This window comes from Vibrio aquimaris, assembly GCF_009363415.1.
GTDB lineage: Bacteria > Pseudomonadota > Gammaproteobacteria > Enterobacterales > Vibrionaceae > Vibrio > Vibrio aquimaris.
The window spans coordinates 1,555,827-1,671,169 of the sequence record NZ_CP045350.1; the positions used below are offsets into that span (position 1 = coordinate 1,555,827).

A 115,343-nucleotide genomic window follows, 5' to 3' on the forward strand; every position below is an offset into this window, starting at 1 on the left:
CTAGCCGGCACCTGGATAAAGCGAGAGTCGCAACATTTTTTGAATTTTTGACCGAGTTTCATGATTGAATCAAACCAATCATGTTTATTCACTTGTGTGTCAGAACTGCTTTTATATCATGATTCCAATAGATATTTTTAAGTGACAAACAGCTCATGAACAACCATATTCTCCCTATATACGCTAGCGATCATAGTACGATATCAAGCGATTCAGCTTCGGCAGAAAATCATCTGAATGCTGAAGTCATTCAACAAACTGAGAAGGATTTCGATCAGATAGACTTGATTCTGGCGTTAATGAATAGACTCGCCATGAATTCAAAGCAGATTATTTTGCTGCTTCTGCTAGTCAAGTTAAAAACCAGTATTATACTGACCATACTTAGCAACATTCCAAATGATCCCATTGTCTTGTCTCTACTAAAGGGGCTTAAAGAATTAGCTAAAAAGTTGGAGGCAATGACGCCTGAAGAAGGCTTTGAATTTGATTCTCAGATAACATTGGCAAGCCTAAACAGTTTTATTGAGAGCTGTCAGTCTAGAGCATTAACTGATAGAGAAGTAGACGAAATAAATTCAATTACTTTGCAACTAGAAGAACTGCAGAAAACGCTCAAGTATTGGTTGCAAGGGGTATCAACATAACAAAAGAGGCCGAGTTGTTAGTTTCGCGGAGCTAAAATTAAGCAATTATTCATGCAATACAGACCTTACTTATTGATAATACATGGATAATAACAAAGCTTAGTGACATCAGATAGTGTTGTTATAACTGTTTCATTGTGCAATATGTCCGTTTGATCGAATTGTGACATTCATTTAAGTTTGTATTTAGAAATACCCTGTTTGTTAACTATTATCATTGATTAACAATAGTTTTTGACATCGATTTAACACGTCTCGAATCTGTTTGTATATTCTGTTATTTGAAGCGTATCAATCTAATTAGTAGGAGAGTCAAATGACAAAGCTGGCAATTGCGATAGTATCATTACTATTGTCTGGTTTGGCTCTGGCACAAGACAGTGCACCTTATTATTTAGTTTCTTACCAAGTCTATCAAAATGACAAATTGCTTGTTGCACCAAAACTAACCTTGCTAAGCGACCGCGAGGGTACCTTTACTATTGGTTCTGACGCGGAGGAAATTGAAGTCACAACGAAGATCTCTGAAGTACAAGGTAACAAAAATACCTACCGTTTAGTCAGCAGCCTCGTGATTAATGAAGAGAAAGTTGTTCGTATACAGCAAAATATAGCCGCTGGAAATTCTTTCTCTTTCGAGGGTCCAAAGTACAAGATAATTGGCAAGTTCAACAGATCGAAGTCATGAACTACAAACGCCCATTATTGAGTTTGCCAAGACTTGGGCTATGTCGGCTGCTTAACTGCGTATTATGTATATTATGTTAAATAAATTATCCAATACTAAAGAGTGCATCTGCACTCCTCGTCTCTCTGCTTACAACATGTCTATTGCATTCAACATAATCTATTTACCATAAAATAGCTAATATCTAACTTATTCATCTGTGATGATTAAATTAGATATTAGCCTTAAAGATGGAATGTAGTTTGGACTTTGTTTTGGTCGCTCATAGCAAATACTGCAAACTGAGCACGTCGCCTAAGTCTACCAGCTCTACCGCAGGTAATGTGTCGTCTGTGAAGTTGAGAAGCTCTGCTTTGTTGTTTCGAAGCTCGCTTAGAATCATAATGCCAAAGCCCAAATTCATTGCCGCAATAATTCCGAACGAAAAAAGCAATTTTTTACCAATCGAAAGGTTTTTTGATATACATAAGTCACTTACCTTGTCCAAGTGCTTTTATCCTTCACGCAAGCACCTGAAGTGTACTCTTATACCCTAATGACGAATGGGAAAATTCCCCCACTCATTAATAACTAAACAACCAATAAGGATAAGCAAGGATAATGGGGATAGCGAATCTTATGCATATTTGCAGAGATAAATACGTGACAGCGTAACTATTGATTGAAACTGAGACACTCAAAAATATACATTTTTATTGACTTAACTCTGTGTAAATACTGAAGAAATTTCAATACTTATCCATCACAACTCATAGTTTCCTACTTTTTCCAATGAGACCTGTAAATTTCTCCTAGTGTCAATTGTATTCCTAGAAAATATAGAAGCGATAACATGCAAAGACGCACATTTCTAAAAGGGTTAGCTGGAGCAGCCTGCATGCCTAGCCAATTGTTTGCTTCCACAGGTTCGGATAACTCATTATTTCCTGAATCCATCATGCGCGCCAACTTCACGCCTTCTAGTGGTGAATTACAGTTACTTTACGGTCAGATGCCAATTGATATTAGTGGCCATGTTTTTTATGCTGAAGGTATTCCACTCGAGAATGATCACCTCAGTCCGAGCGGTCGAGGTGCCCTGAGTAGAATCGATTTTTCTTCGGACAAGTCGACATTTACCCGTAAAATGATCGACACACCCTCAGCTATTATGCAGCAACATATTGATTATTGGCCTGATAAGTTTAATTTACTCGGAGGTATGGCATATCATAGCCCTACAATGGGGTTCGTAAATTATTGTAATACTGCTCCCAATTACCTCGGTGATAATCGATTTGCTTTGAGTTACGAAGGTGGCGTGCCGTACGAATTTGATGCAGTGACATTAGATTTGGTGACTCCCATTGGGCACTATGACGAATGGCAAAGTAGCCTTCCTCCATGGATGGATGCTTTCACCCCAGACAAATGGTTATTCCCCCAAGTGCGGACCACTGGACATCCCTACTTTGATCTTGAGTCAGATGAATGCTTTACCATTAACTACGGTGGTAACATATCAAATACGGGAACAAAAAATGGATTCATCCGTCTTCTTAAATGGGATAAGCAAAGTGAACTTAAAGGATGGAACATACTAGGTCGAGATGGACGACCAGCATATATTGCCGCAACAGCCCACTCTCTGGGTGTAACTCGGAACCATATACTTATCTTCGAGACAGCGGCTCAAGTAGAACCTCTCAGAATGATAGGCATTCGGTCTGTCTATGCCCAACAGCATCGTACACCGGTGTGGGTGATTCGCAAAAAAGATCTCTTGGAAGGGCGTGACATTGTCACTGCTGACTATATTGAGCTCAATTTCGATACCTCAGATGTCATGTGTAACTACGATGACCATGATGATGAAATTACGATTTATGGGCAATACTTAGGTGCCATGGACAAGTCTGAGCCTCAATATAATAGAGATAAACTTGTTTTTGGTGGAAGAGTAAGTAGCAGTCTATCAGGTTATCCTGCTGCTCCAGTCGATGTTGGTGGTCTTGTACGTGCTCGTCTACAGGTCAAAAGTAACTCGGTCAATGAGATTAGCGGTGATTTTAGGTTGATTAGAAATGATCAGCTATTCTGGGATATGAACGATCCTGCTTATCGAGGCCACTTCCAATTCCCCGACCAATTTGAGCATATTTATTGGGCCGCTGTAGGATATCGGAAAGGACATGTCATCGAGCGCGTTGCGGATGCTTACAAAGACTACCCTAACCGGCTATTTAGCAACGATTCCTTACCTCAACAAGATCAACCTTCTGCATTAATACACATGGATTGCCGCCAAATGTCGGTGACAGATGCTTATCAGTTTCCGGCGGATTGCGTGATGAGAACCCCACAGTTTATAAGTAAACCAAACAGCTATGGACAAGATGAAGGTTATGTATTTACGGCAGTTGTCCGTAAACATCCAACTAATACGTCTGGTAACGGTAAAGAGATATGGCTATTTGATGCTCAAAACCTAGCCCAAGGTCCATTAGCTATATTAGGACATCCAGAGTTGAACTTCGCTACCACAAACCATGCACTTTGGGTACCGAGTATAGGTCCGAGACCCATGAATGCTTATAAAGCGCAAGTGGCAGAATTTTTTACACATCGAGCTCCCAAGCATCGTCGTGCTGTTCGTCAAGTGATTGAGCAGCAGATCCTACCCAGATTTGGCTGATGTTTTCATAACGTTAAGTTTGAAGTTGAAATGCCTAATGGAACTAAGCTTTAAAAAAGGAATATTTAATGAAGATTAAAACCTTAGCGTTAAGTACTACGTTAATACTGACCGCATTAGGGACAGCCTATGCTCTTCAAAATGAAGAAGTAGAAAATGAAATTTCTAATTACCAAGGAACTCAGACCTGTTATCCAGAAGCTATTTACGACCCGAATTCAATTGAAGGAGTCCAAGAAGTTGTGAGAGACGCGCTCTTGCGTGGCAAGAAAGTGATGACTGGAAATCGTAAATTTGCGAGCCAAATTGATGCGGCATGTGCAGGCGATGGAGAGATACAACTTACACTAAAAAATATGGATAAAATCGTCCACTTTGATGCAAATAATCAGCTCGTAACTGTTGAAGCTGGAATGAGGTTTAATGATTTAAATGATTTCCTTCGCGAGCAAGGTTACGCAATAAATATGGTTACAGAATTAGCCATATTTACTGTTGGAGGTATGCTGGGAAGTGGTACGCATGGCTCGACCCTAGAAAAGCCCAGTAACATGCTTGCCGATTATGTTACTCAACTTAAAGTTGTCGATGGTGAAGGTAATGTTCGTACTTTAAGTGGTGATTTATTAGATGCAGCAAGGGTAAATTTGGGCGTCTTGGGTGTTGTTGTCGAAGCCACACTTGCTTTTGAAGAAGCATTCAAAGTCAAAGCAGAAGTGACAGGGTATCGTGATGATACTGGGTTGGAAGACAAAGTATTAGATATCGCTCGGAACAATTATTCTGCGAATATTGCTTGGTTTCCAGGGCTTGGCCGCTACACCACCACACTCTACAATCCAGTACCATTGGATACCGAGGGACAGGCATATAACGCTCAAGCTGATGTCTCTGATGCGGAGGAGTTTTTTTTCGGATTACTATTTAATGCCGCTCATGAATTTCCTGGTACCGGATTGCAATGCCTAGCAGCAAAAGCACGTTACAATGCACGAGCACAATCTTACTTCAGAGATAGTATTTCAGGCAAAAGGATCGACAACCCAGTCGGTTACTCTGACCAAATGCAATACTTCAAATGTAAAGATCCTAATAAATGTATCTGGGACCGACTCCCCATCGCGCTTCAAGAAGTGGCGATTGATATAGAGCGGCTACCCGATTGGATAAGTGATGTAAGAGAAATTGTCGCAGCACATCCTAGAACTTGTTTCCCTCTAAATGGTATCTATTTCAGATTCGGAAAAGCTTCAGAGAGTTATCTCGGGATGAGCGCTGGGCGCGAAAGTGCATTCGTTGGCATTGAATATACTCTGCGACAAGAAGGTAAAAAAGAACCTAAGAATTACTTTGTCAATCTTGAGATTGAACAAATGTCATTGCGGAAATATAACGCTCGTCCTCATTGGGGTAAAAACTCTGTGGCTATATTTGAAGACATGCCTTCTCGATTCCCCATGTGGCCAGAGTTTTTACAGGCTAAAGCAGAACTGGACCCACACAATGTATTCACTAATCCTTTCTGGGAAAGAGTTAGTGGCAGTATCCCTATGGAAGATTACTTAACACCAGGGTGTAATGTTCGAGGCGAATGTTATTGCCAAACGGATGAACACTGTCAATCTGGTACGCAGTGTAAGGAAGGGCTTTACTTCTCCCAAGCTCGCATCTGCCGCAAATAACCACGATGTTAGGCCGTATCTCATTACGGCCTAACATCAGCCTATAAAATCTAATTCGACTACACGGAACGTTTGACTATGACCCTCAAAATGATACCGTCGATCTTCACCCTTCTATGTACTTTATTTTGCTCTGTACTTAATGCAACAACATTAGATGATCTTAAACCTCATGTGCCAAGCTCTGATAAAACATGGGCAGAGCAATGGTTCTACAATGTAGCAGTGCCAGATGTAGGCTATTTTAAAATAAGCTTGCAAACTTATATTGCCCCTAATTTTACCACTCCAACACCTAAAGCTTATGTTCATCTGGCTTTCACACCACTTAATGGAAAAACCGTCAAATACGATATTTTCCGAGATGAACTCATCTTGAAAGGGTTTAATGATGTTAAGCAATTTCACTATGAGATACCCGGTATAGTGATGGCAAACCAAGATCAATTAGAAGTCCATTACAATGACTTTAACTTTACCATGAGATGGGATGGTGAACATTCTCACTATTGGCGAGGTTCTAATCCGGGGCAAACACCATTTGGCATTATACCTGAAATTCCTGGCGTTGGTGGTAAATGGTTTCTTTATACCGTAGGTACACCGATACAATATACTTTCTCGGACAATTCGCGCTCTCTGTTTGGCTCCGGTTATGCCCAAGTAGATAAGGGATGGTACGATAAAGAATCAAGTGCAGGAATGATATATAGTATGGGTTTGTCTGATGAGCTCTATTATATGTTTACAGGTGCTAAGATTGGTACATCAAATATTGAGCTATGGGCTGGTAGATACATTTCTGATAAGTATGACCTTATTTTCTACCCTGCTATTGGTAACTTATCAGTAAAACGTGAATACGATTCTTGCGCCGGTTATTTTAAGCTGGAAATGCATAAGATAAAACACAAGATGGTCATGGAAGTCAAATCGCCATTTGAGGATTTTTATCCATTAGAGTTTCCCTCAGTGATTATCTTTGGTGGAGAGCAAAAATATATGAAGTCTATGACCGCAAATGTTCAGTTTTCGTTGTATGAGTTTGGTCAACTCGAAGAGTCTATTTCTATGGACCAAGCATTATTGGAGTTCAGTGGTCCATTTTATTGTGACGCTCTACCTAAATAAACAGATAAAAGCGGAAAGTGTTCTTTCCGCTTCTTCTAAGTTGGGTTGACTAACGTAACAATATACCTGTTGTAGTGACCATAGATTGATAATTCAATGAATGATACATACCTGCGATAGTTTCAACACGACTATATATCCCCTTGTTATTTAGGTCATAACCAGCATGGATAGCTTGCTCAAAAAAATCTTTCTTAGCTTTGTCGCCAGCACGGTGAAAATCTGAACGAACATCCCCACTCGGAGCTGAATATTGAAAGTCCGGTTTCAATTGATAGTTACAATGCTTATTCTGGTAATCTCTCAAATCTTCTAACATATAGATTATATTGGTGATTTCCTTGTATCTCTTTTCTCCTTCTTGATCTCTGAGCATATCCCACTCATCATCATTTCTTGGAGGGGCTACCAGATTAGGAAGCAATCGTTCTACTTGAGTAGGTTTTGATGAGTCAACGTTAAATACAACATTTTTAATCAGTGGACTAGGTTTTGGCTTAGGTTCACTTAGTACTTGCTGTTCAGCTAAATACTGATTCATTTTTAAACTCAGCTGATTAAAAGATTGAGCACTATCAGATAGCCATTCTAAGTGAGTTCCACCAACATCATCTAGTGTCAGCTCCCCCACCTTTAGGATCTTAGACTGTTGATCTGAAAAATAGTCAAAACATTTAAGCTGAGTCTCAATCCACTGCTGTGCAAAAGATTTGTCCTCTGCCATTAGCTTTTTCGATTCTGGTGGAAGAAGACTTATAGATAGTCGCTCTTGATTGCAGTCTGTAATTCCTTCAAATAGTTCCGTTTTATTATCAAATGATACATGTTTTAATGCACCATTGACTCCGAATTTTTTTACATTTTCTTCCAAAAGATAGCCTGAACTATTCGTTAACTGTTTCATGAATATGCTTTTAGCTTCTTCAGATAATTCCCCGTAGTTTATACATGTCTTTTCTAAGACACCCTCTATTTCAAATTCAAAAGCAAATCTTGCATCATCTATACTTATAATTTGGCCATGAAAAAGTGCACTTCGGCCTTCAGCTAACATACTGAGCTTAGCGAAAGCTGCCATTTTTTCAGCGGCATTGCTTGATGTTGATTGTTCTATGTCATGCGTAATATCGTATAGGTGTGAAAGTGCCTCTTTTTTATGGCTTCCACAAAACCAATCCTTAACTTTATCCCATACTCCCATCTGTATTGCATCTTCTTTGCAATGGGAATTTTTCACACGCTCAATACGAGAATCACTAATTGTTCTATCAATATAACCACCAATTTTTAACGACATGATAACCTCTCTTTATTCGTGGCAGTATTCAACCTTATAATCTAAACTAAAAAATATCGATTAAATACACAGTTAATTGTACAAAGTTAAATAAGGGTTATTTGATAACTAATATTGAATAAATTTTAAATTTATACTTACAAAATAAAATTTACTTTTATAACAACTGGTCTTACCAAAGATATAAAATAACGTTATAAATTATCTATTAAAATTAGATAGTCTATTGTCTCTTTTATGATGTCTAAAAACTTTCAAAAAATTAGGTGGAAACTATGCTGGAGCTTTAAAATAATCATTAGCGTGAAAAACTACTCCATCAGGGCTAACAAACAACTCCCCTTTAGCGGCACACTGGTTGTCTGAGATCAGTTTACTCTGTACTTCACAAACTAACTCTGCTTCAAATGTATTTCCATTTTCAAGGTTTAGTAAATCCTGCAAGCTAATGTCAAGACTCGCAACCTTAACGTAGCTAGTCTTATCAGGTAGCGAGTAAGAAGGATACGTATCGTTCACAAACCAAGTCTTATCTTCATGATATTGGACACTTGCTACTGGTTTTCCCCACCATAAAATAGCGCTACCTTTATTTGGGTTATGGCCATCTTTTAGCCATACACCTTGACCATTAAATATGGGTTTTGTATCGGTAAGAAAACCTGCGATCAAAGGGACACTAACGGTTACTTGTGGTGCTAGATAACTCTCCCAACCTATCGTTAGACGTTTTATCCAAGCGGCCGAAAACCCAACAAGAACAAATTGATATCCATTACACTGTACAACAGGATAAATATCATTCGGTAATTGACGATCTTCCCCTTGAGTATTGATATCCCTTACAAATGGGATACCTACTACAGAAAAAAGCGCTGCAACCATAGTTGGTAACAGATCATCAGGTATGGTGGTTAAAGATGAAGTTACTTCTATGCCTGCTGACCATTCGTGTTTACTGCACCATATACCACTGCTATTGTCTGCCCGATATGACCAGAAAGTACCTTCCTCCTGATTCACTCGTTGAAGTGAAAGATAACACTGCTTATTACTCAAGCCAGAACCTATGACTTGTGCGAGATCTATCAAATTATTCATACTTCATTATCTCCAACTGAAATGGTATTTTTGATTGAGATAAACGCTCGCTAATCATAGAAGCAACGCGGTTGATTGCCTCATGCTGTTTCTGATCTCTTGGCTTTAGCTGTAGTGTGACGACCTGAGCCTGCCATGAAGCAACAATGGTTAACCCTGTCATGGGTCCATTCAATAAGCGAAATGTCAAACTACTTTCTCGCCTAACTATTTCTGCATTCTGCCATTTAGCGACATGATTCACCTCTGACAACTGGTGCACGATTGAAGAAACTCTCCCTGTCGAATGCATATTCTGATCAGTATTTTGTTGTAAATTATGTCGACTCGAAAATAGAGAAGAAAACCGCTGCCTTAACTCAGGATCTGCATCTCGCCTCGATGTTACACCCTCTACACGCCAGTGACGTGAGGATATTTGTTCAATTTTATTGCTCATTAAGGACCCCTTTTAACTTTTCTTGTCCCCTAATCAGTAGAGTTTTTTGACGAATCAACTCTGTTTTCTCACGCTCGATCTGATCTATGCGGTTGTCCAAGTAAATTATTGATTCAGCTTTCGCTCGCTCTTGTGCATATTGGCTACGTTTATCACTGACAAGTTGATTTAGTTCGTTGCGGGTAAGTAGATTGTCATTCACCTCTGAATCAACCAGTGCGGCTCTAGACTCAGACCATAACTGATAAACCTGTATTCGTTCCGCTTGTACCTTGTTTTGCTCTTCATCTAACTTGCGCCACTGAGCTGCCAGTTTTTCTTCTTTTCTCTTACGAATAGAGATGAGCTGCCTAATAAAGCTAGTTTCTTTAACGGTGAGAGCCATTAGTCGCTATCTCGCACATAAATCGTTTAAAGTACTTAATGTGTCATTAAACGGCGCTATCTCGCTGGTGTCTTGACATAAAAAACGCTCTATCTCAGCAAATTTATCAACGGCCTCATCAGTGAAAGGATCTTGCCCTCGCTGGTACTCACCAACACGAATTAACAACTGCACTTCTTGATACAAAGCAAGCAGGTTGCGTAAATGCTTAGCGTCAGTTTTATGTTGAGCAGTGACAATCTGATCCATTACTCGGCTTACACTCGCATTAACGTCAATAGCAGGATAATGCCCCGCTCCAGCTAATTTGCGTGATAACACAATATGACCATCTAAAATTGAGCGCACTTCATCTGCAACAGGCTCGTTCATGTTGTCGCCCTCAACCAACACTGTATATATACCGGTAATACTGCCAAGGGGAGCAGGCCCTGCACGCTCTAATAGCGACGCTAAATATACAAACACGCTCGGTGGAAACCCATTAGCAACAGGCGGTTCTCCTGCCGCTAGGCCTATTTCCCTAGCTGCTCGAGCAAAACGAGTCACTGAGTCCACCATAAGTAGAACATTTTTATCTTGGTCTCGAAAAAACTCGGCAATAGTTGTCGCGGTTAATGCGGCTTTCATTCGCTCAAGTGGTGGTTTGTCAGAAGTAGCAACCACGAGCACCGTTTTCTTTCTCACCTCGGGGGGCAAACAATATTCTATAAATTCGCGAACTTCTCTGCCTCGTTCACCGACTAATGCCAGAACGATCACATCAGCCTCACAGTTTCCAGCAAGCATCCCTAGTAAAGTACTTTTTCCGCCACCAGCAGCGGCAAAGATCCCAACACGCTGGCCTATCCCCAGCGTTAATGTAGAGTCTATCGCCCTAACACCAGTATGCATGACTTTACTAATGAGTTTTCGCTTGAGTGGGTTTGGTGCACTACCTTGGTTGTTGCGCCATTGGCCAAACCAGTTTCCTTGATCCATTGGACGACCTAAACCATCAACAACTCGTCCCAAAAGCTCTGGTCCGACTTTGACTCTATGCCCATGGCCCAGCGGCTCAACATGCATATCAACCCCGATACCATTTGTACTTTTAAATGGAGAAAGCCAGGCTTGCTGCCCTTTAATTGCAACAACTTCTGCATGTAGGCTATCACCTATCAAGCAAAGCTCTCCAAGCTTTGCATCTGGAAGCGTTGAACGAATTAATGTCGACGTAACTTCAAGAATTTTTCCGAATCTACGAAAAGGTTTAATGTCTGGCAGATCTGGGAAAAGCTCTTTCTCGAGTTTTTCTGTCAATTGAATACTATCCGGCAATTGCATTAGGAGCCTCCCCAAACGTATCAACCCTCGCTATAACCTTGATACTTGCATCTTCACCAATTTCTTGGAATGAAAGTACCGGAGTCATAGGCATTGTTGATTCAATGATTTTACGTAAATAGCGCCTTACATCTAGGGATGTAGAAACCACGCATGGAATATGTTCAGGTACCTTATCTTTAATCAAAGCGATTATGTGTTGTTCATCTTCCGGCTCAAGTGCACTATAAGCGCCAACCGCAGACTGGCGTATCGACTCTCTAATCTGATTCTCTATTCCATCACCAATTAAAATCATAGGAATCCAGCCTTCAGCTACTGTGAACTTGCGCCTTATATGCCTTCGCAAAGCAACACGTACATATTCTGTGAGCATAATGGTGTCTTTCTCTTTCGATGCCCACTCAACCAAGGTCTCAAATATTGTTCGAAGATCACGAATGGAAATATTTTCTTCCACAAGGCGCTGTAGTATCTCAGTGATTTTACTAACTGGTAAAAGCCTCTGCAGTTCTTTAACTAGCTCTGCATAACGCATTTCCATTGAGTCCATTAGATAGCGTGTTTCCTGTACTCCAAGAAATTCTTTGGCGAAATGTAATGCTGCAGTTTCAACAAGATAGTTAATAATTTCGTTGCCTTGATAATAAGTTTCACCAGTAATACCTATCTCATCGGCATGTTCTGATGAATACCAGTAAAGCTTTTGCTGATTGAATACAAGTTGGCTTTGTTCACCCTCTATCCCATCAATCTTGGTTAATACTAAAATCATCTGCTTAGGAACATGTAACTTTACAATTGGTTCTTGGTAAAGGAAGAGTTCAAATTCTTCGCTTCTGTCATTTCTTAGTGTCTGAAGTTGAATTTCAGGTATTGGCAACCCAAGCTTTTCGAATAACTTCCACCGTAAGCTCTGTAACGACTTAGCTAGGTTTTCTTGTGAAATTTCATTTCCCACCGCTAACATGAGCGGCACAGCACCCGGCGTCATTTCTTGATCTCCGGATTCTTCTTGTCCTGTTTGGGAAACGAAGCCTTGGTTTTGTTCTTCTACAGAGTTCTTTCTCGTAATCCAAAAAGACGCGCCCAAAACCGCAAGCCCGAGCGGTGCAAAGACAAACCATGGAAATCCCGGAATAATCGCAAATACAAACATCACTGCGGCTGCCATTTGCAGAGAAGATGGTTGACGTGAAACCTGTTCGACCAGCTCGTTAGCTAAGTTACTTTTAGTCTCCCCTGGGACACGTGTGACGATCAAACCTGCAGTAATAGAAATAAGGAGCGAAGGGATCTGAGCAATCAAGCCATCACCAACTGATAATATTGCATAGGTATTAACTGCCTCTGATGCAGACATGTTATGTTGCAAAACACCGACCGCAATCCCACCCAAAATGTTAGTTAGAATCACAATAACACTCGCGATGGCATCGCCTTTAACGAATTTCATTGCGCCATCCATTGCACCATAAAGCTGACTCTCTTTCTGCACAATGGAACGTTGGCGTTTGGCTTCTTTTGCATCAATGATGCCCGCACGCATGTCACCATCAATACTCATTTGCTTGCCAGGCATACCATCGAGAGAAAATCTTGCGCTTACTTCAGCTACGCGTTCTGATCCTTTCGTGATGACGATAAACTGAACTATCGTGATAATGGCAAAGATAATAATACCGACAGCAAGATTACCTCCAACAACAAAATCGCCGAATGTATAAACTATCTCACCAGCATCATGCTGAAGTAAGATCAATCGACTGGTACTAATAGTTAACGCTAATCGGTATAGCGTTGTTATTAGTAACATCGATGGAAATGCCGAAAACTCGAGGGGGTCTCGAATATAAATTGCAATCATCAGCAAGATGATAGACATACCAAGATTAAGAGCGATCAATACATCAACTAATGTGGTTGGCAGTGGTAAAATCATCATAAAGACGGCAATAACCAACATCGCACTTAAAATAATATCTTGCCTGCCAGCGACTTTAGCCAGCCAACGAGTTGCGATTGTCATAACTTATTCTCCCCTACTAATTGCATGAGAAACTCACGTTGTTTTTTGCATACCTCAAACCATTGGCGTGCATCAAACTGATGTGGGCAGAATGTACTTATATAAAGCTGACGTTTGATGGTGAATAGGCGTTGAGGTAGACCTTTGAACCGTTCAGGTTGGTTTCTCTTTAAGGCCCGTTCCAAATCAAGGTTATCGATATCAATTAACCATGAAGTTAACATTAAACGATCATCAATGACTTCCAGCCTAAGACCATAAGGGGATTGATGGATCTCGAGGATGTCGGCTACCCCTGTTTGAGGAAGCCGAAGCAAAGAAACCAACTGCTCTACGTTTCTTAACACTTGCAGGTCCATAATCACTCCTATCTAGTCTATACAGACATGATGGCGCGATTTGAGTACCAATAATATCAGGTCTACACCTGAAACTTCCTCCTGACGCTACTAGGGGGAGGCTTTAACTTGCTGCGTACTTTACTATGAACTTTTGAACATCATCATAACATTCATACCATTGGCTTTTTTCAATGGTGTTACCTGTTAGACTTTGGGCCAATGTAATGTCTTTTTCTTGTATTTGCTTATACCTGCTGTCTAACTTTTCAGACAAAATCCTAGCTGCACTAACGAGTTCTCCTTGCAATGCCTGCGATTGCTGCTCAATGGGCATATTGACCAAATTAAGAAGTTTTCCTTTGTCTTTTATAGAGTCTCCAAGTAATTGCACTAAACAACTGTTATTGGTTTTCTCTCCCAAACGATGAAGAAGGTTATCAATTCGCTTTTGAGTTAGCTTCATTCTAGCCCTTGAATAGACATTATTCATACACCAAAAGTTACGAGTTGCAATAAAGTTCGCTGTTGTTTTAGCGAAAAAACCGCCTATCAACATTGCACATAGCCCTGCAATAGCAAGGGTTACACTAGTAATGCTTTCTGTACCAATTATGGTTGTAACAATAAAAGCAACAAAGGCAGAAGTAGTAATAGATAATGTTGGTACAGTGGCAAGTATTAAGGCTCTTTGCTTGTTATTCATTTCACACCAGGTATTTTTCAAATCCCTCCAAGATAGTCTTATCATATTGGTGTGGTTTGATTCGAAACAATCTGCTATATCTACTTCTACATCTTGTAACGCTTTACGCTCATTAGCATACCTTACCATGGTCTGAGCTCGCTCTTTAAAGCTCCCTTGGCTGCCAATTGCTTTCATCAAAGCATCAACCATAACTGAGGTCATTTGATACTGCATACCTATATTTTCTCCTGTATCATCACACCATGCTTGTACTATCTCCTCGAGCAAACTTGCCATTGATTTATCAAAAGAAGCGTTTGGTATTAAGGCAGATACGAGCAATCCTGCACCATTGATCGTCCGGCTACTACCACAAAGTTCTCTCATTGCAGCAGCCATAAAAGGCGCAGCATACGCAAGGTGCATTAGCGCAATCATCTCAGGTGATAAAGATTGGTGATCCAATTTAAGTGTTTCCACTCGGCGATTTTGAACAATATCTTTAACCTGACTTTGCACTTCCCCTGAATACCATATAGTCGAGACCAGTGATGTTACATCCGGGCCAAAGATGTCACTATTAGTGCTCATAATCTCAAAAATATTGTTTAAATTACCGGCAAAAGCTTGCGACTCGATCGGATGATAAAGCGCCCAATGATGCAAATTTAACAAGGCATTTTTTACAACTTCCTGACGGACGACTACTTCACCTGATGATAATGGCGCGAAAAGGGACTGATATGAGATTGCATAATCTCTAATACCAGCATGGGCCATCTGGCGTTCGAGAAATAACATATTAATGTCCGGTCGATAGTCACCTGATAATTCTCCAGCAACATTTTGTTTAACCCAAGTAGACCATGTTTCAAGGGTATCACCGTTATTACATGGATAGCCGTGACTTTTCTTTGCTTGATAGTCAAATTGTTTCAACTCCAGCACTCGTTTCTCATATTCATCATCCAATTGCTGGATATCAGCATTGAGCGATCCAATTTTCGACTTTAAAAAAACAACTTCTTGTTTATCATAAGTGCTTTGCAGCTCATTTCTTTCATTCACCAACTTCCTAACTTTTTCATTATTCGTTCTCAACTCAGGTAAGAACGCAAGAAAGCCATGCAAATTTAGTCGTTTCTTAATCGATACTATCGAGTGATCCAACATAGTATCGATACGAGTTAATTTATTTCTTAGTAGTACCTTGGTATCAAAAACTTTCTGTACTGAATGACAATGCGCCTTGATCTCATTGAAATAATTTAGTTGTTTCTTTGATTCGTTAACTATAGATTCCACTTGATGCATGATATTCATACCGAATAATTTAGCGTTCGGTAGAAACGCTTCCAAAGCTTCAACATAGTCGACCAATGCCGATGATTTTTCTTCTATGTAATCAGAATAACGAGGCAAGTTCTGGGTTAGATTATCGACTAGTCGGCCACATTCAATATCTGTGTAAAGGTCAACGCCACTATGATTATTGAATTCTAATGTAATAGGATTTCTTTGGTCCAACCAAGACACTCGCTGTTTAGATCGAATAACATCTTGTACTTGACGACGAACCTCAGTACTCAAGTGATTATTGGGCTCCTGTCTTTTCAACGAGAACTTTAGATTAGGATCTTCATTGTCAGTGAGATCATTAAGCTGCAGATTTTCAGGGCTTTCAGATAACCTTTCATCCTTGCTGATGGCTGATAAAGTCGATACAAGTTGGTCTTCTTGATTAGTACCCGATACCATTGAACGCTGAAAATAATTCTCAAAAACAGCTAAACTATGGTGCAGTCTACCCATCCTATGCGATAGATTGAGACGTTCATCAATACCATCTCTTTCTTCGTTTAACTGTTTTTGGCTTTTACGCAGTGCTCTTTTTATGAGTTGAATCGCTCCAAGCAGCGATCTCTGATGTTCTTTTGGGAACGGTACAGTAACATCATTAGCCAATGCAGGCATTTTCTCTGCAACAATTTCAGAAAGTATCCGCAAATTGACGGCAGACATATCTGAGGCATAACGAGCAAGTTTACCTGATAGGTATTCGACTAGTTCGTTTTCATCCAGAAAAGGCTGCATTTCAATTAATTCAAAACACAACTGTTTTAGATCAGTTGTCATTTTTGACTGATACACAGATGAGTATGATGAACAACGAAAGTCCCCCTTCCAAAGCAATTTGGATTGATTAAATCGCTCAAATTCACGTGACACGATTGGTTGTTCAACCAGTGGACTTGGTTCTAATTTATAAGTCATATGCGTTTTCTCCCAACCTACTGATCATTCATTCCAACGATCTAGAAGTTCTAACATCGCTTCCTGAATATGTTCTTTCTGTTCCGGATCGCGGTAACATGCTGGCGACATCACGGCCATCAGATCTTTCCATCGGCGCAAGAAAACAACTTTACGTTCATATACTAGCTCTAGTCGTTCTATGATGAGCGATAACGCATCAGGATAAACCCACGATTGCTCCAGTAGTTCAAGTGTGATGGACATAACAGATGAATGCTCTAACTCCATAGCACGTGCTAAAGCGCCGCAATGATCTTCAAAAGTCAAAAAAAGCAGTAATCGTTTGAGGTCCTTTATTGCTGCGGCGACCATCGTCATATCATCACGCTTTTGACCTTCATCAAGTGGTTCAGACATAGAACGAATAAGAATACGGATATATTGACGCCTATCTTTGTGTTTTTTTAGTAAGTCAAACCAATGGGCTAAGCCTTGCTCTCCTCGTTTTGCATTCTGATACAGTAGCCGAAGCGCTCTAAGACCTTCTTTGTCAATATTCATACCTTCAGAAGCCGCAATAACTTCAAGCTCAATACCTTCTTCATCGAGTATTTCGCTCAAACGCTTTTTGAGTTCTTTTTTCATTGCAGATGATAGACCTTTAAAGCTAAGTAAAGAGGTCAAAATCAATGCCACTTGGCCTCTATCCAAGCCTGACTGGTCCAATGCTGTAAGAATTTGGCTTGCTGTTTTAAGCTGAGACAATTGTTCAGTCATACGGTTTATTGATTCAAGTGCCATCTTGTCCATTTGTTGGAGAGCCTGCTCCATGCTATTGATCATCAGATTTTTAGACTTATCCTCCAAACTGAGTTTTTTCATCACGCTGCTCAGGCCAAGGCTCAAACCTTCCATTGTTTCTTCTAGAGCTTCTTGCCTCACTTCTGCAAGAGCAGCACTAGCAAGAGATGCTGTCGATTCAGTCGTAATTGCTGAGTTCGTTTGGGTCTGTGAAAAGGCATGAAGTTCCGCATGCATGTTGGCATCGACTCTCATTGTTAATCTCCACTGGCAATCTGTGTCAAAGCTCTATTTTCTGAAAAAGAATCAAGCAGCAGCTGTAATTGCAAATCTAAATCTAGCCGAATTACTAAATACTCAGACGATAGCTCAGCTTGAGCGTCATGCAGCTCAGACTTGACCTTAACCTGTAATTGCTCTCCAAATGCATCTTCCATAACTGGATATAGTTCTTGTGGAACAAACAGTGTTAGGTCATGTTGGCTACTTTGTTGGGCAACCTGGTCGGTTAGCCTTTTGATCATAAATTGACTAATATCTTGTGTACTCGACCATTTTTCGATTACTGTTCGCATTTGCTGGCGGATCCGTTCTTTAAGGCTGTCAATCAAATTCCGTTCGATATTTTCTTTGTCCAACAACCAAGTTACAGCGTCACTAGCTGCCTGTTGTCGCGCTTCCTTTTTCCACTCTTCTTGTAACTGCCTAGCTTCGTTAGTTGCATCCTGTATTATTTTTTCCGCATGTTTATGCGCGTTGTCTCGTTTGATCCGCGCACAGCGTACAATTGTAGCGATTCGAGTACGAGCTTTAGACTCACTATTCGAAGAACGAACAGCCGACTCAATCGCTTGCCTTGAGACGGTCTCCCCCATTTTTTTTAGCTCACAACATGTAGCTGAAATAAAAAATGGACTCATAAGAATCTCTCCAGTCTGAACATCCAATTAATAACGTTTTCTACTTCAATCTGAGATACTTTATTAGGTGTTTCCATTACAGGTAGACTCAGTGATAAAATCTTCCCAAAAACGTGTCCACTCCAATACTCAAACAAAGCACTAGCCGAATAATATTCAGCTTTAAATAGCATGGTATCTGGCAACCATTGTGGTGGCTGCGTTGCGTGTGGCCACAATGCAATAAGCTGTTCAAGCTGAATCTGGCTAAACCTCTTCTGCATAACCTCTCTATATTGACCGTCCCAAATATAATCTGGACAGTTTTGAGTGATTAATCCGGTGGCTACCAATAAAACTGGAAGTTTATTTATCACTGATAGCCATCTTTGGATAATTTCTAGATCTTCTGTCAGCCAAAAATGCTCAAGTCCAAAGCGGCTTAGAATTGCGTTATCAAGCCGTTGTTCAACTAAATCATTCGTTGTTGCTAGGTCTTTACAATTCTCTAGATCTAACTTCTTCCACCACTCAGAGTGCAGTCTGGGGCTTATGTTACGTACAGTCTTGTTTAATTGAATAACGTCTATTGCCATAGTTAATCTTCCCTTTTACGTCTTATGGCCAAGCATGCAACGCCAGCAATAAATACACTTCCCAAACCGACTGTTACAGGCGTTTTATTGGCCGTAATCCAATTTTGAATGTCCCCCCAGCCAGAAGTAGAGCTCGGTTGTACTACGGGTTGATAACGAAAATCAGCAGGTTGTAGAAACAAACTAATGTTTTCATATTGGAGATCCGGAACTGCATTTTTAATCAAATTACGGATTTGTGTTTCAGAGCTGCTCAAGTTTGCCTCTGGTGAGTACTTTATATATACAGCAGCAGACTTATCTGTTGTGTTAGCACGGCTACTTGATGCACTTTTAACATTTTGAGCAATGGAAACACGTGCACTAATCACACCGTCCATATTTGATAATGTTCGTTCTAGCTGCTGCTCTTTTAGGTAGCTCATTTTCGCTTCTTCTTGAGCAGGAGAAGAGACCAGTTGGCCTGATGGAAAAAGTTGCTCAATATCAACGTAGTTTGCTTTGGGGTAGCCATTTTGTCTTAGTAGTTCTACTGCATTGATAAACTGACCTTTTTCTATTTTTAACGTAACTTTTCCGGTTTTAGTATCAATATCTGAGTTCACATCAATGTGATTGAGCATCAATAGTGCTACCATTTGGTTAGCTTCTGATTGAGGGAGGTTTTGGTAAAGTTCCACCTTACAGCCCGACAATAAAAGCGCTAACATTAGAGTGAGCCATTTATATTTCTTCATTGCATTGTCACCAATTTGTTGATCGATTGAGAGAGACTGCCTGCTGTTTTAGCCGCTAGATCGACTTCTACTAGCGATCGTGTAATTAATTTCTGGCTCTCAATAGCTTGTTCAGGCGAAATACCCACTGAGGGATCTGAGTTTGGTTGAACGTCAACGAGTTCGCTTACTTTTGACGTTTCATTGACTCCCTGTTTCATCAGCTGACTGAATTTATCTACTAACATTTCATCTGGATTAACTGATTCAGTCTTTTTTTCCACTGCATCAACTGCTGCTTTCGCGATTGCACTAATCTCCATCATGACCTCCAGTAATCAATGAACATATTGTTTTGGTATCTGCACTATCTGCAGATGACGCGTAAAGAAACCGTAGCCCTTCAACCCGGGGGGAACTCAATCCGTTAAGTGTTCGTATCGCTTTGGACCTTTTGTCTAACGCGAAGTAAATTAAACTGATACAAATACACCTGCCTTCGTCATCATCGATCAAATAGGGAAATGCCTCTACAATGCAAAGTGCCTGTTTCTCAAGTCGATGATTAGCTGCTGCGAGCGCTGCTTCTACAAGAAGTTGTTTATCTGATTTTTTCATATCTTTGAAATAATCCCTTGCACCATATCTTTGACCGCTTTAATCAAAGCACTCTCATATCCCATAAAGTTTGAATATTGCTGCACCGCAAACTGAGCCTTTAACATTTCATCTGGGTTATTAGGGTCAGCCTGAGTCATCTTGGCCTTTATATCTTGCGCAGATTGAGCAGACTTAAGAGATAACTCATTAATAATTGAATTCAGATCCATAACAAACTCCTACCTTCTTCCTGCCCGTAAATCTGAGGGACTGCAGTGATAGCGCTTTTTAAATGCTCCTATAAAATGAGAGTGGCTGCTAAAGCCCGCATCGAACGCTACATCCGCTATTTTTCGATCTGTCTCTAGGATCGTTTGCTTTGCGTAAGTTAAACGTTGTTCAGTGATCCATGCTTTTGTCGACTGGCCATAATATTTGTAAAACGCGGTGTTTAATTTAGTCACGTCCATCTGTAGCAGTTCAGCATATCGTGTCACTGACCATTGCTCATAAAGGTGTTTATTTACAAATTCAAATATCTTGTCATTGGGGTCGGCATATTGATTTAGTAAGTTTGAAAAGTACGGCTTATCCATTTCTAGGCAATAGGTAAAAACGAAACGAAGCATTACAGTCTTACTGACTTTGTGTAATTGCTTAATCACATTCACAAGTTCGTCGAAAATAGGTACTGCTTTGACTGATTTATTCAAAGTGCGATCATCGACATAATTCTGATTGATCAGATCTGTAAGCAAATGATAGATTTGGCATATTTCACCAGGATAAAAAAAGATGCTCATCCAATCACCGCGGCTTGCTGCGTGTATTTCAGCTTCTTCTGTCACCATAACCAGTTGATTGGCGTCTATTTCCGTACGTTGACCTTGATAATCGATATGACCTTGTTTATTGAACAATACGACTTGTAGTGCTTTCATATCAAAAACCTTTTATTTCTGAGCCTAGAGTTAGTTTGCCAAGGTCAAGCAATATCTGGTATCAGGTCTTCACCTGAGTTATGACTTATTAACGAGGTAAGAGTGCGGATAACATTTTCATTTGACAAATATCATATAATCTTCACTGTAATAAAAAATAAAAAGCCCTCGTCGATACGAGGGCATACATAGGTAGTTATATCCAAAACTAATTCGTATTAACGATTTGTATCAGCCTTGAGGATCAAACCATACACTGCTTGTTGAGCGTCTCCAAAAACCTTGTCCACATCCTCATTAGCTTTTAGCCTTTCGATAATTCTATTGCCAATTTTCTGTAGGTCATCAGCAACACTTTTCGTTTCATTACCTTGCTTGATAAGCTTATGCAACGGATAGTGTTTTTCTCGTATTTCCTCATTTTTGGTACTTAGCGCCGAAAGTGCAGGAGCAAATACATTTCTCCCCACAGTTTCCCCAAGGTGTGCTCCTTCCTTGTTGAATAGGTATTTGATGTCATCATATTTATGTTTACTAAAGTCTTGCTCCCCATAAACCGTACGACCAAAATCTATCAACTGTGTATAGACTTGAGAGTCCAGCTCTCGAACCAAAATATTTTCCATATGAAGATCACGATGAGACACTTTGTTAGTAAACAATACTTTCAGCATATCAATTAACTGATTTGCAAGCTGTTGTTTTTGTTCTGTACCCAATTGGATATCTTGTAAACCAATGTATTTGACAAGTTCACTTGTCTTCACTTTTTCATCGTAAAGATCAAATTGAGCATAATCACCTTGGATACTCTTATCCAAACCTGCGACTGGCTTTTGTAATGAGACTATAGCCTCAAGTTCTTTCTTACCCGCACAGTATTTACTTAACCCGGCCTCTAACGCAAAATCTTTTTTTCCTGTATCAGTTATCGCATGTAGATAACCATGCTTTTTATTAACTTCCTTATTTTTTCCGCCAAAAGCATATTCCAGGTCTTTGAGGCTATCCACTCTAGGGTTTTCGATTTTGTGGTCTTGTAGCTTGCTCTTCATACTAGGCTCTGTTGCTTGAAGAGCCATCAAAGCCTCTATCTCGCTCTTAAGGCGTATATTTTCAGCCATTAGAGAATTAACTTTTTCACTAGCATTCTGTTTCTCGTTTTCTACGAACTTTAGGTTGCTACTAAGCTTTTCGACCTGATCAGTCATCTTTTTAAAATCACTATCGAGTTGTCGTTGTACATCGCTTATCTTTTGTTCCCACTGCTGACGTTCAGCCTCCCTAGCCTCTTGTATTTTAGTCAAATCATTTTTATGTGCAGCGTCTTTATTCGCTATTAAAGAACTATTAAGATTATCTTCAACGTCTTTTTTATGACTTTCAAGCTCAGCTTTAACCCTATCATGGATAATTTTGTTGCTACCCAGATTGAATCCTAGTATTTCATTACCTGTAGCAGAAGTCCCTACTTTTATAAGCTTAGCTGTCGATATTGCACTGGTTGCTGCACCGAGGTTTGAGGGAATCGAAACAGTACCCGCATAGAGGGTTCCTATCGTCAAACCCAGTCTAAGCGTTGCCGATGTTGCTCTTGCCCAAAACTCAGCTCGATCATCCTGCAATCCCATTTTATCCAAAAGCGCATAAACAAGGTTCGATAGTGTATCTCCCCCCATTCTTAAACCTTGCTCTCCATGTGCGGCTTTGTACCAGTTTGCAGCAGCACATCCTGCATCAGAGACTGCGAGGGCAAACGCCACTCCAGCCGCTGCCGTCAGCGGTATACCTAAACCGCCACTAATAACGGTTGCGGCAATTGCTAGCCCAAGTCCAACACCAGCAATAGCAACATTAAATAATTCTTTGAAAAACGTACTCTTAGCTACATCAATCCCCGCTTTTTCAGCCTGCTGATACAAGATCGTAGACCTTTCTATTAGCTGATTCGTGTTTGACTGATGAGGTTCTAAAGGAGATGTGGATTCTTCTGGATAGGAATTATTTACAGGGTCTGAAGGTGCAGGTAGAGATACATGAGAAGCATCAAATTGACCAAGCTTAGGAGTTTCTGATGCATCAACATCAGGAAAATTACTGATTTGAGATAGTCCAGAGCTCGAGACATCTAGAGTCGTAACCATTATTTTGCTCCTATAAGTTACACTGATTTATTTCATCCAAAAGCGACAGAGCAAGCTGCCTTATCTCTGGTTGCTCTGGGGATAGAAAACTTTGTGTTACACTTGTTCGTAAAGCATCTAATGCTTCGTTCGACTTATCGATTGATAAATAACACTGGCCAATTCTAAATGTGACACCAGCATCACATGCATCCATCAAGGTAGCGTAACCATAAAATATCAATGCATCTTCAAATTGCCCCAGGGCATGTAAGGTTGAGGCTAGGCCAAACAAATACTCTCTACGCCAAGGATTATTCATAACGAGGTATGTAAAGTGAGTCATAGCTTCAGCCATATTGCCACTGTGGTATTCTTCTAAAGCACCTTGGTAGGTATGGACTAAAGTTCCTTCATCAATATTGTTCAATTGAGCTAATGTCTGGTGACCATTGATCACACTCTCTATTGATTTTTTAATTTGGTCAGCATCGATTGAAAAAGCATCGGTATTCATCATAGAGTTTCCATTTTGTTTTGAGAGCACCATTTTGCATGGCGCTCTCACATTAGGGGTTGATATTAATTGTGTACAGCTGAGGTAATACGTCCATGGAGCTCGACGAGCTCCTTAACGAGAGAGCGCATTTGATCAGAGATCTGACGCGCTTTATCACTCAGTTCATTCATATTCTTGTTATAGTTCTGAGAATTCTTTTCTTTAAATTCCCCATCCACTTTTTCCATTTCTGCATCTTTTGTCATTGAAGCGGAAACCGTTGAACCGACACCATCAACCCCTTTACCCAGAGCCTGACCTAGGTGGGTAGCACCTTCGCCAAATTTTCCGGTTGCACCAACCCCAGCCATCCCAATGAAACCAGAAAGAATCTGTAGTCCCCCAGCCCATGCGGCAGACTCAAAAGCACTCTCTATTGAATCTCTTTTTGAGTCCATTGAGGCTTTTTGTACATCCCATCCAAGCAATTGTTGCTTTTGATTGTACTCTTGTAAGATGTTTCTGAGTTTTTTAAATATTTCAGCTAACTTCACAATCAATTCATTTAGCTGCGAGATCGCGTCCATTGCTTCGCTTCCCGATACATCATGGCCATAATCTGAATTATTGGTAACGTAATCTGCTGTTTGGGTTGCAGTATTATTTTGAACTTCTCCAGTCATAAATCCCCCTTAGCTACACTGCTGAAGTCGCAATGCGAGCTTGTAACATACCGGACTCATTGATAACTTTTGTTGCGCCATCTAAAGAGTCACCTTGCTTATCGACTAAGTCTTTAATTGTTTTGGATTGCTGCTCTTTGGCTTTGTCGTACCAGTCATAACAAAACTCCATGAGATTTTGTTTTAAAATCAGTTCCTCAATCTGCTTTTGGAGTTTGGCTTTTTCTTCAGTCACAATCCCACTAGTAATTGCTTTACCTGAGCCTGCAGAAGCTCGAATCAAATCAAGTGACGTGTAAGTGCATGCTTTAATGATTGTTTTTATCACCTCATTACGCACTGCAGTTGTTACTTGTTTGGTAATTTCTTGGGCTGTCATTTGTACGCCCTTCTCAATAGCCTTAGTAGCTGCTTGTTCTACAGATTTGGTCACTAGCTGCTGAATAGCTTCTTCACTAAATGCTTTTGCAAGTGATTTGGCGATTTGACCGCCACGTTCTGCCACTTGCTCTACGCCTTTGCTCACTCCACTCATCAGTTGTTTACTGACTTGTTCTGCGACCTGTTCAGATACTTGTTTACCAACTTGTTGAGCAATGTTAGTGACTTCTTGTGTCGATCCTTTTGCAATACTTTCAACCAGTTTAGGGGCCGCTTCTTGCATTGCAGTTTCGGTTCCTTTCGCAATAGATCGTGTCGCTGAAATAGCTCTACCAGCCTGGAAGATATCCAATGCCATTGCGACAACTTCAGCGCCAAGCTGGACTTTTCCTGCAACATCGATAACTTGCTGACATTTTTCCTTATTGGCACCACACAAGATTGCGGTTTCAGCAGCTGCTTTGACCATACCGGCAATACCAGCAGTTAGGTAAGCTGCGCCACTCGCCATGTCCATGGCACCACCAACTACATCCCCAACAGCGACACGAGCGGCGCCTTCTATGAGCTTGAATACACCAATGACGGCTTCTACTGCACCAACAATCCAGTCAAAGATTGCGCCAAATATCCCACCTTTCTGCGCCTTTTCAGATTGCTCTATCCGTTTACTTAATTGCTCTTGGAATTCTTTGACTTGCTGATCACGAAGCACTGCTTGGGTATCTGTCATCAACCTAGCAGCTTTCGCTGCCGCATTCGCCGTATCACCAAATGTTTTTAATCCTAAGTTCGCAGACATCAGAACCATATCGTTCATCGAAGCCTTTTCAAGCTGACTGATGGTCGCACTGTCATCTTTATGAAATGCCGAGAGTACTCGTTGCAGCGCCTGGCTAGCTGCATCAGAACTTACTACGTTTCTCTTAACATCATTTCCATTTTCAATAACATCAACTAAGCCTTCCTTAGAACCAGAGGAAGGGAAACGTGATCTGGCCTGTTTTGTATTTTCAAGGCGCTCAACATCTGAGGTTGACCCCACTGAGGTTTGAGTATTGAAGTTAACACTAGTCATGGGACACCTCCTGAACAAGTTGAGCTAAACCTTGTTTAGCCTTCACGGCTATTTCATCCCATTTGCCATCTTTATGGCATTCACTAACTCTAACGGCTGCCTTATAGGATTTAACCGCATAATCTTTGTTTCCGACCGCGAGATAGTTTTTCGCCGCAAAATATGGACTACGTGGGTCTTGGATATTTATTATCCCAGCACGACCGAAGCAAAAAATGGCTTCTTCATGCTCCTTAAGCTGATGACAACATGTACCTAAGGAAAAAAAGTAATCGAAGTTCCACTGATCAATCTTCATCAACAAGTAAAATATTCTTTTTGCACCTTCATAATCGCCGTAGTTCATTAGTTGTGTACCGTAACGATAAAGAAGGCCCAAATCTTTCTCATCGACATCCGCTAACATTTTTAAAGAACCGCCTTGCTGGAGAAATGTATGCAATGTCTCAAAATCTTTTTGTTCCATAATTCCTCCTAGCGAATGTTTTGTGCGATGGATTTATTCATTTCTGCCAACATGGTTTGCATGCTGTTAAGCAAACTAACGGTGACATTGTAGGTTTGCATAATTTTCTGCAGTTGAAGCTGTGACTGAGATACAAAGTCAGACGCTCGGTTTGATACAGTTTCAAGGGCTGACTTCACCGCTTTCAGCTTACCTTGATCTAAACCTCCTGCGGCTTCTAGCGCATTGGCAATATGCTGCATATGAGCTTTACTCACTCTTTGGTATGACATATAGCCGACCTCAGGTAGGCCCCATATGTAGTCGCAAGCCCTTTTCCCATCGACTTTAATGCCGTGCTGGTCCATGTATGTTACGACGTCTTGCCAACTGTATGACTGCATGCCTTCTGGACCACATTCGTTAATTTTTGCTTTGAGTTTCTCAAGATAACTAGCAGAAGGATCATTGGCTTTTAGGTATTCGCTAATTGACTTTCCATCAACAGTAAAGCCATTATCCTTCATATACTTAATGACCTCTGGAGGAATTTTACCTGTTGCCTTATCGCCTTCTTTTGCCACTTGAGCTATCACTTCATCAACGCGATTCGCCATATCTTGTGCATTACGAGAAACATCTGCTTTAGCTTGCATTTGACTATATTTAGCATCTGCTAGTTCAGACAGTAGATTCATAAACAAATACAAAACAGCCACACCGCCAGATAATACACAGTCACCATCTATTGCATTTTTTAACTCAACTTTGTCATTATTTACTGACAAAGGAGTATTAATGCCTTGATCAATTTGAAGCATAAAAACCCCTTATTATCAATTAATATATTTGCCGAAAATTATCGAATATTTTGCGCTATTGATTTATTCATCTCTGCTAGCATTGTTTGCATGCTATTTAATAAGCTCACTGTTACATTGTAGGTTTGCATTAATTTCTGCAACTGCAATTGCGATTGAGATACAAAGTCAGATGCTCGATTTGACACTGTTTCCAAGGATGCTTTTACGGCTTTTAACTTACCCTGATCAAGATGGTTTCCATTTTCTTTCAAATATTGATCGATAGTTTTTCCATCGACTTTAAAACCATTGTCGCGCATATAATTTACAACATCTTGAGGTAATTCACGGGTGGCCTTATCACCTTCTTTTGCAGCTTCGGCAACTTTTTCATCCACTCGGTTTGCCATATCTTGAGCAGTACGAGAAACGTCTGATTTTTGCTGCATTTGGCTATATTTTGCATTCGCCATTTCAGATAGCAGGTTCATAAACATATAAAGCACAGCGATACCACCTGAAAGTACACAGTCTCCTCTAGACGCTATAGTGTTTTTTATATCTTCACTTTGTTGTGAGTTGATGATGCTGGTACCTTGAGTACCTGATGTATCGTTAAGATTAACAGCCATAATATATTCCTCTAATTTCTAGATTATTACTACAAGCTGGGTTCTAAATTGGAAATTCACCATTTAGCATCTCAGTTTGTATTTTGATAATAAAATGACTGATCGTTTTTTTATTTCCAATATGAAGACAAACCAACAATTAGTGGTATGACCAGATATTTTAAATTTGTTTTTTTATAAAAAACCGATGAATAAACAAATATCATCGGTCGATAATGAAACTGTATAATGGCGATTAATAACTAATCACATATAGTTTTTATATCTCTTTTTCTTAGGCTTAGGAAAAGACTCTCCGCTTGCATTATCTTCCTCACCTATTGCTTTAAAACCTTCTTGTAGTTGTTTAAAGTTTTCTTCGAGCATAGTGACTTTTAACATGATAGCCTGTTGAGAATTCTGAATCCCTTCTGGGAATGCTTGATTTAACTTTTCGAGCTTAGCGCGGGCTTTAGGATCATGGTTTGACTGTTCCACCAACACTTGAATCTCACCTTGAAGTTGTTGAAATTCTCTCATTTGTTCTGCGAGCACACCCTTGCGATGGTTTAAATCCTCCATCACGGCTTTGATATCATCTAATGTGTCCATGATTACCTCCTAGGTAAGTAATAAATTAGTGTGTTTATTTATAACGTGTCGCTAGAATGCCAATGACATCTTTTGCAGCCTCAATGGCTCCATTTAGTGTTTGGATATTTTTATGTGACTCATTAATTAGTTCTGCCTTAGTTTTATCTAACTGAATAATTAACGCATCTTTGATTTTGGGGTCATTTTTTAAACATGTCTCTAGGTTAGTAATACGTGCCATAATTCCTCCTATTTATAGAATGAATGGTATATGGATGACTTCGCCATCACGGCTTAAGTCCAATCCTTTTAAATCGATATGGCTAACAACATAGCCATTTTCCAGCTTGCTATTCATAGTAAGTCGACTGCCATTGTTTAGCTCAACAAAAGGTTGGCTTGTATTACCGCCAAAACTAACTATCTGACCGGATAAATAACGAGTTAAATTGTCTCTGATAGGAATATTCTCAAACCTAACATCAACGACTTGACCTGTACTCGCCATGAGGTTTTTGTTGACTTGATATATTTGACCACGAACATCATCATTGATTTGACCAGTAACGAGTATACTTTCTTGCCGCCTTTCAACCATTACATCATTCAACAATTTATGTTCACGTAGTGCATCAATAAATTTTTGAACATACCCTCCGATGTCATTCGCCACTTGCCAATGCTTTAACCCCTGGATTTGTTCCAATTCTGTTGTGACCTTATCCCATTGTTCACTTGATTGAATCGCTCCTGAAATTCTAACTTCACCCATGCGACGAGTTGGCGACACATGGACATTCTGATAGCCATTCGCACTTAGAACGGATTCAACACTACCTACTAACTTATCCGTGCAGGTTGTTTTGGCATTAAATCGGATAGAGTGTTGCTTAAGCCCTTCTTTTAATTTGGCCATCGAAGTGGAGTTATCACAATATCCTGTGAGCGTCACAATTCCATCGGATCCCCAACTTGCGTCTACTTGATGTAACGCTGGCACATTAAGCTGACTTTGCAGCCATAAACGTGGATTAAACACAGGTTCAACCTTGGCTGGAAGCATTAGTACACACAACATGATTGCCAGAGCGAATAAACTGGTTGTTAACAAAAAGATGTTGCTCAAGCGACTAGAGTTTCTGGTTAAATGTGGAGGTAATTTTTGCCATATAAGCTCTTGCTCACCACGACCTAAAATAAACCCCACTCCAGATAGTTCAATGGGTTGACCTAAAGGCAGATACTCTTCATGAGCCGTTTTTTTTCCACTAACCCATACATCTAGGTTAGACTTCACCATCACACCTTTTTCATCAACACTGATGTTTATGACTTCACGTTGTTCAATTGGAACCATGATATCACCACTGGGTCCCATAGAAAGTTCCCCTGAAGGGAGCTTTAGCTCTCTGCCTTGCATTGGGCCTGTAAGCCATAAAAGTTTGATACTTGCTTCCATAATCAGTCCTCGTTATTGATTAACGGGTTCAGCTTTGATTAGAAACAAACGCATTACGCTCTGTTTACTGTGGTCAGTGCTTCTAAACAGCCCACCCAATAACGGTATGTCGCCTAGAAGCGGAATTTTATTCTCCACGGTATGATCTTTATCTTGAACAAAGCCACCGAGTAACAGGCTTTCTCCAGTTTTTAACGTCGCCTGAGTTGCGATCTCTGAATTTTCAACTTGAGGCAATGGGTCTTTGCTACTCAAAGGTTTAGCCTGTTGTCCATCTTGAATGTTAAGTGACAGCATCACTTTTTTATGATGATTTTCATTGACAAGCCTTGGAGTTACTCTGAGTAAAGACCCCGTTGTGACAGACTCGAGTTTAGCGACTTTCTCGCCTTCAACTTTGGTATAGAAAGTGACATTTTTATCTAATACTGCCTGAACATTGTTAAGAGTTACGACAGAAGGTCTAGACAACACTTTTGCTTTAGAATTCTGTTGTAGGGCATTTAGCCTAACCATAAAATTCCCTGTGTTACCAATCACAGTCGAAAAATTATCACTACTTAAGCTTCCTTGATTGAAGGTCACACTACCCCCACCAATCTTGGCAGCCGCAGACCAATCAATTCCCAATTGATTGAAGTCAGAAGTATCAACATCAATAATTGTGACCGAAACTTCAATCATGGTAGGCGTGATATCCAGCTGCTTAATCAAGGACGCATATATAGTCATGTCTTGCTTGTTTGTTCTTACAATCACAGCATTTTGTCTTGAGTCTGCCGAAAAACTTGCTATTTCTTCTTTAGATTGAGAATTATCTTCCTGATCAATTTGCTTCAATACCGACACGACACCGGGTACAGTGACGTCTTGACTACGATAGCTATATACAGTGTCAGTTGCAGATGCATATTTTAAAGGGAAAATACGCACCTCTTTTTGTGACTTAGCGTGTTGCTGCGAGTCAGTATCAAGCTGTTTTACAAATTTGGTAACCGAGCTAACACAAGCAGGAACACCATTAACTTGTACTGCATGAAGCCCTGATATTGGGGTAACTTCACAAGCGACTTTATCTAAAAGGTTGGCTTTAGCGATATAATGAATTGCCTGGCCATTTGAAAGAGATGAAAGCGAGACTATTTCATTTTTCACTTGTCTCGCCTTATAAACATGCAACAAGTCACCATCGTAGTACCATACTAAGCCGTACTGTTGAGCTAGCATGGTAAGGATCTGTTTAGGCGTTTTTCCATTTATCTGGCCACTAAATGTGTCGTTGACTTGGTTGCTAACATCAATAGGAATACCATAATTTTTACCCACATCTTCTATAACCGATTTTAGTGGAGTGCCACGACTATAAAAAACAAAGGGCTCACCTTGCCATTGCACTGAAGAAATCGGTGCTGCATGAACAAAATTGATAGTCAAAAGCAATAACCAACATAGTAACTTTTTCATAGCTTTTTCCTCCAGATACGAGGTTTATTGGCTGGGGCTGTTTTTAACATATCTCGTTCTAGATAATGGATTAATGCCAACTGCAACTGTATGGATGAAGTGAGTTCTTCATCATCTAGGTCATCAGGGTAACAAGACCACAGAACCCACTCTTCTCCGCGCTTTTCAAGTGCACAGTCCCACCCTTGTTCACAAGCAGCCAACACAAGAGTTGCTTGCCTTAGCCAACTGCGATCATTTGGAGGCGTTATCATTATTCCGAACGTGAAATAGTACTCTGACTTGATACAGCTAGCTAATCGACCAGCACAAGAAACTTGCCAATGACTATTTGAAGGCAAGTCAGTTGTATCGATATAACTCATCGCTAGTAAACGTTCGAACATTGAAAACCTCTTCGTTTCCGATTATGAAAACATTATCAATTGTTCATTGATTACTTACTATCAGGTGAACACCTTAGTCGCAAATCGGTGCCATGATATTACTATCGTTCAACAGCAAATATGGACCTTAGGCGGCAATTCGCGCTATGGTAGAACTAGAAAAAGCGTGTAACTACAGACTTAGGATTGGACATGAAAACTAGCTGGAATTCCTCCCTCGTCACCAAGCTCACTGTCGCATTTGTTTCTGTTTTTATTGGCTTATGGGTCCTAATTCAAATCAGCGCCTTTGATAACACCTATAAAGGCACTCTCAATCAAACACTCAAAAGCTATAACGAAATGGGAGAGATTCGATCTCAGATGAATCAAAGCTTGTTTCAACAAGCCATGGAAGATACACAGCAATTTGAACAGAGACTCGAGCAATTTAAAACGTTAAGGATTGATCCCAATATTGAACTGGTTGCCAGGCAATTTAATATTGGAAAACAAACTTTGGATATTGACCATAAAAAACTCTGGGCTCTGCAAACATTCGGTATTGCTGGGCAGCAACGCTATGTTGACTCCTTTATCATAGAGCCGAATAAACATGTCTCAATTTACTCTGCATCCGAGCGAGAACGGGAACATCAAGAGCAGAGAATTCAAGAGATTATTGACCTTGCTAAGCGTCCGGCCAAAGAGGGTTTTCGCTGGAGTGAGCCTAAGTATGACCGCGAACGCAACAGTGTTTACATTCTGCTGAGTTACACACTGGATCCCAATAATAGTTTGGCTCGTCAGGTTGGCTTTGCGATTAATATTGAAGATGTACTCACAGTTTCCAATGTCTATGCCAAAGATGACATCAATTTATTTATCACCCGAGATGATATTGTCCCTGTATTTGATCAAATAGGAATAAATGACACGATAAAGAAAGAGTTGAAACAGTTTATTGAGTATAACCAGAGTGCTAGTGCTGTCAAAGGTAAACCTAAATTTCCTCAAATCAACAACTTTTATGTGGTCAGTAAATTTATTGATGGCCCAAACTGGCATCAAATTTCGTTAATACCCAAGTCTAAAATTGAAAAGCTGGCCTATGCACCATTTTATAATGAACTTAAGTGGTCTCTCGTATCCTTCGGCCTTATGACCATTATTATGCTTGTTATATTGAGAAAGTCTCTTGCTAACCCCATTCGCAGTTTTGTAGACATCATTAATAGCGATCGACAGCCAACCTTCGATAGGCGCTTATCTGAATCCCGAAAAGATGAACTCGGAGACATTGCAAGGGCCTACAACATGCTACTTGATACAATCAAGTTGAGCTACGATGAATTAGAATCGAAAGTTGAGCTACGAACGGTTGAGTTAGCGCACGCTAAGCAGGTCGCAGAAAAAGCAACGGCTAGAAAAAGTGAGCATCTTACGAATATTAGCCACGAAATAAGAACACCGCTTAATGGTATTATTGGTTCGTTGGAATTATTACGAAATACTATTTTAAATGACCAGCAAGCTGATCTTAGAAACACAGCTTATACATGCGCTAAATCATTATTAAGCATTATTAATAACTTGCTAGATTTTTCGCGTATAGAAGCAGACCAAATTGAATTAAATATTAGCGATAACCCGCTTCTTAAGATCGTAGATGAGGCTATGTTAACCATACAGTCTTATATTATAGATAAACCAATCCAGCTAAAAACTATTGTCAGTTCAAACACTCCAGAAACCAGCTCATTTGATCCTATTCGCGTTAGACAAATCTTAGTTAACTTGTTAGGTAATGCGGCAAAGTTCACTGAGCAAGGTGAGATTGTTTTGTCTATTGATGTCATAGATAACCAACTATGGTTTTGTGTTAAAGATACAGGGCCAGGAATTCGAGAAGATAAGCTCAATGAAGTATTTGAACCTTTCCGACAATCTTCACAGCATCAGGTAGGAACAGGTTTAGGCCTGCCTATTTCACGTAAACTGGCAAATATAATGGGCGGTAGTCTTACAGTAACAAGTGAATATGGTGAAGGCTCAGAATTTATCTTCAAAATGCCTCTAAATAACCCAGGAATGCTTTTACGCCTTAAAGAAGCAGTTATTGAAGCACCTGAAACACTTCACCCACAGATCCAAGCATGGGGCGGCCACTGTATTTGCAGTGACTCTGATGCACTCAAAAATGAAGAGTTTCATTACTTACCTTGGCGTTTATGGAAACGACTATACGAACTGCAGCATGGCATTTCCACACAAAACACGCATACAAATCCAAAAGAAATGATTCCATGGAAGCTGAAAGTATTACTCGTCGATGACGTTGTAACCAATCGTGACATAGTGAGCAAAATGCTGATTGAACTGGGCCAAGAAGTGACATGCGCCAGCAGCGGAAAGATGGCTCTAAAATACAGTGAACAGCATGTATTTGATTTGGTATTGATGGATATTAGGATGCCTGAGCTCGATGGCTATCAGACAACCAAGCTTTGGCGAGAAAGCGAAGCAACACTAGATACCGACTGCCCTATCATAGCCCTAACTGCAAACGCTAATCCGTCAGAGCATGATAATTCGATAAGCCTTATGAACGGCTACCTAACCAAGCCTGTATCTATGAAAGAACTCGCTAAAGTATTAGAGCATGCAGCAGAAATTCAAATAGATCGCGACATGCAACCAGACATTAATGTGGAGTCAGATACTCCCATTATGGATTTCAATGAAGGCGAGTTTACCCAACGCTTAACCAACCACTTCAAAGAAATGGCCAATGCTGCAAGGGAAAGCTTCGCTGATAATAATTGGGCTGAACTAAGAGATATATTGCACAATGTCAAAGGCAGTGCAGGACTTGCTGGTGCGACCAATGTTTACGATACGACAAGCACTCTAGAGCATCAAATTGAAAACGGACAGAAAATAACCGATGAAGAGTTTTCTATGTTAATCAATGCTCTAGAAAAGTACAGTAGCCAATAACACGTATTGTTGGAAAGTAATAAGCGGCACTGATTTCAAATTAACAACAGGCCTAAATACCCATCCTGTGCGCCCACTTCATTAAATCCGCTACATTATGTGCATCAAGTTTACGCATTATATTCATTCGATGCGTTTCTACCGTCTTTAATCCAATCAGTAGCGCTTCTGCAATGTCACGGTTACGTTTGCCTTCGAAGATAAGTTTAAGCACTTGCTTTTCACGTGGTGTTAAAACGGGAATATCGCCTTCTTCAACCAGACTTAATGCCTCGATGTGTTTGGCATCTAACGCGGGATCTAAAAAGTTTTTCCCCCTAGTAACACTTTTAATCGCAGCCAGTAACGTACTTTTTGACCCATTTTTGAGCACATAACCATTCGAGCCAGCATCTAAAGCTTCGCGGGCTTTCCTTTCCTCATCTGAGGCAGTTAACACAATAATCATCATGTCAGGCCAGCGTTTACGCAATTGTCGTATTGCCTCTACACCAGACATACCAGGTAAATTGAGATCCATAAAAACCATATCGGGTTTGTGTTTCAAGCACTCCTCATAGACGCTCAAACCGTCCGTCACAAAACCAACCAACTCCAAGTTAGGGTAAGGAGCAAGACAACTCTTTAAACCATCGAATATGAGATCATGATCATCTACAACCAAAATCTTTAACTGAGTGTATTCACCAAATGTCATTGTCATCCTCCATATCCATAAACGATAGGACTTAGATTTATTATAACTGAACGGTTATGAACTTATTGATGCTATTGATAGTTAATCTAACACTCAGTGGGAAGTTATCAAGAATGTTTTTCATTTAAGTGATGTAATTGGTACCAATGATGAAAGAAAATCGAAAAAACGGTCAAAGTTCAGCCAGTGGTTAGGGCTTCTTTTTGCAGAATTGCAGTATTTGATGTGTTTAAGCTGGCGTTGGTGCAAATAACGTTTAGGACATAAATACTTTAGTCGTCACCATCATAGGATACATTCATTACCACTCGAAGTAGCTCAGCTACAGGTTCGAATAAGGATTCAGGAATCACCTGACCAGACTCAACTTGATTAAACAAGGCTCTTGCGAGCGGTATATTTTCTACCAGAGGTATGGCGTGCTCTTCTGCCATATCTACCACATGAAGCGCCATATAATCTTGTGCTTTATCTAAAACCACAGGTAGAGGCGTTTTATCAGCCTGATAGTACAAACAGACTGCAATATGAGTTGGGTTTCGAACTATGACAGTTGATTTTTTAACATTTTGCACAAGCGAGCCATTTGCAGTTTCTCTCTGAAGCTCTCGGCGCTTTTGTTTAACTTCTGGATTACCCTCAGTTTCCTTGTATTCTTGCTTCGTATCATCTTTAGACATTTTCAACTCTTTCATTGTTTGAAAATGCACGAAAGCATAGTCTGCGACTGCAAACACCAAGTAACAGATTAAAAATGCGCCCCAAAGCCATTTCACCAGAGTGAAAGTCACGGTAACACCACACTCAGCACCGCAAGAAGGTAAGTATTGAAACATGTTAACATGTTGATTAAGTAGGTAATAAAAAACGACCGTCAAAACAAAAATTTTAAGTATATTTTTTAATAAAGCGAATACACTTTTCATTGAAAAAATATTCTTGGCATTATTAATTATATTAATTTTATTAAAACTTGGAGTGAGGCTTTCCGATGCCCACACCGGGCCAGTTTGAGCCATACAACTGATGACCACTGTGATAACAAGAATAACAACCAGACCAGCCATAAAACGGAGCATAATAAAAACAAACGCGGCCAGAACAGACTCGGCAGCAATCTTGATTGGAAGGTTTATCGAGTTGATTGAAATATCGATCATCTTCCAGATCGCGTCCATCATTCCCTGCCCTTCAACGATAAAATAACCAAGAATCACCGCCATTTGAAGCCCTGTTACAATTTCAGTGCTTTTTATAACTTGGCCTTTTTTACGAGCGTCTTTTAGGCGTTTCTGGGTGGGTTTCTCAGTTTTTTCGGCCATAGTTATCCCTTAATCAGCTGGAATAGAGTAGAGGTTTTTCCTTCAAACTGATTGATTTGAGTAAGATAATGAGAAAGAGCAAAATGCATACTCACCAACAGTAGGAAGACGACCAAAATACTTTTGATAGGCATTGATAAGAAGAATACGTTGAGTTGTTCCACTGAGCGGTTAACAAGACCTAGACCAACGTCGACCAAAATCATTACAACCATCGCAGGCAAAGCGAAACCTAAACACATGTCTGACATCATTTGCCATTGCTGACCAATGAAAATAAGTAACTCATTATTAAATGACAACGCTGACTCGGGCGGGAGCGAAGAATACGACTGATATAGAGCAGTAAGCAAGGCGTTAAACCCTCCTGTCACCAGAAATAACACGCCTAGAACTTGAGTAAACAACATACCAAATATCGAAGACTGAAGTCCCATCAGTGGATTCAACACTGTCGACATTGAAGCGCCTCGCATAGTGTCGATAACAAAACCAGCCATATCTATTGCCCAAAAGGGAATTGCCGCACAAAAGCCCACAATTAGGCCTATCAGTAATTCCTCACCATAAACCCAAATAAGTTCAACCAATGGCTTGGAGGAAAAATCAGCAGGATGGGCTTGCATCATAGGTATAACAGGAAGCGCGAACATTAAAATGAGCGAGTTACGAATAAGCCCACTTCCCATCGCCCCGCCTTTAAAAAGTGGCAGCATCAACATCATACCTAATGGACGCATCATGCATAGGGCAAGAATTGGTACATATTCATTAAGGGTAGACATTTAGCCTCCTAAGTAACCAATTTGGTCAAAAGCGAGTCCAGCATAATTGAGTAATGTACTGCCCATCCAATGATAACTGACAGCTAAGGTAATACAGACTGCAACGAGCTTTATTAAGAACTGTAGCGATTGGTCTTGAATCTGAGTAAGAGCCTGAAATAAACTGACTAGGATCCCTACTACTGACGCAACCACCACAACTGGCATCGAGAGTATCAGCACAAGCCATAATAATTCTGAGGTAAAGTGGACTATGACAGCTTCATTCATGAGAAAGACCCCATAAGCTGACCAACAAGCTTATCCCAACCGCCCATAAGTATAAAAATAAGTAGTTTGAATGGCAGAGCTATTGTCATTGGTGATACCATCATCATACCCATCGCGAGTAATATGTTGGACACAATTAAGTCGATGGCAACAAATGGCAGGTATAACAAGAAACCAATTTTAAATGCTTCAATTAACTGACTTAAAGTAAATGCGGGTACCATGACAAGAAGCGAATCTTTGGACAGCTCGTTTTGGTACTGTTCAGGCCAAATATCATGTCCTACCTTAGAAAAAAACTGAATTTGTGTTTCACTCGTGTTGTGGCTTAAAAAATGGTGATATGGAGCGATTATCTGACTGGACACTTGTGTGAAAAGGTTAGGAGAGCTCCAATCTATAGGATGTGCTATTAGGTTGTCACGAATAGCGAAGCCAACAGGAGCCATAGTAAACATGGTTAAGATCAAAGCTAAACCATATATTGCCATATTGGGTGGTATCTGTTGGATTCCCAACGCATTTCGCAGCATCGAGAAAACAATTGACAGTTTTAAAAACGATGTCCCCATGACTGCAAATAACGGCAGTAAAGATAGACAGAATAATACAACGATAAGTTGAATTGGGTTGTCCAGTAAGGCCATACGTATCTCCTCTCACACTCAGAGTATGAGTCTGCTACATACGGCACTTTTATAATATCAGGTGAGGACCTGAGATTAATTCAGTCTAAATTTATCATTTTAATATTTTGAAAACACCCCGGTTTCTTTTAATTATTAACGAAAAAAGAGACTTTGAATGAGTCCGCCGAATTTTTGTTTTTGAAATAAAATTCAATTACTTGATTTGTAGAAATTGGAACTTTCCAAGTCGTTTCGTCTTCTTCTATCCCCAGTGATTGCTCTGGGTTGATCATTGTCAAACCGCCTGTTGGTTTTATTATGATTAACTTAGCGCCTTCTAAATAAGCAATTAGAGAACTATCATTAACATTAACCGTACACTTTGGGGTTAAATTGCACTCGAGTTGATCCTGCTTGTCGTAATCCAAAGTACGCCATGTAAACGCTGCAACCAAAAGGGTTAACATGATGACAATTTGGGCAAAACGACCAGGGGTAAGTTTTTCGGCTGCCATGCGGTAGTCTTCTCCGTGTAACAAACTTCAAAGTTTTAGAATAAAAGGTCAATACCAGACCAAGTGTAAGGGTACTACACTGTCATTGATATACTAAATGCAGTATAGTTGCCGGCTGAAAATGCCACTTTTTTCAAAATCCACAAGGAAGTTTAACCATTTGTTTAGTAGTAACTTTCTAGATGATTTGGGTGGCATTACGACATGAGTCGTGTTGGAAGTAAAGTGTAGTTAATTAAAAAATTGGAAGCATGCAAATGAGCCAAGAAAAGCAGCTTGAACAAAACTACAACTATACGGTCGTCCGCCAATTTACCCTAGTTACAATTTTATGGGGCATTGTCGGTATGGGCGTTGGTGTTTTGATTGCCGCTCAATTAGTTTGGCCACAGCTAAACTTTGATACGCCGTGGTTGACGTACAGTCGCTTACGTCCTCTGCATACTAATGCGGTTATTTTTGCGTTTGGTACTAGTGCACTGTTCGCAACATCTTACTATGTTGTGCAGCGTACCTGCCAAACTCGTCTATTCGGTGGGCCTCTCGTTGCCTTTACCTTTTGGGGGTGGCAAGCCGTTATTCTATCTGCAGCCATAACTTTACCTTTAGGTATAACCACGAGTAAAGAGTACGCAGAACTAGAATGGCCGATTGATATTGCTATAGCATTAGTATGGGTTTCTTACGCAGTCGTGTTTTTCGGAACACTCGTCAAACGTAAAACGTCACATATTTATGTAGCAAACTGGTTCTTTGGAGCCTTTATCATCACAGTTGCTGTACTTCATATCGTGAACAGCATGGCTATCCCCGTCTCTTTGACTAAGTCCTACTCAATATACTCTGGCGCCGTCGATGCCATGGTACAGTGGTGGTACGGGCATAACGCAGTAGGCTTCCTACTAACTGCGGGGTTCCTCGGTATGATGTACTACTTTGTTCCCAAGCAAGCTGAACGCCCTGTTTACTCTTATCGCCTTTCTATCGTTCACTTCTGGGCACTTGTTTCCTTGTACATCTGGGCTGGACCGCACCATTTGCACTACACTGCATTGCCTGACTGGACACAATCAATCGGTATGGTGATGTCTCTTGTTTTGTTCGCTCCTTCATGGGGTGGCATGATAAACGGCATCATGACGCTTTCCGGTGCGTGGCACAAGCTTCGCTATGACCCAATACTGAGATTCCTTATCGTTTCACTCTCTTTCTATGGCATGTCCACTTTTGAAGGCCCAATGATGTCAATCAAGACGGTCAACGCGCTATCTCACTACACCGACTGGACGATAGGACATGTTCACTCAGGGGCGCTTGGTTGGGTTGCTATGGTGTCCATTGGTTCTGTCTACCACCTAGTTCCACGATTATTTGGTCAAGAACGTATGTACTCCGTGAGTATGGTCAATGCACATTTCTGGCTGGCAACAATCGGTACTGTTCTTTATATCGTTGCGATGTGGATTTCGGGAGTAATGCAGGGCTTGATGTGGCGAGCTGTTAACTCAGACGGAACACTAACCTATAGTTTTGTTGAGTCTGTACAAGCGTCGTATCCGTTCTATTTTGTACGTTTCCTTGGTGGTGCCATATTCCTTACAGGGATGCTGCTAATGGCTTATAACACGTACAAAACAGTATCTGCACCAAAGGATAGCTTAAAAGCTGTCCCGCACCCAGCATAAGGAGATGAAAAGAATGAGTTCTAATTCTAGTAATCGCCACGAAATTGTTGAGCGTAATGTCGGGCTTTTAGCGATTCTCATCGTTTTTGCGATAAGTTTGGGTGCGCTTGTGGAAATAACACCGCTTATATTCCAAAAACAAACAACAGAACCCGTTGAGAACTTGCGTCCATACACTGCCCTACAACTTGAAGGTAGGGACATATACATCCGCGAAGGATGTAACGTATGTCATAGCCAGATGGTTCGCCCATTTCGAGCTGAGACTGAACGATACGGTCATTACTCTATTGCGGGTGAAAGTGTATGGGAGCATCCATTCCTTTGGGGTTCAAAACGTACAGGGCCTGACCTAGCTCGTGTGGGTGGACGCTACTCTGACGAATGGCATCGAGTTCACCTTATCAACCCACGAGAGCTGGTTCCAGAATCAAATATGCCAGGATTCCCGTGGTTAGCTGATAATGTACTGGATGGTAAGTACACTCAGAAGAAGATGCAAATTTTCCGTGATCAGTTTGGTGTTCCCTACACAGATGAACAAATCACAAATGCGTCAAAAGATGTAGAAGGTAAGACAGAGATGGATGCCATCATTGCTTACCTTCAGTCTCTTGGTCACGCAATGAAGTAAGCAAGAGGTGAGATTATGGATATAGGTACTATTCACGGTATTTGGACCATAGTGCTGTTCGTATGTTTTATAGGCGTAGTATGGTGGGCGTTCGGTAAAAGCCGTAAAGCCCGTTTTGAAGAAGCTGCGAACCTTGTTTTTGCTGATGAAGAGCAAACACCCTCTAAAGAACAAGGAGTGACTAAACAATGACGACATTTTGGAGTCTTTGGATAATCATCATTACAGTCGGTACATTAGTAGGCTGTGCTGCGATATTGATTTGGTGCCTTAAAGACAAAACAGGCATTGAAGAAGGCGCAGATATGGGGCATGAATATGATGGTATTCGTGAATTAAATAACCCATTACCTAAATGGTGGACGTACTTGTTTGTCGGTACGTTTCTATTTGCGGCGATATACTTTGCGCTTTACCCCGGAATGGGAAGCTTTAAGGGTTTACTCGGCTGGCAGAGTTCTGACCAAACTGTGACAACGCTTGAGGAATCTAAAGCATCTATTGCTGAAGCGCAGAAAGATAAACGTCTTGTTCAATATGCCAAAGAGTTAGACGATGCTGATGCTTACTTTGGAAAAGCATTTAAACGTCTCGCCTATGTAGATGGCGGAGAGAAATTACGCTCCGTACCTGAAATTGCAGCAGACCCAGAGGCGTTAAAAGTAGGACAGCGTTTATTCTTGCAAAACTGCTCTCAGTGTCATGGCTCGGATGCACGCGGTCAAAAAGGTTTTCCTAACCTAACTGATGACGACTGGCTTTATGGTGGTGAACCAGAAGCGATTGTTACGACCCTTTTGCATGGCCGTGTAGGACAAATGCCAGCTTGGAAAGATGCTTTGGGTGAACAAGGCATTAAAGAAGTCGTTAGCTATACTCTTAGCCTATCAGGGCGCTCGGTCAATGCACGAGAAGCCGAAGCAGGCAAAGCTCGCTTTGTCGTTTGTGCTGCCTGTCATGGAACAGACGGTAAAGGCAACCCAGCAGTCGGCGCTCCAAATTTAACCGATCAAGTCTGGTTGTATGGAGGTTCTCGCGCTGATGTAACCGAGACGTTAATGAATGGCCGGTCGGGCGTAATGCCAGCTTGGAAAGACATTCTTGGCGAGGATAAAATCCAACTTGTTTCTTCTTATGTTTGGAGTCTGAGCAACTCAGATTCTGAAAAAGAGTAAGCGTTCAAAAACAGCCCCTGTTTTAGGGGCTGCCTTTCTTGTAGATTAACTCTAGTATCTTTAAATATGTGCGAGCTTTTTTTATGGTAAAACCTTGGTATAAGCAGTTTTGGCCCTGGTTCTTAATTATACTACCAATGACAGTTGTAGTTTGGACCATCATTACTGTGATTGTTTTTTCAAACAACTCAGTGTCTCTCGTAACTGAAGATTACTATAAGAAGGGCAAAGCTATAAATATCGACATTTCAAAGATTAATGTCGCAAGAGATCTTGAGCTATCCGCGACTGTGTCCTCAGAAAATAACGATATAGTGATCAGCTTTAACAAAGGTCAACTCAAGCATTATCCAGCGATAACAGCCCTATTCGCTCATAGAACCCTACCTGATAGAGATTTTACTAAACTACTTACATCAGACGCAGGTGGGCAATACAGGCTTACACTTGATAAGTCACTCCAAGGGCCCTGGTTTATTGAATTAGCACCCCATGATGACCAATGGCTTATCCAAGGGCGAGTGACCTTCCCTACTGAGGCCAACGTTGAACTCACAAAATAACCTTAACTTACCTTCTCCTTGCTACCACTGCGGAGAAGAAGTACCAGATAATACAAATTTCAGCGTTGAAATTTTAGGCCAAAAGAGAGTCATGTGCTGCCCCGGATGCGAAAGCGTCGCGCAAACGATTCTCGATAGTGGCCTTGTGTCTTATTACCAATATCGTACTACTCCTGCACAAAAAGCCGAATTAATCCCTGAGCAACTCCAAACTCTAATCCACTACGACAATGAAGAGGTACAATCGGAGTTTGTACGCCATAAAGAGCAATACTCAGAAGTGACATTGTCACTAGAGGGTGTGTCATGTGCTGCATGCGCATGGCTGATTGAAAAACAACTTGCATCACAAAACGGCGTTGTGTCTATGCGGGTCAATACTACAACTCATAGAGCAGTTTTGGTTTGGGATAAAACTCAAGCACAACTTAGTGAATTACTATCTGCCATACACAGACTCGGGTACAAAGCTGCACCTTTTGAGGCAGACAAGCAAGAAGCAACCTATCACAAACAGATGAAACAGTACTTGTATAGGCTGGGTATTGCGGGACTAGCAACAATGCAAGTCATGATGCTGGCTGTTGCTCTTTATCTAGAAGTGTTTGGGGATTTAGAGCCGGAATTCAAAAATTACTTCCGCTGGGTGAGTTTAATCTTTGCTACGCCTGTGATGCTGTATTCCGCACTGCCTTTTTATATCAATGCATGGAGAAGTATTCAGGGAAAAACTCTGGGCATGGATGTTCCTGTATCTTTGGCTATGATTTTTGCCTATGTATCAAGTCTTATTGCTACTGTAACAGAGTCAGGAGAAGTTTTTTTCGAATCCATCTCTATGTTTGCTTTTTTCCTGCTTCTTGGCCGGTTCCTAGAGATGCGTGCAAGGAGAAAAGCCGCAGCGGCAAGTGGTAACTTGCTTAAGCTCATCCCAGCTATGGCCACACGGTTAGATGGTGAGCAAGTTCCGGTAAAAACGCTCAAAGTGGGTGATCGTATTCGTGTTTTACCCGGTGAAAATATTCCATCAGATGGCAAGATAGTGCTAGGTCGAGTACATATTGATGAGTCCATGTTGACTGGCGAGTCCATTCCTGTGGTCAAAAGTGTAGATGACTATGTTTATGCGGGCACCATGAATGGCGAAGAATCATTTGAGCTTGAAGTCACGTCAACAAAAGCAGATTCAATGATCTCCAGTATTATACGTCTTCAGGATGAGGCTCAACTATCCAAGCCTAGAATAGCTCAAATTGCAGATATTGTAGCGCGCTATTTTGTCGCCGTTATTCTGATCACAGCCGCGAGTACATGGGTATACTGGCACCAAACTAAGCCAAACGATGCATTTTGGATCATGTTATCTGTGCTCGTTGCTACATGCCCATGCGCGCTCTCACTGGCAACACCTACAGCCCTAACATGTGCAACATCAAGATTAGGAAATCTGGGGATCCTTCTTCGTAAAGGTCATGTTTTTGAGACCCTATGTAAGGTCAACCATCTCGTTATAGACAAAACTGGAACCTTAACCCACGGAGAGATAGTGATCAGTGATATACAAACTTTCTCATCTATTTCAGAAATTGAAGTTTCACAGATAGCCTCTTCAATCGAGTCTCATGCAAATCATCCAATAGCACGAGCATTCGACACCTATAGAAATCCCAATATTCATGTGTCGGATGTTGAGAATATTATAGGGTCTGGACTAGTAGGCAACTACCATGGAAGCATAGTCAAAATAGGTAGTGCTTCCTTTGTTCTAAACACTCATAACACCACTAAGCCTAACCAAATTTACATGTCTCTAGACGGTGAACACATAGCAACATTTACTTATCAAGACCCAATTCGCGCGGAATCTAAAGCCTTTATTGACCGCTTTCAGCAAGCAGGAATCTCTGTCACTCTTCTTACAGGAGACTCACATCAAAATGCCGAGCTAACAGCCAATGAAATTGGTATCAAAAAAGTAGTATCTGAGGCAAAACCAGAAGATAAACTCAACTATCTTAACAGCTTAGATAAAACAGAAATTACTATGATGCTTGGCGACGGCATTAACGACGCTCCAACTTTAGCAGGCGCTCATTTGTCAGTCGCTATGGGCGGAGGCACTGATGCAGCGAAGGCATCGGCAGATATGGTCCTACTTGGCGATCAACTGGACAGAGTATTGGCAGCTAGAGACTTGGCATTACAGACACGTAATATAATACGCGAGAATTTAGCTTGGTCACTCGGTTACAACGCACTCATCCTTCCGCTAGCCATCGCTGGTTTAATTGCCCCATATTTTGCTGTTATTGGTATGTCTGCAAGCTCGATTATAGTAGTATCTAACTCTCTTCGTTTGCTGAAAGAAAAGCAAGGTTAGTAATCATGGAAAGCCTTTATATCTTAATCCCGATAGCAATTGTTTTAGTCTGTGTTGCAATCGCCATTTTTATCTGGGCAGTAAAGAGCGAGCAGTTTGAGGACTTGGAACGTCAGGGCCATAATATTTTGTTCGAAGACGACAAAGAAGATGAGAGCACTCCTAAATGACACCTGACTGGTTCGGTGCGTTTTTAATCGGCATAATTGGGGCTGGACATTGTATGGGGATGTGCGGTGGTATTGCATCTTTGCTAAGTACCAATTCTCCTTCACAATCAGTATTAGTCCCTATCTTTTATAATGTAGGGAGACTGATAAGTTACTGTGTTATAGGAGCTATTGTTGGCGGCGCTATTTCTACTGTCGCAGAATTTAGCCAAGTTAACCAATCACTGACTTGGTTACGGTTAATCGCAGCCCTGTTCATGATACTACTCGCTTGTTACATAGGTAAATGGTGGCACGGCTTGGTTTACATTGAGCGTTTGGGTCAAAAGCTATGGAAACGGATAGCCCCTGCTGGGCAATCACTCTTACCATTAAAGTCCCCTCTTTACGCTCTTCCTTTCGGTTTAGTCTGGGGATGGCTTCCGTGTGGACTCGTCTATTCTACATTGACTTGGGCAGCGGTTTCAGGCAGTGCATTAAATGGTGCCTTCATTATGGTCGCATTTGGTCTGGGGACAATGCCCGCGATGTTATTTATCGGTATCAGTGTCAGTCACACAAACAAACTCCAAAAATCCAATTTTCTTCGCCAATCTGGCGCTGCACTCATTTTGCTTTATGGGCTCTATACCGTCCAACAAACAATAACCTTACTATCAGCAAGCTGATATGCTATTGTTTTTTGTAGGTTTATTCTACTACCTTTTCCAAACAATGAGTGCTAAAATATTGATGTATATCAATTTGTGAAGTTTGTTATGATTCCTGAAAAGCCTGCGACAAAACGTATCCAATCCGGTGGTTGTGCAATTCACTGTCAAGACTGTAGTATCAGTCAGTTGTGCATACCTTTCACTCTCAATGAAAACGAACTAGACCAACTCGATCAAATTATTGAACGAAAAAGGCCTATACAAAAAGGACAGGAGCTGTTTAAAGCTGGAGATAGTTTAAAATCTCTCTACGCTATTCGTTCAGGGACTATCAAAAGTTACACAATAACCGAGCAAGGGGATGAGCAGATTACTGCCTTCCACTTAGCAGGCGATCTTGTCGGATTTGATGCTATAACAGAAGATTCTCACCCAAGCTTTGCTCAAGCGCTAGAAACATCTATGGTATGTGAAATCCCGTACGAAACCCTTGATGACCTATCGGGCAAAATGCCTAAGCTTAGACAGCAGATCATGCGTTTGATGAGTAGCGAAATTAAGGGTGACCAAGATATGATTCTTCTACTCTCTAAAAAGAATGCAGAAGAACGTCTAGCGGCTTTCTTATATAACCTATCAACAAGATTTTCCCAAAGAGGATTTAGTCCGAGAGAGTTTCGTCTTACGATGACAAGAGGAGATATCGGCAATTACCTTGGGTTAACTGTTGAAACCATATCTCGATTACTAGGGCGCTTTCAAAAGTCGGAAATTTTGAGTGTAAAAGGTAAGTATATCACTATCCTAGATCATGATACTCTTATGGAACTCGCAGGTGTCTCTTCAGAATCCTAATAAGTTCAATGACGTAGCTCAAAACTGAGCTGCGTCATACTTTTGCTGTCTATACCACTCTTTTGCTAAAAATCTTTCAATAGCTGCGCTACATTAATCATATAACTCTCCCTACACTTAAGGAGTTACTATGAGTATCTATAATAAAATACTTGTCGTTGCCGACATCAACAAAGATGAACAGCCTGCCTTGGCTCGCGCCATGCAACTTGCGGCTCAAAGTCGTTCTCGTAGTAAAGTGTGTTTCTTTTTGTCGATCTATGATTTCTCCTACGACATGACATCAATGTTGTCTGTTGATGAGCGTGATGCTATGCGCCGTGGTGTGATAGGACAACGCGAACAATGGATGCATAAGGTTGCGAAGCCATACACAGAGCAAAATCAAAATGTAGACTTCGATGTAAAAGTAGTTTGGCATAACCGTCCCTATGAGGCTATCATCGCCGAAACCTTTGCCGGCAATCACGACATTGTAATCAAAGGAACTCGAAAACATGACGTTTTAGAGTCAGTCATATTCACCCCTACGGACTGGCATTTATTGCGTAAGTGCCCTTCTCCTGTATTGCTAGTGAAGAACTCAGACTGGCCAGAGAATGCCAGTATACTCGCCTCTGTCCACGTTGGTTCGGAAAACGACACCCATCTTGGCCTTAATGACAGTATGGTGGAACAATTAAATAGCTTAAGTGAACGTCTAGGAGCCAAACCTTATTTAGTCAATGCCTATCCTGTCACACCTGCGAATATAACCATAGAGCTCCCTGAGTTTGACCCCAATACTTATACTGATGCGGTTCGTGGCCACCACCTAACTGCAATGAAAGCATTACGACAAAAGCATGGTTATGATGAGCAACAAACCGTCGTTGAACAAGGGCTGCCAGAAGATGTTATACCGGAATCTGCAACAAAGCTAAACGCTGCGATGGTTATTGTAGGAACAACCGGCCGCACTGGCTTATCCGCTGTATTTATTGGTAATACGGCAGAACATGTCATAGACAAAATTAACTGTGATGTTTTAGCACTTAAACCCAAAGGTTATGTAAGTCCACTTGACCCTAAGACAGGTGCTTGAATAATGTTAAGGCCACTCAATGAGTGGTCTTACTACACTATATATTGGTTACGTCAATAAACATAGATTCGTCGATGTTTGTAGAAGACACAGTTGCTTCCGTAAACTCATATTCTTCTCTTTCTACATCTCGAGACAAAGGAAGGTTAACGAAATCAAATATCTCTCTGTCAGCGAGCTGACTAGGGCTAACATTTTGAATTGACTTGAATACTTTTTCTACTCTTCCAGGTGTTTTACTATCCCACTCTATGAGCATGGCCTTAACCGCTTTACGTTCTAGTTTTTCTTGCGATCCACAAAGATTACAAGGGATAATAGGAAACTCTTTATGCTCAGCATATTTAATTAGATCTTTCTCACGACAGTATGCTAAAGGACGAATAACCACATTACGACCATCATCGGAACGCAATTTTGGAGGCATTGCTTTTAATCTCGCACCATGAAACATATTAAGAAAAAGCGTCTCAACGATGTCATCCAAGTGATGACCAAGTGCAATTTTAGTTGCACCTATTTTTTCAGCAAATGAATATAGCGTGCCACGACGTAGACGAGAGCAAAGACCACAAGTGGTTTTACCTTCCGGTATTTTCTCTTTAACGACTGAGTATGTATCTTTGTCAACGATATAATAGGGAATATCCAAAGTTTCAAAATACTCAGGCAAAATGTGTTCTGGAAAACCAGGTTGCTTTTGATCGAGATTAACAGCAATTACTTCAAACTTGATAGGTGCCGATTTTTGTAACTGCAATAGAATATCGAGCATAGCGAAAGAATCTTTTCCACCACTAATGCATGCCATGACAACATCTCCGTCTTCCACCATGTTGTAATCCGTGATGGCATTACCCACATTACGTCTAAGACGCTTTTGAAGCTTGTTATACTCTAGCGTTTCTTTTCTTGTATCTACCTGATTCATTACCTACTCACAAATAACTATCGTAACTATAAAATGTCTGCGCTGTTACTAGGGGGCAAGATTATACGTACTTTTCCATCAGTATGAAATGCTTATCTGTCCCAACCATAGGAGTAGTTAGCATGCTCCAAGATAACAATGTGAATAAAACTAATTTGCCTTGGGCAGATAAGGTAAGACGCGGCTGGTTTCTTGCGGAAGCATCATGGTGCCTCCTTTACCTATATCTGATAATGCAACTTGCACTTTACCATTTACAATCGGCTTTGTACCACCATTGGAAAACTCAACTTGTCCGTTAAGTTGATTATCAAATTCCATAGTCACACCTTCAACATCGGGTGTGAACCAACTAGCAAACATGCCGCCTAAATCTTCAAGCATAGTTTGCATTTGAGGCATTAACTTCTCCACATCTGCATAAGAAACTTTGCCGTTTAATGGCTGCTTAGTCATGACAACCATAGAAAAGTCGCATCGTTCATTCTGAGAAGTTTGAACAAAAACTAAAGGATTGGCTGACTTGAGGTTATTGTCTACAGGAACTATCAACTCGTGATAGCGAGTGGATTTTAATTCTTCATAGTGTTGCTCTTTTTCCATCCAAGCTTTTTGAATAGTGCAATTTTGTTTTGTTTCTGCATTGAGAAAGAAAAAGCCTACTTTGACATCTTCATGGCCTTGCTTCGTATTTTGCTTTAGATGGGTAAAAAGTTTTGAGTATGTGAACATGTATTCTTGAGCTTGTATCGGTAATGCATGCAACGAGAGTAATCCCCCAAGGGACAGGGTAAAAAATAGTTTGTTCATTTCACTGGCTAGCTTATTATTCGTTGTCTTTCCAAAAAGGCTGATTGTGCCTTATCATTGCCTGCAGATCTTTGACATACTCCTCACCTCTTTCGGAATATTTCAGCAATCCTTGTGTAAGAGCGAGGGCCGCCGTTGTATCTGTCAGGCTTTCGCCACGCAAATGTCGCTGATAACGTATTTCTCGCAGCTCCTCGTAGGCTTTATTACGATTTACATTCATAAAATAGCCTTCTATCGATTCCTGTACTGAGGTAAATTTAGCGACTTCATGAATCATGCCCTCACCTCTTTTAAGTGGAATAACGCCACAACCAGCGGTATAACACCACTGCCCAAAGTAATTATTAGCCTGAGTTGCAAAGCGAGAGGTACCCCAGGCAGACTCGTTAGCGCCTTGTACCAAGACCAAAGCTTCAGGGATGACGTCAACACGATGAAGCATCTGATCAAGCCATTGCTTATCAATACCCGATGAATCGAGTTTCACCCTATACCGTTTAGATAAAGTCTTCGCATACTCAATATCTCGATCAGAAACCATCCCAGAAACAAAGTCATCTCTGATAGCATCAAGTCTGTTACGTTCATTCAAAACACGTTGATTTTCATAAGCAATTCCTGGTCGCAAGTAGTCAAAAAACGCTCTTTTTTTTGCTGTTACATTCTCAATAGATGTAAAATCCGGCGCTTCACCAATAGCGTAAACGTCAAAACTCGGCGAGGCTATCGGTTGAATTGCTGACGTGGTTTGTTGAATTTTGGGAGGTTGACGCTTTTCATAGTCATAGAAGCTGCAACCAGCTATTACGCCAGCTGCAGCAAGTGCAACGAGCTCACTTTTACGCATTGAACACTTGTGAATTTCCGTCATTATCGTCCTCATCGCTTGGCCCATCTGTTGTCACAATTTTTAGTCTGATACCAAACATATCTCTGTAGATAATACCTTTGATATGAAAATAAAAAGGGATAACCAAGATTAAGCCCAAACCGTAGAACACAGCCCCTAGGATGAACATAAATACGACCAATAGATATATTCCGGCAAGGACAAAAATCTTTTTATTAACCGCTCGTAAGGATAGCAACAAAGATTGCATTGGGGGGATTTGTTTCTCACAAATTAGCAAAACCGCATTGCTAAATGCGAGTGATAAGTACATGGATAAAAACGGAAGGATCATCCCGACAACAAGCTGAGCAAGCAAACTGAAAATTGTAGCGATAATCACAGGAATCGTGAATTGTAGTCCCTTTGCAATATGCCGTGGTTTGGTCGACAGACCTGCCGCATGGCTCATTGCCATTAAACTTACACCTGCTACAACAGGTGCACTAACTACTTCATAGCTAAAATTAGCAATAAAAATTGCTTGAACAATTCCAGGGTTAACTTCTTCTGGCTTGGTCAATATATCAGTAATGACCGATAAATTCCCAAGTTGTAGTTTCAGTGCTACGTAAAAAATCACTACTTGAGCGACTATCAACAAAAGTATACTAGGTGAAAATGAAAGAAAGTTTTTAGTTGTATGTTCCCATGCTTCTTTGAGAACAGCACCTATCTTAAGCTCATACTTACCTGAAAGTGCTCTTTCTACACTTCCACCCAAATTAAAATCTTTTTCTATACCATTGTTCATTAATGTTTCCGGTGCCGATTCCACGCCTGCTGATGTAAGTTTACTGACAAGTGCAGTTGGATTAAAAGTTTATAGCATTATACCGAAACCTCACTTTATCCACAGCCTAATTTTCTTTATCTGCTTGATTTAAAGACCAAATGATTGATAATTAGCCAAAAACGATAACTACCAACAATGCCTTAAACATGTGTCATCAACGAAGCAGCAGATCTTCATTATCAAAGTATGGCTTACTTGCCCTAGTTACACCTACATAATTTTAGGGGTTAAATATGAGAAAACACTTTGATTTCATACTCTGGCTTATTATTATGCGCCCCTCTAACTTTTGTAACTACTGGCTAATTTCTGTTGACCACTGGGAGAAAAACAGACGTTGAACAATAAACAACTTGAGACAAAGCCCGTTATCCAATTATGCGGGGTCAATAAAAGTTTCGATGGTAAACAAATTATCAAAAACCTTGACCTTGATGTAAACCATGGTGAATTTCTTACTATATTAGGGCCGTCGGGCTGCGGGAAAACAACCGTCCTCAGAATGATTGCAGGCTTTGAAGATGCAGATGAGGGAAAGGTTATCATCGACCAGCAAGATGTCACTCAAATTCCTGCCGAGAAAAGACACGTCAATACTGTTTTCCAAAGTTATGCCCTATTTCCTCACATGACGGTATACGAAAATGTAGCATTTGGGCTAAAGATGCAAAAAGTGCCTAGCTCGGACATACACTCTAGAGTGATAGAAGCGTTAAAAATGGTACGTTTGGATAACCTTGCACAACGCAAACCCCATCAACTCTCGGGAGGGCAACAGCAGCGTATCGCAATCGCCCGCGCAGTAGTTAATAAACCTAAAGTTCTGCTCCTAGATGAATCATTGTCTGCTCTAGATTACAAACTGCGTAAGCAGATGCAGGTGGAATTAAAGCAACTTCAACGCCAGCTAGGTATCACATTTATTTTTGTCACTCATGATCAAGAAGAAGCGTTGTCGATGTCAGATCGCATCATAGTGCTACGTGATGGTGTCATCGAGCAAGACGGTTCACCAAAAGAGATTTATGAAGAACCAAAAAATCTCTTCGTTGCTCGGTTTATTGGTGAAATAAATGTTTTCGAAGCAACCATGATCGAGCGATTAGACGAAAGACGTGTATTGACAAAAATAGAAGGTGTCGAGTCGATTGTTTATTACGATAAAGATGCCGCTCGTCAAGGAGATGTATTCAAGGTTCTTTTGCGTCCAGAAGATCTACGTCTTGAAGAAATAAGTGAATCAGAACAAAAAGGCATTGTCGGTCATATTTTGGAACGCACATATAAAGGTATGACTTTAGACTCAATCGTTCAGCTAACATCTGGAATGCGTGTAATGGTCAGTGAGTTCTTTAATGAGGACGATCCAGATGTCGATCATTCTATCGGGCAAAAAGTGTCGGTCACATGGGTTGAGAGCTGGGAGGTCGTCCTAGATGATAAGCAAGAAACTTAACTTACAAAGTGCAATTATCTTTCTTGTGGTTGGGTGGCTTACTCTCTTTGTAATGGTCCCCAACATCATGATCATAGGCACGAGTTTACTCACTCGCGATGAATCAAATCTCATTGATCTGACGATAACATTTAGCAATTACACGCGCCTACTCGACCCTCTTTATGCCAAAGTAATCTGGCATTCATTTTATATGGCGTCTGTTGCGACCTTATTATGTCTAGTTATTGGCTATCCATTTGCGTACATAATGGCATCAATGCCAGTCAAAATACGTCCCATAATGGTATTTTTAGTCATTGTTCCTTTTTGGACCAATTCCTTAATTCGTACTTATGGGTTGAAGATCGTCATTGGTACACAAGGAATTGTGAACAAGTCTTTACTGGCTCTCGACATTATCGATAAACCGCTACGTATTATGTATACGGAAGCAGCCGTCATGATTGGACTTATCTATATCCTGCTTCCCTTTATGATTCTGCCTCTCTATTCCACCATTGAAAAATTAGACAGGACATTCATAGAAGCAGCAAGAGATCTTGGTGCCAATAAATTTCATACTTTTACCAAAGTCATTCTACCTCTTACCATGCCGGGTATTATTGGTGGATGTCTACTAGTTCTTCTTCCAGCATTAGGAATGTTTTATATTTCTGACTTACTCGGAGGCGCAAAAAACCTCTTAATAGGTAATGTCATAAAAAGCCAAGTACTTAACGCAAGAGACTGGCCGTTTGGTGCAGCAACAAGTATTTCACTTACTTTAGTGATGGCGATAATGCTTTATGCCTACTATCGGGCCGGTAAACTATTGAATAAAAGAGTGGAGTTAGACTAATGGAAAAAAGTATTAAATTTGGCTTCCTCAGCTTAGTCTACGCCTTTCTCTACCTACCGATCATTGTTTTGATAATAAACTCATTTAATGCGAGTAAATTCGGTATCAAATGGGGAGGTTTTACAACTAAGTGGTATCATGCACTGGTAAACAACGACAGCCTAGTACAAGCCGCTTGGCATTCACTTAATGTTGCGGTTTTTTCAGCAACCGCAGCCACCATTATTGGTAGCCTAACTGCAGTGGCACTATTTCGTTATTCGTTCAAAGGAAAACCTTTGGTTAATGGATTGCTATTCGTGGTTATGATGTCACCCGACATTGTGATGGCTATATCCTTATTAGCGCTATTTTTACTTTTAGGCGCTCAATTAGGCTTCCTAACTTTATTAATTTCACATATCACTTTCTGTTTACCCTTTGTCGTGATCACTGTTTACAGTCGATTAAATGGGTTTGATGTTAAAATGCTCGAGGCTGCAAAAGACCTCGGGGCAAATGAATGGATTATTCTCAAGCAAATCTTGCTGCCCCTCGCCAAACCAGCTGTCGCTGGGGGATGGCTGCTCAGTTTCACCCTTTCGTTAGACGATGTTATCGTCAGCTCATTCGTAACAGGTCCAACATATGAAATTTTACCATTGAAGATATACTCCATGGTAAAAGTCGGGATCTCGCCAGAAGTCAATGCTTTAGCAACAATTATGTTGATAATATCTCTAACCTTAGTTGCTATTTCTCAATGCTTGGCAAGACAAAAATAGTCAAGCTACCAAGTAGTTATAGCTGCTTGGTGTTTATAAGAATATATAACATCAAATCCAATAAATGGCATAGATTGTAATATATGGATAAAAACTAAACGCAAGCTTTCATATTTATACTGATACATAGAAAATCACTGTCATTTCTCATAATTTAGATTCATATTGTGCCTATTCAGTGATTTGATTGATATAATCCCTAGCCGAGATGATTGTACAATCATCTCATAATTAAGGCTTAATTTTTATAAACGCCTCATTGGCAAATTACTCAAAGGCAAAACTTATAACAATGAAAAATAAATTTTTCTCTAGCGCTTTATGCGCCGCGTCTTTAATCGCATCTCCAGCAATGGCTGCAGATCAAGAGCTATACTTTTACAATTGGTCTGAGTACATTCCTAGCGAAGTATTAACGGACTTTACCAAAGAAACAGGCATCAAAGTCATCTACTCAACTTATGAGTCAAATGAAAGCATGTATGCCAAACTCAAGACCCAAGGCTCTGGCTATGATCTGGTCGTTCCTTCTACTTATTTTGTTTCCAAAATGCGTAAAGAAGGCATGTTGCAGAAAATCGATCATAAGAAGCTTTCCAACTATGTTGGTCTTGATAGCAACTTTTTAAATAAGCCTTTCGACCCAGACAACAGTTACTCTATCCCTTATATTTGGGGCGCGACAGGTATTGCCATCAATTCAGACATGCTCGACAAATCTTCTATCACGAAATGGGATGATTTGTGGGACAGCAAATGGGAAGGCCAACTGATGCTCATGGATGACTCTAGAGAAGTATTCCATATGGCATTAGCTAAACTAGGCTACTCACCAAACTCAACCAACCCTGATGAAATTAAAGCAGCTTATCAGGAGTTGAAAAAGCTCATGCCAAACGTACTGGTATTTAACTCTGACTTTCCTGCAAACCCATACCTAGCAGGAGAAGTGTCTCTTGGTATGCTTTGGAATGGTTCTGCATATATGGCACGCCAAGAAGGCGCACCTATTGATATTATTTGGCCAGAAAATGGGCCTGTTTTATGGATGGATAGCCTATCTATCCCATCAGGCGCTAAAAATATTGAAGCTGCGCATAAGATGATAAACTTCCTTATTCGCCCAGAAAATGCAGCAAAAATTGCGCTAGAGATTGGTTACCCAACACCAGTGGCTGCTGCGAATAAATTATTGCCGAAGAAATTTGCTAATGATCCGAATATTTATCCACCAAAAGCCGCTATGGAAAGTGGTACTTGGACAGATGATGTCGGCGAAGCAAGTGTAATTTATGACGAGTACTTCCAAAAACTAAAAGTAAGCAACTAATAGTCCGGTTTGATGACTCAATTAAAAAAGCGGCTACTGCCGCTTTTTTACTCACTGCTCCTAACAGCCCCTAAAACTCATCAGCTTCCAATAATTCATTAACTAACTTTGGCACCTCTATACTCGCCTTACCATAACGTTTTTCTTCAAACTCACTTTCAACAGCGCTTGGCTCTAGATTTAATTCCATCGTATAGGCCCCGTTTGCCCTTGCTTCATGAACAAAGCCAGCCGCTGGATAAACCACCCCTGAAGTACCTATTGATATGAATAAATCTGCATTTTCTAGAGACTCATATATCTCGGCCATTCTCAATGGCATTTCTCCAAACCAAACGATATGTGGGCGGAGCTGAACTGGAAACTGACAACAATGACATAAATCACCAGTATGAATGTCCCCTTTTTCCTCAACTGTCTGATTCGACCCACTGCATCTTGCTTTTAAGAGTTCACCATGCATATGGATGATGTTTTTATTTCCTGCTCTTTCGTGAAGATTGTCAATATTTTGCGTAATGATTGTTACTCTGCCCTTTAACTCTTTTTCTAAACGCCCAAGAGCTAGATGAGCGGGGTTAGGTTTAACCCAATCTTCTTGTAGCTTTGCACGCCTTTGGTTATAAAACTTCTGCACCAATTCTGGATCGCGCTCAAACCCTTCAGGCGTTGCAACGTCCTCAATGCGATGATCTTCCCACAAGCCATCCTGAGCTCTGAAAGTTTGAATCCCAGATTCTGCTGAGATTCCAGCCCCGGTTAGTATCACGATATTTGTATAGGGAAAATTCATCCGGAGATCCTCTGTGTTTAACTATTCTTTAGCTTATCACTTGAGCTTTAACTTCATAATACAGAGGGCTTAGACCATAGTCTAAATCTCCCATTTAGGTTGTATTTCTGTGAACCTACACCAGAGACTGGTACCATTTATGCGTTTCTCAATTCACGTTTACTTAGCTCGAATCGTCTTTCGAGCATAGCTTGCAATGTTCTCATTTGATGCTATTCCTTTAGTGTTCACGTCAAATATAAAAATAGCTGCATATATTTACATGTCAGAGGCTACGGAGAGCTCGAATGGAAAGGTCTAGGTCGAATAAGAAGCCATTTTCTTTTGCAATATCAATTCGCGGTAAGTTACTTCTGATTAATCTCACCTTGTTAACCTGTGTTGGCTTATATGCATTTTATGAACACGCGAGTTTTTCAAGCTTTGAGTCTCTAGAACATGCAGCAACAGAAAACTTACAAGCTTCTGTAGATTTGTTAACGTTACGACGTCATGAAAAAGACTTCCTAGTGAGAAAAGAGAACAAGTACCCTAAACGATTCGATGACGTATTTAATACACTCTCCCAAAGGCTAGTTGACCTAAATAGCTTATTGAAATTACATAACCTTCATCTAGAGAAGCAAACCACAAATATCATTGAAACCTTAGATAGGTATCAACAACAGTTTCACTTACTCGTGGATAAAGTAAACAGTATTGAGGGCATAGAAACTTCGGACAACCATAGGTCTCGCTTAGAAAATTCGAGGAAAAAATTAAAAAGCGCGGCATCTAGTTATGACAGCTTTTATTTAGAAGTTGAGCTTCTGGAGCTGATAGAGAAAGATTATCGATACCTCGCTGACTCTACTGCAGAGAGTAGTAATAACCTACTGAAAGCAGTATCTAACTTTGCCATTAGCGAACATGTTCCATCGTCATTGAAACCAGAGTTCGATCAATATAAACAAGATGTAGAGGCATTAGTCTCAGCCTCTACAGAACTAGGTCACTCCGCAGATGAAGGTTTGAAAGCACAACTGCGAAAAAATGTACATAATGCTGAAAATAGTATTAAGTCACTTCAAACTGAAATAAGTCACGCAATTAAATTAAAATCTGAGCAAATACGGACTCAGCTTTTAGTGTTTGGCAGCGCTATAGTAGCGATACTATCTATACTACTTTTTTTTATCGGACGTAGCATTCTCAGTCGCATTAATGCCATTAATATCTTAATGAAAGAAATCGCCAGTGGAAATGGCGATCTCACCGTACGGATGAATGCCAAAGGGAATGATGAACTCGCTCAATTGGCCAGTTCTTTTGATATATTTATTTCTAAGTTGCACGGAAATATTCAAGATGTGGCTAAAGTTATGAGCATCTTGGGAGAAAGTTCTGAGAATTCAAAAACGAGCGCTGTTAAGAGCATGAACAACGCTGAACAACAAAAAATTCAATCTGAGTCTGTTGCTACTGCCGTTAATGAATTAGTCATGACAAGCAATGAAATCACTGCCAACATAGAGTGTGCCGCAAATAGCGCAGAAACTATCAAGCAAGATGCACAAGGAGCATTAGAAATTACGCTTGCTACCAGCAAAAGTATGCAATCATTATCGTCAAATATTTCAGAATCTCAGGCTTTAATAGTAAACCTAGCAGAGCAAAGTAAAGAAATTAACCAAGTCATTACCGCCATTCAAAACATTGCCGAACAAACAAATCTTCTTGCACTAAATGCGGCAATAGAGGCCGCGCGTGCAGGCGAATATGGTCGAGGGTTTTCTGTGGTGGCCGATGAGGTTAGGCAGCTTTCTCTAATGACAAACAATTCAACTCATCAAATAGAATCAACCATCCAAGAATTAGCGTCAGGTATACAAGATACAGCGACAAAAATGTCATCAAGTATAGATTTAGCATGCCATACAAAAGAAACGGCTAGTGATGTTGTGAAGGCCATAGAAGACATGGTTATTCGTATCAATACTATGTCAGATATGAACACCCAAATTGCGACAGCTTCAGAACAGCAATCTATGGTATCAGCTGAAATTGACCGCAATATTACCGAGATAGCGCATCTTGCTAGTGATACCCACCATATTGTGTCGGGGTCAGTACACTGTAGTGAACAAGTGTCTAGTGTTAGCCATAAACTCGAAAAGATTGTTGCACAGTTTAAATACTAGCGCTAATCGATAAAGATATATTACTTTCATTAGATAATTAGGCGCCGCACCTATTGCGGTATAGTTGCAGGTCATACGAACTAAGTAGATAACAGTAGAAGCAGTTCTGTGGTGTAAATCTGCTGTCAACATAGAAGGTGGTCGTAAGGACTTGCCCAATACAGTTGACTGGAGAGAACAATGAAAACGATACTACTCACATTCGCCCTATTTTGGAGTGTAAATAGCGTTGCGCATTCGCTTATGCCCCCTATTGATATAGGAAAAATTGATAAAGCAAAGGTAGGGTCACTCAATAGCCAAACCTTTATCTCTGAAAATAACTTCGTTTTTAGACCGATTGAGCACCCTTTCAATATGCAAATGTACTTTTCAGAATACAATGAGTGGCATCTTCTTGAGGAAGACCTGCTACATTGGAGCGGTGCTATGGGTATAGACCCAAGAGTTGTCTTAACCACCCTAGCAATAACTTCAGGTTGGAACCCCAAGTCTAATCCAAGTGATCCTGAGTTATCACGATATAAGCTTGATATTAAACAGATAACAAATTACCTTTCACAGGTTTTTTATCAGTCCATCAATCAAAGTTTATCTGATGATCAAGCAATAAGCTTTGCGCTTTCATCTTCGCTCAAATCTAGCGCTTTATGGCCACAATGGGTCAGTTTTTATAAAGAGTGGTTTGGTGAGCCTAGCTCTGACCAGAGTAGGACAAAATCAGCTCAACCTGAGATGCAATGGCCATGGAGAGCAGGTTATAATTGGGTCCCTAACGGACCTCATTCACATACTGGTTCAGGATTTCCATTGTCATCTATCGATGTTTCTTATGATTGGCCACGTTGGGGAGGACAGACTTACAGTGTTACAGCTGCCCATGAAGGTTATGTGTCAATATTTTCACGGTGCCAGCTAAGAGTGACACACCCTGATGGATGGGCGACCAATTACTATCATATGGATGGGATCGATATCCAACACGGAGCTTGGGTTAGCAAGAATGACAGAATAGGTACCTACGCAAGCCAAAAGAATATTGCCCTTTGTCAGGGGGGCTCATCGACAGGGCCACACCTGCATTTCTCGGTCCTATTCAATGGCCGCTTTCAGTCACTACAAAATTTATCTCTTGGCCCTTACCAGGTTGACGTAGGAAGATATAGCTATGACAACAATTGTCGTTATACATGGATGACTGACAAACGAAGTAATAATAAACGTTGTTTCTGGTCGCGAATTGATAACCCTCTATAAGTATATGTGTAGAATCTCCCAGTCAGAATTGGGAGATTCTGATACGGCTTATAACACTAAAACTTAGAGGCGACACTCATAGCGATATCTTTCACCCCATTTATTCGTCGCTTTATTGGTTGAATTACCCAGTACCTCAACAAAATCAGCACTATCTGAACAAATATATATTCTCTTCTACAATACAGAACGCACAAATAGTCAAATTTATCTGTCTTTCCTTCAAACAATACGTTGGGAAAAACAAACTTCTGCCGCTTGGCTATCTTCGAGTTTCGAGCTCCGGCCATGTAGTAACGCTTTCTGGTTGTGAATGCTTTCCAGCTAGCAATTAGAAATACGTAACCTCGATCAAAATCAGATAACTCATTTTTTACCCAGATACTCCCCCCTTCCACCACTTCATTGGCAGAATGACACAGAGTATGTTGCTCCATTTCTTGCGGAAGGTCTGAAATATAGACTAATGGGTGTTCACAATTGACAGTATATCCGGCCCACATCTTACCATCTTGGTCATAAAGCGCCTCAACATATGTTCGCCGACGAAGCTCTTCAATAGTGATTGTATTTCCAGATATTGCTTTGTAATTCAATGCAAACTCGCCATATTCTGAATCCGTTTTAATGGATTTGAGTTTTTTATTCATCTTATATGGCCTCGCCCATTTGGTAACGTCCTGGTGCAACAATATTATTAGGGTCTAAAGCGACTTTAATTTTATTGCGAATAATTAAAGCATCAAGTTCCAGCTCCTGATCACTAGTAAAAGGCATCTCATCGACCGCTCGACGGTAACAAGGCCATTGATAACGTCGATAGAGATCGTTCAATTTTTGTCTTAGCTCAGTCGCCTTTTCTATTTCGTTTGGATTAGTCGCGTCGTAATAAATGCTGATTATTGCCTGACACATATGAGCGCTTACAGCAGTGATGGTGACTCCAAGTTCAAAACCCGCTTTATCAAAGGCTTGCTTTGACAGGCGCATACATTTTTCAACTTCTTCACCAACCATAGGGATAGATGGCGCAATCCAAAAAAAACCAGCGCCATCACGGACTGGATCCATAGATTTTGGGATCTTTCCGGTATATCGCCAATAACAACCTTTCAGGGCGAGATCTTTAGGATTTCCCTCAAACATATCCATCATTTGTGTAAAGTCATTAAGGCTATTCGATAAACGTTGGTAGAAAGCAACATTCCCCAATAGTCTTCCCGTTATATTCGCTAAAGAATTAACTTGTCGAAGTGTATCGAAACTAATAACGTTGACCCGTGCAATAGGTTTTAATAATTTTTTTACTCGCTTGGCTTTTTCTTTCGCGACTCTTTTGGTGCCAGCAATGAGAAAGGCTCCGGACCAAGGGGGGATACCATGCTTTTTACAAAGTGGGGCAATGTCGTCTTCACTAATGCCTTTAGATGGATTCCATTTATCAAAATTAAAACGTTCCATCATTGTCAACATACGATAGTGATTCCCTAAATGAGGTAAGCCATCTATACTCCCTTCCGCTTTAAGCTGACGCATTATCTCGATGTATTTAGGTAAGTCTTTCGAAGACGTCAAACGAACTAAGCAGCGTAAGCTTGCTTCAGGTTTTAGCATTAATTCAAACTTCATCTTACTGACTACAGCTAGATTGTTTTGCGTAAACAGCTCATGTAGGTTAGCTGATAGACCAGCTCTACCGTTGTAACGTACACTGCGGCTGAGTTCTAAGACCTCACCGCTCGGCAAGATAAGTTCGCTGATAGTAAAATGTCGACTGCGATTACCCACAGGTCCATGACCAAAACCTCGCTCTAATACATTACCAACAATACTGGTATCAGGTCCTGCCCCTGTGCAGTCTAAAATCCAATTAGTATGCTTAAGATACTCAGATAATTGGCCCTGCGTGACACCAGGTTCAATTTCTACGACCCCAAGATCTTCATCAAAACTTAGGATACGATTCATCTTACTAAGGTCGAGTAAAACACACCCATTTTTTGCCGGTGCGTTGTACCCATAACCCCAATTATTTCCTTTACTTATGGGATAAAATGGCTGTTTATTAATAAATGCTTGCTTAATAAACTGTTTAAGTTGCAGGTCATTTTCAGGCTTTACCACATCACAAATCATGCGTGAATGCTTACCGAGACCACTATGGACTTCAATATTTCGTGCACAGAAATCCTTCTCTTCAACACAAAACAAAACATACTCCTTGATTGGTTTGAATACCGTTGATTCATCCTAAAACTGTGCAATTTGTAACGCAGAATAGAATTGGGATTGGATTATGTCACAAAGCCAATAACAAACAATGCACATATCTAAAACCTGAACATATTCAACAAAATAAAGCTTATGTATTTAGCGCACTATTAATATGGTTATTTTAAAGCCTCGATATAAGATAATTATGGAAATGTAGAATAAAACTTATTTATGATGTCGGTAGAGTTCATCTAAAGCAACGGACAAGCCATCTTCTTTTACTATTCTTATATGCTCACGCTTTAAGCCCCCTGCATTGCTTAATCCACATGAGTGTGCAATCAACCCGATTCCATAATGGATGTATTTGTTATAGTTAGCAACGCGAGTCATCTTATCCTCAACATTAAGTCCTTGTTGAAGACGTTTGTCATGTGTAGTAATACCTGTTGGACAGGTGTCTTTGTTACATTGCAAAGCTTGGATGCAACCAAGCGCAAGCATGTGCCCTCGTGCTGACACAACAAAATCAGCACCCATTGCCAACGCCCAAGCAACCTTGGAAGGTGTGATAAGTTTGCCAGACGCAATCACTTTTACGCGAGAGCTCAGTCCATACTCATGAAGAATGCTGACCACAATAGGTAAACTTTCTTTTAGAGGTAATCCAACATAGTCCATAAGTGGTTGTGGGGCAGCACCTGTGCCGCCATCAGCACTATCGATAGTGATAAAATCAGGAGCGCTATCATGACCTCGCTTATCGATCTCATTGAACAAATCATAAATCCATGCTTGTGAACCCAATACAGATTTAAAACCAACTGGCTTTCCCGTCACATTTCGAACCCGACTGATCATATCGAGTAAATCACTAACACTACGAACATCAGGGTGCCCATTTGGGCTTATTGAATCTTGCCCCTCAGGTATCCCTCTGATTTTTGCAATTTCAGCCGTCACTTTTCGACCGGGCAAAATCCCTCCCTTACCTGGTTTTGCTCCCTGACTCATCTTAATTTCAAACATTTTAACGCTGTCATGTGACGCTATTTCAATCAGCTTTTCATCGGATAGATTACCCAAACTATCTCGAACACCATATTTCGCTGTCCCTATTTGGAAAACAAGGTCACATCCTCCTTCCAAATGGTAAGAACTTAGCCCCCCTTCACCTGTATTTAGCCAACATCCAGCCATCTTAGCGCCTTTTGATAAAGCCCTAACGGCAGGTTTTGAGAGTGCTCCGAAACTCATCGCTGAGATGTTAAAGATTGAGGAAGTGACATAAGGGCTTCGACAGTTGGGACCAATGGTTATGGGAGCGGGAGACACCGCATCTTCTTCAAGAGTAGGAAAGGCACAGTTCATGAACATAATCGTGCCTGTCGCATCCAAATTACGTGTCGAGCCAAAAGCGATTGTTCGATCTACATTTTTAGCGGCTTTATAAACCCAGCTTCGCTCGGCTCGATTAAAAGGCATCTCTTCTCGGTCCATCGCAAAAAAGTACTGCCTAAAAAACTCGCCCTGTTTTTCAAACAAATACCTAAAACGACCAATCACCGGATAGTTATGTCTTATTGCGTGGGTATGTTGGCGCTTATCTACAATATACATGTAAATAATAGCAATCGCTCCGCCACCAACGACGAGAGTAAATAGCCCTGAAAACAGATCAATTCCTATAATAAATAACTCACCCATTGCACCGCTCCACTTTGGTAAAACACTTATTTGCTTCGTCTCTTGAACACTATAGCTGACTATTTACCACTTAACTGATATCAAAAAAAGAGCAACTCAACCAGTCTTTGCAACTGCCATTTGGCCTCAAGAACACTGAACTTCCATATATATTGAACCGAAAGATAACAGGTGCAGAAAACTATAAACCTTCATCCAATAAGGTTCGACGATGTCTCATGTTTTCCTCTTTGTCAGCCAAGTTAATGGTTACTGAGACATGCATTAGAAATGATGTAAAATTCTTGTTAACTGCTTCTATGATTAACAAAGCTCTAATAAACTTAACTCAAAATTGACTGCAATTTATTGAAATTAGGATACTTTAATCGTTGATGTAAGTATTTATTCACAGAGGTTAAATAAAACTTTTGTACAATCGATAAACTCTGGTTCAACAAGTTTAGGAACACCCGTTTTTAACTCAGTTAATCATTGGACTATCAAAAGGATATGATAGAATTGTCAATAGTGATGAAGTATTTAACAACGCTATTTCCGTTGTCGTCCTGTGCCTGTATCGGCCCATACTCACCAATATTGACAAATTACAATTAAAAACCATGTGCTCAAGTCGTGGTTTTCAAACGGAGAAATGCAGATGAAAAGAACGTGTGTGATCACAGGTGGCAGCTCAGGAATTGGCCGAGCTATTGCGACTCTTTTTGTTGATAACGGCTACAAAGTTTATAATTTGGATATCAACCATAGTGATGAAGGTACTCACCTCCCTTGTGATATCACCAATCATGAAACTGTACAAAATCACATCAATGATATTGCTCAAAACGGTTCCATTGATGTCTTGATAACAAGTGCCGGTGTGCACTTTTCCGCTAATATAGAAAACACATCAGAGCAGGATTTTCAACGAGTATTTGATATTAACGTCAAAGGGGTTTATTCAGCTATACAAGCCGCTTTACCGACTATGAAAAAGCAACAATCAGGCTCAATTATCATCATCGCATCAGAGCAAGCGCTCGTGGCTAAACCTAATTCTTTCGCTTACAACATGAGCAAAGCCGCACTGGCTTCCCTCGCCAAAACCACTGCTTTGGATTACGCCAAATACAATATCCGAGCAAACGCTTTGTGCCCTGGAACCATTGAAACACCTTTATACCACAAAGCTATCGAGCGTTACTGTAATGCTTCTGGTTGTGACATTGACGAAGTCCATAAGAGTGAAGCAATGCTTCAACCATTAGGACGTTTAGGACAACCTGAAGAGGTTGCGCACTATGCACTTTTTCTTGCCAGCGATAATGCATCATTTATCACAGGCACCACTCCAGTAATCGATGGCGGTTACACAACAGGGTAAACTTAGCAATGTTTAAACTCATCGATCCTCACCTACACTTTTTTGATCTGACTAAAGGCGATTATCACTGGCTCAAGCCGACAAATCCGCCATTTTGGTCTGATAAACCTCTTATCGCTAAAAACTTTAATCAAGAGGACCTGCAAGTTAGTCAAGGGCTTGAACTCTGTGGTTATGTACATATTGAAGCTGGGTATGATAACCAGCATTTTTGGCGAGAAGTTGAATGGTTAGAATCAAATAAGGGCTTGTCTTTTAGAACCGTTGCTTCAGCTGATCTGACTCGCTCCCCCGAGCTATTTACAGAAGATATTAATAAGCTAAAACAATACTCTTCAGTTGTTGGAGTAAGGCATATCTTTGATGAAGAAGCACTTAACTTGCTCAATAACCCCTCGGTCATTAAAAATCTTGAGCAATTAGCACAGCACGATTTATCCTTTGATTTGCAAATGCCATTCTGTGATGCAGAATCTGTCGATGCTTTGTTAACTCATATGAGCTCTTTACCTCACCTTAATGTCATCATCAACCACGCTGGTTTTCCACCATTACCTCATGAGTCAAGCTGGAAAGTCTGGCAAAACAACATTAAGTCTGTCGCGAAGTATCCAAATGTAGCAGTGAAATGTTCAGGCTGGGAAATGAAAAGCAGAGACTATAGTATGGACTGGGTCACTCAAGTTATTGCTGAGTGCTTAGAAGCGTTTGGCCATGATAGAGTAATGTTGGCAAGCAATTTTCCTTTGTGCCTATTTTCAATGAGTTATGACGCTTATTGGGGAAGCGTTTTAGGTATACCCAAGGAAAATACGCAGGCATTAATGTATGATAATGCCTGCCAATGGTATAAATTCTAAGCCGTTATTTTACCGAAACATGAGGTGATCGCTTGATTACCTCATCATTTAGTTCAATTCCAATTCCGGGAGTGTCTGGTGCTTGGAAAAAGCCATCTTTAGGCTGAGGATCTTGAATGCAAAGCTCTCGATTCCACTCCTTAATCGCGTAAGTATGATGCTCATGTATTAAAAAGTTAGGGATTGCGGTTTCCAAGTGAAGCGACGCAGCTGTCGCAACTGGCCCACCACAGACATGAGCTTGTATTCTGATATCATAGACATCCGCATAATCGCAAACTTTCTTAGCTTCAGTAAAGCCACCGCATAACCCAACATCAGGTTGCAATACATCGATACTTTGATCTTCAAAATATGGCCTCACATCCCAACGATGATACAAGCGCTCACCCCCAGCGATTGGAACATTAACTCTTTCAGATACTTTCTTATGAATGGCAGAGTTTAGATAATTGACAGGCTCTTCGTACATCATACAACCGACTTCTTCGACAACCTCTCCCATTTGAATGGCAGATGCCGCACCCATCAATGAATGAGATTCAAAAATGATGTCGACGTCTGGGCCTACTGCATCTCTAATCGCTCTCAAACGGTCACCAAAGAGGCGCATCTGTGGTTGAGTGAATAGTTTAGTCCGGTCAAAAGATGATTCGCCATTTTGGTCATAAACAATAGGATCGACTTTAACCGCATCATAACCTTCCGCTACAGCTTTAAGCGCTGCTTCAGCGTACTCTGTGGGTTGAATGAGCTTATTACATTCTTTATCCCAATCAAATTGTAATTGGCTTGCATAAGTGCGCAGCTTGTCATTGGTTTTACCGCCGAGAAGCTGATATACAGGTAAACCAAGTGCCTTGCCTTTGATGTCCCACAATGCCGTATCAATCGCGCTCATAGCTGCATACAAAACAGGCCCACCACCTAACCCCCAAAAGCTCTCTCTGAGCATCCTTGACCATAATTTCTCTGTATTAAAAGGGTCAAAGCCAATCAACACGGCTTCTGCGATTTCTTTGATCATGGCAGCAGCGGCACTGTGTCCCCAATCGTAAGCAAGGCCAGCTTCCCCTACACCTGAAGTCCCTTCATCAGTATGAATACGAACAAATACGGGATTCCAAGGTGGTCTTTTAGGGCAGTGAATATCAAAAATTTCTATTTCGGTGATTTTCATTGAAACAAACTCAACTATAAATAATTAAACAACTAAATATCAAAATCAGGGTAACGCTGTTTTACTCTTCTCATCATTGCTGGCCATGCCTTTTGACCACCAGTTAAACCAGAATGCACTACGTTGGCTTGGGCCTTAATTCCATCAACAATAGATTGGTCGACAAGATGATACTTCTGGCCCGTTGACTGAATCTGCAACTGGATTTGACAGGCTCTTGTCAGATCGTACATATGCATAAATGCATCGCCAATGGTCTTACCCATAGTTAACGCGCCATGATTGCGCAATAGCATAAAATTGGCATCTCCAAGATCATCCTGTAAACGCAGCTTTTCTTCATGGTTGACCGCTAGTCCTTCGTAATCATGATAACTCATGGAAGCCAATGCGAACATTGAGTATTGGCTTAATGGAAGGAGCCCTTCTTTTAAACTGGCAATCGCAACCGTCGCGTCTGTATGGACATGAAGAGCACATTGGTCGTCAGGCCTCGCTTCATGAACTGCGCTATGAATTGTAAAGCCCGCAGGATTAATGTTAAAAGGCGTATGAGGATCAACAATATTACCTTCAATATCAATTTTGACTAGATTGGATGCAGTGATCTCATCAAACGAAAGACCGAATGCATTAATCAGTAAATCTTCTGTTCCCGGTATACGAGCCGATATATGTGTATGAATGAGATCGTCCCAACCATGCATAACGAAAAGACGATACGCTGCTGCTAGTTCAACTCTTGTCTGCCACTCAACATCTGACACCTTATCCTTAATGCTCAAAATAGGTATGTCGTACATACTCATACTCCAACTTATACAAACTTATGACATAGTAAACTATATAATGGACCATGGTACCAACAATAGACTTGGAGTTGGATGCCTAAATGAGATGTTTTGTTGTTCTCATTACATTGGCGACGAGTAGACTGACTAGGTAATTAAAAAGCCATAATGTCAGAATATAAAGGTATATTGATATCGCTTAAAAATACATACGCAAACTACTCATGCATAAAAATAAACCCGTTTATCAGTCATCATGAGATAAATTGGTGCATTTATAATACAGAGAAATTATTGACAACTTAAATATCAAAATTAGCATAAACCGATTAAGTAACATATTGGTAGATAGAAGAATACTTCTAGTTGACCATACTGTAAAGAAAAACATAGACATTTCACAAGTCCATTTTCTATATAAAACATTGAAAAATATGAATTTTATAAAGATTAAATCATACATATAGCTATTGATACACGATATGTTGTCGCATTTATTGGACATAAAGTTATTTTGTGAAATTTTCTATTTTAAAAATGCCCTTAGTTTGTCAAAGTATTCACCCGTTGGTTAAGCAAAACAAAAATTAAAATTATTCACAAAAACGTCAGGTAGGATTATTGATGTAACTAGTTTTCATTTAGCCGTGAAAAGTAGAAAAACAAAAATACCAAATTAATTTCACCATAAACAGATTAGTTTACAGTGCTGAAATATCCTACAACTTTCACCTTAAGGGAGTTTACAATGAACGACTTAAATGAACTAAAACGCTGGGTAGAAATCGTGCAAAGATCAGCCGTGCCATCGAACGGTGAGCAGCTAACAACCAATGAGAAACAAGCGCTTGCACAGTGCTGCAGGGTATTAGCTCAAACGGCAGAGCTTATCGCCGATAAGGTCGCCGCCTAACCTGTCGCGATTAGCACTTGTGACTCTATAGCATGAGTCACAAGTGGTGCTAGCTCCCTCTTCACCATCTCAAAACCCCTAAGAATTATTTTGTAGAAAGTGCCGCGTTAAACGGTTCTACTTCTTTCGCGTCAAAGCGTTAATCAGCCACTTAATATCAAACAGCCAAAGAATCGGGTCGAATGTGCGTATTGTTAAGCATCACTCTGCGCGGTGACATACTGCTTCAATATTATGGCCATCTGGATCAATAACAAATGCTCCATAATAATTGGGATGATATTGTTCTCTTATACCTGGTGAGCCATTATCTTTTCCACCAGAGGCCATGGCAGCTTCATAAAACTGGTCTACCTGTTTTCGATTGTCAGCAGCAAAAGCAACATGTAAGGGAGGTTGTGGTAGATTACCTTTTCCAAGCCAAAATTCTGCTTTTCCATTCTTTCCGAAACCACTTGCATCTTCAAGCTCCACTATTTTATCAATGCCCAAGGGGGCCAAAGCTTTAGAATAAAATTCATTACTTTTTTCAAAGTCAGATACTGAAAATCCAATGTGATCAATTATCATCGTAATATTCCTTTATGGTTTTTTAAACCTAACGTTTTATTCGTGTTCATTACCACGTTTTGCTTGTTATACCAGTGAAAGAGAGCAAAGTTCTTCATCATACCCTTTTATATCAGGGAACGCCAAATGATACTGTAAAAAGAACAGAAAAGAGTTTTAATTGGGTATTTTTATTATGTGTTCAGTACTTAACTCGTATTGATACACCTAACCAAGATGCTCCTTCACGCTTATTAGCGGTAGAGTGCCAATTCTCGATGAAACCCCACGCAGCATTGCCCTCGGCAATATGTGAGTCAAACCAGTAACCTTGCGCATCATTGAGTATGTAATGTAACGAATCATTTACCGATATAACTGATATTAACATTGTTTTGGCTGGTGTAGACTTGCCCAACGCCAACGTTTTTGTAGAAATACCTAATTTTTTAATTAGTTCAAAGTACTATCTCACCGTTGTATCAATGCTAAGCCCGACTTTCTTTCTTCCCATCACAACAGATGTTTTAAAACGACGCACGTTATTGTTGTTAAAGAACAGTCGATAAGTTAGTAATTCAAACTCTTTCATGTCTTTCGACGTACAAATCAGACAAAAATCTGCCTCGCCTGTAATGTAATAGCATTGCTGTACTTGAGGATCTGACAGAGCAATTCTAGCAAAAGCATCAATTTGGTCTGGTCTTTCTCTTTCCATTTCAACCATCACAACAAAGCTCATCGATTGCCCAAGTTGATCGGGATTTAAGATTGATATGTCTTTAACAATGACACCTTCATCTCGTAGACGCTTTAATCTTCTCTGTGTAGATGCAACAGAAAGAGAAGCTATTTCAGATAAAGCTTCAAGTCCAATACGCGCATTTTCTTGCATAGCACCTAAGATATGCATATCTGCTCTGTCTAAAACCATAAAAAATACCAACGATTAGCTAATAAATGATTATTTTTATCAAAATATATTGAATTATGACCAATTCATATCACTTTCATCAAATAATATTTAACTATTGATTATTTGATTCAAATTCACGTTAAATGCTAAATTTTCTAAGACCTAAAAAGCTATTGGAATCATCCTTAACCTATAAGGCTACCCCATTGAGAGAGTTCTCCTATAAGGGGCAGCGCTTACTTATAAAGGATGAGACGCAACGCTTAGGTGAAAGTTCTTTTAAAGTATTAGGTGGGGCATATGCTGTTACACAACTCGTTTCCAAGCAAGTTGGAAAAGTACTTACCTATGACGATTTTTCTAAGCCGGAAGTTCGGAGTGTAACGAAGCACATGACATTTGTCTGTGCAAGCGCTGGTAACCATGGCCTTGCTGTCACACATGGCGCACAAACTGTCGGTGCCCGATCTCGTGTTCATCTTTCTAAAAACGTTCCTGATGAATTTGCTAATCGTCTGATTAATAAAGGAGCCGAAGTTATTCGCTCAGGAGCAACATATGAAGAAAGCATCGAAGCAGCAATCCATGATGCAAAAAAATCAGATGCCATTCACTTAGCAGATACGTTTTGGTGTGGATACACAGAAATCCCTCAACTAGTGATGGAGGGGTATACAGTAATAGCGGAAGAGCTACGAGAAGAGTTTGAGAGAACGAATGCATGGCCTACACACGTTTATTTGCAGGCAGGTGTCGGAGGCTTAGCGGCTTCAATTTGTTTAATGATACGTAGTAACTGGCGAGTACAACCTAAAATTATCGTTGTTGAACCTGACCTTGCTCCTTGCTTATCTGAAAGTGCACAACAAGGAAAAGTCTGTAGCGTTGAAGGGGCTGTTTCCATCATGGGAAGACTAGACTGTAAAACGCCATCTCTTATTGCTTTCGATATTTTATTTCATCAAGCAGATAGCTTTGTAACAATAACTGAGCAAGAAGCCTTAAATGCCACAATGGTTGCTCAACAATTCTCGATCAATACAACACCGTCGGGCGCTGCGGGATTGGCGGCACTAATAAACGATTTAGATGACGACCAACTACCCTTGGTCATTATTACTGAAAGCGATATTTGAGAGTGACCCCGAATATTGGCACCATTGACATAAAAAGGATTCTTAGAAATGCATGAAACAGAAATAACATTAGCATCAATACTTAGATTTGGAGATCCTCGGCTAGAGAGTACTGCCCATGCTGTTGATTTCCCTGATTCAGAGCTGAATCAGAATATTAATCATCTACGTGAAGCTCTTGTTCTTTTCCAACAACATTACAAGTGGGGACGTTCTATCGCTGCGCCTCAAATAGGAATAATGAAGTGTATAGTAGCAATCAATACACCGCATTTACCAAGTGTTTTAATAAATCCTGAGATAATTTGGCATAGTACCGAAACTCAACTGGTTTGGGATGATTGTATGAGTCTACCGGAAATTGCAGTTGAGGTTGAACGATGGAAACATATTACGGTTAAATATCAAACAATAGATGGAGATATTAAATTTCTTGAAAGTCTATCTCCGCAAGATTCCGAATTGCTGCAACATGAAATTGACCATTTAAGCGGAATTATCATGACACATAGAATGACCAGTGCACATCGAGTAATATCTAGAGAGCTTCGTACTGCTTAAGTTATTATTGCCCTACTCAATTACAGTAGCGAGCTAATCATAATGTCTACCGAAAAATGTATCATCCACATTACTAAATTAGAATATAACGGATTAGTTGAAGTATTGAAAAGTAACGCCGCGTTAATGGGCAGATAACGCTACTACATACTTAGCTCATTGTGGTACAAACACTCACGCGAACTGTGAACCAAAACTGCCAAGTGTTGGTTGTCTAATTGACAGCTTTGTTATGCGTAGCTTCTTTAAATCAACACTGGTCTAAAAAAGCTGCGCTCATAGCTGATAATACAGTCCACTCTATCGGCAAACTCGAAAGCTTTAATACATTCAGGATCATTTTGAGACTTAGTACGATAGTCTTCATAAGCTGACAAACTTTCAAACGTAAAAAGAGCCAAAGCTACATTGTTTGCGCCTTCAGATGGCAGAAAGTAGCCATTGTGTTGACCACCAAACTTCTCAACAAGTGGAATCCACATTCTGGCGTATTCTTCGAACTCATCGACCTTCTTTGGGTCAATTACATACCTGACGTGACAAGTAATCATAAACATTAACTCCTTCTAGTTGCTTGATTTTATGGGCTACGCATAACGTCTGAATAATTTGTGAGCATAATTTAGCAATTTTATTGCGTCGTTTGCAATTAAGAATTACAAACTATGGTTAATCTCGATTCATTCACTTATTAGGCATATGAGCACACAATAAAGAGTATGTAACTTCATGCTCATTTTTCATGCCCTCTCTAGTCCAACCTTGAGATTTATAAAAGATATCTGCTCTTGTGTTTGCTTCTGTATCAAGAGTAACTTTTTTCGCTCCAAGATCAAAAAGCCAACAAGTAGCCAGTTGAATCAAACCCTTACCTACACCAATACCTTCATATTCACGTAAAACAAAAAGCGCCCAAATAGAATTGACCTCTCTATCAGCATATGAAAACCCGATAACCTTATTATCCAATTCACACACCCAACCTCTACCTCGTCTATCAAGATAGTCCTCATACATTTTCCGTGTGATTTTACTTGGGTCTGATAGAACATTTTCAACCACTGAAAGCCTTATTTCAGCCATCATATCTATATCTTTGAAGGCAGCCTGTCTAAACTTCACTTCTACTCCTGATGAATTAATATGCCTAACATTCTTAATAGCAAGTCGCCTCGTTTTCCCACCGGCCTAACAAGGCTACTCTTCCTATTTAAGTCTTATCTGCAAAGTAAGCCATGATTTCTTCTGTAGTCATTTCCTTAGTTTCATTGGCAAAGCAGTAGTAGCTTGGGCGCATGTCGCTAAAGTATTGCATGTCCATTTTCAAACTGTCTAATTGTGGAAATAAGCCTACAGGCATGTTGTATTCTCCCGTTTCTTTGAACTTGTAAAACAAATGAGTGCCACACTCTGTACAGAAACCACGGGAGGCCCAAGAAGATGACTTGTACATTTTAACTTTGTTTTCACCCTCGATTTTCACTTGTGTTCCGCATTTAACTGCGAAAAATGGTGCCCCACCCCAAGTTCGGCACGACTGACAATGACAAACTGTAAAATTAGGGTTGATGCTTTCTGCTGTGATTTTTACACAGCCACATAAGCAGTTAGTTTCTGCGTAAGACATGAAATTACTCCTAAATTGCTGAAAATATATAGCGCCTTGTTAAGAGGTGAGCAGCGCTGCGACCTAAAGCATTGTGCCATAGACACTAAACTGGCTTGAAGTGAGAGCGTTAAGCGTTTTTCGTCCTTTATATTAACCTTATGAGGTTTTTAATTGATATTTGCGGCGCACTTCATTTACCAAACGGTGACGAGAGCTTTTAAGCCTCTCGTGTGGAGCAAATAATGAGCTAGCTGAATCTAAAAGGTCAACAGCTAGATTTAGCCTATTAAGTTGCTCAGGAGTCAACTCATTGTGTTCTGATAACTCATTGATTACGAGAATTGAAAATTCTTTAGCAGCTATATCTTCAGGTAACCCCGATTTAGTACATAAACCATAAGTTCCATTTAAAAAATGGCTCCACTGTTCGTTAATATGTTCATTCAGCTCTGAGGTGACTTTAAAGTTGGTAGAAGAATATCCTTGTTTTTTAAGACTTTCGATAGCAATTTTATAACGGTTAGCAAATACTGAATAAATAGCTTCAGTTGAATTCAGTGATTGAATTATAGCTAACCATGAAGAGTAGCCTTTTGCGTAATACTCTATTTCTTGCTCATCGTGATGTAAGCCAAAAAATGAATCACTTTTTATGTTTAGGCTTAATTTATAGGAGCATTTTGGCATTACGCCATCATTTTGGTATTTTAATAGGTCTTGTTCTGTGATTTTTGTAATATCAAGCAGCTCTTGTTTTGTAAAAAAGTAATTATTTAGATATTTGATTAATTCCACTTAACTTTAATCTCCATGGAAAAGCTAACATTCTTCATAACAGGCAGTCTCGTTTTCTGTCTGCCTGACATTCCGCTCAATTTATCATAACCCACTAAAAATTTAAGAATATATCAAATTTCTTATTTCTCCGTCACATAAAAACGAGCTGGCCTGTTATCACTTTTTGGCGCGGCACGTTATTTTAGGGAGCGTTGGTATCAACTGACTTGTTAACAACGACTTACTAATTTCTCTGCCGAAAAAACGAGCAGCTGATCCTGATAAACCAAACCATTTTTCATACTCAAGATCCAATACCGTTAGAGTTGTGTACTTCAAGGGTTAATAAAATTACGTTACGACTTACCTAAATATGGCTTAAGAAAACTGGCAACTTGCTCTTCACAAAGCCCAACTTCGACCTTAATACAGCTTTATTTGAGAATGGAGATACCTTTGCCGCCATTACTTTCGTCTGGGTCGATTAATGCTACAACAACATGCTTTATTCCAGAGTGGACCAGCGTATGAGCTAGGGCTATATAAATAGTGTATAGTTTTCTTTCTTAGCAGGTCTATGTATATGTGAACCAAGAGTTTTAGGCTCGTTACCATTGTTAAGCTAGCTCCTTGACCCCGCTAGGAGCTTTTTCTTTACCTTTAATACTGGAACAAACAGTGAAACTCTGAGTGCGGGAGAACCAACGCCAAATTATTCGAAAATTTTCATAAATAAACACATGACCCCTTTACTATTTATTGAGTCAATAGAGTTCGCTATCACGTGCATTTAAGAAAATAACCCTGCTAACAATAGATACTAGAGGACGATACATTGAGAGTTTCGAATACACCGACTAACCAATCCGAAATGACCAAGAAACAAGACCATGAACTTGGTAGACCGCTCACAGTGACAAAAATCACAAGAAAGTTGTCCGACTCTGGCCAAAGCCAACATGGTCTAGCAGGGCTCTGGACAGTTATAAAAAAACGTTGCAGAAAAGTATTTAAGCTAAACAATCCTGACACGTCTAACCGAACCATTTCAGGACACAATAAAGATTTAGATAGGACAACGTATTATTCTAGAAAACAAGCCTGCAATGAAAACCCTAAAATGGTAATTCAAATATTTAAGGATCATATACTTGACCTTGATAGGAGTGGAGGCCCAAATTCGAACTTTAAAGCTTTACAGGCAGGCTCTAAGAGCGAGCTTAGTTTTGACGATGCAAAAAAACTTCAAACCCTAGCTAAACAAAACCAATACAAAACGGCAATGGCTCCTGTATATATCAAATTTGTAGATTATTTAAGAGACCGAGGACATACTCAAGAGATAGGCGCAGAGCAGTTAGTCAGTACTGTAAGTTCATTAATTAATCGACCTAATGAAATAGTGGTTAATCACTCTGATAAACCAAATTTCTATGAAATGAAAATAATACAAGCGTTAACGAGTCCCAAGTCTTTGTCAGTTCCCGATATTATGTCCCTCAGCCAACTACTAACTCTAAAGCAGAGCGAGAGTGTGACTTATAAACAGCTCATCGATTTAGTAACAGATATGAAAAATATGTCAAACGATGAGAGAGATGAAGCAATCGCCTCTATGAGTGATGGAATTATGGTTAGTCACCCGAATAAACCTAATTTCCATGAAATGAAAATAATTCAAGGGCTAACACGTCCTAATTCTTTGTCAGCTCCGAACATAATGATCCTTAGTCAAGAATTAGCGTCAAAGAATCAAAATGAGGTTACAGTTAAGCAGCTTACAGATGAGGTTAAACGGGTAGCAAGTCTAACTGAAGAACAAAAGAATGAAACATTATCTGAGCTAGGTAGAAAGCATGCTAATCACCTTGCATGGTTACATTTTGATAAAAAGTCAGAGGATAAGGTAATTGGAACACTTCTGACACCTATCGAAAACATGAAAGGTGAGATAGGTCGGATAACAAAGCACAATGAAGCACATATAACAGTCGCTTTTTTCGGGCATCAACCAAATGAAAATTTTATCCGCAATGTTGGTTTGGATGTTAACAAGACAGTTACTTTAAGATTTAGTAAAGCCGAAATCTTTAACAATCACTTAGTGATAACAAATGAGAAAGGTGCTGAATCTGAGGGACTTAAAGATATTCACAACGCTCTGATTAAAAAAGCTAGTGAAGCAGGTATTGAGCTCAGCGATACGTATAATGGCAAAAATTATAGGCCACACATAACCTTGGTTAGAGATATTCCGATCGAAAGACAAGCTGAGCTACTCGAACAGTTTAATTATCTAAATCATGAGCCCATCACTCTAACGGGAAATATAGCAGTTGGTTATACCTCTTTATATACAGTTGATGACGAACAAAGCCATTATCATGATATCAACGAACTAGACGATTAATAGTCTAATTGCATTGTAATTTTGAAGTAAAACTCATATGTGCTCTGTCACAAAGTCATTTTGGGGCAAAAATATTTTAGCAAAAGCAATGTATCGATATTAGTTGAGCGCTTCTTTTGAGTGTAAGGCTTTCTCTACGCCCTACACCTCTAAATAGCTCACCCAGATACAAAAAAGCCTCGCATAAGCGAGGCTTTAATTAATACAGGGAGGATTAACCATCAATTCCTTTCGATTTTAGGAATTCCGAGTAAGTACCACGGAAGTCGTTAATTTTACCCTCTTTAATTTCCAGAACACGAGTTGCCAGCGAGTCCACAAACACTCGGTCATGAGATACGAAGAAAAGCGTGCCTTTGTATTGCTCAAGCGCCGTATTTAGAGATTCAATAGACTCCATATCCATATGGTTGGTAGGCTCATCCATCAGCAACATGTTCGGTTTGTGCATCATAAGCTTGCCGAGAAGCATTCGCCCTTGCTCACCACCCGAAAGTACTTTAACAGACTTTTTAATGTCGTCTTGGCCAAACAACATGCGTCCTAAGAAACCGCGAATGACTTGTTCGTCATCCCCAGCCTGACGCCACTGGCCCATCCAGTCCATTAAGTTCATGTCTTCAGCAAACTCTTCAGCATGATCTTGAGCATAATAGCCTATGTTAGAGTTTTCAGACCATTTGAATTCACCAGTACGCGGTAACAATACGCCTGCAAGCGTGTTCAGTAATGTTGTTTTACCGACACCGTTTTCACCAATAATGGCAACCCGCTCTCCCACTTCAAAAATAGCATTGAAGTCTGAGAACAAATCCTCTTCGTAACCTTGAGATAAGTTTTCAACAATTAAAGCATTACGGAATAGTTCTTTAGACTGCTCAAAACGAATAAACGGATTCTGGCGACTCGACGGCTTCACTTCTTCTAGCTGGATTTTGTCGATCTGCTTGGCACGAGAAGTGGCCTGCTTAGCCTTAGATGCATTGGCAGAAAAGCGCGCGACGAATGTGTTTAACTCGGCAATTTGAGCTTTCTTCTTCGCATTATCAGCCAGTAAACGTTCACGAGCCTGAGTAGCTGCGACCATGTACTCATCATAATTACCAGCAAATAGACGCAATTCACCGTAATCTAAGTCTGCCATGTGGGTACAAACTGAATTGAGGAAATGGCGATCGTGAGAAATAATGATCATGGTACAGTTTCTCTGGTTAAGCGTGTCTTCTAACCAGCGAATGGTATCCATATCAAGGTTGTTGGTCGGCTCATCGAGCAGCATAATATGTGGGTCAGCAAATAGAACTTGTGCTAACAGAACACGCAGCTTCCACCCCGGTGCGACTTCGCTCATCAATCCATAATGCTGTTCTTCAGGAATGCCAACCGCTAGCAGTAATTCACCGGCTTTGGCATCAGCCATATAGCCATCCATTTCGGCAAATTCGACTTCAAGTTCGGCCACTTTGATGCCGTCTTCTTCTGTCATTTCAGGCAAGGAATAGATACGGTCACGTTCTTTCTTGACTTCCCATAGCTCTTTAAAGCCCATGATAACGGTATCGATCACAGTAAATTCTTCGTAAGCAAACTGATCCTGATTCAGCTTAGCGACGCGCTCATTTGGGTCATAACTGACATTACCACCTGTTGGGTCGAGTTCACCGCTTAAAATCTTCATGAAGGTAGACTTACCACATCCATTGGCGCCTATTAAACCGTAGCGGTTTCCATCACCAAATTTGACGGATATGTTTTCAAATAACGGTTTCGCACCAAATTGCTGCGTAATATTGTTGGTACTTATGATAAGACTATCCCCCTTTCTCCAACTCAGTTTAGTAGAGAAAATATGTTCGTATATGATTTGCGGGGGATTGTACCAAATTGAAACTATGAACTACATCAATTGTTCCAACTTGTTCTTCTACAGGCTAGTTACTACTCAAACCTGACACCAAAAGCCTGGGTGAGGTTTTAAGTAAGTTGTCAGTATCAAATTGCTCGCCAATCGCTTAGCTCAACACATCGACCACGATATAGAACCTCACTATTGGGATCTCTATTTGCGGTTACGAGTAATTCTGAGCTGCTCTTTAACATTTTCCACTCGTTCGGTGACATATAACGAATATCATTAATGTTTTGCAAGCTATCAATTAGCTTCAATTCTCCCGTTGAATTATCGCGCATCCAAACCATGGCTCTGCTTTGAGAGATCTTGTCCATGGAGAGGTTTCTTTGCATACGCAAGCTGGACTGTCCGGGTTTATCTCCCTGATAAGCAACCAATGCAAAATGATTGGTTTGTGTATCTGATGACATCATTGCCAAATAACTTGCCGGACGCACCTCGGCGATATTTATCTCTGAGGAAGGCTGTATAAGGGTTGGTTGTAAAAATATACCCACGAATAAAGAGAAAGCCATACCTGTTGGCAGCCACCACCAGCGGATACTTTTGTCTCGTTTGCCTAATCTAAAGGTGCTGTTGGCAATATTGACCCATACCCTTTTAGAAGGTTTTTTGAAGGTGTTTGTAGAAGCATTGAGGTCAGAACTAGGATTGAGGCCTGACAGATGTAGCTGCCATTGTTCTATATGAATCCACCAAGTTGGATCAGCCTTGATTAAGGCTTCCATTCTGCGGCGCACTCTAGGCGTTTGTGTACCAAGTACGTATTCACCGGCCAGTTTTTCTCTTAATTGGGGATTTTGGTATCGTTTGCTGTTTATTTGGTCAAACATAGTTTCAATTCCTGTAACCCGCGACGAATCCAAGATTTAACTGTACCTAGAGGTGTCTTCACATACTCGACGATCTCTTGGTGGCTCATACCGTGTTGATACGCCAATACAATTGCATTTCGTTTCTCTTCAGCAAGAGACTGAAGACAATAATTTAGCCCTGAGTCGCTCTTAAATTCGCTAAGTTGAACCGCATCTTCTAATAGATTTTCAGTCAATTCTTCCTTGCGCCGCTCTCGTTTTCTGACCTCATCTATGGCCATGTTTCTCATGATCTGGCAGAGCCAAGCCCAAGGATAATCCAACACATACTCATTGTTGCTATACCAAAGCTTTACATAACCTTCTTGTAAAATGTCAGCGGCGATATGTTCATCTTTGACCACATTGTATATAAGACTAAATAATCTTGTACTGGTTAACTGATAAAGCGCTTCGAAAGCCTCTCGGTCTCGAAGCGCTATTTTGGAGAGCAGTAAACCTATTTGATGTTTATCGTCGCTCACTTTTTCCTCATTGAGTGATCAGATGCCAAACATTTTTGACACCATCGCCAGTTGTTTCACCAGCTTGGGAATCTTTAAACCAACGATATAGCGGTTTGCCCTCAAAAGTCCACTGATATGTGTCATCCTTGCGCTTGGTAACACCAAATCCTCCAGTTAGCTTAATGTTGTCGATACCCTTTTGAGTTAAATCTGAGTCAACATAAGCTGGTGGCCACTTTACTTCACAGTCACCGTAGCACACTGACTGGTTGTCCTTGTCTTTATCGAAGGTATATAGCGTCAAGTTATTATTATCGACTAAGTATCGACGGCTACCATCGTTATAAAGTTTTACCGCAACATCATCAGCGCGTGCAATTGGCCATACACCTTTCACTCCAGCGCCATCAATATCGCCCTCTTTTTGATCTTTGAACCATCGATAAAGTGGCTTACCATTTAATGCCCATTGCTTGCTGCCGTCTTTCCGAGTCACTTGACTAAACTCTGAGCTTTTCGAAAACTGACTACTTGCTTTATCGTTAACAAGTAGAGGTGGCCATAAGGTCTCACATTTATCCGTACATACTGATTGCCCAACCGGATCTTTAGAGAAGGTATAAAGCGTTTTACCTGCACCATCCACATACACTTCGCCCACTGAAGTCTCGGTTGTATTTGAAGATGCCGTTGCGTAAGCCATAGGTACAACAAGAAGTGAAGATATAATTAACTTTTTCATTATTTGGTTTCCTTAATTATTGAGTCCAACCTTCGCGAGTAAAGAAAGCTTTACCTTGGTCGCTATTTACAAAATCGATGAAGTCCTGAGTTTGTGGCTCTGCGCCACGTGTTTTAGCTAATGTCAAATCTCGATATATACGTCTTTCTGGTTCAATCTCGACATAATCAACCTTATCAGCATGATTTAAAGGCCAATGGATCCATGTGATCCAAGCGTCGGCTTTCTGCTCTTGGAATGCCTTAAAACTTGCCCCGCTGCCTTTGGCATAAGCAATAATCTTGCTGCGGAAGTTTTGCACATCAGCCAAAGAGCCTTTACGTCCTGCAATGTCTTCCCAGACACCTGTCCCTGATGTGTTGTATACTCCCAAGCCTTCTGTCACGACAATACGTGAAGGTTTATCTAGTAAGTCTTGAATCCCTTTGATATTTTTAGGATTACCTTTCGGTACTGCAATAACAGCGCGACGAAGATAAACAGGTTTTACATCCATATCGGTGATAAATGGATAGGTTTCAACAAATGCGCTCATGGATTGCTCTGAAGAACCAAAGATTAGATCTGCATTTTTCTGTGCGTCACGAGTCCATTTAGATTCTGGACCTGCGATGACTTTTACCGGAACACCTGTTTTTTCACTGTAAGCATTCGCTGCACTTCGAAGTGCTGTGTCAGGACCACCAGGGCCATACACATTAATGACGCCATCTTTAGGCTGATGTTTAATCGATGGGTCAAGTTTAGGCGACGCGACAGAAAAGGTGCTGACCACTGCCAATGTCAAAGCGGCTAAGCTCATATTAAGCTTCATGTATTCTCCTTAGCTTTAAAAGGTTTCATACAAGAGACGCACTAAGATGAGTTTTGGATGCACTAAAAACACACTTTTTTTAAAAAAATTTTCAAAACGAGTCAGAATAAACATAATTAATTGATATTTAACAGTATTTATTTTGACAACAATCAACCTATGTTCGAGCCACGAGTGATAAACTCATTTCTCTATCACTTTACTTTGCAGATAAAAATCTCGATAAGTTCAGGTCACTATGAGGATGACTATGCTTCTTCCAGAAAACACCAGTTGGGTTATTTTAGCTGGCGGACAAGGCAAACGTATGGGCGAAAAAGATAAAGGGCTTATCCTGCTTAACGATCGTCCACTGATAGCACATGTGTTCGAACGTCTGTCCGCTCAAACCTCAGACATAAGGATTAGTGCTAATCAGAATGTCGCGTTTTACTCTCAATTTGCTCCTGTCATCCAAGATCATTTGCAAGGTTTCCTAGGGCCAATGGGAGGAATTCATGCGGCCTTATGTGAATTAAACAAAGATTGGGTTGGTTTTGTCCCTTGCGATTGCCCTGCGTTAACAGAAAATCTGGTCGAGCGTTTTTGCTGTGCAGTAACAGAAGAATCTGAAATACTAGTTGCTCATGATGGGCTGTCGGCACAACCAGTCTTCTCTCTTTATCATAAAAAAGTACTGGGCAGGTTAGTCACGTTTTTGAGCGACGGAGAGAGAAAAATGAAGCGTTTCTATCAAGAATGCAACACTCAATTTGTAGACTTCAGTGATGAACCGTACTGCTTTATCAATTTAAACACACCAAAAGAGCTAAAGGACTTTTCAGACAATACGTCACAACAAAGGCTCTCAGCTGATGTTCAGAGAAAGTGACAATTAGCTTACTTCAGTGCAAAATATAAATTAATAAGAGCGTTGTTATGCTCTACAATCATCCGAGATACTTATGTCACGCATAATCGAATACACATACAAAGGTAAAAACAAAACACTGACGTTTTCTTACCAGCAACACCACAACATACATGAAGCCGTTGCTCAAGCTGAAGGGATAGACATTTCTGAATTCCTGAAGATGGAACAGCAAATCGAGGCCGTATCAGACACAAAAGCAGTGCGTAACTTTCGGGACAATCATTTTAGAAAATTAGGCTTTGAGAAGATCACTCTTGCGCAAAAAGAGAATCGAGGCATTGGTTCTAAGGATAAATAAAGTGTGTTAAGGGCTATCGCAATAATAGCCCTTAAAGCAAAAGAAGGTCATTAAGTTTTGCTTTAAAGCATATTTAGAATGTTCTGTAGCCTTTTAAAACATCAGAGATATACATAATTATTATGCTTACAACCAATAAATTTTAGATCTGCATCACCCTTCACAATAAATTTTTCTAACAGGCACTTCATCCTAGAAAAGCCTCATGAAAAGAATTAAAGCCATATATTTCAGTACCTTAAATTCACATGTGAATAGTTGAAATTCCATGAATTGATATTTTAATCAATTATTCACATTTTACTGATAAATTCATGATTATTTCATTTGTGTTTTTTTATATCGCATATAGCATCGCCACCACTTTATACATTGGTGAGATTTATGACTATTATGCGTTCGTTTAACAAATTCTGCACTTTAACAAGCGGATTACTATTAGTACCTGCTATAGGTTTTGCTAAAGTCACAGATTACAGCTCTAATGACTTTAATATAAGCTATTTCGTCGGTGCTGAAACTGGCTATCAGGTTTCATCTGACACTGACTACCCATATAGCGACCCACATAGTCCTCTTGCAGGCATATATGGCGGTATTAACTTAACAGATCGTTTAAGCTGGGATTTAGGTTATCAATACCTAGGTGAGATGACTGGAGCATATAACTCTATTCGTATAGAAACATCTCTAGCTCGTACTGGTCTACGCTACGCCTATCCTGTATACAAGCAACTATCTGTCTACGGCTACGCAGGTGCTGCTTATTGGTCTTTAGACAAGTCTTCACCTAATGCTCAATACAGTGATAATGGTTTTTCTCCAATATATAAATTGGGAGTGACTGCTCCGATAGCAAAAGACCTATACCTAGATCTTGGCTATCAGTATATCGATGGTATTGGAAGCCAACAAACCGGTGAATTTGATAGCCACAGTGCTTTATTAGGACTGACGTATCATTTTGGTCGCAGCGAAAAACAGCAAGTTATTATTCCTGTAATCAAATCCAATGAAGAAGAGTGCGAATCTGAAATGATCGAACCTCACACTATCTACCATTATTCAACTCAACTATCGAAAGAAATGAAAACCTTTGGGGTAGATAAATCAGAGTTATCTCTTCAGCAAAAAGAGATCGTACACATCACTCAACTTATGTCCGATAACCCAACGGCCAAAGTAAAGGTAATTGGTCATACGGACACATCAGGCTCAGAGGCTTATAACCAAAAGCTCTCTGAAAAACGAGCTCAATATATTGCAGCAAAACTCGAGAACAATGGTGTTGAAAGAGATCGCATCCTAGTGGAAGGAAAAGGAGAAATGGCTCCTATTGCGAGTAACGAAACCGTTGAAGGTCGAGCTTTAAACCGACGTGTTGATATCACTGTCTTTATTTCAGAGTAATTTGGAGCCATAAAAATGAATAATCTTAAACGCACTACACAACTGACTACTATAGCAGCGACCATAATATTATTGGTAGGCTGCGGTTCTGGCGGAGCCTTCGAAGGTGACACTAATGGTTCGAATAACTCAGGCTCTAATAGTTCAGGTTCTAACCAAGGTACGGTTAACCCAGAAGCGCGTGTATACGAAATAATTATAGATACTGGTAACAAGGAAATTTACTCCCCGCTTCAATATAAAGTAACTGGAAAATATGATGACGGTAATGAACAAGACATTACCAAACTGGTCAAATTTGAAGTTACCAATAATATCGTTTCTTTTGACGATGAAGGTGTTGCAATGCCTAATACCATTGGTAGGACTGAAGTTACTGCAACCCTCAATGGTGTAACAAGCGACCCTGTTACTCTTGATGTAGTAGAAACGTTAGTTTGTGGACACACAACAGGCAACCCCCTAGACAAAAACTTGGGCGGTGGTATTGATGATGACAGCAAAAGCTCAGCATCAGGTGAGTGTCTGAAGATAAGAGAAGTACTTGATTCTGACGACCCAACAGGACCAACATATAAGTGGTTTACAAGTTCACCTTCGACAGCACTAGTCGCAAAACTTGGCTATTCTATCCAAGATAACTCGACCAATACGGGTGATAGTTATGCTACATCGAATTATGAAGATGGAAATAATGGTCCAGCTGGATACCACTTTGCAAGTTTTCGTCAAGATGGTGACGGCGCAGTGCCACCGAGTTCTACTGGTTCATCAAATCGAGACGCAGGTAAAGATGGTCAAGCCTACCGTTGGTGTCAAAAACTTAATACAATTGAATTTGCAGGTAAAACAGGATGGCATATTCCTTCAATTAGTGAGTTAAATAGTTTGAATAAATATCAAAAAACAGCAGGTAGTATGTACGACCGTTTTGGCTGGCCGGCTACATTGGATTATCACACGTGGGTCTCAGGCTTCAGCAAATTCGATAGTATTCAATTACATGATTCATCAAACCCACTATTTGTTACGGCAGACGAAGCCAGATATGTTTCTTGTGTGGTCGATTTATAATCACGACACGAAGAAAAGGTACAGTAAAACACATCAAAAGAGCTTGCCTTGGCAAGCTCTTCTTTACTTTATATTTAGGAAGGCGGCACCGCGAACACCACCTGAATCACCGTACTTAGCTTTCATAATTTTGGGGCATTTAGCAACCGACATCAGGTAATTAGGAATGCGTTTGGGCATTTCTTGGTATATTGCCTCAAAGTTCGATAGCCCACCGCCTAAAACAACAACATGGGGATCATTAGCAGTAAAAATATTAGCTAAACAAATCGCCAACAATTCCATAAAGCGTTCTACATGCTCTGCTGCTTTACTTTCTCCACTCTGATATGCACTGATAATATCAATCGCTTTTTTTTCTTCACCGTAATAGTGCGTATAGAGTAACTCAAAGCCGCGTCCAGATAGGTAGTTGTCTAAACAACCGCTTTTACCACATCCACAGTCAAATAAAGGTGCATTTTCTCCGAGAAAAAGCCAAGCATCGAGAGGCAGTCGCGTATGCCCTACTTCTCCGGCCACATGGTTTCGGCCAGACAACACCTTACCGTCATGTACTATACCACCACCAAACCCAGTACCGAGAATAAGCCCAAGAACGGATTCTTCTTCCTCAAGGCTTTTGTCCCAAGCTTCGGATAGAGCAAAACAGTTGGCGTCATTTTCTATTTTAATTTGACGACCGATTCTCGCTTCCAAATCCTTACGCAGTGGTTTACCGTTTGCGGATGGAATATTAACAGTTAACACCGTTTGGTCATCGGCATACTCCATTCCTGGGATCCCAAGTCCGATACTGCCTTTGTACCCAAATTTCCTATCGTATTTCTCAACCAGCTCTGCAATGGTACTGATAAGCAACTGATAGTCATCTGTCGGTGTAGCAACGCGTTCAGTTGCAACACGCTCCAGTTGATCGTTAAAAGCACCAAACTCAATTTTTGTACCTCCAACATCAAAACCGTAGAACATTACCTCTCTCCTAAAACTCAGTATAAATTCGATAATTTTCTTATTATCTACATCAATAGGCCTACAATCCGTGATACCGTACCTATTTATGCACTAATTCAACCTTTTCAAGGCGTTTAGATCTCTTATCATACGTTCTCATCACTAAGGTAATATTGTAGTTTCGGCCTTTGTATATCTGACTTTGTTTGACTTTTACTCATCAAATAGCTTTCTTTAAAGGCATCAAACCATACTGCTAATGTTCTGGCTGCCGAATGTTCTCCCAATTGCTCTAATACAACACTCGCGACTTCCGCCGTGGCAAGATGCTGATCATTATCACTACGCCTCATTACATACTGCGAAAGTGACTGCGGCGAAATTGAAAGCACTGGTAGGTTATCTAAGTAAGGAGATTTTCTAAACATTCGTCTCGCCTCTCTCCAGCTTCCATCTAAAAAAATAAGTAATGGCTTTCTCTTGTTATCACTTAACTGCCCTATATTTTCATCCCTGATGATGCGATATTTTGATTCTACATAGTCTTGTGGAAACACCACTAACGGCTGGTATAAAGGATTAATCAGAAGATCCAACATCTCCTGATTTGGCTCTGTACGGCTCCATTGATACGCATACCCTTCTTTTACCGTATCAAGGATTAAGCGCCCTGTATTGCTTGGCTTGAACACTTCATTACTTGAAAAGAGCAAAAGCACGGCAACATCTGTGTCGACATTAGGCTGATAGGGACATAGACAGAGGGTGTGCTCTACTTGACAAAATGAGCATCGTTTAACCTTGCTACCCCTAGCTTGATACGCCCGAGTGGAAGATAACAAACGCTGTTCATACAAATGATGATACGCGTGGATTCTCATGAGAATTGATGGATAATAAATAAAAGGGCCAAGTTTACATGGCAAGTGGGATATTGGAAATACACAACCGGAGAAAAATCAATTCATGGACACCCCAGATACTATTCGGCTGAGTATATTCGTTGTCGTTTTAATACTCTGTGCTCTATGGGAGTCGAAGAAACCTAGGAGAGCGCTAAGCCAAAGTAAAAAGTTTAGATGGTTAAACAACCTTGGCCTAGTGTCATTTAATTCTCTATGCCTAACCATATTTATGCCTGTCCTTGCCTTTGATGTCGCCGTTACCGCACAAGCACATCAGTGGGGAGTATTGCAGTATCTACAATTACCAACATTTGCTGAGTTTATCCTATGCCTAGTGATACTTGATTTCGTAATCTATTCCCAACATATTGTTTTTCATAAAGTGCCTTGGTTATGGAGGCTACACAGAATGCATCATAGCGATCAAGATATTGATGTGACAACCGGTACTCGGTTTCATCCAATAGAAATAATCATTTCGATGTGGATTAAGATTTTCACAGTGATCGCCTTTGGCATCTCCCCCATTGCTGTCGTGTGTTTTGAAATCATACTCAATGCCAGCGCTATGTTTAATCATAGTAATGCTCACCTACCAAAAAAGGTGGACTTCTTAATGCGTAAAATCATTGTCACGCCCGATATGCACCGAGTACATCACTCGCAAAATTTAAGCGAAACCCACTCTAATTTTGGCTTTTTTTTGTCTATTTGGGACAAATGGTTTAATACCCATATTCCTCAACCAGAGTTAGGTCATGAGAAAATGGGGATTGGCGTATCAATATTTCAAACAACAAATGAGCAAAGAATTGATAAAATGCTCACCCAACCATTCAGAAACGGATAAGAATGACTAACATGGATAGTTTGATAAAGCGCTTAGCACCAATAACATTCATGATCATCATGTTAGGGTGCACATCGCCTACAAAAAACGAGCATCTAATCGATACCAACTCTGGTTCATTGAGTTCTTCAATCACAAGTGAACTGGAACATAATCTGCTTAGTTTTTATAGAGATTGGGCTGGCGTTCCCTATCAATTTGGAGGAAACAGTCGATATGGTATAGATTGTTCTGCTTTTGTCCAAAAAACCTATTCAAACGTGTTGAACGTACGTTTACCAAGAACAACAGACATGCAGGTTAAAGTGGGACAGCGAATAGAATACAGAAATGCACTAGTTGGAGATTTGGTGTTTTTCAAAACTTCACCCTCTGTACGCCATGTCGGGGTTTATATTGGTCAAAAGCGTTTTGTACATGCATCAACATCAAAAGGCGTCATTGTCTCCAGATTAGACAACCCTTATTGGGCTTCAAAGTTCTGGCATTTCAGACGAGTCTATTCAACACCAGACACCGCTTTGAACTAATGGTCTAGCCAGACTATTCTCAATCGTATTTTGCTACCGCGGAATCAAATAAATTTTTTAGAAGGGCGATAAGTTCGTCAAGAAACGTAATTTGTTCATTTGTGGCGGGTTTTGACCAAACACCAGCGAGCACTTCGCTCAAATCCTCGACAACAGAGTCGACCTCTTTTAACAGCTGGAAGCGCACCGTAGAATGGAGCTCTGGATTCTGCTCAAAAATGGTCATAATGTTGCTAGCTACCATGTCAGTCACCACATCTTCGATACTCTCTGCGCCAATGTCCCCATCTTCTGACGAGAAAATGTCGAGGTTAAAAGCCAAGTGTTCAATTAGTGCAAGGTAACCATCGGTTTCAACAACCACTGTCGTTCTCCATTCATTATTGTGTTTCTAATTCACTCTCTAATACTAAGACATATCAATGGTTTTTCACAACCCAACTCCGTAAACATATTTAGAAAAACTTCAAGACACTAGTTACCTAAAGGAAGGCCGCGCCTCGATTCTGGCGTATTTATTTGCTTGCAAATTTCTGGTTTACTGTATTGGGTATTTTCGAATTTCTAGCCAATATCATGATAAAGATCACACAATAGTCAATTTATCGAATAAGCGTGGTTTAACAGTTGAATTTTTTGTTATTGGCTTAAGAATAGCGTGTTCGCTTATCCTACAATATCAGCATAATGTTAACCATAATGGTTCGAGATATGTGGCAAGCTATTGCAGATCAATTGTCCGAGACACTTATGTTTTCTTTTAATATTGTCGAAAAGAGCCCCATTCATGGAGGAGACATAAACAATTGCTACATGATAAGTGATGGCGAGCAGAGATATTTTGTAAAAATTAACCAAAGAGACTTCTACTCAAATTTCGAAATTGAAGCAGACAATATCCACACTCTGAGGCAAAGTAAGAGTGTTTTAATCCCTGAACATATATTAACCGGAAAATCTAAGGATCACGCTTTTCTCATCCTCAATTATTTTCCAACGAAACCTTTGGATGATGCTGATAATAGTTACAGATTTGGTCAACAGCTTGCGACCCTTCATCAATGGGGAGAACAAAAGGAGTATGGCTTTGATCAAGATAACTACATAGGCGCTACTTTGCAGCCCAATAAGTGGGATAAGAAATGGAGCCGATTCTTCGCTGAGCAACGCATTGGCTGGCAGCTTCAGCTTATGAAGGAAAAAGGTATAACACTTGTAGACATTGGGGAGTTTACCCATCTAATCCAAGATAGACTGGCAGGTCATCAGCCTCGACCCTCTCTTCTACATGGTGATCTTTGGAGCGGTAATGTTGCGACATCACCATTTGGTCCAATTTGCTATGACCCAGCATGTTATTGGGGGGATAGAGAATGTGATTTGGCGATGACTGAACTCTTTTCTAAATTTCACCCAGACTTTTATCTGGGTTATGAAACTATTTTCTCTGTCGGTTCGGGTTATGAAGAACGAAAAGATATTTACAACCTCTATCACCTATTAAACCATTACAATCAGTTTGGCGGATCTTATTTGGCTCAATGTGAGTCGTCAATAAGTCGCATACTCTCTTACTAACCCCATGATTCTCCCCCATGGTGAAATCTAGAAAAACGAATAGTCTAATAGACTCAACCCCTTATTGGGTCGGTGTTAGTTTATGGCCTATTTCAACTCGCTTTCTTCATTCACCCTATTATGCTTTATGTTATGAACGTGTAGATGCATTTTGTTTTTCATCGGCCACTAGCGATGTAAACACACCAGAGGTTTACATTTAGAATGACCCGAATGCATCATTCTCATCATTGTTGTAAAGGAGAGAATTATGCGTCAACCTACCGAAAAAAGAGTATCTTGTCCTCATTGTGGACATTCCATCAGTATCAGCTTAGATACGAGTAATGGAAGTCAGGACTTTTACGAAGACTGTCTTGCATGCTGCCATACCATTCATCTAGGCATGGTGATAAACGAAGAGTTTGATAGGGTTGAGCTATCTATCGATGCCGACGATGAACAGATCTTTTAGTCTTTATCCAACTCAACAGGCCTTGTAGCATTGATAAGAATCCACCAGCAATCTTGATGTTTTGGTGGTGGTTAGCGTAACAATAATTTATTATTCCACTCGAATTTTTATGACTGCCCAGCCTAAAATTGTTAACCAATATAGCGCCTCAAGCTGACTTTCAAATCTAACGGAACCAGAGTTTCATCGCATGTTTTAGGAGTTTTAAGTGCATCTCTACAAGAAAGAAATCATTAAGCTTATTAAGTTATCAACCCCTGTATTGATTGCCTCTGTCGCACAAACAGGTATGGGATTTGTTGATACTGTGATGGCTGGTGGAGTAAGTGCGATTGATATGGCTGCCGTATCAATCGCTTCAAGCATTTGGCTACCTTCGATTTTATTCGGTGTAGGACTGCTAATGGCTCTAGTTCCTGTAGTTGCGCAACTTAATGGCTCTGGACGACAAGTGAAAATCCCCTTTGAGATTCAGCAAGGAGGTATCTTAGCTATCGTGATTTCTATACCTATCATTGCGGTTTTATTTCAAACACCAAGGATCATGGAGTGGATGGATGTCGAAGCGCTAATGGCAAATAAGACCGAAGGTTACATGCATGCTGTTATATTTGCCGTCCCTGCATTCCTATTATTTCAAGCTCTGCGTAGTTTCACTGATGGCATGTCATTAACCCAGCCTGCAATGGTGATAGGATTTATTGGTCTCATCTTTAATATCCCTCTAAATTGGGTATTTGTTTATGGAAAATTCGGCGCTCCAGCATTAGGCGGAGTAGGATGTGGGGTAGCAACTACGATTGTTTATTGGATAATGTTTTTTCTATTACTTGCTTACGTCATTACATCCAAAAGAGTCGCGCACATTCGCTTATTTGATCGCTTCTATAGACCTCACTTGCCGTCACTAAAACGACTATTCAAACTCGGATTTCCGGTTGCTGCCGCACTCTTTTTCGAGGTCACGTTATTCGCGGTTGTGGCAATACTCGTTGCTCCGCTGGGCTCTCTCGTTGTCGCAGCGCATCAAGTTGCAATGAACTTTTCCTCACTTATCTTCATGCTGCCTATGAGCATAGGTGCGGCAACCAGTATCCGTGTAGGTCATAACTTGGGAGAAGGTAATGTCCAAGGCGCTACTATAGCCTCACATGTCGCTATTGGGTTATCAGTCGTACTGGCTCTCGTCACCGCTTTTTTGACGGTATCATGTCGTGAATTCATTGCTCTACTCTATACCGACAACCGAGCTGTAATCACAATTGCAATGCAATTGTTGTTGTTTGCAGCACTTTATCAAGTTACTGACGCGGTTCAAGTCGTCGCTGCGGGTGCATTACGCGGATACAAGGATATGGCGGCTATCTTCAATCGCACTTTTATTGCTTATTGGATATTGGGCCTACCTATGGGTTATCTTCTCGGCATGACAAACTGGATTGTGGAACCTATGGGAGCAAAAGGCTTCTGGATTGGCTTTATCATTGGCTTATCTTCAGCCGCATTTATGCTGGGAATTAGGCTACACTGGATGCACAAACAGCCCGACAACGTTCAGTTAAGTTTTGCAGAGAAGTGATCGATTTGCTGTACTATAAAGTAACGACTAATAAAGGGTTAACTAAAAAATAGAGACTGAATAGAGCTTTGCTAGCCAAAAGATTGTTTATCCTTGTCTTTACTTCCTCCATGATCACATCTTGTGGTTTTGGCGGTAATATAATGGACCAAACCATAGAAACCTATATAGCTCGTATTGCTAGCATACAAGATCGCCCAGCCTATAACTTACCCCAAAGCCAAAATGTAACATTGCCCATAAAAAGAAAAGTACTGATTGATATTCCCACAACCAGTATTGGCTTACTTGATAGTTATGAGCTAAGAAAATGTGGCTTGTTTTCCCTAATAGCAGAGCGCAACTCAATTCTCGGAAAGGTACAAGATCAATTTCGCAATTATGATTACCAGATAGCACTAGTGCGTGGTCTCAGTACTTGTATAAAAAGTCCTAACTTGTCAAAAGAGTTACAATCTCAATTAACCGAAATTCACAAGCAAAAATCAGCAGAGCTCCCACTGCACCTATCTAACCTTCTCTATAGTAGTGAAGCAATGAGGAATCAGTTACAATCTTCTTCACCTCTAGCTATCGATGGGCCAAGAGAAAGTACCGTAATATTAAAGGCCGTCCAAAGTATAAATAAAGCCCTTTCAGAAACGAACCAGATTGATAATTCGGCAGAGGTAACATTTCTTACCCCGTATCAAGAAACTTTGGATAAGTATGACGTTATTGGTCAGCTCAGCTACTCAATGCGGAACATCAGCCAGATGCTCCCAATCGTGACAAGGCAGCTCAAACAGTATGACAATTTGATCAAATGCGAAAAAAACCGAGATAGAACTCAATTTAAGTATTTAAAAAACATTTTTAACAAGTTTTTCATTGGCGAAGTTCAACCTTATATAGCTAAGGTGAACAGCGTATACTACGATCTTGAACCCTACCTCAGCTTTGCAGAAATAGGTCATCCAGAATACCAATACCCGATCAAAAAATACCATCAAGCTTTTAGAGAGGCCACTTTATCTCATGTTGAATATTGGCAAACGCTTTTCAAACGCTGTGGTTCTGGCCCTAATAAGTTGTAGGCTCTACCCTTTCTCTCAAAAATCGAGCGAACTTTGGAATCCCCTTATGAGTATAACCATTATGTCTGAAGGTAATCGTGGTTCCCAGCTTTGGAGGCACCACCCTTAGCTGCTCAGTAAGTCCACTGCCAACATAAAACTGTATACCGGAATCCAACTGAACTAACAATGCACCGACCATACCTTCTAGTTTACCTTTACCCATTTTATAGCCAACTACGGTTGCTTCAGCGTCATTATACTGTTTCATTTTGAGCAATTGTTCTCCTCTGCCGCTTTGATACTTTTCTTCATACTTTCTCAACATCACACCCTCACCGCCAACCGCATTAATCTGATCGAAGTATGCGCTTAGGTCTTGTTCGGAAGAAATTGGTGTACTCTCTATGAATCTAATATGTTCAACTTGAAGCGAATGAACCAAATGCATAATTCCTGCATACCTGTCCCTATAGCTTGCTGGTGAATCTGGTAAATCAAATAACATAAAGTGTATTTTTCGCCATGCTGTTTCAACGGGTGTTTTGTCTAACACCGTACTTTGAACGACATTGAAATGTCCCCTCCCTGCCCATAACTCTCCCTCTAAAGGATAATCGGGTAACGGCTCTGTAAACCAATCAGGCGGACTTAATTTAAGACCACTGCGAGTTCTTAGATTTTCGCCATCCCAAATGGCTCGGATGCCATCAAGTTTTTCACTCTTCCAATATTGGCTCACATCAACGCCAGAGTCATAGTAACCTGCTAGCATAAGCGGCAAGTGTTTTCGGTCTGTGTCAAAAGAATCTGCTCTACATGGGAATGTCGATAATAAAGCGATGGTGAGATAAGTTAACTTGATATACATATGCCTGACCTTGTTTGAATCCTTAAAGTTTGATTGTTTAACACCAGACATAAATTTCAACGATAACCGTCTATGATTTGAGTAGCTTCAAAGAGAATAACATTCAATAAAACTATCAATTAACCATCATCACTTAGCTCTGGATGTTAATAAGCAAGTTAATTGGTCGAGGTGCCTCTCATAATGAGAAAATTCACTTATCAATACTTCAGGTGTCGAAGCCTTGGTATATCTCTACAAACGCCTAGTCGAGCGTAAGCGCCAAATGCGCATAGAGAACATAACACTGGACAACCGCTTGAAATCGTCAATTTGTTAAGAATTGATAAGGCAATACCTGTGAACTACCGCACTCATTAAACCTATAAGCGAGTACACAGGCAGTAACAAAGGACGTTGGCATGGTTAATTATTTGAAACACATAGCCCTAGATGTATCCAGTGTACTATCGCTGCCTTGGGCCATGTCTTCCCCAAAATATTTAGTCATAAATACTGCCAGCTACTGACATACATAGTCGCTGGTCATACTACCAACTTAATTGGTGGCCTACGTTATTTGTTCGGCTTAGAGTCCACTCGCTGGGCACGAGTTCAATAAAAGGAGCATCCCATGAGTAATGCATCTTCTTTATATGTAACGTGATTGGCAAAGCGTATCTTTGATTTTATCTCTGCCTTGCTTGGACTTATCGTATTATCGCCTGTGATGCCAATTATCGCACTGGCTATAAAACTCGACTCAAAAGGGCCTGTTTTTTACAAACAGCTACGTGTTGGTAAGTCAACGCCCAAGCAAATGATGTTCTTCGAAATCGTTAAGTTCCGCACTATGTATGTGGACGCTGAAACAAGATCAGGCGCGGTATGGGCGACAGAAAACGACCCACGTATAACTAAAGTAGGACGTTTCCTTCGCAAAACCCGCTTAGACGAAATTCCTCAACTGTTTAATGTGGTTCGCGGTGAGATGTCTATCATTGGCCCAAGGCCTGAGCGTCCAAGCTTTTACAATAAGCTAGAGTCTAAAATTCCCTACTTTGCCGACAGAACCTACGGTGTCATGTCAGGTATCACAGGCCTAGCACAAGTCAATCAAGGCTACGACCACAGCTACGCTCTATCACTTCGTTCACTTAAATCTTGGATTATGATGGACATTAGTATCATTACTAAAACCCTGATTGTTATGGTTGATGGCCGCGGCCGATAGAAACTAACAAAGGTTGAGGTTTCACTGTGAAACCTCGGCCTTTTCAGTCCAAAAAAACATCAAACTGCCTAGTTGTGAAGCAAACAACTTGAAAACCAACAATTTGCACTTGCACACCAATCAAAGTCTCGGTAATATCCGTCTCGTTCTTAAGGAATGGGTCCGTAGCTCAGTTGGTTAGAGTACTACCTTGACATGGTAGGGGTCGGCGATTCGAGTTCGCCCGGACCCACCACTCCTTAAAGCATAAATATGCAAAGAACATAAATTTGGGTCCGTAGCTCAGTTGGTTAGAGTATCGCCTTGACATGGCGGGGGTCGGCGATTCGAGTTCGCCCGGACCCACCAAATTTAGAAAAAAGCCCAGTGGAAACTGGGCTTTTTTGTACCTGCTATTTCTTCAATCTTTCTTTGTAAAAAGTAGAGTGTTGTAATGTGAGCTAACCGATTATTAAACCTTCGACCTCAACCAAGTGTAAATCAGAAACTCTAGGGCCTAAGAGAGAGCTAAACAATAGAACTTATTTTTTGGATTTTTGTGGCGTATATAGCTCCGACAAAGACTCGATGGTTTTAACAGTATGATTAGACTGACTACTTAAGTTGTTAGGGTTGAACCAAATAGCCTGTATACCTGCTTTGATTGCTGGCACAATATCCTTGTCATAAGTATCACCAACCATAAATATTGATTGAGATTCAACATCTAAAATATTCAGGATTCTATGAAAGAACTCTGGTGTACCTTTTCCTATGCCTAAGTTAGCTTTACAAAAGTAGCCAGAAATGTATTCCGATAATCCAACCCGCTCAAACGCAGACTTAACATCCATTTCTGATGAATCTGCTGCGTTTGTCGCAACGTAGATTTTATGACTTTTTGATAAGTGCTCTAGTGCTTTTTCTGCACCAGTTACGGCTTGAACATCCACCCAATCACACATTTTGCCATTCTCTTCGGGTAAATCGACCATAAGGGTATCACCCCAATCAAATAAATGATGTTCATTTCTCCTTTATGTAATAGATTGATCTAACTTAAAGCATTGTACCGTAACCACTATATTTGAAGTAGAAGAAAAAATACCAAGCGTTGGGAATCCCTATTAAATTGCTTGTTGCACGCCTAGCTCGCGCCTATAATTAATGCGCACTTAAACGCGCATCGGATTGCACTATGAGAAATGCATTTAACCCACAAACCCCAAAGAAAGCTGCCAACTTAACTTTGAATAGCGAGTTGCTTGCAGAGGCGAAACGTCTGAAAATTAACTTGTCAGCAACAATGGAAAAAGCACTTGAGAAAGAAGTAAGGAAACGCCTTAAAGCTGAATGGCAAGAGCAAAATGCTGAGGCTATCAATGCTTGTAACGAGCTCACTGAAAAGCATGGTCTATTTTCTGATTCTTACCGAGTATTCTAATGTCACAATTTGCCCTATACCAAAACAACAATAAAAGCACTGCAACTGCTTAGCCCTACTTTGTAGATGTTCAGAGCGAATTGCTCGACATACTGAATACTCGGTTAGTAATCCCGTTAACGCCAATTGAACTGTTAGAAAAGAAAGCGCCTAGTCACCTATGTCCAGTAATTCACATTGATGAAGGTGACTTCGTTATTTTGACTCACCAAATGGCGAGCGTACCAACGAAAATCCTACGAGAACCTGTCAATGAACTGACTACTTTTAGAAATGAGATCATTGCCGCTATCGACTTTCTGATTACTGGTATTTAACACGCGTTAAGTGGTGAACAACGCGGCCATCCAACCTAAACCATTGTACCGTAAACACTTAAGCTGATATAAACTAAAAATGCCAAGCGTTGTGAATCCGCATTAAACACTGTGTTAGGCTACGTTGCTTTTAGGTAAAGGTTCATTTGACTCACTTTGCATTTTTAAGTGCTTAACAAAACAGCATATTGCGGGGTAATTCCCTCTACCAGCCATAGCCATTCTTAGATTGTCTAGGACATAGTGACCATTATTGACGGAAACTAGATATTTGAACTGAGATTCTATTATTTCTTTATCAGCTACGCCATTCATCCATGTGAGTAGTGCTACTTCTAGGCTATTTAAATGCTCTATTACCAGCGCTAGAAGATGGGAAATTTGGGTTGGGGTTAGTTGAATTTTATCTTTCTCTATTACCAGATCCGAGTCGTCGCCTTTAATACCAGAAAGCGCATATTTCAAAAATTTCCCACAGTCTACGTGAACGCTGAACGACTCCCTTTTGATAAGGAGCTTACATTGATCGACTGACAATTCTTGTACGAACCCACGAGCAGCTGGTGTAGCAACGTTAAGTGAACAGTTCCAGTCCTTAACAACTTGTATAGCAACCAACCTTCTATCTTTTTCATGTTCAGTCTTGATCTGTTTTGATGCAAAGTAAACTTGCATCACAACAAAAAACACACCTAAAGCCACTATGGCGTCAGAAATTACACTTACTAAGTCCTTATTTGTAACTAGCCAATCCATCACGTTCTCCATTAATAATTATTAGCTATTACAATATAGACGCTGTACCGGTGATGAATGTAGCCTAACGCCGTATTAAGGTGTGAGCGACGCTTGGCTATACTTGAGCGAAGCGAGAATACCAAGCGTTGCGAATCACTCTTAAATGCTTTGTTATAAAAATTATTTACTCTACTCTCGATCCTATATACACATCTCCACTGATTAAAACCTCTATGAACGAGCCTCGCTTCTCATGGGCGCTTAGATGTTGATCTTCTTCGATCTTTTTACCAAGCCAGTAGTGTCTGTAGTAATATTCGAAAGCGCTAAACTCCCTTGTGAACTGATGATCAAGCCAAGTCATATCAAGCTTCATGATTGGCCCATCGGTATGAACTTCATAAATCGTAGGTTTAGTTTTATGACCATGCCGATTAGCATATTCATATGCATTCTCAACGGACTCTACAGCAAAAAAACAGTTCAGTCTGGAGACTAAATCTAATTCTTTTAAGTGAGGATGCTCTATTCTAAAGAGTTCTAGAAAGTATTCTCGATAGCTAGAATCATCTAGGAGTGCAACCTTATCGGGGAGTGGTTTACTACAGAACTCATTAATTCCAAGTCGCCTAAACCTTGCCTGATATATTTGTCCAAATTTCGATAAAGAACCATTACCTAGTTTAATGTGCATATCTTCTTTTAAAGATCCCGTCACATCTGCATGGTAGAACTTTTTCACTTCAAATCCTTATTAAGCTAATTTATTTTTATAACATTCTTAATAACAAGCCGGCTCGTTTTCTCGCCAGCCTAAGTTAGAGCCAACCTACCATAACCCACTAAAAAATAGGGAATATATATCAAATTTCTTATTTCTCCGTCACATAAAAACGAGCTGGCACGTTATCTTGGGGAGCGTTGTCATCAACTTAACTATTAACAACCACTTACTAATTGATCTGCCGAAAAAACGAGCCACTGCTGCTGAGGTAATTCAACACAACAAAGTAAAAGCTTAATACCAGCTGCTGGAATAAAAATTTATTTCCGGCACTTTTACATAAGTCTATTAAAAAGCAATGAGTTTTACTATCCAATTGATTTATAGCTAAAATTAATACTATTTTATTTTTCTTTCTTAACTTGATGCCTTGAGAACCCTGTCTTATACCTTATATGGCTCTCTTCTCAGAAGCTTTCATTTTCATACTCTTAATTGGAGAATAACATGTGTCATGGTCCTAGTTTAGAAAGTACAATTCAAAAAAGTGAAGATGCGAAAAAGGCAGTAAATGAGGCTGTTGCCAAAGCGCAGGCAGCATTAAAGAACACAGAAGAACTCGCAAAGCAGTATATTCAAAGCCACACCAAAGGCATTATAGAAGTTGAGTCTGTCAATAATCAGTCTTACTCTAAGTTTTCAGATGAATTTAACCTAGATGCACTGGATAATGTTGTTGATGGTATTGTAAAAGTTGCTCAAGACTATCTGACCTCTGAAGAAGATCCTAAAAAAGCTGCGGAAATGGCTGGAGACATTGGTTCAGTGATCAAATCGACTCTTGCACTAGCGGCAACAAGCTCAAGCACCACAGAAAAGCTTCAAGTGGTATTCAACCATATTGTGGCAGACGATAAAAACTATGCCGTTTACTATGCCTGCAATTCTATGACTGTGGATGCAGAGAATGCATGGGGCAACAAAGAGATCACTGTTGTATCTAACATGTACATGTTTGCTGAAGTCGAGCCTAACCCAGAAGTAACTTACGCTAAAATCTTACAAGAAGATTTAGATGCATTGGATAAGGTTAATCAGCAGTATGACGATGCTATTGTTGCTGCTAATTCTCAACAAGAGCTTGATGCACTTACGTTTAGACAGAAAAAAATCAGTATCCTTAAAGAGAAAATAGAAAAAGATCTTCAAGATCTTGGTACTCCAGCGTAGTACAAATTTTCCATTTGCACTAAGCGCAACAATACTATTTGTTGCGCTTAATTCTGTCAGTCTTTCACCTTATCATTTGGTGTTTATTGCTGGTATTCAAACTCCAAGCCTAATGCGCCCAGACAAGACTCATCGCTTTTATCTCCATAGTTAACATAGGCTCCACCAAGTTTTCCATACACATTAACAGCGTCACTGATACCAAAAGTCAGTTTAGGCGCCAAGGTAAAAGCATCAACACTATCGTCTGCTAAACCTGCACCAGTAAACTTCCCAAGGTAATCATAACCCGCCTCAATAGCTAGAAGACTATTAAACGAGTTAAACACCAAGCGACGCTGACTTGTCATCATCACATAGGTAACCAACCTCGCACTCATCATCAAGCCAAGTATGCCCTACCTTTGCGCCAATATAGGGAGAAGCGTGGACAACACCACTCAATACCACCAGTAATGATGGCAATGAAATTACAAGCGTTGTCATCTTAATTCCTTTTATCTAATTGTTACAAACCCAGAGGACTCATAAAAATGAGTCAAGTTACATAAGATAATCAGATTAAAGCCAATTAGATACTGCTCTAAAACAAATAAGACTCTGTAAAGATTAAACTGAGATCCAACTTACAAGAAAAAAATAATAAGCGCTAGATCTCATATGCTGTATTTTCATCTACGCTTGTTAATGAACAACGTCAGACTAATAGGACTCAATAATGAAAAGGCTTTATATCGCACTACCACTACTATTTCCTCTCACTACTTTGGCAAATGAGTTTGAAGCAGCACTAAAACAATTTGCAATGAATGATGTGAAAAGCATGGCGGCTGATGCAGACGTCGTATCTCAAATTAAAGCGCAAAACCAACAAACCAGTCAGCTTGACCAAAGCCAGATCACATCACTTGATAATGATTGGAGGAGCCAAGTAGGCCAAGATAACGCACCACTCATCAACAGCAAATTGAACAGTGAATTGTCGAAAAAGCTTGCGGCGATGCAGCAAAAGAGTCAGGGCGTGATCACTGAAATTTTTGTCATGGATAATAAAGGCTTAAATGTTGCGCAAAGTGCTGTAACTTCGGATTACTGGCAAGGTGATGAAGACAAGTGGCAGCAAACATACCTAGTCGGACCCAACGCCTATCACATCAGTGAAATAGAAGAAGATGAATCGACCCAAATGTTCCAATCTCAAGTAAGTTACGCCATCTCAGACCCGGCCTCTGGGCAAGTGATCGGTGCAATTACAGTTGGTGTCAACGTGGAAGAACTATAGCGACTGGAGCTAACTATGCGAGTTACGATTAGTAAGCTCGTTGTCGCCAGTGCGTCGATTTTGACCATTATTGCCATGGCGACGATATCGTTTTTCAACTGGAGTAGCAGTGTTGATGCTATCTACCAGTTAAACAAATCGTCGTACATGCAATCAAGTCACGCTCTAGGTGAACAACTAGCAACCCCTGTTAGGTTTAAAAAGGTGGCTAATATAAAGGAGAAGATCGAGGTCGCACTTCAAAGTCAAAATGGCAGCTTGAATGCAATACAAATTTATCTTCCAGACCTTTCATTACTTTACAGCAGTAATGAAATTACTGAGTCTGCCTTAAGTGGTATCTTACAAGATAAGACTGTGCTTGTAGACCAAGCTAATCGCCACCAAATAGGCGTACCCATGTATGCCGGTAAAAAGAAAACCTTGGTAGGATACTTGGTCACTGACTGGAATTTTAATCAGGCACGTGATCTTGGAAGCCAACTGAGTATTCAATCATGCATTATTGCGTTTATCTCTGTGGCGGCTTGTATAGCGATTCTCTACGCGCTTCTTAACTCACTGCTTGTGCTGCCACTTCAAAAACTCATTGGCCTTTGTGACGAACTCAGCTCTGGAGAATGTGATCTAAGCAAACGCCTTGAATTTAAACGCCAGAATGAGTTAGGCAGGTTAGCCCATAGTATGAATCGCTTCATCGCAAAAATGGAGCAAACTTTAATCCCGATTCATCAAGGCGCCGACTCTGTTACATCCATTTCCAAAGACCTAGATCATTATTTGGCATCGATTGGCAACAAGATTACTCGCCAAAGAGATGATATCAAAACCACAGTTCAAGTTAGTGAACAAGCACAGCGCTCCTTCTCAGTAGTGAAAGACAATACCTTTGATACTTTGAATTCACTCAATCGTGCAGTAGAAAGTGCCAAAGGAGGCCAGCAATGTTTATTGAGTGCGCTACGAGACAACCGCTCAATGGCGGAGAAAAGTACCCACCTTTATGAAGCAGCCAATGAGGTAAATCGGCAAGTTATCAAAGTCACGGAGATTTTAGGAATAATTCGTAATATCGCCGAACAAACTAATTTGCTCGCACTTAATGCCGCCATCGAAGCAGCGCGCGCAGGCGAAGAAGGCCGAGGATTTGCCGTGGTCGCTGACGAGGTTCGTGGTCTAGCGGAAAAAACCTCTAATTCGACGAACCAAGTAGAGGAAATACTGGCCAAACTTGGCAATGTCTCTAACTCTCTGATTCAGATAACAGAGGAAGGAAGCTGTACCAGCGAGGCAAGTCTCAACTCGATCGAAAACGCGGTAAAAGACATAGAAAAAGCGCTTGAAGATGTGTCTCAAGCGGACCAGATGTGTTCAAACATTGCCAATTCATCCGAGTCACAGATAAATGCTATGTCTGAGCTTGTTGAAAGGTTGCTCAGCGTTGATCAACAAATCAATAGTCTAGTTGAGGACTCACAGCATATCGAAACCAACAGTGCCAAGCTCTTCTCACAGGCCAGCAGCACAAGCGAGCATCTATCTAGCTATAATCTAGCGGTGTGAGCTCAAACTAAAAGGGTGTCATTAGACAAGGACACCCTTTATCAATTCAGAGCATAGTCAACGCCAACTTAGCGAGGTTGTAAGCGTCGACATAACCCGAATGTTGTCTGCCTTCCCATTCGATATTTTGCGCTTCCTGCGCTGCCCTATGGCCTATGCGTTTGTCTTTTAGACGATTCTGAACCCGATATAACGTTGCCAAGTTAATGCATTCGCGAAAAGGCATTTCAATTCCCTTCGCTTGGCACTCTTCGGCTAATATCAGATCGTCTCGCCCCCAAGAGGCATAAATTTTATTGGCTCCACCGAAGTTTTTTATCATTGACTTCAAAACGTCAGCCAGTGGACGACCTTGCTTTTCAATTTTTCGAGGCGTAATGCCCGTTAACTCTGCGCAAAATAACGAGATTTCATCCTGTTCGGGCTTTACGTAGTACTGAGCACGCTTGACTATCTCACCTTGGGTAAGATTGACCTCCGCTAATCCTATTTCTATGATTTCACCTGTTGTTCCGACACCATTTTCATTCCAGCAGCACATTTCCAAATCGAAACAAACAATACGGTTGTGGTTCATTACTCGCCCAAACTCTCTTTTTCAACAAAGCGCCAAATTCTATATTAGTTAAGCGTAAAACTCGACCAGCTACGACTCAATTGATCAAAACGGCGTCAATTCTGTCTTTGCCTCCTTCAGGTGAGCCATAAAATAAGCTAACTGAGACCATAAAATGACTAAAAATAAACCAATCAAATCCGCACGCTCTCTTTTCTACGGGCCTAGCTGGTTGAATGTGGTAATATTTGCCCCAATTTAACCGAATAATAACGACAATGGTGGTCAGCTGTGGCCACTATTTATCCCATAAATTAAGAGAAATCTCATGACGTTCGATTTACAAATGATCCCTCAAACGTTTGATATGCTGCATGCAGGCCTCACCGTTTCAAGCATTCTTTTGCTTCTTATTGCAGTATCGCGCAAATCTAAAGTCGTCGAAAAAGTAGTAGAAAAGCCGATTGAAAAAATTGTCGAAGTCGAAAAGCCGGTTGAGAGGATCGTCGAAGTCGAAAAAGTAGTTGAAGTAGAAAAAGTCGTGGAGAAAGTGGTCGAAGTAGAATCCAAGTTAGCCACTGCGTCTACCGACTCTGCAATGCAGCTACTGTCTATTATGCAGCAAGAAGCTCGCCTAATTGATTTCCTAAAAGAAGATCTCACTTCATTCTCTGATGAAGACGTTGGCGCCGCAGCTAGAGTCATTCATACTGGTGGACAAAAAGTACTGAGTGATTACGTTACACTCGAGCCTATACGCAGCGAAGACGAAGAAACGCGCATTACTATCGAAGAAGGCTTTAACTCACAGCAAGTTCGCCTCACGGGTAATGTCACTGGCAATGCACCATTTAATGGCACCTTAATCCATAAAGGCTGGAAAGCCAGCTCTGTGAACCTACCCAAATTGGCCGAAAACTATGACGCCTCAATTATTGCCCCTGCTGAGGTAGAGCTGTAATGGACAATCACAACACGAACTCTACACAGACACTCAAATACAGTGTTGGCATTGACTTGGGTACAACGCACTGCGTTCTGTCTTACCTTGATACCTCTGATGAAAATGCTGGCGTTGAGGTCATGCCAATCGCTCAGTTAACCGCACCGGGAACGGTCGAAAATAAAAGTCAGCTCGGCTCATTTCTCTACCAACCTCATGAGCATGAAATGAACCCAGCTTCGCGCGTATTGCCTTGGTCGTCAGAGCCCAAAGCTCTCGTGGGTGCGATAGCGCGTAATTTGGGAGCTAAAACGCCTATTCGTCTGGTGGCTAGCGCTAAGTCGTGGCTTTGCCATGGCGGCGTTAATCGCCGTGATGCCTTTCTACCTGCAGGTAGCCCAAAGGAAGTTGAAAAAGTCTCGCCTCTTCGCGCCACTGAGCTCTATTTAGAACACCTAAAAGAAGCATGGAATCATTCGCATCCAAACCATCCACTAGCAGAACAAGATGTGACCATCACGGTTCCTGCCTCTTTTGATCCAGCAGCGCGCGATTTAACCGCAGAAGCGGCTAGAAATATAGGTCTGGCGCATTTAACTTTGCTAGAAGAGCCGCAAGCGGCTTTGTACAACTGGATAGATAACAGTAACGACCAGTGGCGCAATCAAGTATCCGTTGGCGACATTGTTTTGGTGGTAGATATCGGCGGCGGCACCACTGACCTTTCATTGGTTGAAGTCACGGAAGAAGAAGGCAACCTGACACTAAATCGAATCGCAGTTGGCGAGCATATTTTACTTGGCGGCGACAACATGGATTTAGCGCTCGCCTATCGACTAAAAATGAAACTAGCTCAAGACGGGAAAGAGCTTCAGCCATGGCAAGTTCAAGCGATGACTCACGCATGTCGCGATGCAAAAGAAGCCTTGCTCAATGATGCTTCTCTTGAATCTGTGCCAATCGTGGTACCAAGTCGCGGCTCAAAACTGCTCGGTGCTACCCTAAAAACTGAGCTGACCCAAGATGAAGTCCAACAAACCCTAGTGGATGGTTTCTTTCCAAAAGTCACAATCACAGAGCATCCAGTGCAACGCAGTCGCGGCGCTTTAACCCAAATGGGTTTGCCTTACGCTCAAGATGCAGGTATTACACGCCATATCGCTGCTTTCTTATCCAAACAAGCTAACTCGCTGGGGAATAAAAGCCAGCAGGCCGATTACAACCCGTTCACTTCAATGCCGGGGATGGGCGGATCTGATATGGCTACTACTGATTTTATTAAGCCTACCGCGATTCTATTTAATGGCGGCGTGTTAAAGTCACAGCTGCTCGCTACTCGATTAGAAGAAACGATTAATGGGTGGTTGATTGATGTAAACTCGGAAACCGCTCAGCGCCTGACTGGCGTTGACTTGGATCTCGCCGTTGCTAGTGGCGCATCCTATTATGGCGCAGTACGTCGTGGTCAAGGTGTTCGTATTCGCGGCGGTATTGCATCTAGCTACTATGTGGGCATTGAGAGCGCAATGCCTGCTATTCCTGGGATGGCTCCGCCACTAGAAGCTTTGTGTGTTGCACCATTTGGTATGGAAGAAGGCTCGTCAGCCGACATACCAAACCAAGAATTTGGGTTGATTATCGGTCAACCAGTGAATTTTCAGTTCTTTGGCTCAAATGTTCGCCGTGACGATCTAGCAGGTGCACACCTTGAGCATTGGGGACCTGATGAGTTGGAAGAGCTGCCAGAAATTCAGGTTACCTTACCTATTACCGATGACCGTCGTGAAGGTGAAGTTGTCCCCGTAACTTTAGCTTCTCGGGTGACAGAGCTTGGTACCTTGTATCTCGAAGCAATTGCCGCAGACAATGGTCAAAAATGGCACGTTGAGTTTGACGTTCGCGACGACGCAAATAAAGACTCATCTCATAACGAACTCTCATAATATTTAACGGCACCTTAAACGGTGCCGTTACTTTTCTCATCTTCAAGGTTTTTTATGACATCTCCTCGCTTTCTCGTCGGAATAGACTTGGGCACAACAAATACCGTTGTCGCTTTTTGTGAAATCACAGGCAATCTAGAGCAATCAAGCGTCTCTCTTTTTGAGATTGACCAACTGATAGGTCCAGGCGAAGTTGTTCGCAGGCCTTTATTGCCCTCTTTTCGATATCATGCAGCCAAAGAGCAAATGTCACCCCTAGATCTTACCCTGCCATGGGACTCAGAGCCGATTTCTGGTGATATAGATAATGTCATCATTGGAGAGTGGGCAAGAGAGCTAGGCGCCAAAGTTGAGGGACGTCAAGTATCGAGTGCGAAAAGCTGGTTATCTCACCAAAGTGTTGACCGTAACTCCGACATTCTTCCTTGGGCTAGTGCCAATGATGTCACTAAAGTGTCCCCTGTTATTGCTAGCGCTAGCTACCTCAATCACATCAGGCAAGCGTGGAACTATCGTCATCCTAGCAACAAGCTCGAAGATCAAGATGTTGTAGTAACTGTGCCTGCATCATTTGATGAAACAGCTCGTAAACTTACCCTAGACGCGGCTTCTCTAGCTGGCTTAAAAAAGATCGTACTGCTAGAGGAGCCACAAGCGGTTTGCTATGACTGGTATGCTCGTCACCAACAAACTGCCGAAGATAAACTCAAACAGCTGCCACTCATTTTGGTCTGCGATGTCGGTGGAGGCACCACAGACTTGAGCTTAATCGCAGCAAAGCATGAGCAAGACAAACTCTCTCTGGATAGAATCGGTGTGGGTGAACACTTAATGCTTGGCGGTGACAACCTCGATTTAGCCTTAGCTCATCTAGCGGAAAGCCGTTTGAATCAAGGCAAAAAGCTCAATGCCGCAAGCCTTACTAAGCTGATTCAACAAACTCGACAAGCCAAAGAGGCATTATTGTCGCTTGAAGCACCTGAAGATGTAAAAATCACCATGCTTGGTAGTGGCTCAAAGCTGCTCGGAGGCACCAAAAGTATTAGTCTTAGCAGACAAGAAGTACATCAAATTGCACTAGACGGATTTTTCCCTTTATCTGATTTTTCAGATATGCCAAATAAACGCCGCAGCGCTATGGTCGAATTCGGCTTACCTTATGTAGCCGATCCAGCGGTCAGTAAACACCTAGCTGAATTTCTCCATCAGCATCAGCAAGTCTCATCCACTGCTCTTAATCAGCAAGAAAGTCCAGAGCCCGCAATCCCCGTCGGCCTGCTCCTTAACGGCGGTGTTTTTAACAGTGAACTGGTTACAAAACGCATAACAAGTTTGCTTGATCGCTGGCGCGGCTCTCCTATAACACTACTTGATAACCCCCACCCTAACTGGTCTGTCGCGCTCGGAGCTGTGGCCTTTGGCAAAGCCAGACGGGGCGCTCAGCTAAAAATTGGTGGTGGTTCGGCGCGCTCATATTTTTTGCATATGCAAGAAAAGAACAACATGGGTAAAGCACTGTGCCTGCTCGCTAAAGGAACGGAAGAAGGCCATGAGATACGCTTAACTGGCCGGCGTTTTGCTCTCACATTAGGCGAGCCAGTGCGGTTTAATCTTCTTACTTCAACCTATGACACCCTGACTCAAAACCTTGCTATACAAAATGGCGTAATGGTGGATGTGGACCCTGATATCTTCACTCCTCTTCTTCCTTACATCTTGACGTTAGAAGGTGAAGGCGCAGAGCTTAAAGCCAACCAAAAAGAGCGAGTTGAAGTGCAATTAGCCTGTCAATTGAGCGAAGTTGGCACATTAAAAATAGAGTGTGTAAATATCGATGATGACAACAAGCGTTGGGAATTAGAATTTGAAGTCCGCAATCAAGAATCTGACGACTCTGATCAAGTAACACTTCCACCACGCCTTGTTGAGTCTAAAGAGCTTATCAGCCGTCTATACAGCGGCAACAAAAAAAGCGCTGATTCAAAAGAAATCAAGACACTAGCAAAAGATCTTGAGAAAAAACTCGGTAAACGTGACGATTGGGACTTTGCTACGTTGCGTCAATTGTTTGATGCTTTTGCCCAAGGACGAAAACGTCGCCGCCGCTCTGAAGCCCATGAAAAGAATTGGCTGCGCTTAGCTGGTTTTTCACTGCGGCCAGGATTTGGTGACGCCACAGATGCTTGGCGATTAGAGCAGGTTTGGGGCTTGTATCAACAGAGTATTCAATTTAAAAATCATCAGGGCTGGACAGATTGGTGGGTGTTTTGGCGCCGAATAGCTGGCGGCCTTAATCAAGAACAGCAAGAAACTTTACTTGCCGATATTGCCAAGTATCTACATCCGGGGACCATGAAAAACCCACAGTCTGCGAAAGCTGCCCACGATATGGGCTACGAATCCATGGTTCGACTCGCTGCTTCCCTAGAGCACTTGGATGTAGAGGATAAGGTGCTGCTATCCAGTTGGTTTTTAAGTAAAGCCATCAACCATAATCAGTTTGAACAGGCTCATTGGTGGGCGCTGGGTCGATTAGCCGCTCGAACGCCTCTGTATGGGAGCCAGCATAACGTGATCCCCCGCGAACAAGCAGAGCAATGGCTACCCAAGTTACTGGAACAAAACTGGCAAAAAGAGCCGATGATCGGCTTTGCTGCCGTGATGATATGCCGTAAAACAGGCGATCGATTATTTGATATCTCTGATGATTTTCGTCAAAAAGTTCTGACCAAACTTAAACAAAGTAAAGTACCCAATGCTTGGGTTGAGTTAGTCGCTGAAGTTAAAACACTTTCGCATACTGAATCAAAACGAGCCTTTGGTGATGCACTCCCTGCGGGTCTATCACTGATCTCTCGCTAAGGTTTTTGGGTAAAAAAAGGCTGCTTTGGGAATTCAACTGAGCAGCCTTAGCATTCATTTTCCAATAGGATCAGCTAATTAAAGTTAAATAGTGTACGCAACTTTCAAAGAAGTTTTCATAGCAAATTATGGGTTTTCTACCCTAGTAATGGATCTAACGCCTTGCCATGTAGCCTTATCAATCCGACATGCAAACGAGTGAATCGTTTCATAATTTTGTCCAAACTTTTGCATAGCCTCCAAAACATCTGACATATGAGCCTTACCATTTTTACTGATACATATAATGTCATAATCATCTGTCGGCTCACATGTTTCAAACTTTCGGTTGAATGACAAGCTATAATTCTTCATTTCCTCCCCTCCTTTCACCATGTCGATAGGTTGTAATACTTTCCCTTCCTCCAACATTTCAATTCCTCTCATTCCAACAGAAGGAGAACCTTCTTTAGAGTTAAACAGAATGGTCATTGACTTGGGAACCGTTATTATCCCTGAACCTTCACGAAATAAACCTCGCTTTGGGGTGAACCCTCCATGAGCAAATATAACGGCTTTTTTACTACCGTTTCCCTTGCTTTTGATTAGGACATTCTTGAATTTATGCGTGTTGATCTGTGTATCCGACCTTGAGCCTAAGTTAACTTTTTGCTCTTTAACTCCATCTCTAGTTACAAACGAATTTGGTGTGTGAGATATTGTGCGAATGTTCTTTACTCTAGATGCGGAATCACTTTGGTGTTCAGTAATACTCGATGCGGAAGATAGTCTTGATGCTGACATAGGACTTTGCGTGATTAATGGCATAATAATAACTCCAATAAATAACAATTGAGTCATTATCATCTAATCCAATAGTATGCGTCCTGTAGTTAATTTTGAAATATCCTGAAAACTTACTCCATCGAAAAATATGCGTTTTGAGTTTTATTTATAAAAAAGCATTAAAAAAAAGCATAGAAATACAGAACTAATCACTAAAAACTATTTACTTCTAATTCAAGCACCTGCTTTTTTAAACTGTGCTCTCGAATTCCTCCAATTTATCCAGCATACAAACTCTGCAGTAACGGATTCTTGTAATCAATCGATAGCCTTAACTATCTCAAGCTAGAGATACCATTCAAGAATTGTTTCAACAGTATATTAGTTCTACAGAGCTTGATCATTTAGCTTACAATAGAACCTACAAAGTTCCCCTGATCTTCTGCTGTGCTTCAATTGCGCTAAACAAGGATTTAAAGTTACCAGCGCCAAAGCCATCATGATTATTGCGCTGCATAAACTCAAAAAAAAGGGTTGGTCTACTTTCTACTGGCCGAGTAAATATCTGCAAGATAAAGCCTTTGTCATCATAGTCCACGACAATGTCTAGTTCTCTCATGGTTTCGAGACTGATGCCTAAATCTAAATCGTTCTCGAATATAGCGGATTGGAGTTCATCATAATAAGCACTGGGAACAGGTAAAACGTAACACCCTCGCGCTTTTAGAGAACGAACGGTTTGCTCTAAGTTCTCCACACAAATCGCGATATGCTGAATACCACCACAACCATGAAAGTCAACAAACTCTTGTGTTTGTGATCGACCATCAAATCGCGTCGACGGCTGATTGACTGGTATTTTGATTCGCTCATCAAAGTCACTGACAACGATTGAATTAAGTCCTGATGTGCCAGTTTGCAACAACTTGTCATCAACCGACCAAAAGCGTCTAAAGCATAACGAGTTTATATAAAAATCAACCACCTCATTCATTTTTCCTTGAGGTTGATTCGCCACTACATGATCGATTCGGCCCATAGGCACAGGAGGCAAGCTTTCAGCAAAGCCATTGACTAAATTTGGCTCTATCGGATGAAAGCCGGGAAGAAACAAGCCGCGATATTGTTCACGCTGTATAAAAGAGTGAACTGTGTCTCCATAAGCGAGCACACTAGCGATGAGTACCTGACCATGCTCATCTTCACTGTATGTAGGCGACAAGATAACTTCAGCGCCATTCGCTTTTGCATGCTCAAACGTTTTTTGTACGTCTTCAACATTAAAAGCAACATCACGAACCGCATCGCCATGTTCTTTAACAAAAGGCGCTATAATTTCATCATTTGGATGCAGTGGTGATTTAACCACAATACAGGCTTGGTCCCCTCTCAAAACGTAAGCAGTAAAGTTTTTTTCACCCGTTTCTAATCCGGCATAGGCAATCGTTTTAAATCCTAAATGCGTTTCATAAAACATCTTGGCCTGAAAAGCATTACTGACCCAAAATTCAATATGATGGAAATCAAAATACTCACCACATTCGGGTCGCTGTTCACTTTTGCTATATTTCACTCCCGCATCCGATCCAACCAAACTTGAAATATGGGATAACTCATTTTGCATAAAATACCTTTTTGTTAATTAAATCATAGACTTAAAACCAAGAAGGCATGATATTTCAATTTAAATTGTTATTACAACTTATAAATGAACTCTTTCGAAAAATGGGTTATATATGCCCTAACACTCGCTCTATAAAAACTGATTTTTTTCTACGATAGTCATCTGCGAGCCAAGCGTAGTAAGTCGTGTCACTGCTTTTTCTAGTTCACTAGCATTAATACCGACAAGTATATCTAAATCACCCTTAGATATTGCATTGGGGATGGAAGAAGAACCAATATGTTCAATAACCGCATCTGGCAGCATCCCTTAGCCCCAACATAATGTATGACTAAAGGAGAAATTATGAGGCGAGATAATGTATTAGCGGTAATACTGACTACACTTTCCATTTCAGGATATGGCGGAGGGAATTCATCAGGAGACTCATCAAAGATGCCCTATCGGACCCAAGATTTTAATTAACAGCTAAGCACTTGTGGTCACCTCAGAACTATTATGATGACCGCACCTTAATAGTTCGTTAATTCGCAATCAATAACGGCTGTGCATGCCAAATCGGTGTGATATGTCATCATTCATTCGACCACCTTTCCAGCCACCGCCAACCAGTAAGTTAAGCACATCTTTCGCATTGTACTCGTTGGCCTCGAAAAAATCATTGGATATGTCATTACGAAGCAGCTTGAGCGAAGGGCTATTGTCCAAATCGAGATCATCAGGATTGGCAAATAACGCCAAGGCAATTTGCTGCTGACGCTTGCATAACACACTAACACTCGTGTTAACTTGCCCAAGACTAAAATAATCACGGCTGCCATAACCTTTTACTAACATAGGTGAGAGTAGCTTAATCACTTTTTTAATTCTACGGCGCTGGATATACCTTAACATTGTAATCCTACAAACTGGTTATAATATTGATAGAAGTACAAAGCCCGCTTTTAAAGACGGGCTTTATTTATCCTTTTATATTTCTATTTCATCAGACTTGAGCTGATGAGGAGTATTCTTCTTCAGTTGCCTTATCAAACTCAACAATCGAATAATCATCACTGTTTTGAGCTACGGCATCTCGATACCCATCATAAGAACACTCTCCAATATCATTTCTCGGACATATAGAGACCTGATTTTTATCAATCATCTCTATTCCACAGTTCGGACAATATTTACCCATGAGACTTCTCCTGACGTTGTCTGCCTTGTACGGTACATACAGGCGTAAATCCTGCTAATAAAACTCTAACTGTTTTTGACTGTGAAGCTAGTCACCGTGCATTCAGGTTTACAGCTTTATACTCTTGATTACACTATTCACTGCATTTTATATTGGTTTTACAACATAAATATGACATTGAGCACAAATTAATTTTGTGCAGCAAAATTAGATTCGGGCCTACTATAAAGTGTCCTTGCTATATAAGCAATGATCCCCAAGTTTATTATGAGCAGTGTGATGCTAACCTTACTTGGATGATTAATTGCGGCATAGATTTCAAAGGGTATGTAGATAGCACAACTGATCAAAGCTAACCACTCAGTCCAACGAAATTCATTCCATAAGCCATAAGCCTCAATCCATCGAACCACAGTGTATAGAACAGCAATCATCATCAACAAGCTCATATTTAATTGGGGAACTCGCCTCGAGAGATCAATAAGCATTTCAGAGATTGGGTGAACAGGATTAAGGTGAAAATGCTGGACAAGAAGCTCGGCTAATTGACGCAAATCTTTGCTCGGAAAAGCATATATTCCTAAGACAACGGCAAATGAAATGAAGCCTTTTAGCGCCTCTACAATTGCAATGACCTTAAGGCCAGACCTAGTTTCAACCTGCATAAAGCTCATACCTCGAACAACATTTTGAGCATAACTTCAATGACAGTAACATGCTGATTCAATATTAAGTGAAAACTGTGTAAAGTTTTCGAAAAATATAAAAATAAAGAATATTTATAAAGCTAACATTCATAATGAGTATGTATATTCTGTATTCCGGATAACTGGCAGCACACGTCTTCTTTGACCTTATCTAACCAAGCGTATCGTTTGGTGTAAAGCCGGCGCTTATTCTTATTCAATATGCTGGGATCCTTACGAATAGGGTTTAGCGGGATATCATAAATATATTTTGATACTTGCTTTCCTCCGTACTCGCTCCATAGCTCACCGTATTGATAGCTGATGCTAGATCGCTTTGAGCCTGTATATCTGAGCGCCTGATAGACATGACCTTTGTTGGTAATACCATAGAGAGTGTCAATATTCCATTCTTTGGCAAGGATAAGCAAAACTTCTAACATCAAGGCTTTTGGTCTCAAGCCATGCATTCCTCGAGTCAACGACTTTATCACTTCTCCGCGATCGGTAACCTGTTCACTAGGTCCTTGTAAAGCACCAATATAAATCTCTCGCTTTGGGGTGGTTGATATGTTGAACGCTAAAGTAAATAGGTCACGGCCAATTGGATCAACTAATTTTAAGGCCAGAGAACCTTCTCTTTCAGGTCCTGAGCATAAGAGCAAGGAACAATCGAGGATATCGATTAGCCTCCAGCCATCGCCAGTATAAAAGTAAGTGATATTGGAACCATACATCTGATACAAAGCTTGAAAGTGCTCATGGATCTTCACCGCCCTTTGCCGTGGACGCCAGTTTAAACAGACATATGGCTTTAGGGGTTTCTCAAAAATTCTAGGATGATGCTCTTTTATGGGTTGAAACTTGGGTTGGTCAAACAATACCTGCATCGTGCGCAAAACCGAAGGCTTCAGCATTGACCAGATACAAAAACGAGCATTGTAACGTAACTTTTTAACGCCTTTAATTTCTGGATAAACGCTCTGTGCCACTTTAGGCAAAGACTGGATAAAATATAGGTAATTCAGAAACATAAAATTCCACTAAACTCACGCCATGCAAGAAGCCCGACCGGATGGTCAGGCTTAAAGCTAAGAAATGAAAATTAGAAACTATAAGAGACCGTCGCTCCAACAAGCCACTGATTAGCGCTATCAACAATAGGCGAATCTGCAATTTCATCACCTAGGCATGTGTAGGTAGTAGTTTGAGTCAACTGCCAGTTGTCGCTGATTGGCAAAATAACTTTATAACCTACGTCATACGAGACATCACCTTTACCTGTGTATGCTTTACGCTTTTGGGTTGCTTCTTTGTCTTGCACGCCAAAATAGTAATCAACATATTCTTTGCTCTGATATGAAACACCTGCGAATGGAACAAAGTCGGCTTTACCAATAGTCAAAGGCAAAAAATACTTTACTCCAGTTAGGTAACCATCGTACGTGTCTACAACATCATGCTGATAGTAAGTTGAAATAGTGCCTTGAGATAAGTGGAAGTCAGCATTGATACCAAGGTCTAAGCTTAGATGGCGTTTATCCATACCTTTTAGAAAGTCTGAAGTATCTTTATCGTACATAAGACCTGATGTACCCAAGTACCCACTCAGGTTAACAACATCTCCCGTCTTCCCAAAAAAACGGTAGTTAATACTTTGAAGTGTAACGTTAAGATCTTCGCCTTGATAACCGAAGTTAGCAAGTGGCGCTACATTATGCTTTTGACCTTTATATAGGTCGGTCATACCCCCTGCACCAAGCTCAGCAACCCAGCTGTTTTCTTTATTGTAAATGTTACCATTACGAATATACGCATCGCTCGCATAGGCAGCATTTG

Annotated in this window: 120 protein-coding genes, 2 tRNA genes and 3 pseudogenes (1 of these 125 only partly in view); 50 read left to right on the top strand and 75 right to left on the bottom strand. The window is 40.7% G+C overall.

Features of this window, described 5'->3' with window-relative positions; genetic code table 11:
- Positions 1-155 precede the first annotated feature (155 nt).
- Together FIV01_RS07210 and FIV01_RS07215 are read left to right on the top strand one after the other, a co-directional pair.
- Positions 156-647: a hypothetical protein gene (locus tag FIV01_RS07210; RefSeq protein WP_152430395.1), complete on the top strand. Its 492-nt coding sequence runs from the start codon at positions 156-158 to the stop codon at positions 645-647.
- 316 nt (positions 648-963) lie between these two features.
- A complete protein-coding gene (locus FIV01_RS07215; protein WP_152430396.1) occupies positions 964-1,335 on the top strand; it encodes a hypothetical protein in 372 nt (123 codons plus the stop codon).
- A gap of 262 nt (positions 1,336-1,597) precedes the next feature.
- On the opposite strand, the gene FIV01_RS07220 is transcribed toward FIV01_RS07215, so the two are convergent.
- Positions 1,598-1,822, bottom strand: a complete 225-nt coding sequence (locus FIV01_RS07220) for a hypothetical protein (RefSeq protein ID WP_246210435.1) — start codon at positions 1,820-1,822, stop codon at positions 1,598-1,600.
- Between the two features lie 345 nt (positions 1,823-2,167).
- Here FIV01_RS07220 and FIV01_RS07225 point away from each other — a divergent pair, with 345 nt between their 5' ends.
- From FIV01_RS07225 to FIV01_RS07235, 3 genes are all read left to right on the top strand, one after another.
- Entirely contained in the window at positions 2,168-4,009 is a 1,842-nt protein-coding gene (locus FIV01_RS07225) for a carotenoid oxygenase family protein (protein WP_152430397.1), read from the top strand.
- A 68-nt stretch (positions 4,010-4,077) separates the two neighbouring features.
- On the top strand, positions 4,078-5,691 hold the full coding sequence (locus tag FIV01_RS07230; protein WP_152430398.1) for a D-arabinono-1,4-lactone oxidase: 1,614 nt from the start codon (positions 4,078-4,080) through the stop codon (positions 5,689-5,691).
- A gap of 90 nt (positions 5,692-5,781) precedes the next feature.
- Positions 5,782-6,822: a hypothetical protein gene (locus FIV01_RS07235; protein ID WP_152431682.1), complete on the top strand. Its 1,041-nt coding sequence runs from the start codon at positions 5,782-5,784 to the stop codon at positions 6,820-6,822.
- A 49-nt stretch (positions 6,823-6,871) separates the two neighbouring features.
- Here FIV01_RS07235 and FIV01_RS07240 read toward each other — a convergent pair whose 3' ends face one another.
- The 28 genes from FIV01_RS07240 to FIV01_RS07375 form a co-directional block, all read right to left on the bottom strand.
- The gene (locus tag FIV01_RS07240) at positions 6,872-8,119 is read right to left on the bottom strand and encodes a hypothetical protein (RefSeq protein ID WP_152430399.1); all 1,248 of its coding nucleotides are present in this window, start codon (positions 8,117-8,119) and stop codon (positions 6,872-6,874) included.
- 273 nt (positions 8,120-8,392) lie between these two features.
- Entirely contained in the window at positions 8,393-9,220 is an 828-nt protein-coding gene (locus FIV01_RS07245) for a hypothetical protein (RefSeq protein WP_152430400.1), read from the bottom strand.
- Positions 9,213-9,659, bottom strand: a complete 447-nt coding sequence (locus tag FIV01_RS07250; protein ID WP_152430401.1) for a hypothetical protein — start codon at positions 9,657-9,659, stop codon at positions 9,213-9,215. Before FIV01_RS07250 ends, FIV01_RS07245 begins: the two co-directional genes overlap by 8 nt.
- Positions 9,649-10,044 carry a hypothetical protein gene (locus FIV01_RS07255; protein ID WP_152430402.1) on the bottom strand — a complete coding sequence of 132 codons (396 nt, stop codon included), beginning with the start codon at positions 10,042-10,044 and terminating at the stop codon, positions 9,649-9,651. Before FIV01_RS07255 ends, FIV01_RS07250 begins: the two co-directional genes overlap by 11 nt.
- Positions 10,045-10,050: 6 nt before the next feature.
- A complete protein-coding gene (locus tag FIV01_RS07260; RefSeq protein WP_152430403.1) occupies positions 10,051-11,370 on the bottom strand; it encodes an EscN/YscN/HrcN family type III secretion system ATPase in 1,320 nt (439 codons plus the stop codon).
- Complete coding sequence (locus FIV01_RS07265) at positions 11,354-13,399, bottom strand: EscV/YscV/HrcV family type III secretion system export apparatus protein (protein WP_152430404.1); 2,046 nt, start codon at positions 13,397-13,399, stop codon at positions 11,354-11,356. The genes FIV01_RS07260 and FIV01_RS07265 overlap by 17 nt, the downstream gene beginning before the upstream one ends.
- Complete coding sequence (locus FIV01_RS07270; protein ID WP_114785709.1) at positions 13,396-13,758, bottom strand: hypothetical protein; 363 nt, start codon at positions 13,756-13,758, stop codon at positions 13,396-13,398. Before FIV01_RS07270 ends, FIV01_RS07265 begins: the two co-directional genes overlap by 4 nt.
- A 103-nt stretch (positions 13,759-13,861) precedes the next feature.
- Positions 13,862-16,699 carry a hypothetical protein gene (locus tag FIV01_RS07275; RefSeq protein WP_152430405.1) on the bottom strand — a complete coding sequence of 946 codons (2,838 nt, stop codon included), beginning with the start codon at positions 16,697-16,699 and terminating at the stop codon, positions 13,862-13,864.
- A gap of 24 nt (positions 16,700-16,723) precedes the next feature.
- The gene (locus FIV01_RS07280; protein WP_152430406.1) at positions 16,724-17,737 is read right to left on the bottom strand and encodes an HrpJ domain-containing protein; all 1,014 of its coding nucleotides are present in this window, start codon (positions 17,735-17,737) and stop codon (positions 16,724-16,726) included.
- Positions 17,738-17,739: 2 nt separating this feature from the next.
- Positions 17,740-18,402 carry a type III secretion protein gene (locus FIV01_RS07285; RefSeq protein ID WP_152430407.1) on the bottom strand — a complete coding sequence of 221 codons (663 nt, stop codon included), beginning with the start codon at positions 18,400-18,402 and terminating at the stop codon, positions 17,740-17,742.
- A complete protein-coding gene (locus FIV01_RS07290; protein ID WP_152430408.1) occupies positions 18,399-18,977 on the bottom strand; it encodes a type III secretion system domain-containing protein in 579 nt (192 codons plus the stop codon). The genes FIV01_RS07285 and FIV01_RS07290 overlap by 4 nt, the downstream gene beginning before the upstream one ends.
- A 2-nt stretch (positions 18,978-18,979) precedes the next feature.
- Positions 18,980-19,714 (bottom strand): type III secretion system inner membrane ring lipoprotein SctJ, encoded by a 735-nt coding sequence (gene sctJ / locus FIV01_RS07295; protein ID WP_152430409.1) that lies wholly within the window; start codon positions 19,712-19,714, stop codon positions 18,980-18,982.
- Positions 19,711-20,019 (bottom strand): type III secretion system inner rod subunit SctI, encoded by a 309-nt coding sequence (gene sctI / locus FIV01_RS07300; RefSeq protein WP_246210367.1) that lies wholly within the window; start codon positions 20,017-20,019, stop codon positions 19,711-19,713. Before sctI ends, sctJ begins: the two co-directional genes overlap by 4 nt.
- A complete protein-coding gene (locus FIV01_RS07305; protein ID WP_152430410.1) occupies positions 20,006-20,311 on the bottom strand; it encodes a DUF1039 domain-containing protein in 306 nt (101 codons plus the stop codon). Before FIV01_RS07305 ends, sctI begins: the two co-directional genes overlap by 14 nt.
- A complete protein-coding gene (gene sctF / locus FIV01_RS07310) occupies positions 20,308-20,523 on the bottom strand; it encodes a type III secretion system needle filament subunit SctF (RefSeq protein WP_114785701.1) in 216 nt (71 codons plus the stop codon). The genes FIV01_RS07305 and sctF overlap by 4 nt, the downstream gene beginning before the upstream one ends.
- Before the next feature lie 9 nt (positions 20,524-20,532).
- Positions 20,533-21,234 (bottom strand): helix-turn-helix transcriptional regulator, encoded by a 702-nt coding sequence (locus tag FIV01_RS07315; protein WP_114785700.1) that lies wholly within the window; start codon positions 21,232-21,234, stop codon positions 20,533-20,535.
- Positions 21,235-21,452: 218 nt separating this feature from the next.
- Positions 21,453-23,378, bottom strand: a complete 1,926-nt coding sequence (locus FIV01_RS07320; protein WP_152430411.1) for a lipopolysaccharide kinase InaA family protein — start codon at positions 23,376-23,378, stop codon at positions 21,453-21,455.
- Positions 23,379-23,388: 10 nt separating this feature from the next.
- The gene (locus FIV01_RS07325) at positions 23,389-23,877 is read right to left on the bottom strand and encodes a tetratricopeptide repeat protein (RefSeq protein ID WP_152430412.1); all 489 of its coding nucleotides are present in this window, start codon (positions 23,875-23,877) and stop codon (positions 23,389-23,391) included.
- Positions 23,878-23,939: 62 nt separating this feature from the next.
- Positions 23,940-24,539 carry a type III secretion system translocon protein SseD gene (gene sseD, locus FIV01_RS07330; protein ID WP_152430413.1) on the bottom strand — a complete coding sequence of 200 codons (600 nt, stop codon included), beginning with the start codon at positions 24,537-24,539 and terminating at the stop codon, positions 23,940-23,942.
- A gap of 13 nt (positions 24,540-24,552) precedes the next feature.
- Entirely contained in the window at positions 24,553-25,998 is a 1,446-nt protein-coding gene (locus tag FIV01_RS07335; RefSeq protein WP_152430414.1) for a type III secretion system translocon protein, read from the bottom strand.
- Positions 25,991-26,464, bottom strand: coding sequence for a SycD/LcrH family type III secretion system chaperone (locus tag FIV01_RS07340; protein WP_152430415.1), 474 nt, complete (start codon positions 26,462-26,464; stop codon positions 25,991-25,993). The genes FIV01_RS07335 and FIV01_RS07340 overlap by 8 nt, the downstream gene beginning before the upstream one ends.
- Before the next feature lie 8 nt (positions 26,465-26,472).
- A complete protein-coding gene (locus FIV01_RS07345) occupies positions 26,473-27,264 on the bottom strand; it encodes a secretion protein EspA (protein WP_152430416.1) in 792 nt (263 codons plus the stop codon).
- A gap of 38 nt (positions 27,265-27,302) precedes the next feature.
- Positions 27,303-27,878: a type III secretion system translocon protein SseB gene (gene sseB / locus FIV01_RS07350; RefSeq protein ID WP_152430417.1), complete on the bottom strand. Its 576-nt coding sequence runs from the start codon at positions 27,876-27,878 to the stop codon at positions 27,303-27,305.
- Positions 27,879-28,124: 246 nt separating this feature from the next.
- Entirely contained in the window at positions 28,125-28,469 is a 345-nt protein-coding gene (locus tag FIV01_RS07355; RefSeq protein ID WP_152430418.1) for a hypothetical protein, read from the bottom strand.
- A gap of 34 nt (positions 28,470-28,503) precedes the next feature.
- A complete protein-coding gene (locus FIV01_RS07360) occupies positions 28,504-28,692 on the bottom strand; it encodes an EscE/YscE/SsaE family type III secretion system needle protein co-chaperone (protein WP_152430419.1) in 189 nt (62 codons plus the stop codon).
- A gap of 12 nt (positions 28,693-28,704) precedes the next feature.
- Positions 28,705-29,910 (bottom strand): type III secretion system inner membrane ring subunit SctD, encoded by a 1,206-nt coding sequence (gene sctD / locus FIV01_RS07365; protein ID WP_152430420.1) that lies wholly within the window; start codon positions 29,908-29,910, stop codon positions 28,705-28,707.
- 12 nt (positions 29,911-29,922) lie between these two features.
- Entirely contained in the window at positions 29,923-31,374 is a 1,452-nt protein-coding gene (locus tag FIV01_RS07370; protein WP_152430421.1) for an EscC/YscC/HrcC family type III secretion system outer membrane ring protein, read from the bottom strand.
- Positions 31,371-31,760, bottom strand: coding sequence for a hypothetical protein (locus FIV01_RS07375; RefSeq protein ID WP_152430422.1), 390 nt, complete (start codon positions 31,758-31,760; stop codon positions 31,371-31,373). Before FIV01_RS07375 ends, FIV01_RS07370 begins: the two co-directional genes overlap by 4 nt.
- Before the next feature lie 192 nt (positions 31,761-31,952).
- On the opposite strand from FIV01_RS07375, the gene FIV01_RS07380 reads away from it, so the two are divergent.
- Positions 31,953-34,739, top strand: coding sequence for a two component system sensor kinase (locus FIV01_RS07380; RefSeq protein ID WP_152430423.1), 2,787 nt, complete (start codon positions 31,953-31,955; stop codon positions 34,737-34,739).
- A gap of 52 nt (positions 34,740-34,791) precedes the next feature.
- On the opposite strand, the gene FIV01_RS07385 is transcribed toward FIV01_RS07380, so the two are convergent.
- The 6 genes from FIV01_RS07385 to FIV01_RS07410 form a co-directional block, all read right to left on the bottom strand.
- The gene (locus FIV01_RS07385; RefSeq protein ID WP_246210369.1) at positions 34,792-35,442 is read right to left on the bottom strand and encodes a two component system response regulator; all 651 of its coding nucleotides are present in this window, start codon (positions 35,440-35,442) and stop codon (positions 34,792-34,794) included.
- A gap of 266 nt (positions 35,443-35,708) precedes the next feature.
- Positions 35,709-36,758 carry an EscU/YscU/HrcU family type III secretion system export apparatus switch protein gene (locus tag FIV01_RS07390; RefSeq protein ID WP_152430424.1) on the bottom strand — a complete coding sequence of 350 codons (1,050 nt, stop codon included), beginning with the start codon at positions 36,756-36,758 and terminating at the stop codon, positions 35,709-35,711.
- Between the two features lie 2 nt (positions 36,759-36,760).
- Positions 36,761-37,543 (bottom strand): type III secretion system export apparatus subunit SctT, encoded by a 783-nt coding sequence (gene sctT / locus FIV01_RS07395; RefSeq protein ID WP_152430425.1) that lies wholly within the window; start codon positions 37,541-37,543, stop codon positions 36,761-36,763.
- A complete protein-coding gene (locus tag FIV01_RS07400; protein ID WP_152430426.1) occupies positions 37,544-37,813 on the bottom strand; it encodes an EscS/YscS/HrcS family type III secretion system export apparatus protein in 270 nt (89 codons plus the stop codon). It lies immediately after the preceding gene.
- Positions 37,810-38,460 (bottom strand): type III secretion system export apparatus subunit SctR, encoded by a 651-nt coding sequence (sctR, locus tag FIV01_RS07405; protein WP_152430427.1) that lies wholly within the window; start codon positions 38,458-38,460, stop codon positions 37,810-37,812. The genes FIV01_RS07400 and sctR overlap by 4 nt, the downstream gene beginning before the upstream one ends.
- Positions 38,461-38,588: 128 nt before the next feature.
- Positions 38,589-38,957 carry a hypothetical protein gene (locus tag FIV01_RS07410; RefSeq protein ID WP_152430428.1) on the bottom strand — a complete coding sequence of 123 codons (369 nt, stop codon included), beginning with the start codon at positions 38,955-38,957 and terminating at the stop codon, positions 38,589-38,591.
- Between the two features lie 251 nt (positions 38,958-39,208).
- On the opposite strand from FIV01_RS07410, the gene ccoN reads away from it, so the two are divergent.
- The 10 genes from ccoN to uspE all read left to right on the top strand — a co-directional run bounded on the left by ccoN (position 39,209) and on the right by uspE (position 48,156).
- Entirely contained in the window at positions 39,209-40,642 is a 1,434-nt protein-coding gene (gene ccoN / locus FIV01_RS07415; RefSeq protein WP_152430429.1) for a cytochrome-c oxidase, cbb3-type subunit I, read from the top strand.
- Positions 40,643-40,655: 13 nt separating this feature from the next.
- The gene (gene ccoO, locus FIV01_RS07420; protein ID WP_152430430.1) at positions 40,656-41,276 is read left to right on the top strand and encodes a cytochrome-c oxidase, cbb3-type subunit II; all 621 of its coding nucleotides are present in this window, start codon (positions 40,656-40,658) and stop codon (positions 41,274-41,276) included.
- 15 nt (positions 41,277-41,291) lie between these two features.
- Positions 41,292-41,468: a cbb3-type cytochrome oxidase subunit 3 gene (locus FIV01_RS07425; protein ID WP_114785677.1), complete on the top strand. Its 177-nt coding sequence runs from the start codon at positions 41,292-41,294 to the stop codon at positions 41,466-41,468.
- On the top strand, positions 41,465-42,451 hold the full coding sequence (ccoP, locus tag FIV01_RS07430) for a cytochrome-c oxidase, cbb3-type subunit III (protein WP_152430431.1): 987 nt from the start codon (positions 41,465-41,467) through the stop codon (positions 42,449-42,451). Before FIV01_RS07425 ends, ccoP begins: the two co-directional genes overlap by 4 nt.
- Positions 42,452-42,534: 83 nt before the next feature.
- Positions 42,535-43,014, top strand: coding sequence for a FixH family protein (locus tag FIV01_RS07435; protein WP_152430432.1), 480 nt, complete (start codon positions 42,535-42,537; stop codon positions 43,012-43,014).
- Positions 42,998-45,394, top strand: a complete 2,397-nt coding sequence (locus FIV01_RS07440; protein ID WP_246210370.1) for a heavy metal translocating P-type ATPase — start codon at positions 42,998-43,000, stop codon at positions 45,392-45,394. Before FIV01_RS07435 ends, FIV01_RS07440 begins: the two co-directional genes overlap by 17 nt.
- A 5-nt stretch (positions 45,395-45,399) precedes the next feature.
- Positions 45,400-45,564, top strand: coding sequence for a cbb3-type cytochrome oxidase assembly protein CcoS (gene ccoS, locus FIV01_RS07445; RefSeq protein ID WP_152430433.1), 165 nt, complete (start codon positions 45,400-45,402; stop codon positions 45,562-45,564).
- Positions 45,561-46,232, top strand: coding sequence for a sulfite exporter TauE/SafE family protein (locus FIV01_RS07450; protein ID WP_152430434.1), 672 nt, complete (start codon positions 45,561-45,563; stop codon positions 46,230-46,232). Before ccoS ends, FIV01_RS07450 begins: the two co-directional genes overlap by 4 nt.
- A 90-nt stretch (positions 46,233-46,322) precedes the next feature.
- A complete protein-coding gene (gene fnr, locus FIV01_RS07455) occupies positions 46,323-47,072 on the top strand; it encodes a fumarate/nitrate reduction transcriptional regulator Fnr (protein ID WP_152430435.1) in 750 nt (249 codons plus the stop codon).
- A 130-nt stretch (positions 47,073-47,202) separates the two neighbouring features.
- The gene (uspE, locus tag FIV01_RS07460; protein ID WP_152430436.1) at positions 47,203-48,156 is read left to right on the top strand and encodes a universal stress protein UspE; all 954 of its coding nucleotides are present in this window, start codon (positions 47,203-47,205) and stop codon (positions 48,154-48,156) included.
- A gap of 37 nt (positions 48,157-48,193) precedes the next feature.
- On the opposite strand, the gene ttcA is transcribed toward uspE, so the two are convergent.
- The 4 genes from ttcA to FIV01_RS07480 form a co-directional block, all read right to left on the bottom strand.
- On the bottom strand, positions 48,194-49,087 hold the full coding sequence (gene ttcA / locus FIV01_RS07465) for a tRNA 2-thiocytidine(32) synthetase TtcA (protein ID WP_152430437.1): 894 nt from the start codon (positions 49,085-49,087) through the stop codon (positions 48,194-48,196).
- A 150-nt stretch (positions 49,088-49,237) separates the two neighbouring features.
- Positions 49,238-49,897 carry a DUF2987 domain-containing protein gene (locus tag FIV01_RS07470; RefSeq protein ID WP_152430438.1) on the bottom strand — a complete coding sequence of 220 codons (660 nt, stop codon included), beginning with the start codon at positions 49,895-49,897 and terminating at the stop codon, positions 49,238-49,240.
- A 16-nt stretch (positions 49,898-49,913) separates the two neighbouring features.
- A complete protein-coding gene (locus FIV01_RS07475) occupies positions 49,914-50,747 on the bottom strand; it encodes a glucosaminidase domain-containing protein (RefSeq protein ID WP_152431685.1) in 834 nt (277 codons plus the stop codon).
- Complete coding sequence (locus FIV01_RS07480) at positions 50,740-51,543, bottom strand: DUF2189 domain-containing protein (RefSeq protein ID WP_152430439.1); 804 nt, start codon at positions 51,541-51,543, stop codon at positions 50,740-50,742. The genes FIV01_RS07475 and FIV01_RS07480 overlap by 8 nt, the downstream gene beginning before the upstream one ends.
- A 361-nt stretch (positions 51,544-51,904) precedes the next feature.
- Here FIV01_RS07480 and potA point away from each other — a divergent pair, with 361 nt between their 5' ends.
- From potA to FIV01_RS07500, 4 genes are all read left to right on the top strand, one after another.
- A complete protein-coding gene (gene potA / locus FIV01_RS07485) occupies positions 51,905-53,041 on the top strand; it encodes a spermidine/putrescine ABC transporter ATP-binding protein PotA (protein ID WP_152430440.1) in 1,137 nt (378 codons plus the stop codon).
- Complete coding sequence (gene potB, locus FIV01_RS07490; RefSeq protein ID WP_152430441.1) at positions 53,022-53,882, top strand: spermidine/putrescine ABC transporter permease PotB; 861 nt, start codon at positions 53,022-53,024, stop codon at positions 53,880-53,882. Before potA ends, potB begins: the two co-directional genes overlap by 20 nt.
- A complete protein-coding gene (potC, locus tag FIV01_RS07495; RefSeq protein WP_152430442.1) occupies positions 53,882-54,646 on the top strand; it encodes a spermidine/putrescine ABC transporter permease PotC in 765 nt (254 codons plus the stop codon). The genes potB and potC overlap by 1 nt, the downstream gene beginning before the upstream one ends.
- A 292-nt stretch (positions 54,647-54,938) precedes the next feature.
- A complete protein-coding gene (locus FIV01_RS07500; RefSeq protein WP_114785663.1) occupies positions 54,939-55,976 on the top strand; it encodes an extracellular solute-binding protein in 1,038 nt (345 codons plus the stop codon).
- A 70-nt stretch (positions 55,977-56,046) separates the two neighbouring features.
- Here FIV01_RS07500 and cobB read toward each other — a convergent pair whose 3' ends face one another.
- Positions 56,047-56,769, bottom strand: a complete 723-nt coding sequence (gene cobB / locus FIV01_RS07505; RefSeq protein WP_152430443.1) for a Sir2 family NAD+-dependent deacetylase — start codon at positions 56,767-56,769, stop codon at positions 56,047-56,049.
- A 287-nt stretch (positions 56,770-57,056) separates the two neighbouring features.
- Here cobB and FIV01_RS07510 point away from each other — a divergent pair, with 287 nt between their 5' ends.
- Both FIV01_RS07510 and FIV01_RS07515 read left to right on the top strand, forming a co-directional pair.
- Complete coding sequence (locus FIV01_RS07510; RefSeq protein WP_152430444.1) at positions 57,057-58,949, top strand: methyl-accepting chemotaxis protein; 1,893 nt, start codon at positions 57,057-57,059, stop codon at positions 58,947-58,949.
- A 180-nt stretch (positions 58,950-59,129) separates the two neighbouring features.
- Positions 59,130-60,206 (top strand): M23 family metallopeptidase, encoded by a 1,077-nt coding sequence (locus FIV01_RS07515; protein ID WP_152430445.1) that lies wholly within the window; start codon positions 59,130-59,132, stop codon positions 60,204-60,206.
- Positions 60,207-60,262: 56 nt separating this feature from the next.
- Here FIV01_RS07515 and FIV01_RS07520 read toward each other — a convergent pair whose 3' ends face one another.
- From FIV01_RS07520 to FIV01_RS07530, 3 genes are all read right to left on the bottom strand, one after another.
- Positions 60,263-60,856 (bottom strand): hypothetical protein, encoded by a 594-nt coding sequence (locus FIV01_RS07520; protein WP_152430446.1) that lies wholly within the window; start codon positions 60,854-60,856, stop codon positions 60,263-60,265.
- Position 60,857: 1 nt separating this feature from the next.
- The gene (locus FIV01_RS07525; protein ID WP_246210371.1) at positions 60,858-62,417 is read right to left on the bottom strand and encodes an FAD-binding oxidoreductase; all 1,560 of its coding nucleotides are present in this window, start codon (positions 62,415-62,417) and stop codon (positions 60,858-60,860) included.
- A gap of 228 nt (positions 62,418-62,645) precedes the next feature.
- Positions 62,646-64,127 (bottom strand): FMN-binding glutamate synthase family protein, encoded by a 1,482-nt coding sequence (locus tag FIV01_RS07530; protein WP_152430447.1) that lies wholly within the window; start codon positions 64,125-64,127, stop codon positions 62,646-62,648.
- A 640-nt stretch (positions 64,128-64,767) separates the two neighbouring features.
- Here FIV01_RS07530 and FIV01_RS07535 point away from each other — a divergent pair.
- Positions 64,768-65,493, top strand: coding sequence for an SDR family NAD(P)-dependent oxidoreductase (locus FIV01_RS07535; protein WP_152430448.1), 726 nt, complete (start codon positions 64,768-64,770; stop codon positions 65,491-65,493).
- Positions 65,494-65,501: 8 nt separating this feature from the next.
- The gene (locus FIV01_RS07540; RefSeq protein WP_152430449.1) at positions 65,502-66,353 is read left to right on the top strand and encodes an amidohydrolase family protein; all 852 of its coding nucleotides are present in this window, start codon (positions 65,502-65,504) and stop codon (positions 66,351-66,353) included.
- Between the two features lie 4 nt (positions 66,354-66,357).
- Here FIV01_RS07540 and FIV01_RS07545 read toward each other — a convergent pair whose 3' ends face one another.
- Positions 66,358-67,533 carry a mandelate racemase/muconate lactonizing enzyme family protein gene (locus tag FIV01_RS07545; RefSeq protein ID WP_152430450.1) on the bottom strand — a complete coding sequence of 392 codons (1,176 nt, stop codon included), beginning with the start codon at positions 67,531-67,533 and terminating at the stop codon, positions 66,358-66,360.
- A gap of 32 nt (positions 67,534-67,565) precedes the next feature.
- Complete coding sequence (locus FIV01_RS07550; protein WP_152430451.1) at positions 67,566-68,336, bottom strand: class II aldolase/adducin family protein; 771 nt, start codon at positions 68,334-68,336, stop codon at positions 67,566-67,568.
- A gap of 736 nt (positions 68,337-69,072) precedes the next feature.
- Between FIV01_RS07550 and FIV01_RS20595 the strand changes: the two genes are divergently transcribed.
- Positions 69,073-69,237 (top strand): hypothetical protein, encoded by a 165-nt coding sequence (locus FIV01_RS20595; RefSeq protein ID WP_172971822.1) that lies wholly within the window; start codon positions 69,073-69,075, stop codon positions 69,235-69,237.
- Between the two features lie 201 nt (positions 69,238-69,438).
- Here FIV01_RS20595 and FIV01_RS07555 read toward each other — a convergent pair whose 3' ends face one another.
- From FIV01_RS07555 to FIV01_RS07565, 3 genes are all read right to left on the bottom strand, one after another.
- Positions 69,439-69,807, bottom strand: coding sequence for a VOC family protein (locus tag FIV01_RS07555; protein WP_152430452.1), 369 nt, complete (start codon positions 69,805-69,807; stop codon positions 69,439-69,441).
- 181 nt (positions 69,808-69,988) lie between these two features.
- Positions 69,989-70,177 (bottom strand): hypothetical protein, encoded by a 189-nt coding sequence (locus FIV01_RS07560; RefSeq protein WP_246210372.1) that lies wholly within the window; start codon positions 70,175-70,177, stop codon positions 69,989-69,991.
- A 75-nt stretch (positions 70,178-70,252) separates the two neighbouring features.
- A complete protein-coding gene (locus FIV01_RS07565; protein WP_152430453.1) occupies positions 70,253-70,720 on the bottom strand; it encodes an Lrp/AsnC family transcriptional regulator in 468 nt (155 codons plus the stop codon).
- A gap of 125 nt (positions 70,721-70,845) precedes the next feature.
- On the opposite strand from FIV01_RS07565, the gene FIV01_RS07570 reads away from it, so the two are divergent.
- Positions 70,846-71,838 (top strand): pyridoxal-phosphate dependent enzyme, encoded by a 993-nt coding sequence (locus FIV01_RS07570; protein WP_152430454.1) that lies wholly within the window; start codon positions 70,846-70,848, stop codon positions 71,836-71,838.
- Between the two features lie 48 nt (positions 71,839-71,886).
- Positions 71,887-72,399, top strand: a complete 513-nt coding sequence (locus FIV01_RS07575) for a peptide deformylase (RefSeq protein ID WP_152430455.1) — start codon at positions 71,887-71,889, stop codon at positions 72,397-72,399.
- 245 nt (positions 72,400-72,644) lie between these two features.
- Here the strand turns inward: FIV01_RS07575 and FIV01_RS07580 are convergent, their stop codons facing one another.
- The 4 genes from FIV01_RS07580 to FIV01_RS07595 form a co-directional block, all read right to left on the bottom strand.
- Positions 72,645-72,950, bottom strand: coding sequence for an NIPSNAP family protein (locus FIV01_RS07580; RefSeq protein ID WP_152430456.1), 306 nt, complete (start codon positions 72,948-72,950; stop codon positions 72,645-72,647).
- 133 nt (positions 72,951-73,083) lie between these two features.
- Entirely contained in the window at positions 73,084-73,521 is a 438-nt protein-coding gene (locus FIV01_RS07585; protein WP_216649446.1) for a GNAT family N-acetyltransferase, read from the bottom strand.
- A gap of 88 nt (positions 73,522-73,609) precedes the next feature.
- Entirely contained in the window at positions 73,610-74,026 is a 417-nt protein-coding gene (locus tag FIV01_RS07590; protein ID WP_152430457.1) for a GFA family protein, read from the bottom strand.
- 138 nt (positions 74,027-74,164) lie between these two features.
- Complete coding sequence (locus tag FIV01_RS07595; protein ID WP_152430458.1) at positions 74,165-74,803, bottom strand: DUF6058 family natural product biosynthesis protein; 639 nt, start codon at positions 74,801-74,803, stop codon at positions 74,165-74,167.
- 853 nt (positions 74,804-75,656) lie between these two features.
- Here FIV01_RS07595 and FIV01_RS07600 point away from each other — a divergent pair.
- A complete protein-coding gene (locus tag FIV01_RS07600) occupies positions 75,657-77,195 on the top strand; it encodes a 2'-5' RNA ligase family protein (protein ID WP_152430459.1) in 1,539 nt (512 codons plus the stop codon).
- 214 nt (positions 77,196-77,409) lie between these two features.
- Here FIV01_RS07600 and FIV01_RS07605 read toward each other — a convergent pair whose 3' ends face one another.
- From FIV01_RS07605 to FIV01_RS07625, 5 genes are all read right to left on the bottom strand, one after another.
- Positions 77,410-79,002 (bottom strand): ABC-F family ATPase, encoded by a 1,593-nt coding sequence (locus FIV01_RS07605; RefSeq protein WP_152430460.1) that lies wholly within the window; start codon positions 79,000-79,002, stop codon positions 77,410-77,412.
- A gap of 185 nt (positions 79,003-79,187) precedes the next feature.
- Positions 79,188-79,940, bottom strand: a complete 753-nt coding sequence (locus FIV01_RS07610) for a hypothetical protein (RefSeq protein WP_152430461.1) — start codon at positions 79,938-79,940, stop codon at positions 79,188-79,190.
- The gene (locus FIV01_RS07615) at positions 79,925-80,446 is read right to left on the bottom strand and encodes an RNA polymerase sigma factor (protein ID WP_152430462.1); all 522 of its coding nucleotides are present in this window, start codon (positions 80,444-80,446) and stop codon (positions 79,925-79,927) included. Before FIV01_RS07615 ends, FIV01_RS07610 begins: the two co-directional genes overlap by 16 nt.
- A 7-nt stretch (positions 80,447-80,453) precedes the next feature.
- On the bottom strand, positions 80,454-81,170 hold the full coding sequence (locus FIV01_RS07620; protein WP_152430463.1) for a hypothetical protein: 717 nt from the start codon (positions 81,168-81,170) through the stop codon (positions 80,454-80,456).
- A 16-nt stretch (positions 81,171-81,186) separates the two neighbouring features.
- On the bottom strand, positions 81,187-81,984 hold the full coding sequence (locus tag FIV01_RS07625) for a substrate-binding domain-containing protein (protein ID WP_152430464.1): 798 nt from the start codon (positions 81,982-81,984) through the stop codon (positions 81,187-81,189).
- A gap of 250 nt (positions 81,985-82,234) precedes the next feature.
- On the opposite strand from FIV01_RS07625, the gene mobA reads away from it, so the two are divergent.
- The 4 genes from mobA (at position 82,235) to FIV01_RS07645 (ending at position 85,679) form a co-directional block, all read left to right on the top strand.
- On the top strand, positions 82,235-82,855 hold the full coding sequence (mobA, locus tag FIV01_RS07630) for a molybdenum cofactor guanylyltransferase MobA (RefSeq protein WP_152430465.1): 621 nt from the start codon (positions 82,235-82,237) through the stop codon (positions 82,853-82,855).
- 73 nt (positions 82,856-82,928) lie between these two features.
- Complete coding sequence (locus FIV01_RS07635; protein WP_152430466.1) at positions 82,929-83,195, top strand: DUF2960 domain-containing protein; 267 nt, start codon at positions 82,929-82,931, stop codon at positions 83,193-83,195.
- A gap of 384 nt (positions 83,196-83,579) precedes the next feature.
- On the top strand, positions 83,580-84,605 hold the full coding sequence (locus FIV01_RS07640; protein ID WP_152430467.1) for an OmpA family protein: 1,026 nt from the start codon (positions 83,580-83,582) through the stop codon (positions 84,603-84,605).
- A 15-nt stretch (positions 84,606-84,620) separates the two neighbouring features.
- Positions 84,621-85,679, top strand: a complete 1,059-nt coding sequence (locus FIV01_RS07645) for an Lcl C-terminal domain-containing protein (RefSeq protein WP_152430468.1) — start codon at positions 84,621-84,623, stop codon at positions 85,677-85,679.
- A gap of 63 nt (positions 85,680-85,742) precedes the next feature.
- Here the strand turns inward: FIV01_RS07645 and nagK are convergent, their stop codons facing one another.
- Positions 85,743-86,651, bottom strand: coding sequence for an N-acetylglucosamine kinase (gene nagK, locus FIV01_RS07650; protein WP_152430469.1), 909 nt, complete (start codon positions 86,649-86,651; stop codon positions 85,743-85,745).
- Between the two features lie 128 nt (positions 86,652-86,779).
- Positions 86,780-87,514 (bottom strand): tRNA-uridine aminocarboxypropyltransferase, encoded by a 735-nt coding sequence (locus FIV01_RS07655; RefSeq protein ID WP_152430470.1) that lies wholly within the window; start codon positions 87,512-87,514, stop codon positions 86,780-86,782.
- Between the two features lie 85 nt (positions 87,515-87,599).
- Here FIV01_RS07655 and FIV01_RS07660 point away from each other — a divergent pair, with 85 nt between their 5' ends.
- Positions 87,600-88,388, top strand: a complete 789-nt coding sequence (locus FIV01_RS07660; RefSeq protein ID WP_152430471.1) for a sterol desaturase family protein — start codon at positions 87,600-87,602, stop codon at positions 88,386-88,388.
- A 2-nt stretch (positions 88,389-88,390) separates the two neighbouring features.
- Positions 88,391-88,918, top strand: coding sequence for a C40 family peptidase (locus FIV01_RS07665; RefSeq protein WP_246210373.1), 528 nt, complete (start codon positions 88,391-88,393; stop codon positions 88,916-88,918).
- A 19-nt stretch (positions 88,919-88,937) separates the two neighbouring features.
- On the opposite strand, the gene FIV01_RS07670 is transcribed toward FIV01_RS07665, so the two are convergent.
- Positions 88,938-89,282 carry a DUF3802 family protein gene (locus FIV01_RS07670; RefSeq protein ID WP_152430472.1) on the bottom strand — a complete coding sequence of 115 codons (345 nt, stop codon included), beginning with the start codon at positions 89,280-89,282 and terminating at the stop codon, positions 88,938-88,940.
- Between the two features lie 347 nt (positions 89,283-89,629).
- Between FIV01_RS07670 and FIV01_RS07675 the strand changes: the two genes are divergently transcribed.
- From FIV01_RS07675 to FIV01_RS07690, 4 genes are all read left to right on the top strand, one after another.
- On the top strand, positions 89,630-90,496 hold the full coding sequence (locus FIV01_RS07675) for a fructosamine kinase family protein (RefSeq protein WP_152430473.1): 867 nt from the start codon (positions 89,630-89,632) through the stop codon (positions 90,494-90,496).
- Positions 90,497-90,746: 250 nt separating this feature from the next.
- On the top strand, positions 90,747-90,950 hold the full coding sequence (locus FIV01_RS07680) for a CPXCG motif-containing cysteine-rich protein (RefSeq protein WP_152430474.1): 204 nt from the start codon (positions 90,747-90,749) through the stop codon (positions 90,948-90,950).
- Between the two features lie 208 nt (positions 90,951-91,158).
- Positions 91,159-92,529 carry an MATE family efflux transporter gene (locus tag FIV01_RS07685; protein WP_152430475.1) on the top strand — a complete coding sequence of 457 codons (1,371 nt, stop codon included), beginning with the start codon at positions 91,159-91,161 and terminating at the stop codon, positions 92,527-92,529.
- Positions 92,530-92,672: 143 nt separating this feature from the next.
- Entirely contained in the window at positions 92,673-93,605 is a 933-nt protein-coding gene (locus FIV01_RS07690; protein WP_152430476.1) for a DUF3080 family protein, read from the top strand.
- Here FIV01_RS07690 and FIV01_RS07695 read toward each other — a convergent pair.
- Positions 93,592-94,455, bottom strand: coding sequence for a DNA ligase (locus tag FIV01_RS07695; RefSeq protein ID WP_152430477.1), 864 nt, complete (start codon positions 94,453-94,455; stop codon positions 93,592-93,594). The genes FIV01_RS07690 and FIV01_RS07695 overlap by 14 nt on opposite strands.
- A gap of 199 nt (positions 94,456-94,654) precedes the next feature.
- Between FIV01_RS07695 and FIV01_RS20715 the strand changes: the two are divergent.
- The 4 genes and pseudogenes from FIV01_RS20715 to FIV01_RS07720 all read left to right on the top strand — a co-directional run.
- A pseudogene (locus FIV01_RS20715) lies at positions 94,655-94,815 on the top strand (STAS domain-containing protein); the annotation flags it as partial.
- A gap of 286 nt (positions 94,816-95,101) precedes the next feature.
- Complete coding sequence (locus FIV01_RS07710; protein WP_152430478.1) at positions 95,102-95,668, top strand: sugar transferase; 567 nt, start codon at positions 95,102-95,104, stop codon at positions 95,666-95,668.
- Positions 95,669-95,826: 158 nt separating this feature from the next.
- A tRNA-Val gene (locus FIV01_RS07715) sits at positions 95,827-95,903 on the top strand.
- Positions 95,904-95,939: 36 nt separating this feature from the next.
- Positions 95,940-96,016 (top strand) — tRNA-Val (locus FIV01_RS07720).
- 173 nt (positions 96,017-96,189) lie between these two features.
- On the opposite strand, the gene FIV01_RS07725 is transcribed toward FIV01_RS07720, so the two are convergent.
- Positions 96,190-96,642 carry an HAD family hydrolase gene (locus FIV01_RS07725; protein ID WP_152430479.1) on the bottom strand — a complete coding sequence of 151 codons (453 nt, stop codon included), beginning with the start codon at positions 96,640-96,642 and terminating at the stop codon, positions 96,190-96,192.
- A gap of 203 nt (positions 96,643-96,845) precedes the next feature.
- Here FIV01_RS07725 and FIV01_RS07730 point away from each other — a divergent pair, with 203 nt between their 5' ends.
- Both FIV01_RS07730 and FIV01_RS07735 read left to right on the top strand, forming a co-directional pair.
- Positions 96,846-97,091 carry a type II toxin-antitoxin system CcdA family antitoxin gene (locus FIV01_RS07730; protein ID WP_152430480.1) on the top strand — a complete coding sequence of 82 codons (246 nt, stop codon included), beginning with the start codon at positions 96,846-96,848 and terminating at the stop codon, positions 97,089-97,091.
- Positions 97,091-97,408, top strand: a pseudogene (locus FIV01_RS07735) (CcdB family protein). The gene FIV01_RS07730 and the pseudogene FIV01_RS07735 overlap by 1 nt, the downstream one beginning before the upstream one ends.
- Before the next feature lie 114 nt (positions 97,409-97,522).
- Here FIV01_RS07735 and FIV01_RS07740 read toward each other — a convergent pair.
- Positions 97,523-98,164, bottom strand: a complete 642-nt coding sequence (locus tag FIV01_RS07740) for a hypothetical protein (protein ID WP_152430481.1) — start codon at positions 98,162-98,164, stop codon at positions 97,523-97,525.
- Between the two features lie 166 nt (positions 98,165-98,330).
- On the bottom strand, positions 98,331-98,888 hold the full coding sequence (locus FIV01_RS07745; RefSeq protein WP_152430482.1) for a hypothetical protein: 558 nt from the start codon (positions 98,886-98,888) through the stop codon (positions 98,331-98,333).
- A gap of 489 nt (positions 98,889-99,377) precedes the next feature.
- Between FIV01_RS07745 and FIV01_RS07750 the strand changes: the two genes are divergently transcribed.
- Positions 99,378-100,100: a hypothetical protein gene (locus FIV01_RS07750; RefSeq protein ID WP_152430483.1), complete on the top strand. Its 723-nt coding sequence runs from the start codon at positions 99,378-99,380 to the stop codon at positions 100,098-100,100.
- 83 nt (positions 100,101-100,183) lie between these two features.
- Here FIV01_RS07750 and FIV01_RS07755 read toward each other — a convergent pair whose 3' ends face one another.
- Positions 100,184-100,453 (bottom strand): porin family protein, encoded by a 270-nt coding sequence (locus FIV01_RS07755; protein WP_246210374.1) that lies wholly within the window; start codon positions 100,451-100,453, stop codon positions 100,184-100,186.
- Complete coding sequence (locus FIV01_RS20725; protein ID WP_246210375.1) at positions 100,422-100,586, bottom strand: hypothetical protein; 165 nt, start codon at positions 100,584-100,586, stop codon at positions 100,422-100,424. Before FIV01_RS20725 ends, FIV01_RS07755 begins: the two co-directional genes overlap by 32 nt.
- A gap of 232 nt (positions 100,587-100,818) precedes the next feature.
- Here FIV01_RS20725 and FIV01_RS07760 point away from each other — a divergent pair, with 232 nt between their 5' ends.
- Positions 100,819-101,382: a hypothetical protein gene (locus FIV01_RS07760; protein WP_152430484.1), complete on the top strand. Its 564-nt coding sequence runs from the start codon at positions 100,819-100,821 to the stop codon at positions 101,380-101,382.
- Between the two features lie 15 nt (positions 101,383-101,397).
- Positions 101,398-102,945 (top strand): methyl-accepting chemotaxis protein, encoded by a 1,548-nt coding sequence (locus tag FIV01_RS07765; RefSeq protein ID WP_152430485.1) that lies wholly within the window; start codon positions 101,398-101,400, stop codon positions 102,943-102,945.
- Positions 102,946-102,991: 46 nt separating this feature from the next.
- Here the strand turns inward: FIV01_RS07765 and FIV01_RS07770 are convergent, their stop codons facing one another.
- Entirely contained in the window at positions 102,992-103,522 is a 531-nt protein-coding gene (locus FIV01_RS07770) for a 3'-5' exonuclease (protein WP_152430486.1), read from the bottom strand.
- 307 nt (positions 103,523-103,829) lie between these two features.
- On the opposite strand from FIV01_RS07770, the gene FIV01_RS07775 reads away from it, so the two are divergent.
- From FIV01_RS07775 to FIV01_RS07785, 3 genes are read left to right on the top strand one after another with little or no spacing between them, the layout of a single operon-like run.
- Positions 103,830-104,462: a DUF2760 domain-containing protein gene (locus tag FIV01_RS07775; protein ID WP_152430487.1), complete on the top strand. Its 633-nt coding sequence runs from the start codon at positions 103,830-103,832 to the stop codon at positions 104,460-104,462.
- Entirely contained in the window at positions 104,462-106,387 is a 1,926-nt protein-coding gene (locus tag FIV01_RS07780) for an Hsp70 family protein (protein ID WP_152430488.1), read from the top strand. The genes FIV01_RS07775 and FIV01_RS07780 overlap by 1 nt, the downstream gene beginning before the upstream one ends.
- A 54-nt stretch (positions 106,388-106,441) precedes the next feature.
- A complete protein-coding gene (locus tag FIV01_RS07785) occupies positions 106,442-109,249 on the top strand; it encodes an Hsp70 family protein (protein ID WP_152430489.1) in 2,808 nt (935 codons plus the stop codon).
- 126 nt (positions 109,250-109,375) lie between these two features.
- On the opposite strand, the gene FIV01_RS07790 is transcribed toward FIV01_RS07785, so the two are convergent.
- The 8 genes and pseudogenes from FIV01_RS07790 to ompV form a co-directional block, all read right to left on the bottom strand.
- Positions 109,376-110,056 (bottom strand): putative adhesin, encoded by a 681-nt coding sequence (locus tag FIV01_RS07790; protein ID WP_152430490.1) that lies wholly within the window; start codon positions 110,054-110,056, stop codon positions 109,376-109,378.
- A 379-nt stretch (positions 110,057-110,435) separates the two neighbouring features.
- On the bottom strand, positions 110,436-111,638 hold the full coding sequence (gene hppD / locus FIV01_RS07795) for a 4-hydroxyphenylpyruvate dioxygenase (RefSeq protein WP_152430491.1): 1,203 nt from the start codon (positions 111,636-111,638) through the stop codon (positions 110,436-110,438).
- Positions 111,639-111,806: 168 nt separating this feature from the next.
- Positions 111,807-111,944, bottom strand: a pseudogene (locus FIV01_RS07800) (GrpB family protein); the annotation flags it as partial.
- Between the two features lie 228 nt (positions 111,945-112,172).
- Positions 112,173-112,532 (bottom strand): DUF6559 family protein, encoded by a 360-nt coding sequence (locus FIV01_RS07805; RefSeq protein WP_152430493.1) that lies wholly within the window; start codon positions 112,530-112,532, stop codon positions 112,173-112,175.
- Between the two features lie 91 nt (positions 112,533-112,623).
- Entirely contained in the window at positions 112,624-112,818 is a 195-nt protein-coding gene (locus FIV01_RS07810; RefSeq protein ID WP_152430494.1) for a hypothetical protein, read from the bottom strand.
- A 188-nt stretch (positions 112,819-113,006) separates the two neighbouring features.
- Positions 113,007-113,483 (bottom strand): DUF2127 domain-containing protein, encoded by a 477-nt coding sequence (locus FIV01_RS07815; protein WP_152430495.1) that lies wholly within the window; start codon positions 113,481-113,483, stop codon positions 113,007-113,009.
- Positions 113,484-113,605: 122 nt separating this feature from the next.
- Entirely contained in the window at positions 113,606-114,538 is a 933-nt protein-coding gene (locus FIV01_RS07820) for a VirK/YbjX family protein (protein WP_152430496.1), read from the bottom strand.
- A gap of 71 nt (positions 114,539-114,609) precedes the next feature.
- Positions 114,610-115,343 carry the 3' portion of an outer membrane protein OmpV gene (gene ompV / locus FIV01_RS07825; RefSeq protein WP_152431689.1) on the bottom strand. It continues 40 nt past the right edge of the window, so 734 of the gene's 774 nt are visible here — the last part of the coding sequence; the start codon falls outside the window, past its right edge — the gene reads right to left on this strand; its stop codon occupies positions 114,610-114,612.

What these genes read in the sequence shown, in the direction of transcription:
- FIV01_RS07535 (WP_152430448.1), top strand. Translation starts at nt 64,768, where the DNA reads ATGAAAAGAACGTGTGTGATCACAGGTGGCAGCTCAGGAATTGGCCGA.
- FIV01_RS07380 (WP_152430423.1), top strand. Translation starts at nt 31,953, where the DNA reads ATGAAAACTAGCTGGAATTCCTCCCTCGTCACCAAGCTCACTGTCGCA.
- sctI (WP_246210367.1), bottom strand. Translation starts at nt 20,019, where the DNA reads ATGATGGAGATTAGTGCAATCGCGAAAGCAGCAGTTGATGCAGTGGAA.
- FIV01_RS07375 (WP_152430422.1), bottom strand. Translation starts at nt 31,760, where the DNA reads ATGTTCGAACGTTTACTAGCGATGAGTTATATCGATACAACTGACTTG.
- mobA (WP_152430465.1), top strand. Translation starts at nt 82,235, where the DNA reads ATGCTTCTTCCAGAAAACACCAGTTGGGTTATTTTAGCTGGCGGACAA.
- FIV01_RS07225 (WP_152430397.1), top strand. Translation starts at nt 2,168, where the DNA reads ATGCAAAGACGCACATTTCTAAAAGGGTTAGCTGGAGCAGCCTGCATG.
- FIV01_RS07360 (WP_152430419.1), bottom strand. Translation starts at nt 28,692, where the DNA reads ATGGCACGTATTACTAACCTAGAGACATGTTTAAAAAATGACCCCAAA.
- FIV01_RS07775 (WP_152430487.1), top strand. Translation starts at nt 103,830, where the DNA reads ATGACGTTCGATTTACAAATGATCCCTCAAACGTTTGATATGCTGCAT.
- FIV01_RS07725 (WP_152430479.1), bottom strand. Translation starts at nt 96,642, where the DNA reads ATGGTCGATTTACCCGAAGAGAATGGCAAAATGTGTGATTGGGTGGAT.
- FIV01_RS07550 (WP_152430451.1), bottom strand. Translation starts at nt 68,336, where the DNA reads ATGTACGACATACCTATTTTGAGCATTAAGGATAAGGTGTCAGATGTT.
- FIV01_RS07785 (WP_152430489.1), top strand. Translation starts at nt 106,442, where the DNA reads ATGACATCTCCTCGCTTTCTCGTCGGAATAGACTTGGGCACAACAAAT.
- FIV01_RS07285 (WP_152430407.1), bottom strand. Translation starts at nt 18,402, where the DNA reads ATGAGTCCATTTTTTATTTCAGCTACATGTTGTGAGCTAAAAAAAATG.
- FIV01_RS07355 (WP_152430418.1), bottom strand. Translation starts at nt 28,469, where the DNA reads ATGGACACATTAGATGATATCAAAGCCGTGATGGAGGATTTAAACCAT.
- nagK (WP_152430469.1), bottom strand. Translation starts at nt 86,651, where the DNA reads ATGTTCTACGGTTTTGATGTTGGAGGTACAAAAATTGAGTTTGGTGCT.
- FIV01_RS07335 (WP_152430414.1), bottom strand. Translation starts at nt 25,998, where the DNA reads ATGACTAGTGTTAACTTCAATACTCAAACCTCAGTGGGGTCAACCTCA.
- FIV01_RS07345 (WP_152430416.1), bottom strand. Translation starts at nt 27,264, where the DNA reads ATGCTTCAAATTGATCAAGGCATTAATACTCCTTTGTCAGTAAATAAT.
- FIV01_RS07240 (WP_152430399.1), bottom strand. Translation starts at nt 8,119, where the DNA reads ATGTCGTTAAAAATTGGTGGTTATATTGATAGAACAATTAGTGATTCT.
- FIV01_RS07265 (WP_152430404.1), bottom strand. Translation starts at nt 13,399, where the DNA reads ATGACAATCGCAACTCGTTGGCTGGCTAAAGTCGCTGGCAGGCAAGAT.
- FIV01_RS07610 (WP_152430461.1), bottom strand. Translation starts at nt 79,940, where the DNA reads ATGTTTGACCAAATAAACAGCAAACGATACCAAAATCCCCAATTAAGA.
- FIV01_RS07255 (WP_152430402.1), bottom strand. Translation starts at nt 10,044, where the DNA reads ATGGCTCTCACCGTTAAAGAAACTAGCTTTATTAGGCAGCTCATCTCT.
- FIV01_RS07765 (WP_152430485.1), top strand. Translation starts at nt 101,398, where the DNA reads ATGCGAGTTACGATTAGTAAGCTCGTTGTCGCCAGTGCGTCGATTTTG.
- FIV01_RS07425 (WP_114785677.1), top strand. Translation starts at nt 41,292, where the DNA reads ATGGATATAGGTACTATTCACGGTATTTGGACCATAGTGCTGTTCGTA.
- FIV01_RS20595 (WP_172971822.1), top strand. Translation starts at nt 69,073, where the DNA reads ATGAACGACTTAAATGAACTAAAACGCTGGGTAGAAATCGTGCAAAGA.
- FIV01_RS07665 (WP_246210373.1), top strand. Translation starts at nt 88,391, where the DNA reads ATGACTAACATGGATAGTTTGATAAAGCGCTTAGCACCAATAACATTC.
- uspE (WP_152430436.1), top strand. Translation starts at nt 47,203, where the DNA reads ATGAGTATCTATAATAAAATACTTGTCGTTGCCGACATCAACAAAGAT.
- FIV01_RS07655 (WP_152430470.1), bottom strand. Translation starts at nt 87,514, where the DNA reads ATGAGAATCCACGCGTATCATCATTTGTATGAACAGCGTTTGTTATCT.
- FIV01_RS07580 (WP_152430456.1), bottom strand. Translation starts at nt 72,950, where the DNA reads ATGATTACTTGTCACGTCAGGTATGTAATTGACCCAAAGAAGGTCGAT.
- FIV01_RS07340 (WP_152430415.1), bottom strand. Translation starts at nt 26,464, where the DNA reads ATGGAACAAAAAGATTTTGAGACATTGCATACATTTCTCCAGCAAGGC.
- FIV01_RS07400 (WP_152430426.1), bottom strand. Translation starts at nt 37,813, where the DNA reads ATGAATGAAGCTGTCATAGTCCACTTTACCTCAGAATTATTATGGCTT.
- FIV01_RS07620 (WP_152430463.1), bottom strand. Translation starts at nt 81,170, where the DNA reads ATGAAAAAGTTAATTATATCTTCACTTCTTGTTGTACCTATGGCTTAC.
- FIV01_RS07760 (WP_152430484.1), top strand. Translation starts at nt 100,819, where the DNA reads ATGAAAAGGCTTTATATCGCACTACCACTACTATTTCCTCTCACTACT.
- FIV01_RS07540 (WP_152430449.1), top strand. Translation starts at nt 65,502, where the DNA reads ATGTTTAAACTCATCGATCCTCACCTACACTTTTTTGATCTGACTAAA.
- FIV01_RS07250 (WP_152430401.1), bottom strand. Translation starts at nt 9,659, where the DNA reads ATGAGCAATAAAATTGAACAAATATCCTCACGTCACTGGCGTGTAGAG.
- FIV01_RS07215 (WP_152430396.1), top strand. Translation starts at nt 964, where the DNA reads ATGACAAAGCTGGCAATTGCGATAGTATCATTACTATTGTCTGGTTTG.
- sctF (WP_114785701.1), bottom strand. Translation starts at nt 20,523, where the DNA reads ATGGATCTGAATTCAATTATTAATGAGTTATCTCTTAAGTCTGCTCAA.
- FIV01_RS07600 (WP_152430459.1), top strand. Translation starts at nt 75,657, where the DNA reads ATGACCAAGAAACAAGACCATGAACTTGGTAGACCGCTCACAGTGACA.
- ccoP (WP_152430431.1), top strand. Translation starts at nt 41,465, where the DNA reads ATGACGACATTTTGGAGTCTTTGGATAATCATCATTACAGTCGGTACA.
- FIV01_RS07510 (WP_152430444.1), top strand. Translation starts at nt 57,057, where the DNA reads ATGGAAAGGTCTAGGTCGAATAAGAAGCCATTTTCTTTTGCAATATCA.
- FIV01_RS07555 (WP_152430452.1), bottom strand. Translation starts at nt 69,807, where the DNA reads ATGATAATTGATCACATTGGATTTTCAGTATCTGACTTTGAAAAAAGT.
- FIV01_RS07805 (WP_152430493.1), bottom strand. Translation starts at nt 112,532, where the DNA reads ATGTTAAGGTATATCCAGCGCCGTAGAATTAAAAAAGTGATTAAGCTA.
- hppD (WP_152430491.1), bottom strand. Translation starts at nt 111,638, where the DNA reads ATGCAAAATGAGTTATCCCATATTTCAAGTTTGGTTGGATCGGATGCG.
- FIV01_RS07690 (WP_152430476.1), top strand. Translation starts at nt 92,673, where the DNA reads ATGGACCAAACCATAGAAACCTATATAGCTCGTATTGCTAGCATACAA.
- FIV01_RS07820 (WP_152430496.1), bottom strand. Translation starts at nt 114,538, where the DNA reads ATGTTTCTGAATTACCTATATTTTATCCAGTCTTTGCCTAAAGTGGCA.
- ccoS (WP_152430433.1), top strand. Translation starts at nt 45,400, where the DNA reads ATGGAAAGCCTTTATATCTTAATCCCGATAGCAATTGTTTTAGTCTGT.
- ttcA (WP_152430437.1), bottom strand. Translation starts at nt 49,087, where the DNA reads ATGAATCAGGTAGATACAAGAAAAGAAACGCTAGAGTATAACAAGCTT.
- FIV01_RS07560 (WP_246210372.1), bottom strand. Translation starts at nt 70,177, where the DNA reads ATGTTAATATCAGTTATATCGGTAAATGATTCGTTACATTACATACTC.
- FIV01_RS20725 (WP_246210375.1), bottom strand. Translation starts at nt 100,586, where the DNA reads ATGACAACGCTTGTAATTTCATTGCCATCATTACTGGTGGTATTGAGT.
- FIV01_RS07305 (WP_152430410.1), bottom strand. Translation starts at nt 20,311, where the DNA reads ATGAAAAAATCAGATAAACAACTTCTTGTAGAAGCAGCGCTCGCAGCA.
- ccoN (WP_152430429.1), top strand. Translation starts at nt 39,209, where the DNA reads ATGCAAATGAGCCAAGAAAAGCAGCTTGAACAAAACTACAACTATACG.
- ccoO (WP_152430430.1), top strand. Translation starts at nt 40,656, where the DNA reads ATGAGTTCTAATTCTAGTAATCGCCACGAAATTGTTGAGCGTAATGTC.
- FIV01_RS07370 (WP_152430421.1), bottom strand. Translation starts at nt 31,374, where the DNA reads ATGAAAAAGTTACTATGTTGGTTATTGCTTTTGACTATCAATTTTGTT.
- sseB (WP_152430417.1), bottom strand. Translation starts at nt 27,878, where the DNA reads ATGGCTGTTAATCTTAACGATACATCAGGTACTCAAGGTACCAGCATC.
- FIV01_RS07545 (WP_152430450.1), bottom strand. Translation starts at nt 67,533, where the DNA reads ATGAAAATCACCGAAATAGAAATTTTTGATATTCACTGCCCTAAAAGA.
- FIV01_RS07565 (WP_152430453.1), bottom strand. Translation starts at nt 70,720, where the DNA reads ATGGTTTTAGACAGAGCAGATATGCATATCTTAGGTGCTATGCAAGAA.
- FIV01_RS07385 (WP_246210369.1), bottom strand. Translation starts at nt 35,442, where the DNA reads ATGACAATGACATTTGGTGAATACACTCAGTTAAAGATTTTGGTTGTA.
- FIV01_RS07450 (WP_152430434.1), top strand. Translation starts at nt 45,561, where the DNA reads ATGACACCTGACTGGTTCGGTGCGTTTTTAATCGGCATAATTGGGGCT.
- FIV01_RS07280 (WP_152430406.1), bottom strand. Translation starts at nt 17,737, where the DNA reads ATGAGAGTCGATGCCAACATGCATGCGGAACTTCATGCCTTTTCACAG.
- FIV01_RS07410 (WP_152430428.1), bottom strand. Translation starts at nt 38,957, where the DNA reads ATGGCAGCCGAAAAACTTACCCCTGGTCGTTTTGCCCAAATTGTCATC.
- sctD (WP_152430420.1), bottom strand. Translation starts at nt 29,910, where the DNA reads ATGGAAGCAAGTATCAAACTTTTATGGCTTACAGGCCCAATGCAAGGC.
- FIV01_RS07210 (WP_152430395.1), top strand. Translation starts at nt 156, where the DNA reads ATGAACAACCATATTCTCCCTATATACGCTAGCGATCATAGTACGATA.
- FIV01_RS07275 (WP_152430405.1), bottom strand. Translation starts at nt 16,699, where the DNA reads ATGACTTATAAATTAGAACCAAGTCCACTGGTTGAACAACCAATCGTG.
- FIV01_RS07270 (WP_114785709.1), bottom strand. Translation starts at nt 13,758, where the DNA reads ATGGACCTGCAAGTGTTAAGAAACGTAGAGCAGTTGGTTTCTTTGCTT.
- FIV01_RS07625 (WP_152430464.1), bottom strand. Translation starts at nt 81,984, where the DNA reads ATGAAGCTTAATATGAGCTTAGCCGCTTTGACATTGGCAGTGGTCAGC.
- FIV01_RS07695 (WP_152430477.1), bottom strand. Translation starts at nt 94,455, where the DNA reads ATGTATATCAAGTTAACTTATCTCACCATCGCTTTATTATCGACATTC.
- FIV01_RS07675 (WP_152430473.1), top strand. Translation starts at nt 89,630, where the DNA reads ATGTGGCAAGCTATTGCAGATCAATTGTCCGAGACACTTATGTTTTCT.
- FIV01_RS07480 (WP_152430439.1), bottom strand. Translation starts at nt 51,543, where the DNA reads ATGAACAATGGTATAGAAAAAGATTTTAATTTGGGTGGAAGTGTAGAA.
- FIV01_RS07590 (WP_152430457.1), bottom strand. Translation starts at nt 74,026, where the DNA reads ATGTCTTACGCAGAAACTAACTGCTTATGTGGCTGTGTAAAAATCACA.
- FIV01_RS07320 (WP_152430411.1), bottom strand. Translation starts at nt 23,378, where the DNA reads ATGGTTACGACTCTAGATGTCTCGAGCTCTGGACTATCTCAAATCAGT.
- FIV01_RS07435 (WP_152430432.1), top strand. Translation starts at nt 42,535, where the DNA reads ATGGTAAAACCTTGGTATAAGCAGTTTTGGCCCTGGTTCTTAATTATA.
- FIV01_RS07780 (WP_152430488.1), top strand. Translation starts at nt 104,462, where the DNA reads ATGGACAATCACAACACGAACTCTACACAGACACTCAAATACAGTGTT.
- FIV01_RS07810 (WP_152430494.1), bottom strand. Translation starts at nt 112,818, where the DNA reads ATGGGTAAATATTGTCCGAACTGTGGAATAGAGATGATTGATAAAAAT.
- FIV01_RS07500 (WP_114785663.1), top strand. Translation starts at nt 54,939, where the DNA reads ATGAAAAATAAATTTTTCTCTAGCGCTTTATGCGCCGCGTCTTTAATC.
- cobB (WP_152430443.1), bottom strand. Translation starts at nt 56,769, where the DNA reads ATGAATTTTCCCTATACAAATATCGTGATACTAACCGGGGCTGGAATC.
- potC (WP_152430442.1), top strand. Translation starts at nt 53,882, where the DNA reads ATGGAAAAAAGTATTAAATTTGGCTTCCTCAGCTTAGTCTACGCCTTT.
- FIV01_RS07680 (WP_152430474.1), top strand. Translation starts at nt 90,747, where the DNA reads ATGCGTCAACCTACCGAAAAAAGAGTATCTTGTCCTCATTGTGGACAT.
- sctT (WP_152430425.1), bottom strand. Translation starts at nt 37,543, where the DNA reads ATGTCTACCCTTAATGAATATGTACCAATTCTTGCCCTATGCATGATG.
- FIV01_RS07520 (WP_152430446.1), bottom strand. Translation starts at nt 60,856, where the DNA reads ATGAATAAAAAACTCAAATCCATTAAAACGGATTCAGAATATGGCGAG.
- FIV01_RS07660 (WP_152430471.1), top strand. Translation starts at nt 87,600, where the DNA reads ATGGACACCCCAGATACTATTCGGCTGAGTATATTCGTTGTCGTTTTA.
- FIV01_RS07640 (WP_152430467.1), top strand. Translation starts at nt 83,580, where the DNA reads ATGACTATTATGCGTTCGTTTAACAAATTCTGCACTTTAACAAGCGGA.
- sctR (WP_152430427.1), bottom strand. Translation starts at nt 38,460, where the DNA reads ATGGCCTTACTGGACAACCCAATTCAACTTATCGTTGTATTATTCTGT.
- FIV01_RS07470 (WP_152430438.1), bottom strand. Translation starts at nt 49,897, where the DNA reads ATGAACAAACTATTTTTTACCCTGTCCCTTGGGGGATTACTCTCGTTG.
- FIV01_RS07570 (WP_152430454.1), top strand. Translation starts at nt 70,846, where the DNA reads ATGCTAAATTTTCTAAGACCTAAAAAGCTATTGGAATCATCCTTAACC.
- FIV01_RS07390 (WP_152430424.1), bottom strand. Translation starts at nt 36,758, where the DNA reads ATGGCCGAAAAAACTGAGAAACCCACCCAGAAACGCCTAAAAGACGCT.
- FIV01_RS07770 (WP_152430486.1), bottom strand. Translation starts at nt 103,522, where the DNA reads ATGAACCACAACCGTATTGTTTGTTTCGATTTGGAAATGTGCTGCTGG.
- FIV01_RS07755 (WP_246210374.1), bottom strand. Translation starts at nt 100,453, where the DNA reads ATGATGACAAGTCAGCGTCGCTTGGTGTTTAACTCGTTTAATAGTCTT.
- FIV01_RS07575 (WP_152430455.1), top strand. Translation starts at nt 71,887, where the DNA reads ATGCATGAAACAGAAATAACATTAGCATCAATACTTAGATTTGGAGAT.
- FIV01_RS07315 (WP_114785700.1), bottom strand. Translation starts at nt 21,234, where the DNA reads ATGAAAGCACTACAAGTCGTATTGTTCAATAAACAAGGTCATATCGAT.
- FIV01_RS07530 (WP_152430447.1), bottom strand. Translation starts at nt 64,127, where the DNA reads ATGGGTGAGTTATTTATTATAGGAATTGATCTGTTTTCAGGGCTATTT.
- fnr (WP_152430435.1), top strand. Translation starts at nt 46,323, where the DNA reads ATGATTCCTGAAAAGCCTGCGACAAAACGTATCCAATCCGGTGGTTGT.
- FIV01_RS07815 (WP_152430495.1), bottom strand. Translation starts at nt 113,483, where the DNA reads ATGCAGGTTGAAACTAGGTCTGGCCTTAAGGTCATTGCAATTGTAGAG.
- FIV01_RS07260 (WP_152430403.1), bottom strand. Translation starts at nt 11,370, where the DNA reads ATGCAATTGCCGGATAGTATTCAATTGACAGAAAAACTCGAGAAAGAG.
- potB (WP_152430441.1), top strand. Translation starts at nt 53,022, where the DNA reads ATGATAAGCAAGAAACTTAACTTACAAAGTGCAATTATCTTTCTTGTG.
- FIV01_RS07230 (WP_152430398.1), top strand. Translation starts at nt 4,078, where the DNA reads ATGAAGATTAAAACCTTAGCGTTAAGTACTACGTTAATACTGACCGCA.
- FIV01_RS07235 (WP_152431682.1), top strand. Translation starts at nt 5,782, where the DNA reads ATGATACCGTCGATCTTCACCCTTCTATGTACTTTATTTTGCTCTGTA.
- FIV01_RS07475 (WP_152431685.1), bottom strand. Translation starts at nt 50,747, where the DNA reads ATGCGTAAAAGTGAGCTCGTTGCACTTGCTGCAGCTGGCGTAATAGCT.
- FIV01_RS07730 (WP_152430480.1), top strand. Translation starts at nt 96,846, where the DNA reads ATGAGAAATGCATTTAACCCACAAACCCCAAAGAAAGCTGCCAACTTA.
- FIV01_RS07635 (WP_152430466.1), top strand. Translation starts at nt 82,929, where the DNA reads ATGTCACGCATAATCGAATACACATACAAAGGTAAAAACAAAACACTG.
- FIV01_RS07245 (WP_152430400.1), bottom strand. Translation starts at nt 9,220, where the DNA reads ATGAATAATTTGATAGATCTCGCACAAGTCATAGGTTCTGGCTTGAGT.
- FIV01_RS07290 (WP_152430408.1), bottom strand. Translation starts at nt 18,977, where the DNA reads ATGGCAATAGACGTTATTCAATTAAACAAGACTGTACGTAACATAAGC.
- FIV01_RS07790 (WP_152430490.1), bottom strand. Translation starts at nt 110,056, where the DNA reads ATGCCATTAATCACGCAAAGTCCTATGTCAGCATCAAGACTATCTTCC.
- FIV01_RS07515 (WP_152430445.1), top strand. Translation starts at nt 59,130, where the DNA reads ATGAAAACGATACTACTCACATTCGCCCTATTTTGGAGTGTAAATAGC.
- sctJ (WP_152430409.1), bottom strand. Translation starts at nt 19,714, where the DNA reads ATGAAGAAATATAAATGGCTCACTCTAATGTTAGCGCTTTTATTGTCG.
- sseD (WP_152430413.1), bottom strand. Translation starts at nt 24,539, where the DNA reads ATGACTGGAGAAGTTCAAAATAATACTGCAACCCAAACAGCAGATTAC.
- FIV01_RS07325 (WP_152430412.1), bottom strand. Translation starts at nt 23,877, where the DNA reads ATGATGAATACCGATGCTTTTTCAATCGATGCTGACCAAATTAAAAAA.
- FIV01_RS07750 (WP_152430483.1), top strand. Translation starts at nt 99,378, where the DNA reads ATGTGTCATGGTCCTAGTTTAGAAAGTACAATTCAAAAAAGTGAAGAT.
- FIV01_RS07740 (WP_152430481.1), bottom strand. Translation starts at nt 98,164, where the DNA reads ATGGATTGGCTAGTTACAAATAAGGACTTAGTAAGTGTAATTTCTGAC.
- FIV01_RS07645 (WP_152430468.1), top strand. Translation starts at nt 84,621, where the DNA reads ATGAATAATCTTAAACGCACTACACAACTGACTACTATAGCAGCGACC.